Source organism: Staphylococcus sp. NRL 16/872, assembly GCF_022815905.2.
In the GTDB taxonomy this organism is placed as follows: Bacteria; Bacillota; Bacilli; order Staphylococcales; family Staphylococcaceae; genus Staphylococcus.
In genome coordinates this window covers 2,364,536-2,479,878 of the sequence record NZ_CP119327.1, presented here as the reverse complement: position 1 = coordinate 2,479,878, position 115,343 = coordinate 2,364,536, and the positions used below count along the sequence as shown (strand labels likewise).

Genomic DNA, 115,343 nt, shown 5'->3' with positions numbered 1-115,343 from the left:
GCTTAATAACTTTGTTAAGTAGATTATAACACTGGTTAGTAGAGGAATGCAAAGTGATATGTACGATATTAGTTACAATGCGTCATTCTAATATTTTTGACGCTAATTGCCAATAATTTAAAGGATAAATTATGAATGTTATATATTGAGAGTTTATCCTTTTTTAAATATATTGTCATTAGAACATGCATTAAATTTAGAATAAATAATACAAAGATCAAAATTCATGAAATCAAATTGTTGATAACTTCATTAAGCTTCGTATCAATATACTTATTTTTATGTATGACTAAATAGAAATGGCGTGTGATGCCTAAGTTTGTTACTTCTAGCTTTTCTAAATCATAAGGGGTTAATGTCGATTTAGAAACAATAGAAAAGCCTTTATCAGCATGAACCATATTTTTAATTAGATTTGTGTTATTAATTTCTACTAAATAAGAGGATGAAGTCATTTGTGATAACGCATTTTCTTGATAGACTCTTGTACCTGATCCGCGTTCTCTGATAAAGCATATTGATTTATTTGAAGATGATGATTTTTTACGAATTAATACTATTTCATCTTGAGCAATACGTCTACTGTGTATAATATTACTTTGAACCTCTTTTTCGATTATACCTAAATCGATAGTGTTATTCTTAATATGTTGTAATACTGTATCAGAATTATTTAAATACACATGAATGTATAATTCAGGATATTTTTTGGCTAAATCAGTAAGATGTTGTGACAATCGATATTCGCCATAAGTGTAACTACTCCCTACCCTCACATCTCCCGAAATTGTATCAGGTTGCATTTTCAAATCGTGTCTTAAGGTTTGTTCTAAACGCTCACGTTGTAAAGCATATTGAAATAGTTTCTCCCCATCGCTTGTTAAAGACATTTTAGAATGTCTAAATTCGAAAATTTTTACATCGTATTCCAGTTCTAATCGTTTAATATCGCGACTTATTGATGGCTGTGAAGTATATAAATTTTCTGCAGCTTTAGTAAAACTTTGCGTTTTAACTACTTCAGTTAGAACTTTTAATGAATCCATTAACTAGGTCTCCTGACATTTGAATACCTCTATTATAACAAAAATGTTATGAGTAATATACTCAATATTTATTTCACGTTATAACTATGCGATGATAAGCTTTTGATAAAGGAGGAGTTAAAAAGTGAAATCCTTAAAAAACAAAGCCTTTATTTATGGTTTATTATTCACATTTATCATCGCAGTTATAAGTTTGTTAGGCTCAAAGTTACCATTTTTAGATAAGATAGGTGCTTTAACAATTGCTATACTGATTGCGATTCTATATAGACATTTTAAGGGTTACCCTGAAGCATATCGTTCAGGAATCGCATTTTCGTCTAAACGGTTACTGAAATTAGCTATTATATTATATGGATTAAAGCTAAATATTTATGATGTAATTGGAAAAGGTAGCGATTTGTTATTAATCGATATTGGAGTCATCCTTTTTAGTATCGGATTAATGTTATTACTAAATAAATATATTAAAGGAGATAAAAACCTCATCCTATTATTAGGTATTGGCACTGGGGTGTGTGGTGCGGCAGCTATTGCAGCAGTATCTCCAATATTAAAATCTAGAGAAAAAGATTCTGCGATTAGTATTGGTATTGTCGCACTTATTGGCACTATATTTTCACTTGCATATACTGTAATATATTCTGTTTTTACAATATCTCCTGAAGTATTTGGGGTCTGGTCAGGTACAAGTTTACATGAAATTGCACATGTAATTCTTGCTTCGGGCTTCTCAGGCCAAGAGGCTTTGAGTATGGGTCTGTTAGGAAAACTGGGACGTGTTTTTTTATTAATACCTCTGAGTATTATTTTAATTTTAATTATGAGAAAAAAATCGCATAGTGAGACTGAAAAAAAACGTATTGATGTACCTTACTTTTTACTTGGCTTTGTCATGATGGCACTATTCCATACTTATGTATCCTTGTCACACATGGTTATGCAAATTATAGATAATATCACTACTATATGCTTATTGATGGCAATGGTTGCATTAGGGTTAAATGTTTCATTTAAAGACTTAAAAGATCGTGCTTTCAAACCATTAATAGTTGTCATTATTGTATCTATTTGTTTATCAACTGTGACATTTATTGTTGCTAAGTGCTTTTATGGTTAGACTATAAGTATACTAAAAAATTGATATAGATTCTCACAAACAAACACAACATATTGAAGGCATTCCATATACTACGGCTAAAAAAGATCAGCCTTTTTCTTACTAGGCCTATTCTGGTTCTGTTGCAAAGTTAAAATTATATGCACATCTATACAAAACTATAAAAGCAAATATTGTTTTAACAGTAAAGAGTTTTGTTAGTATTAATTATTTTTCATTTTTTAGTATAAATATTACATGATTTTTAACTTTGCAACAGAACCATTCATTTAATAACTCGGAAGATAAAAGATTTGTATTTATTATAGATGAAATAAACAGAGGAGAAATCTCAAAAATATTTGGTGAATTATTCTTTTCAATTGATCCTAGTTACAGAGGGAAGAAAGGATCAGTAAAAACGCAATATAATAATATGGAGAACTTTGAAGATAAATTTTATATTCCCGAGAATGTTTATATTATTGGAACGATGAATGATATTGATCGTTCAATAGATACTTTTGATTTTGCAATGAGACGTAGATTTAGATTTATTAAAATTGAAGCAAACGAAAATACACAAATGCTCGAAGTCTTAGGCGATAAAAAAAATAAGGCAATTGAACGAATGGTAAGACTCAATGAAGCTATTTCAAGTGTTGAAGAATTAAATAGTAATTATCATATAGGTGCTGCATACTTCTTAAAGTTAAGAAGTATGACTTTTGACGAACTGTGGAAAGATTATTTACAGCCATTATTAGCTGATTATATTAGAGGTATGTTTAACGAAGAAGATATTATGAATAATTTTGAATCCGCATATTATAGTAATTCTTCAGAATTAGGTGAAAATAATGAAGAGGCTTGAAATAGAGGATAATACCTCTTATTCTTCTTTAAGATTTAATGATATACCAAATATTGTTGATAGTGTAATAGATAAGACGTTATTAGAACTAGAGAACACAGGTGTTTTTATCTTTCCTGATAATTTAAAAAAAGAGAATAGTATTTCAGAAGAGCAAACAATTCTTCAGAGCAAACATGAAACATACTATTCTAAAAATATTGTGGGTTTTTTGGGTTACGGTGATGAGAACTTAATTATTAAGTCTCGTTTTTCAGATAAAGAAGACAAAAAAGATTATTTTTTTCAATATTTATTAGAAAATGTTTTGAAAATGCCACATGTAATCGACTTAAGTACGCTTTTAGATAAAGAAGATAATATTATAAATTTACTTATCTTTCTGTTCCCATATTATCTGAAAAAAGTTATGCGGAAAGGACTATTTAAACAATATACTAGAAATAAATATAATGATGATAATTTAAAAGGGACGATTGATATATCAAGACATATTAAACTAAATACCCCTTTTGTAGGAAATATTGCATATAATCAAAGAGAATTTTCATATGATAACTACATCACTCAGTTAATTAGACATACAATAGAATTTATTCAAACGAAGAAAATAGGAATGAATTTACTAGGTAGTGTTAAACGTGAATCTGAAATGATACGTGAAGCAACAAGCTGTTACAATCGTTTGGATAAAAATAAAATTATTATAAAAAACGAAAAGAGACCGCTTCGTCATGCGTTTTATAAAGAATACAGAGAATTACAAAGGCTTTGTTTAATGATTTTACAACAAAAAAAACATTATGTTGGTGATGGGATCAAAAAGATCCATGGTATTTTATTTGATGGAGCCTGGTTATGGGAAGAATATATTGCTACGTTAATAGGTGAAGACTATTATCATCCACAAAATAAAGAGAAATATGGTACACAAAATTTATTTACTAAAGAAAATGGCAGAAAATTAGGTGAGATTTATCCTGATTTTATTAGTCGAAGTGAACGCTATAGAATTATTGGGGATGCTAAATATAAGCCAATTAAAAATATAGGTAATCGAGATTATCTTCAAGTTTTAGCATATATGTTTAGGTTTAATTCCAAAAAAGGATATTATTTTTATCCAGATAGTAAACATGTGAAAAAACAAGTGTTATTTTTAAACCAAGGTTTATCTTATGAAAAAAATGAACGGGAACGTGAAGATGTTAACTTAATTAAATTAGGACTCCATATTCCGAAAAGTAGTGAAAGATATGAGGACTTTATAAAAAAATGAAACAAGCAGAACAACTATTTTTAAGTGAATTAAACTGATTATAAATGAATAAAGCATCCCTGATCGCTAAGTGAGGGATGCTCTGGTTTTACTATTATATACATTTTATTTTGATAAGTATCGATTGATAATATCTTGAAAATCATTATTAAGTACTGTTGTTATAGAATCATCATTCATAAAATCATCATAGATTTTATCCAATATTTCTTCATCTTCAATTGCTGTAAAATGGTGTATTAAACCTTTTACTATTGATACATAATCTTGCGATGCTAAACAACTAGCAACCGTTTGCCAGTCTGATTGTTTAGTTTCATGGTTCATAGATGTTCCTCCTTTATTTCAATGTCCATTTTTGTCTCGCTTTAGGGTTGAGCGGATGCATGATTTCGTTCGTTACTGGATTTATGAGCTTTTGGACTTTCTTTTTATGAGGTTTTAACATTTCCATCACTTGTTCGACACGCTTTTCGACACCAGGACGTTTAGCATAAGCACCATATGCTAGAATAATTTTTTCACTTTCAGATACTGCTTTCATAATATGAATATCGGTATTCTTATCATAGGGGGCTTTTATATGCTTAAGATTTTCAGGTGTTTTAATGTTCGAAAATAAATTAACAAGATAAACTGAACCATAATCGTTTTCAGACGATAATTGATTTAGAATTAGGACAGTCGTTAAATCAAGAGATAATATTCCATCTAAATGAGGGTACATCGTTATCACTGTACAAGTTGGCAATTTTCTATCCCATGTTTTTTTAAGTAAATAACGATGTTGTTCATCGTCACTGAATATAGCTTCAGTTTCTATAATACTTGTAATTGCATTCATACTCGTCACCCCTTTTAGTATTCTTCTGGTAAAAGCATCACATAATAAAAAGTGTCTACATCATCTTCACGAATGACGTAGACTTTCTTAGGTAATGCATTTTGATTTTTTTCGTAGTTTGTATAATGATATTCCAATTTGTATAAGGGTTGTTCTTGTTCATGAACGATGGTTAGTGCTGTTTGGTCTTGACTTAATCTAAAAATATGAAAATAATCTCTCTTATCTTCATAATTTTTATCTCTTAAACGAACCATCTCCCACATCATAATTTGAATTTCTAATGGGATCATGTCATTAATACCGCGTGTGATATAACGATTAATTTCCATTTATTTACCTCCGTCTTGGACTTCTTTCATGATTACGATGACTTCTGTAATAATGGTTACAGTTAGTTGGGCTGCTCTGATCCAATTATTCATATTTGTTTTCTCCTTTCAATAAGTGACGTTCGTCTATGATTGTCGTTTGTGTATCATTAAGATATAGAAAGTCCATGTCATAGTGATTGAGATATCCGATGCTGATGAGTTGGTTTTGATAATACATAAGAAATGGATAAATACTGAGTTCATGAAGTTCATTGTTATAGTATGTGTAGGTTTCGAGGATACGATTTGATAGAGGAGAATCATTCAAAAAGCGTTTAGGTAAGATGTTATCTGCAGATTCATTGAGGGCCTCACATTCCCAGTTTTCTTGGCTGGTTAGTTGAAATAGATTAGTAATATAAGATTTGAGTTCATTTATTTGAGTTTTCATATATAGCCTCCTATTTATTTGAGTAGATGTAGGTCATAAGCTACATCATTCATATAATATATGCTTGATTTATAATTTGTTACATTTAGTAGAAAAGTGGCGATAGTGACAATAGTGACAGTAAATGACTTGGATTATATTTCGAAAGAGAGGAAAATTATTTCAGAAGGAATGTTAGCCAATAAAGAAGACGAACAATTGAGTAATTGTTCGTCTGGGTTAATATTATTTAATAATGTTTCTACAATATCTTGGTTAAATTTAAAGGTTATATAAAACTGCTTTTTATTATTACTGTCTGCTTTAATGTAGATATGTTCAATCACTAAATGATAAACTGCTTTTAAAGAAGAATTCTTAGTATTTTCTAAGTTCTTAAATAAAATATGAAAAATATTAATAACAGTATCTGCTTCTATTTTAGGATGATTCACATTTTTATTACTTTCTAATTGCTTGATGCTTGTGTTCAATTCATTAATTTGCTCACTATATTTAAGTAATGTTGGTTTAATAGATTCAGTTAAACTTGTATCAGTAGTTATAACTTGAATTAAATTATTGTACCTAGATTTTAAATCGTCAATTTGAAATTGTTTATTTGCGATTTCGTGATTGATTTCATCAGTATTGGGTGTTCTTTTATGGTTAACAGCTTCTACCACTTTTTTAATTAACTCAGGTTTTTGAATTAAATTTTTGATATTTTGAAATATATAGTTTTCTATGAAATCAGCACGAATATTTGGTGCTGCTTTACAGTCTTTGCTTCTTTGTTTACGTGTTCGGCAGACGTAGTATCGAAAGTGCCGCTTACTTCCATCCTTCAGTGTATTTATAGTGTTTGAAATAACGTAGTTCGCATTGCAACATTTACATTTTAATAGTCCTGTTAAGAGGTTGTCTGTTTTGTTATTACCGCGTTTATGACGTTTTCTTGCTTTAAGCTGTGTTTGAACTTTATTCCATAGTTCTTGAGAAATGATAGCTTCGTGTTCACCTTCAGTAATGATAGGGTTATCATTATATCCTTTGCGACCTTTTTTCTTCCAATCAACATATTGATTATAAACAACTAAACCTCGATACACTTTATTTTTAAGGATATAAGATACGGAGTCTTTAGAATGTGGTTTTCCTAATTTTGTTACCTCATGTCTATCGTTAAGTACTTTTGCTATTGCAGTGAAGTTCATGCCCTGACTATACATTTGATATATTTCCTTTACAATTCGACTTTCATGTTGGTTTACAATTAAAAGGCCATCAATACGGTCATAGCCATAAGGTGGTTGACCACCAACTGATTTACCTTCACTGGCCTTGTTTAAGGCACCAATACGAATATTATCCTTTAATATTGTTCTTTCATATTCACCTAGTGATCCCATAATATTTAGCATTAATTTGTTCATATCTGTATCAATGCCGAGGTGTTCACTGACTGAATAAAAAGATACATTATTTTTTTCACATTCTTCGATGATTTGTAAAATATCTTTCATGCTACGACCTAGCCTTGTAAGCTTCCACACAACTATCTTATCTAACTTATTATTTTTCAAATCATTAAGCATTTGTTGTAAGCCAGGTCGATTTTCCATTTTCGCACCACTAATTCCGTTATCAATATAAGGTGGTAGCATTTCATAGTCATTTAACTTACAATATTTCTCAATTTCAGCAAGCTGGGCTGAAATTGAATAGTTGTCAATTTGCTTAATTGAGCTAGTCCTAACATACGGTGCTATTTTAATAGTAGGAGAAGTTGTATCCATGGTATCAAGTCCTTATTTTAAATTTTCTATTTAAGCTCCTATCATTTCAAGATGAGGTAATATATCTATATGTGAGTAACAATCAAGATTAGATTGTTTTAGCCCTGGGTAATCACAAGCATCGCCCCATAATATAACTGGTAGATTGGCGACGATATTATGTTCAATATCATAATGTAAATCGTCTGCTTGAGTATAAGTTTTAATGACAGTTAGATTTAAATTTTGACAAGCATCTTTTAACGTATCAATATTTTCATCAGGCATTAACTCTCTTTCATCATTCTCATTTTCTTGTGCTAATAAAAGTACTTTTTTCATCATGTTTATCATCCTTTTCTTTTAATAAGTTGAGTGGAGTATTTTTTAGAAATACACCAGTGATTTCTTTATCTTTGTTTACTGTTATTTGAGTTATCATTTCAGATAACTGATCAATATATAATGTGTAATTAGATAAAATATTTTGTGTAATACATTCCAACTGATTAGCTGAATTGACTTGGTTATAACGATTCATTTTGTTATGCCATTCTTTAATCTTGTTCAATTGTTTTTTGTATTCTTCAATGCTGATTTGCTGCTTAGACAATTTGATAATGAGCTGATCTTGGTTATATTTAGGACGACTTCTTTTGATTTTTAAAGATAATTTAGAATGAATAGTATTTTCTAAACGTTGAATCATTTGTTGGTTGATAATATTATCTTCAATAATCTTAATAACTTGCTTATCTATCTTTGAAGCTACAAAGTACCCCATACTGCACTTTTTATAACCTAATTTATCATTCAAAGGACATATATAATACGTAATAGGGCATGTCATATGCTTTCGATTCATACGAATTGGCGTCATTGTTGCGCCACAGATGCAACGTATTTTCTTTCGTAACAAGACGATAGGATGGTAGTGTGTCAATGTTTTTTTAGAGCCTCTTATTGTTTCAGCTTTACGGAATAAACTTTTTTCGATGATGGGTTCAAAGTTACCTTCATATTCACCGAAATGATTGCGAATTAATCCTGCATATTTTTCATTGGTGATGATGCGCATCACTTGCTTAGGGGTTCTATTATAGAGTTTAGAATGATTAGTGAGTGCTTGAGATATCTTTTTATAACCCCAACCTTGATTAACGTACATATTGAAAATAAATCGAATCGTTTTAACCTTTGATTCATCAATATGAAATGACTTATTCATGTAGATATAACCAAAAGGGGCATTAGTCCCTAGCAGTTCATTGTTTTTTGCTTTAATAGCGTTAGCTGAACGGACATTTTCTGAAATGATATTGCTTTCAGTTTCGCCTAAGATGGCTAAGCAACGAATTTTAAATGCTTGTGTTTTATCTGATAAATCAAACCGACCATCACTTAGAGAAGTGATGAGAACATGGTGTTCTTCGCAAAGTGTTTGTAGCTCCATAAAATCTTTGAAATTTCGGTTTAACCGATTAACTCGAAATACGATTATATGTTGGCACTCACCTTTACGTATTATATCAAGCATAGATTGATATCCAGTACGCGTTGTTGAACGTCCACTTTTCACATCACTAATAAACTTAACATCTTGAATTTTATGATTATCTGTGTATTTCTTAATCGCACTAATTTGAGAATGAACTGAATTCTCTGCTTTCTTTTTATCCACAGACTGACGTGCATAACCGATAGTAATACTCATCTCTAGTCACTCCTTTCTATGATGATAATATAAATTTAAAATTGCATTTAATGATCTCTAACTCCCATATTAAGAGTTAGAGCAATGATATTATTCTGATTGATTATCAAGATAATCGATGATCAAATCTGACAATACTTCTACTAATTCATCCAATTCATATCACCTGTCTTACTTAATTATTTTCACGTCACTGCTGTCACTATCATCACTTTTAAATTTAATACCTTTGACAACTGTATCGCCAGAGGATTTCGTTTTTTTATATTCTAAGCCTAATTTTTGCGTTTCGATTTTAAATTCACGCCAGAATGAAACGGGAGATAGTAAGTGCGCAACATTATATTTTTTCAATTCTGACCACGATTTAAAAGCGGCCATTAAATCCTTACCTGTTATATTCGTATTGCTAGGATTAGCTTTTAAGCAATGAGTAATAAAATCAGCCATTGGAGAAACATCATTGAAGTACTTTTGCTTAATAGCAGCCATATTATTAGATATTGTAAAATTGTACTTGTTTTTATCTAAACGAATTAATCCGTTTATAGCCCAATTGAGTATACCTGGTAATTCTTGATTAAGTTGTTGAGACAAATATTTATTCTGTAAACTTTTAGGAATGGGTTTAATCATAGGCAGTATAATGAATCTTCTTTGTAAACCATGACTTTTATCTTTGATGATAGGTAATTCATTCATTAAAAACGTTAATTTCACAGGTATGTTTGTTTCAATTTCTTTTAAGTTTTTACGGTTAACCGTTATCTTTTCTCCAGCAGTGATGGCTTTTAATTTGTCGGTGCTGAATTCGCTCTTCGATGATTCAGTTGCGAGATTAAGTTTTTTATTTAACAAAGGCTCTAGACCGAAATCTTTATTAAAGTTACTTAATGGAATGGCCGTTGTGTTAGTGACTCCAACAAGTTGTTCCAATAAACCAAACAATGTTGATTTGCCTTCGCCACCTTTGCTATATACAATTAAGAAAGCATTTGCCTTAAACGAATTAGAGAGTACATAGCCAAACCATTCTTGAACAAAGGCAATATCGTCATTATCATCAAACCATTGATGTAAAGCATTTTTGAAAATAGGTGCTTGAGCATTAACATCATATTTTACAGAAGACTTAATTGTTGAAAGATGCGATGGAGATGTAGGCTCTAGATGAAATGTATTATAATTGAAAGCGCAATTCCCTAGTGTAAGTGCTTCTTTATTGAATTCATCGGAATAATAAACGTTAATACGTCGCTTAATTTGGTCGAGTAAGGCAGTTTCAAGATTCTTTGACCAACTTGTTCCGAGAGTATAGCAAAGCTCATAAATAAACCGCTGCAAAGGTAGTTCAGTGATTTCCCAAACACCACTATCATAGTTATAGATTCTTAACTCATTAGGTGTGTCAAAAGTACAGATAACGTTAAAACAAGAATCAATGAATTTTGCCGTTACACCTTTTCTGATACGTGTTTTACCTTTTTCTGTTTCATAGGTTAGTGCTTCCTTTAATACATTTTGAATACCTTGATAAAACTTATCACTTTTTTGTGCCAATGCTGTTTTTGAAATAGACGGTACGTTGTGATTTTTACTTATATGCTCCATATAAAATGGTTTATTGAAGTTGTTTCGCAATATCCATTCTTGATCTTGAGTGTTTAGATTTAACAAATTATAAATAGGAGAAGACGCGTCGGTGGCGTCTTCTAATTTAGTTGTTAAAATATTGTTATCTGGTTGTATTTTAATAAATGGAGCGACAATGTTTAAATTTTCCCAAGATTTTACTTTAAACACTTTAATCATCCCCCTCAGCATTAACCCAAGGGTTAATTTGATTCATTTGAGCTTCGTTATTGATAATTTGTTGATTATTAATATGTTGCTGTAACATTTGATTACTTCTGTTTGAAGGGATATCAAATTGCCAATCATTTAGTCCAGGAAAGTTATTCTTTTTAATAAAATATTTAGCTTTACCAGTTAACCCATTTAAATCTTCAGGAGTAATATCTTCTGTTCCAAGTGCTACACTAGCTGCAGTTAAAAACTGACCGAATTGAGACATTTGACGTTGGTCAATAAATATTAAATAAGGATTGATAGTACTTTCATTACCGTTATCATCGTCGATTGTCACATTTAAACTGAGCACATCTTTCTCTTCTTCTGATTTAAGCAGGATCTTATCGTCCATTGCTTTATTTATTTTAAAATTTACGTTCCCTGTTTGTATATCATTTGTTAAGTTTCTTATGTTATAGTTAGCCATTTATTTTTTCCTCCATTTTTTTGAAATTTAAAATATTATTTAATGGAAATCCCTTATGATAGCTATCCATCGTTGTGTTGAAATTCTGTTGCAAATGATTCTGCCATTTTGAATAAGTTGGATTTACTTCAATCCATATCTCATCGTGTATAACATGAACTACATCTAACTTGAGATTTTGAGCTTCTAACATTAGTAATTTGATTGCAGTTGCTACTGACGATTGAAGACCAAAATTGCGCTTAGTACTTTTTTTCATTTCTACAAGAGGTATAGCATAACCAAAAAATGTGCGTACCTCTCTACTAGTCGAGCAAGTATCTAAATAGTGAACTGCTTGTGGTATTGTACGCTCTAATTGTTCTAATATGTGATTTACATCCACTGAAGTAATATTAAAATCATTCTTCCTTAACTTTTTCATCAATGTGTTAGTACTTGCTCCATAAAGCCAAGCAAGTAGAAAAGTTTTACTCACATTGCGTAAACATTTAGGCCATGTGTTACAGCTATAATTGCTAATTAAGTTACCAATATAACTATAAATATCATTATTAGTACTAAAGTGGTCTAATAAGAAATTATCATCAGCGTAATATCCTAAAAACCGCAATTCAGCTTGATTTAAATCTATCGACCACAACTCCTTTTCCGAGCTGCTTGAAATAACATACTTTCGCATACGTTTAGGCATAGATGTTAATGGCATTTGACTTGCTGAAATTCTTCCACTATAAGAAGAAAAAAGCTTCCATTTACCTTTAATTCTAAAATCAGAAAATGATGCATTTGAAGTTCTTTCCAGTGGAACTATCCATTTCTTTATATGAGATAACTCCATATCCATTTTATTGTCACCTTGTTGTTTCTTTAAATTCAAGATAGTAATCAAAGAGTGCAAATGATGTGTGCTACCTAATAACTGGTTTAAACGTCGTATTTCACTTTCCAACCAAGTAGAACTTATTAAAATTCCATTGCTTTCGATAGAAGTAATGATAGGAACTATTTGTTTTTCTAATAAATACAAAGCATTAAACACTGATGAAGAATTCCGAATATTATCTGTTTCATCTTCGATTATCCTTGAAGGTAGATTACTTGGTAGTAAATATAATCGAGCTATATCAAACTTCATTTTTTTGCAACCTCCCCGTCTTTAGTTTTCAATGTACATGTTTATCCACTATAAGTAGATTTGAGTTAATTAATACTTGATTACAAATTAACTATTTACAGAGTAAAGTAATTAAAATAAAAAATAAGACCCTTAACTTGTGATGTAAGTTAAGGGTCTAGACAGAGTGAACGTTGGAATAAAAAGCTTTTGGGGATTATTTATTGTAAAAATCTTTTCTGAAATTATTTTTTTCTAGCAATCTTAAAATTTTCAGGGCAGAATATGATGTTTCACTATTTAGGCTAAGGTTTAAAGACAGTAAGTTATTGGTAAGTGGCGTTTCTATGGGTTTAAAAGCGTTACTATTTGTTTTACTTAAGCTTCTACTCCAATTAGTAAAAACCTTTTTTAGATCAATAGCTAAATCAAACAGTCCAGTAGGATTATTTTGATTCAATATATAAAGGTTATTAGAAATGAAATTCTCATAATCTCTAAATGTAGTCATTAAAAATTCATAATACGGTAAAGAATTGAAGTAAAGTATTTCATAAATCAAGTATGTTATATGGGAGGCCAAATACTGATTTATGTTTTTATTATAGTTGTAATAAGCTTTACCGTCTTTAGAAATCTTCAATTTGTTATAAAGATAATCGCTGATGTCTTGTTTCAATTTTAAAATTGAATCATTAAATTCTGATTTTAATGGACTATCATCGTCGAAAGAATTAGCAGTTTTATATCCCTTTAGAATTTCATTTGTTTTTTTATTAGCAAAATTTGACATACAAAAAGTTGCAAAATAATTATTAGAAAATGAAGTATTATTAGAGTTATTTAATCTGTATCTTTCTGTAAAGAATACGATAGTTGTAATTATTATTAAATCCTTAAAAGTGTATTGACCTTTTGGTTGAGTTTTAGAAAATTTGTCAAAAAATTTACTTTTTTCTACATCATCATTAAATTGTAATGAGGTAGTGGATTCTAATGTGTTAATAATATCTTTTCTAGTGAACTTTAAATTTAAATTATTAGTTTTATATCTTAAATAACGTATCGCATTGGCATGTGATGTAAATGAATTTTGTAGACTTTGAAACATTTCAAAATTCGAAAGTCTAAAAACATTACTATTCTGTTTTTCAAGTGAATGGTTAAGAACATTTTTTATAAGATGAGAAACATCAGCCTGTGTCTCAAGTTGATTCAATTCATCATCAAAATCTTTAAATCGAAAGTTAATTGATGAATTGTAACTGAAAGTAATACGTATTTTCAGATCTTTATATTCTTTGATTTTCAAACTTAACATATTATCTTGATATAATTTATTTAAAAGAAAAGGATTTAAATTATTACCATAAAACACTGTATGCTTTAAGCTTCTTTTAAATTCTTTAAATTGTTCATTAAAATTTGGCAAGTTGAGTTTAGAACTTAATATCAGTTCTAAACTATCTATAATTCGATTGAGTACAATAGATGTAGCTTCCTCAGCACTTAAATAATCTAATAATTCAGATAAATTATCTTTAAAAATCATTAGATTATCCTCTGCTTTGAAATAAGGATATTTCAATTTGGAGTCGGATTTAACTTCTATTTTGTATGGGTCATTCAACGATTTAAAAGTATCATTTATATTTTCAAATATACTAGTATAAAATTTTAAACTACTATCATAAACTAATTCCAATATATTCACTCCTACTTAGTTGATTACAAGTTCGATAAATTAATTGTATCTTAAAATCAAATGTATTTTATAGTATAAAATGAGTAATTGATTATTGTTGTATATAAATATGTAATAGTAAAACGAATTGTAGCTCGATCTAGTGCGTAAATGGAGTACGGTGTGGTATATAGAAACCGCACTGATGCGGAGATGGATTGAAGTATGGTATATAGAAACCGCATTGATGAGGAGATGGATTTCATTGTGGAATTTGGTATGACGATGCGTTAGCAGGAGTCATCGGTTTGCATTATTTGGATTTAGTCAATAAGCGTACGTCTATCGGTTATTATTTGGCTGAGCATTTTCAGAAAAAGGGAATTATGACAGCATGCACAAAAATGTTGATTAGATACGTCTTCGAGGAGTTCGATATTAATCGGGTTGAGATTCAAATGTCGACGCGTAATCCGAAAAGTCGCGCGATACCTGAGCGACTTGGCTTCACTCAGGAGGGTGTGTTAAGAAGTAATGAACGCTTGCGTGGCGAGTTCTCGGACAGTTATGTATATAGTTTGTTACGAGATGAGTACGAGACAATTAAAGCAGAGTGTTAAGTTATTATTTAATATTTAATAAAAGAAAATAACGCTAAGATACTTTCATATTTGAATGAGTGTAACTTAGCGTTATTGTATAAATTTAGAGATACTATGTGATTACAATTTTGCTTGCCATTTGTTTGTCCAAACTAAGTCATTTGGCACACCTTTGAAATCTGATTCGCCCATAATTTTATCTATGACGGTTTCTAATGATGTTTTATTTGAATGATAGGCGTTAATGTAGGCTTTGACCATTGTCGCGTCATGTAAGTGTGTTGTGAAATTTAATGATGTAAAGACAGTAGGTACTTCGTGGACATACCATGGAATTTCATTACTCATTGCTGTTGACCATCTGATTCGATAGTTATTTTCAGCTGCATATCCAACGATATTTGCAAATACGAGTGCAGCGTCTACATTATCGCGATATTCTAATGTTTTACCTTTCACGCGAGTAGAGCCATCATTTACAGTCACATTAAATCCACGGTCTTCTAAGATAGATACTAAGTTATTTTCTACAGTATCATCTGATTTATAGATACCATTTTTCTCACCTTCAATAATGTACAGACGTATATTTTTATGTGTTTCTGGACGAATAGGCAGTTGGTCTAATGTGTTTTTAACGAGTGTGATACCTAAGTCTGCAGCTTCTTGTTGCATAGCTAAGTGTTCATCACAACCAATAACGTCAAGTTCATCTTCATGTTTAAGGAGTGTATTTTCAAACTGACGTTTAGGTAAATGTATTTTAGCTTTCAGTCCTAGAATACGTCTTACTGCATCGTTTAGACGGTCGTCAGTGATCACACCGTCTTGATAGCCTTTTAACATAAAGTGGAAGTCTTCTTCTAAATCATTGAAGAATAGGAACATATCACAACCAGCTGCAATGGCTTGTGGTACATAATCTTCACGTTTCATAGCTGCTGTCATGCCTAACATATGGCTCGCATCTGTAACGACTAATCCATTAAAATCTAAATCTCCTTTTAATAAATCAGTAATGAGCTCTTTCGATAATGTTGCTGGTAAGATATCTTCATCTGCTAAATCTGGGTTTAATTTTTTAGAATAATGAGGTAGTGCAATATGACCAGACATGATCATTTCAACTCCATTATTGATGTGATTTTCATATACTTTACGGAAACTGTTGTCCCATTCCTCTGGTTCCATTTCATTTACACCTAAAACAAGGTGTTGATCTCGTTCCTCTGTTCCATCACCAGGGAAATGTTTAATACATGTAATCATATCTTGTGTTTCGTTGAAGCCATTTATAAAGGCGTTCGTATATTTAATCACTGCTTCTGCATTAGTACCATATGCACGAGTATTAACGATGGTATTACGCCAGTTTTTTAAAATATCCACACATGGATCAAAGTTAATATTAACGCCTAGTGCTTGTGACTCTCTACCTGAAACATAACCCGCATTATAAGCGACTTTGCTATCTTGCACAGCTTCACATTGTGCTGCTGAAGCGATATAAGTCCCATCTTTACAAGCTCCATTACCACCAGAGTCACAGTTAGCAGCTATAAGTAATGGGATTTTACTATTTTGTTGTAAGTCATTTAAAAGAGTCTGAACTTGTTGCTTGTTCCCCCCTTGATAGCGTGCACCACCGATATGATATTTATTTAAAATATCTTTGTTTGAGTCTTCTGTATCATTAAAGTCGCCGTCTTCTTCTAATGAGAATAAATTAAAGAATAATTGGCCGATTTTTTCTTCATCAGTTAAATCAGATAAAGTATCTTCAACCCATTGAATTTGTGCATCATTTAGAAAATAAGGTTTAGCTTTTAAATCTACTTGTGCCATCATTATCCTGCTCCTTTTCTAGTCAAAATTATTATAAAATTGTTGAATTACATGTTCTTGAATAGTATTATCAAACTGATTATTAATGAATAAATTTAAGTAATTATCTTTAAATTCAAGCCAAGATGCCACTTCATTTCCAGCTAAAATTGGGTAAAATAGCACATGATTATCTTGTGCGGCTTGCATATCGCCTTTTGCATCACCAAGAACGAGCACATGTTTTGCGTCATATAATTGTTCAAGTTGATGAATACAATGTTTTTTAGTGCCAGTTTCTTGTGCAAATATGCTAGTAATGAAAGGCGTAAGTTGGTGCTCAGTCCATTCAGATTCAACTGCTGATAAGTTGGCGGATGATACGATAACAATATCGGCGTCATTATATGCAAGTTTTAAAGCATCATACACATGCTCGAAAGGACCAACGCTAGGGAGTCTGTTAATCAATTGATTGACACGGTTAGACCAATCTAATGCTAAACGTAAACCTCTTTTATCAGGGTTTTCTTTGATATCTTGTTCTAATTGTGGATTTGAAAAAGTAGAAGTCGTATCTACCCACGCTTTAATATCGTCATAACCATCAACTGTACGTCCTTGTTGATGTAATTCTGTTAACATTTTTTCAAGGTCTTGGAAGCGATTAATTCCTCGTGTAATTTCATAAAGATTAAACTGGTTCCAACGATGTAATACTTGGTCTTTAATGTCGTCAAGGTTCCAAATATCAAGCAACGCTGGACCAAATGCACGTTCATGTTTGATGGTCATCGTATCCATGCCACAACCGTCCGAGTCTACACAGATAAGATGGTCATGTTGAGGTTGAAAATGTTCTAATGTGTAATTCAATGTTTTCAATCCTTTCCTGTTATAGTCATAAATAAGGGTGATTAATATGTTAAATAGAGAAGTCTTTGATATTTTAAAAACGCATGCTTTTGAGCTTTTGATGGTATCTTTACAACGATACAATTTGGATGATATCAAGCACGTAAGTAATCACTTGAAATCTCCTTTTACAAATACAAAGAGCAAACGTTATAAAGTAGAATTACAAAATCTATTGGAAAATATGAAAAGTAATATCATTTATCATTATGTTAACCAATTCGATGTGCATTTCTTAATGTTTAAATATAGAAAGCAACATCAAGTTATTATATTGGGCCCTTTTTTACTTCAAAGACCAAATGAAAATAAGTGTATTGAAATGCTTCAACATGTCCAAATTAAGCATTCTAAACTTACGATTTTAAAACAATATCTTCTACAAATACCAGTTTGTCAGTATAGCCAAGCATTAAATATGACGCATTTAGCAGTAAGATATTTAAAAAATAAAAATATACATTATAACGTTGAAGATATTGATTTTAGCTTTCATCGTAATCCTGAATCGCATGCCAAAGATAAGGCACAATATGAATTTACGTTTAATAAGATTAAAGAACGTTACGATATTGAAAATAGAATGCTAACTGCTATCCAAAATGGTAATGCAGATGAAGCACTTAATATATTTAAGTTAATAAAGGTTTCAGTGTCTGGTATAAGACGTGTCACAGATGATTTGTTAAATCATAAATATAGAGGCTTCCTGGTCAACACGTTATGCCGTAAAGCGATTGAAAAGGCCAACGTCAACCTTCTAACAATCAATGATATTTCAGGTAAATATGCTGCTGAAATTGATGATGCTACTAGCATTGAAGCGTTGGATCATGTTATGGAGAATCTTATTTATGATTATGCCCAGACTGCCTTAAAAGTTAAATCTCTAAAGTACAGTTCCAACATTAATACGGTTATTCAACATATTAAGATTAATTTAGATCGTCCGCTTTGCCTTAATGAGTTGGCTGAATTAGTTGGGTTGGCGCCATCATATTTGTCTAGATTATTCAATCAAGAAACTGGACAATCTATTTCGCAATACATCATGCAATTGCGTGTTGAAAAAGGACGAGATTTATTGGTTCATACACCTATGAAAATTGACGAAATCTCAAATTACATAGGTTTTAAACAGCAAAGTTACTTTACAAAGTGTTTCAAAGCTAAGTATCAACTTTCGCCATTAGCGTATCGAAAGCAATATAGTACTATGAAACAAACTTAGTCAGCAATGTGTAACAACTTTGCTTGCAATTTAAAATTATCACTCATTTCTATTTATAACTAGTTCAAGTAAAAGAAAATTTAGAAAATTTGCTTCTTTTTGAAATTTAAGGTCAATAATTTATTAAAAAAAATAAAAAATTACAAAAAACAGTGAGGAATTTAGACGTTTTGACTCAATTCAATTTGAGAAAAAATTGATGTAAGCTACATTGTAGAAAATGTGTACCACACTCCTTAAACCCTTTAATATCAACCTTTTCGGAGGATTGAGTTAAAGGGTTTATTTTTGTGTGAAAGCGATTTCTAACTGCGCTAAATTGACGATATTTTAATTGCAAATATAATGAAGTTGGGTTGGCAAAGAAATTAGAAATAAGGAGCTTTGCAAAATGAAAAAATTAAAAACATTAAAACAATTGCATGAAAATTATCTAGTAGCAGTTGTTAGAGGCAAGAGCAAAGATGATGCAATCGCTGCAGTTCAACAAATGATTGAAGGCGGCATTCATAATATTGAGATTACCTTCACGACACCTCAAGCAGAAGAAGTTATTCGACATTTAAGTGAAACGAGTGATGGGCACATTGTCATCGGCGCAGGTACGGTATTGGATAGCGCAACAGCAAGAATAGCTATTTTAAACGGTGCTAAATACATCGTAAGTCCTCATCTTGATCTTGATATTGCTAAAATGTGCAATCGTTATGCAGTACCTTACCTACCTGGTTGTGGCTCTGTGACAGAAATTGTACAAGCCATGGAAGTTGGTGTTGACTTGGTGAAATTGTTCCCAGGAGATTTATTAGGTGCTAATTTCATTAAAAATGTACACGGACCTATACCACATATAGAATTAATGCCATCAGGCGGTGTATCTTTGGACAATCTAGAAGATTGGTATAAAAAAGGAGCATACGCAGTAGGTATCGGCAGTGCATTGATGAAAAATGCAAAAGACGGTAATGATGCAGTAATTAAAGATAATACAGAAAAATTTGTTAGACAATTTGAAACAATAAGCGGGTGATAACATGTCATTCATAACTTTTGGCGAAATATTGATGCGATTAAGTACACCATACTATCAAACGTTCGAACAATCACAAGCTTTTAATCTTCATTACGGTGGAGCAGAAATGAATGTTGCTATTGGTTTGTCAGGTCTAGGCATCGACACCACAATGGTAACTGCACTACCTAGTAACGAACTAGGAGAAAGTATTATCCAAAATCTAAGACGCTACAACGTTAATACTAATCATATTAAAAAAGCAAATGGAAGATTAGGTCTTTATTTTACTGAAAGTGGTTATGCACAAAGAGCAAATAGTCTGATTTATGACAGACAGATGAGTGTATTTAGTCAATTTGATAATCAAAATTATGGTATTGAACACATATTAAAGGATCATGAGTGGTTTCATGTTACCGGTATCACTGCAGCTTTAAATGATGAATTATTTTTATTTTTGAAAAAAACTATCAAAACAGCTAAACAATTAGGATTATTTGTAAGCTGTGATTTGAACTTTAGAGAAGCTCTATGGGATTTTCAAACAGCTAGAGTAAAAATGTCTGAACTCTTATATGATACAGACTTAATTTTTGGTTATGAGCCATTATTGTTACCAGATGACCAAGGTAATGACTATAAAGATGGCCTAGAGCGAATGGCAAATATTGAAGAAATAAAGCCCATTTTAGCTAAAATACACCAAAAATATGATATTAAATATATTGCATTTACACAGAGAAAAATTTTTAACCATAAAAGAAACCGCTTACAAGGATTTTTATCTACATCAAATCAATTGGCACAAACGGAAAAAATCGATGTCGATATCCTAGACAGATTAGGTACGGGTGATGCATTTAGTGTAGGGATTATTTATGGAATTATGAATAACTGGAATTTAGAAGATACTGTTCGATTGGGAATCAATAACATGAGTTATAAGCACAGTATCTTAGGTGATTATAGTTATGCCAATCTTAGAAAAATTTGTGCATCTATTGAAAGCAACAAAGATATCAATAGATAGAAAGAAGGCAGTATTATGGGAGATGCAGTTGAAAAAAGAGAAAAACATAAACTAAAAAGTTTTAGCAATATTCAGGAATCAACATTAAGTTTTAAAGAAAAGTTATCTTATGGTTTTGGGGATTTAGGTAACGGCATGATGTTCGATATGGGACAAATATACTTAATGATGTTTTTTACGGATATTTTAGGGATTTCAGCTTTTTACGGAGGACTCGTATTTTTAGTCGCAAAAATTTTTGATGCATTTGTTGATACAGGCGTAGGAACAATCGTAGATTCAAGAACGAACATTGGACCTAAAGGTAAATTTAAACCGTTTATTTTATATGGTACCGTTCCGTTAGCATTGATGACAGTCTTATCATTTACCGCCCCCAACTTTAGTGATACAGGAAAGGTCATCTGGGCTTTCGCAACCTACTTATTATTTAACGCAGCTTATTCTGTAGTTAATATTCCATACGGTTCATTATCTGCTGCTATGACAATGAATGCTGATGATAGAACCCAATTATCTGTATTTAGAAACTTAGGTTCACAAAGTGCCTTATTTATCGCAGGAATTGTCGTTGTACCATTAGTATCTCAATTTGATAATCATGCAATAGGATATCCAGTCGTTGTGGGATTGTTAGCAGGCTTTGGTGTGATATTCCATTTGATTTGTTACAAAGGTGTTAAAGAACGTCACGTTATTGAACGTCCGAAAGAAAAAGGTGTTAACAAAAAAGCATTCTTCAACCTAGTGAAAAATGAAGCATTTGCAGTCTTAGCTATCTTTACATTATTAACGATAATGTCTATGTTCTTAGTTCAATCAACACAACTCTATTATTTCAAATACGTGTTAGATAAACCCAATCTAGTTGGATTAGTAAGTACATTGAACTTTATCGTCTTATTGCCAGCTTTATATGCAACAACTCTAATTAGTAAAAAGATGGGCAAAAAATACACAGCACTCATAGGAATTGGAGGATTTGTCATATTCGAAGTCTTAAATTTCTTATTCTTCGGAGAAAACTATGTCATGTTCTTAATTATGAACACAATAGCACAATTCTTCTTAGTAATTCCTAACACTGTTGTATGGGCATTCATTGCAGACGTTGTGGAATATGGACAATGGAAATTCAGATTACGTTCAGAAGGTATCACTTATTCAAGTTATAGCTTTACTCGGAAAGTCTCACAAGCACTTGCAGGATTTGTACCAGGGCTAGCATTAACATTTATCGGTTATCAGCCAAACGTAGATCAATCAGCGGGAACTATCTTTGGACTTAAAGTATTGTTCTTTGCAGTTCCAGCAGTGGCTTGTACCATTGCATTTATTATCTTCTTCATATGGTATCCACTAACAGATAAACGACATAAACAAATTGTTAAAGAACTTGCATTGAGAGAAGAAATTTAAAGGAGCGAATAATGTATGGCTTTTATTAATGAAAACTTTATGCTGAATAATGAAACAGGTAAACATTTATATCATGATTTCGCAAAAAATATGCCGATTTATGATTACCACTGCCATTTAGATCCTAAACAAATTAACGATAACGTAAGATGTGATGATATCACTGAGTTATGGCTTAGTGGAGACCATTATAAATGGCGTGCTATGCGTGCGCAAGGAATTGAAGAGCAATATATTACAGGAGACGTTGCACCCCTTGATAAATTTAAAAAATGGGCAGAAACATTAGAAAATTCAGTGGGCAATCCCTTATATCATTGGTCACAACTAGAATTGAAAATGTATTTTAATATTGACGATTTACTTACTAGTGACAATGCTGAAGAGATTTATCATCGTGCAAACGATTATTTAAAACAACATCACACAACAACACAATCATTGATTACAGATTCAAATGTAAATTTAATTTGTACAACAGATAACCCAACAGATGACTTAAAATATCATGATGAAATCAAAGCACAAGAAGGATTTAAAACGACCGTACTTCCTGCGTTTAGACCAGATGATGTATTTAAAGTCGGCGACCAAGCGTTTATAGATTTACTACGAAAATTAGAAGAACTTACTCATAAAATTACAACACCGGCGGACTTCGTAATGGCATTGTACAAACGTATTCAATATTTCCATGATAAAGGTGGCCGATTAGCCGATCATGGTTTAGAAGAAATTCACTTCGAAGATTATACAGATCAAGATATTCAAGACATTTTCAATAAAGCCTTAAACCAAACAGACGTTTCAACATATGAAAGATTTCAATTCCAAAGCTTTATGTTGAATGAATTAAGTAAGGCTTACCATGAACATGGTTGGGTAATGCAAATTCACTTTGGTGCTATTCGAAATAACAACACTAAAATGTTTGAAAAAGTAGGAAAAGATGCTGGTTTTGACTCAATTAGAGACCAAGATAATCTTGCATATCACTTAAATGCAACCTTGGATATGATGGAACAAGAAAATCACTTACCTAAAACTATCTTATATAATTTAAACCCTATTTATAATGATATCGTGGGTTCTACGATTGCGAATTTCCAAACTGAACCAGGCATTAAAAGTAAAGTACAACATGGTGCAGGTTGGTGGTTCAACGATACTAAGAGAGGCATGTTAAGACAAATGTCATCTTTAGCTGATCAAGGATTGCTTATGCATTTTGTTGGTATGTTAACGGATTCAAGAAGCTTTATCTCATATTCAAGACATGATTACTTTAGACGTATTTTATCTACATTCATTGGTGATTTAGTTGAAAAAGGTGAAATCCCTAATGACGATCAATTACTAAAACGTATGATTGAAAATATTTGCTATAACAACGCTTATAACTACTTTAAATTAATATAGGGGGACAAAATAATGAAAATGACATTTAGATGGTACGGCAAAGATGATCCAATTAGTTTGGAATACATTAAACAAATACCTGGGATGAAAGGTATTGTAAGTGCAATTTATGACGTGCCGGTTGGTGAAGTTTGGCCATTAGATAAAATTAAAGCATTAAAACAAGAAATTGAGGATGCAGGTATGGAACTCTCAGTGATTGAAAGCGTACCTGTACATGAAGATATTAAATTAGGCAAACCAACACGTGATAAATATATTGAAAACTATTGTGAAACACTACGTAATTTAGGACAAGCAGGCATTAAAATTGTGTGCTATAACTTTATGCCAGTATTCGATTGGACCCGTTCACAACTAGACTATCGATTAGATGATGGTTCTACTTGTTTAATCTATGATGAAAAAGATGTTGAAAAAATGAACCCATTAAGTGGTGAATTATCATTACCAGGATGGGATTCAAGCTATACGAAAGAAGATTTAACTCAATTATTTGAAGACTATAAAGAAGTAGATGAAGAAACATTATGGGAGAACTTAAATTACTTTATACAAAAAGTAATACCAGTCGCTGAAGAGGAAGATGTTCTGATGGCAATACATCCGGACGATCCACCATGGAATATCTTTGGGCTACCACGAATTATCACAAATAAAGAAAATTTAGAGCGCTTTATTAACTTATATGATTCTAAATACAATGGTTTAACAATGTGTTCTGGGTCACTGGGTGCAGATCGTAGAAATGACTTTGTCGATATGCTACGCCACTTTGGTGAGAAAGGTCGCGTAAACTTTGTACATGCTCGTAATGTTAAATTAATTGGTAATAAATCTTTCCAAGAATCTGCACATTTATCTGAAAAAGGCTCTATCGACATGTACGAAGTAATTAAAGCATTGCACAGCTTCGACTATCATGGTCCTATCAGACCTGACCATGGACGTATGATTTGGGGCGAAACTGGTAAACCAGGATATGGATTGTACGATCGTGCATTAGGTGCAACATATTTAAATGGTTTATATGAAGCGGTTAGTAAAAATAATAAATAAAAAAGGAGTAATGAATTTATGAAATTACCATTCGATATTGATTTAACGAATAAAGTCGTTGTCATTACAGGTGGAACAGGCGTCATTGGTAGTGCAATGTCTATTGCTTTAGCACAAAGTGGGGCTAAAGTTGCGATGGTGGGTCTTAGAGATGACGCGAGTGGTTTAGTTGAGACAATAAAAGAATTAGGTGGCGAATCTCGTGTATTTCTAGGTGATGTCACTAATAAAGAAGATATGAAAAGAATCAAACAAGAAGTAAATAATACTTTTGGCAGTGTTGATATTTTAATTAATGGTGCGGGTGGAAATGCCCCTAAAGGTACAACAGATGACGAGCACTTTGAGGGTGGTTTAGATCAAGATAAACAAACATTTTTCAACTTAGACGAAAAGAGTGTTGGTTTTGTCATGGACCTCAATTTTCTAGGCACATTTATTCCTTCTCAAGTCTTCGCAACAGACATGTTAGATAAAGAAGAAGCAACGATTATCAATATCTCATCAATGAATGCATTTACACCACTCACAAAAATACCTGCCTATAGTGGTGCAAAAGCAGCAATTAGTAATTTCACACAATGGTTAAGTGTTTATTTCTCTAAAACTAATATTAGAGTGAATGCGATAGCGCCAGGATTTTTATTAACTAAGCAAAATGAAGCGCTGTTGTTAAATGAAGATGGTAGTTATACTGACCGCTCTAAAAAAATTATTAATGCTACACCAATGGAACGTTTTGGTAAACCTGAAGAATTAGTAGGTGCACTACTATTCCTAGTTAGCAAAGAGGCTTCAAGTTTTGTAAATGGCGTCGTATTACCAGTTGATGGTGGCTTTAACGCTTATTCAGGCGTGTAAATATAGGAGGGATAAAGTTGTTATATCCAATTAATACAGAAACAAGACAACTATTAGATTTGTCCGGAATATGGAAATTTAAATTAGTAGGGTATAAAGAAGACGTAGATGTAAGTAAAGCGTTAGATACAGATGATGTTATGGCTGTACCTGGTTCTTATAATGATCAAGGTGTCATTCAAAGTATTCGACAACATGTTGGTGACGTCTACTATGAACGAGATATTATGATTCCCAAACATCTTAATGGTGAAAGAATTGTATTAAGATTCGGTTCAGTTACTCATCATGCTACGGTTTACTTAGATGGTCAGGAAATCATGACACATTTAGGTGGTTTTCTTCCATTCGAAGTTAATATCACGGAGATCGCTACAATTGGCAGTCATCGATTAACGGTTAAGGTTAACAATGTACTGACACATAGTACATTGCCAGTAGGTAATTATAGTGAAGAAGTTGATGAAAACGGAACTGTTACACCAATCAATGAGCCAAACTTTGATTTCTTTAATTATGCTGGCATTCACCGTCCAGTGAAAATATACACAACACCACATAGTTATATTCAAGATATTATTATTAATCCAGAAGTGAAGCAGAGTGGAGAAAGTGTAGTCAATTATAAAGTGGATGTACATGAGGATAGATCAGATATTAATCAAGTTAGAGTAACAATTATAGATGAAGAGGGACAAGTTGTTACTAACAGCGATGAAGCTGAAGGGACAATGTCAATTGATAATCCTCATTTATGGCAACCACTTAATGCGTATCTTTATCAGATGAAAGTTGAATTATTGAACAATGACGAGATGATTGATGTGTATACAGAACGATTTGGTATCCGTTCTGTAGAAGTGAAAGAGGGACAGTTTCTTATCAATAATAAACCGTTTTATTTTAAAGGATTCGGTAAGCATGAAGATACATTTTATAATGGGCGTGGTTTAAATGAGACTGCCAATGTGATGGATATCAATTTGATGAAATGGATTGGCGCAAATTCTTTCAGAACGTCTCATTATCCATATTCTGAAGAGATGATGCGTCTCGCAGATGAACAAGGTATCGTTGTGATTGACGAAACAACCGCAGTCGGTGTACACCTTAACTTTATGGTCGCTTTAGGTGGCCAATTAGAACATGATACTTGGAAAGAAATTGATACACATCAAGCACATAAAGAAGTCATAGAAGGCTTGATTGAAAGGGATAAAAACTACGCTTGTGTAGTAATGTGGTCAATCGCTAATGAACCTGCTTCTAATGAAAAAGGTGCAAAAGCATATTTTAAACCATTAGTAGATTTAGCTAAAAACAAAGATCCACAGAAACGCCCAGTTACCATTGTCACAATTTTAATGGCTCAACCTGATGTATGTGAAGTACAAGATTTAGTTGACGTATTATGCTTAAATCGCTATTACGGTTGGTACACACAATCTGCAAATTTAGAGGCAGCAAAAAAAGCACTGGATAAAGAATTAGCACAGTGGTCTGAACGTCAACCCAATAAGCCAATTATGTTTACGGAATATGGTGCTGATACCGTCGCAGGTATGCATGCGATTGATGATCAAATGTTTACGGAAGAGTATCAATTGAATTATTATAAAGCGAATCATGAAATTGTCGATAAATACCCACAATTTATCGGTGAACAGACGTGGAATTTCGCAGATTTTGAAACATCAAATGGCATTATTCGTGTTCAAGGTAATAAAAAAGGTATCTTCACACGTGATCGTAAACCTAAAGCCATAGCACATTATTTTAAGGAACGTTGGCACAATATCCCTGATTTCAATTATAAATCATAGAAATAAGGTAAGAATGTCGTGTTTTTTCATTTAAAGAGCCCTCCTAAGATGAATACTAGCTTCATCCTGGAAGGGCTAATTTTTTATTGTTCTATCATTTGGATTAAATTGCCACATGTATCATCAAAAATGGCCATTTTAGCGTTACCCATTGTAGTCGATTCAACGGTGAATTTAACGTCTTTTTGACTTAGACGTTGGTATTCTTGTTGGACGTCTGTCACACCAAACATTGTAATAGGTATGTTGGCTTCAAATAAACGTTGTTGATAATCACTAGCAATCGGATTACCATTGGGTTCTAATACCAACTGGGTACCTTCTGGTTGATTAGGAGACACTAATGTAAGCCATCTAAAGCCTTCGCCTACAGGTTCGTCTATTTTCTTCTCAAATCCTAAGACGTCAGTATAAAATTGTAATGCTTCTTCTTGATTCTCCACAAAAATACTATTAGCAATAATTTCCATATTTACCACCTTTAGCTTTCATAATTTATAAAATTAATGATGACTTTGTTCTTTAAGGACGCGTGTCATTTCTTCAATTTTGCCTGCGTGTAGTGGCACATGAATGGCATTTAATACTAATAATTCATCAAGTGTTTTAAAACCAGCTACAGGTTGGTCTAATTCTTGTTGTAACTCTTCATCTGTTAATTGTTGAGCGCGTTCAGGAAGTGTTTTTAAATCTTTTTTAATGTCTTCAATTGAAGGCACGTCTTGACCTTCCCAATCGCTAGGACTAGAACCATAACCGAATAATTTGTGATATTTTTCAACATCTACTATATTTTGCTTACCTAATGCTAGGGCTTCTTCAAAAATAGTTAATACATGACCATATTGCCAGTGTAACGTATTTGGAAAAGCCTCATTCTCTTTTTCTAATACTTTTGCAACATCCCAACTGTCATACACAGATAATATATAATTCACACCAGTTTCAATAACGTCATAAATTGTTTTGTTAGTCATTTAAGTTTCCCTCCATATTTATAAAGAATGGACTATTGAAAGTTTACCCGTTAATAAAAACACTTATTCAATATGGAGATATAAGTATAAAATAAATAGTTTTGAAACTATAAACTCGTCGATACATAGAAAAACTCCCTATAAGTTAGTTTAAAAAATCTAACTTATAGGGAGCCATGTAAAGTGCAGTTAAGAAAATTGTTTCTTAATTACAATATAACTATAAAGACACCTACTATTGCTATCAATACAATACCAATTGCAAATCCTGCTTCAACTTTAGTAAATGTCTTTTCATTAGGATCGAACTGATGTCTTGCGTAAATATAAAATGGAATACCTATTGCATATATAATGAAAGAAATCACTGTATATTTAATACCAGCAGAAATACCCATATACAAAATTCCAATTAACGCTATGATACTAATAATAAGTGAATTTTTACGTTTATAGTGATGATGACCTGGCCAGTTATCTTCTTTATAAGCACTTTTTACTAAAAACAATATTGATAGTAAATAGGGAGGAACCGTCATAGTGCCTACTATCGTCAACATTGTATTAAATGCTTGTGTAGAAAAATGAGTTAAAATAATTATCAATTCCATTATTATGGATGATGTAATTAAAGAAACATAAGGAATATCATTTTTATTAGTTCTAGCAAATTGTTTTGGAAAATGTTTAGCTTTAGCTGCCGCATAAGGCATTTCTGATAACATTAAAGTCCAAGTTAGCCAAGATGCTAAAATAGCTACAATAACGCCTATAGCAATGATGACTCTACCAGTTGGTCCAATAATTAAACTAAGTAGAACTCCAGATGAAGGACTTTTCATAGCTGCTATTTCACCATAACTTTTTAGACCTAAAGGTAATAGGGAAGCTAAAGCATATAAAATCAAACAAATAATGAAACCTAAATGAGTTGCTGTTTTGACGTCTTCTTGAGATTTAGCTTTTTCTGACAAAACAACAGCACCTTCAACACCACCAAATACCCATAATGTAGTCATCATTGTTGCAGATATTTGATGTTGTAATGAGCCTAAATCTTTATCATTAAGATGGGGTATGGCGTGATTGGCAAACATATTTGTAGTAAAGTTACCCCAATTAAACGAAATTGCCATTACTACTAGAAATATTGCAGTTGTAATTAACATACCGATTGTTCCTGCTATCTCTACAGAAGATGCGGCTTTTACACCATTCAAAATTAATAAGCTCATTAACCACAAAATGATACTACCACCAATAATGGACCAAATATTATTTCCTCCGGTAAACTTGCCAGGGAAAAAGAAATCTAGTGTTGCCATTAGCAAAACTGAATAGGTTACATTTGCAAAACATTCACAAATCCAATAACCCCAGCTTGTAAAGAATCCTGCATAACCACCAAATCCTTTTTCTACATATTGATAAAGTCCAGTCTTATACTCAGGGTATATATCGGTTAAAATCATGAAGCTTTTTACAATGAACCACATAATGATGCCTGTAATTACCCATGAAAAAATTTGACCAATAGCTCCAGCATTAACAGCCATATTTTGGGGGAGGTCATATATACCTCCACCCACCATAGCGGATAATACGACTGCAGTTAATGCCATAACCCCTAATTTTTTAGAATTAGTATCTTTTTTTTTATTAGTTTTTATTTTTTTATTATCTTGTGACATGAGCTATCACTCCGAATCAATATTTAATTCCATTTTTAGTAAGAGATTCGTAGTTCATTTTCTCAAGCCATTCATTTAACTTCATATCTTGTAAACTATAAAAACTTTCTTCAGGTTTATTTATATCACCATTCGGAATAGCAGTAATAGGTAAAGTGAAATAAGGTCCCACTGTAATTGCATTACCAATTTCACCTGGTTCCATCATAGTATATGCAAAACCAATCCATGATGATTTATATCTTACGTGGTTATCTTCACCACATTCAGCTATAGAAATGGCAATAGCATGACGTTTCTCATTTAGATATTCTATTAATTTTTCTTCACTAGGTTCTTTCCATATTCCTGCATCTTCAACGAACATATCAGATCCGGTAGTATTGTCTTCCGCAAAAGAGATGGCTATTGCTGACCATACGCCGTATCCTTCATCTTCTTTTAAATCACGATTTTCATCAGGTCGTGAAGCTACTACACCTTTGTTAGCACAAATTGACATGGCACCAGGTGTTAAATGATGTCGTCTTTCTTGTTCCGTACCAAAGTATTCAACTAAAGCATCTTGAAGAGGTTTAGAATCGTATATAGGTAATTCACTGCCATCCCATTGCTTAACTGAGAATAGAGGCTTAGCATCATCAACTTCTGGATTACGTAAAATGTCGTAACCTAATGTAGAGCCTTGTAAACCAGTGAATGAAGAAGCTGTAATCATGTTAATTTGTCCCATATAAGCATTTTTGGCTTCTGCACGATCATATGACACTATATTATCTAATATATTGTCATCGGTTTTTTTACGTGTTCCAGCATCTACTTTTAACCCTGCTACATAACCTTCACCAATATTCCCGTCTTCCATAAAACCTTTGGAATATTTACTTCCTTTGTTCAAAGCAACTCGATTAATACCAACTTTGTTTAAAATTTTGTCTGCTTGTTTCATTTTAAACCCTTCTTTTTTTAAAATTGATATCGTTATTGGCTAGTTGTTAATTTACACTTAAAGAATAACACTTTATTTATATAGTTCAATTGAAAATATATATATAAATAATACTTTAATAATATTGTCACTTTATTATTAGAAATTTGTCATTATTTATTTAATTTAAAAATAAATAAATGGTATTTGAATTTTATGATTTTATAAATAAAAATGATTATATTAATCATGATAGTAATATTTAAAATGGTGAATTCTTATAAAGTGGAGAACCTTTATAACCTATCAATCAATTCAATAAGTAGGGAAAATTTCAAAGTATTTTAGAATATGGTTAAGATAAATCATATAGAATGTATATTATAAAAGGCTATATAGAGTTGAAGAGATAAATGGAAGTAGTTAGAGTAACTTGCGCCTTAAGAGGAAAGATATGATTTAATAATAAAAAAGCATAGTGTATGAAGAAATGAATAAGATAAAAAGTGAGTGATAAAGAATGTACGCAATTCAAGATATTGACTACCGTATTAAAGCATGGATATCACATATCGCCCAAAAAGTAGATATGATGCTTCAATATGTGGCGGTTGAAACAAAGAAAAACGAATTAGATTTAGTGACTAATATCGACAAAGAGGTTCAAGCTGATTTCACTAAGCTCATCAATGAATATTATCCAGACCATCAATTAATGGGGGAAGAAAAAAGTAATATTGAAGTCGATATGTATAGTGGTTATGCATGGACAATAGATCCAATTGATGGTACGACAAATCTTGTGAAACAAGGTAAAGATTATTGTTTGATCTTAAGTTTGTTTTATAATGGTGAGCCATTATTAGCGTATACTTATGAATTTTATCAACAAAAACTATATAAAGCAGTGAAAGGCGAAGGGGTTACAGTAAATGGTTTGCCACTTCAAGCTAAGAAGTATCAACACCTTAAAGATGCTTTAATTTCAATCGATCCAAAGCATACAACCTCTGATCTTTTAAAGGCGTTATTATCGAAGTCTCATGGTTTTCGCTTCATCGGGGCTGGAGGTATTGGCGCATTAAGAACAATTACAGGTGATTTTGGCGCTAGCATAGATGTTGGAGCAAATCTTTGGGACATGAGTGCACAATTACTGTATGCGAAAGAATTAGGATTAGTTGTAACAGATATAGAAGGAAAAGAAATTGATTTAAATCACGTAAAAGGGGCAATTATTGCACATCCTGCGATACACACAGAAATTGTAAAAATCATCAAACAGTACGGCATTAAATAGAAAATTGTATTGAAAACCCTGTCGCATAGCAACTCGAAATGCCTTATGCGACAGGAAAATTCAATAATGATAGGAAGGTTTTGACTTTGATCGCTCACTATCAAGCCTAAAAGTGTCATTTTTAAAAATTTAATTAAGGTTTTATTGCGAATGCGCGCACTGGGAATCCTGGTGCGTCTTTAGGTTTCGGGCTGATTGCATAAATAACTGCACCACGTGTAGGCAATTGGTCTAAATTTGTTAATAATTCTAATTGGAACGTATCTTGTCCGAGAATATAACGTTCTCCGACGATATCTCCATTTTTAGCTGTATCTACAGATGCATCTGTGTCGAATGTTTCATGGCCGATAGATTTCACGCCACGTTCTTCGATTAAGAATTTTAAGGCATCTAGACCCCAACCTGGTAAATGTTGGTTACCCTCAGCATCTTTATTTTCAAATTTTTCAATATCTGGCCAACGCTTAGACCAATCCGTACGTAAAGCTACAAATGTGCCTTCTTCAATTTTACCGTTATTCGCTTCCCATTGTTCTAAATGGTCTCTAGTTACGATGAAGTCAGCGTTTTCTGTTGCTTCTTTTGAAAAGTCTAAGACAATAAGAGGCAAGACTAATTCTTTTAAATCTAATTCTTCTAGATAGCGTTTATTCTCTACAAAGTGAATTGGCGCATCAATGTGTGTGCCGTATTGTGTCACGATATTCCAACGTTGTACATAAAATCCATGATCTTTGACGTTGAATAGCGTGGACACTTCTCCCTTTTCAAATTCACTAAAACGAGGGATTTCTGGATCGAAGGTATGTGTTAAATCGACCCATTCACTTTCTTTTAAAGTATTGAGTTGATCCCATAATGGATAGTTTGTCATGTGTAACACCTCCAATAACAGTAGTTCATAAATGTCGTTTGGCAGCGGCTGACTGAATTGAAACGGCGCTTTGAGAAAGCTTGCTTCAATTTCAGTCACCTGTGCCGGGCCAGTGCTACGAAATTACAAGTAATTTCTGTATTTCTCGACTTATGCAGGTTTGTTTTGGTTATTTTCTTTACGTTTTTTGCGTACTGTATTTACTAAGACTGTTAATGCATCTTTGACTTCGTCTTCTTTACGTGTTTTTAAACCACAGTCTGGGTTAACCCAGAATAATGAACGATCAATTTGTTGTAAAGAACGGTCAATTGCAGTCGCAATTTCTTTTTCAGTAGGAATACGTGGGCTGTGAATGTCATAAACACCTAAACCAATTCCTAAATCATAGTTAATATCTTCAAAGTCTTTGATTAAATCACCATGGCTACGAGATGTTTCAATAGAGATCACATCTGCATCTAAATCATGGATGGCATGGATGATTTGACCAAATTGAGAATAACACATATGCGTATGAATTTGAGTTTCATCTTGGACAGAAGATGTTGCAAGTTTAAATGAATTCACTGCATCTGCAAGATATTGTTCATGGTATTCAGAACGTAATGGTAAACCTTCACGTAATGCTGGTTCATCTACCTGAATTACTTTAATACCCGCTTCTTCTAATGCTAATACTTCTTCATCAATGGCTAGAGCGATTTGATCTTGAACGACCTTACGAGGAATGTCTACACGTTCGAATGACCAGTTTAAGATAGTGACAGGACCAGTAAGCATACCTTTTACAGGTTTAGTAGTTAAACATTGAGCATAGACTGTTTCTTTTACTGTTAATGGTTCAGTCCATTTAACATCACCATAAATCACTGGTGGTTTTACAGCACGTGAACCATACGATTGAACCCATCCGAATTTAGTTACTAAGAAACCTTGAAGTTTTTCGCCAAAGAATTCAACCATGTCATTACGCTCGAATTCTCCATGGACGAGGACATCTAAACCAATGTCTTCTTGAATTTTAATCCAACGCGCGATTTCACTTTCTAGGAAATTGTTATATTCTTCATCTGAAATACGTTTGTTTTTCCAGTCAGCACGGTATTTACGCACTTCTCTTGTTTGAGGGAATGAACCGATTGTTGTTGTTGGTAAATCTGGTAAATTTAAACGTGCATCTTGTACTTTTTTACGTTCAGGGAATGGTGATTTACGGCTTGTTGGGACGCTATCAAAGTCGTATTCTAAGTTTTTAAATGATTGGCTTTGGAAACGTTCATAACGTGCTTTTAATTTATCGTATTTTTTGCTGTCTTTGTTATTGAATAAACGACGAAGTGCGTCTAATTCGTCTAACTTTTCAGTAGAGAAACTTAAACCTTCTTCGATAGATTCATCTAATGTTTCATCATCTAATGATACAGGCACATGTAATAATGAAGATGATGGTTGAATAACGATATTTTTAGCAAAGTTTTGTAATTTCTCGATTAGTTCTTTCTTAGCTTCAATATCAGCTGCCCATACATTACGGCCATCAATAATGCCGGCGTATAATGTTTTAGATTTATCAAAGTCGCCAGCTTCAATTTGTTTTAAGTTATAGCCGTTGTCATGTACAAAGTCTAAACCTAAGCCACCAACCGGTAATGAACTTAAGAATTTAACATTGACACGTTCAAAGTAAGTTTGGATAACTAATTTGTCAGCTAATCCTGCTTTAGCAAAATAGTCATATGCTTCTTTTGTAATATCTTCATAACTTGCACTTTCGTCTGTTACTAAAATAGGTTCATCAACTTGGATATAGTTAGCGCCAGCATCTACAAGTGATTGAAAGACTTCTTTATATAATGGAAGTAAAGTTTGTACTTTTTCTTTGAATGATTGTTTACCTCCTTTAGATAATTTCACAAAAGTGATAGGACCTACGATGACAGGATGAGCGTTCACATTGATTGATTTCGCATAGTTAAAACGATCTAATAAGACGTTGCGATTTACTTTAGGTTTAACGTTGTTCCATTCTGGCACAATATAGTGATAGTTCGTATTGAACCATTTAATTAAAGCGCTCGCGACATGTTCTTTATTACCACGTGCAATATCAAAGAGTAAATCATCATTGACTTCGCGTCCTTGGAAACGTTCAGGAATGATGTTGAATAATAATGATGTATCAAGAATGTGGTCATATAATGAGAAATCACCCACTGGTACACTATCTAAATTATAATTTTTTTGGAGTAATAAATTTTCTCGATGTAAGTCAGTTAACGCTTGATCTAATTCTGCTTTATCAATTTTTTTAGCCCAGTAGCTTTCAATTGCTTTTTTCCATTCTCTTTTTCTACCTAGTCTTGGGAATCCTAAATTTGAAGTTTTAATTGTTGTCATGATATTGCCTCCTTGTTTTGGGTAATTGCTTTAGAATACGCTGCAAGTTCTAATGAATAATCAATGCGTTGGAAAGGTGTAATAATGTATAAACCATTAAAGTACTCATGAACGGTATCGATTAATTCTTTAGAAAGTCTCAAACTTAGCGCTTTTGTTTTTTCTTTATCATCTTTAACTGCTTTAAATTGGTTTAATATATCTTCCGACATCTTAATACCTGGCACTTCGTTATGTAGAAAAAGTGCGTTATTATAGCTCACGATTGGCATGATACCTATAAATAGTGGGGTATTGAGGTATTTTGTTGCCTCATATACTTCTTTAATTTTCTCCTTACTATAAACAGGTTGTGTGATGAAATAACTCATGCCTGCTGCTACCTTTTTCTCTAGGCGTTTAACTGCGCCGTCTAGTTTACGAACGTTAGGGTCAAATGCGCCAGCGATGTTGAAGTTTGTATGTTTCTTCAGCGCATCACCGTCTGTATTGATACCTTGGTTAAATCGTAAAGCTAATTCTGTTAAGCCTTTGGAGTTGACGTCATAAACATTTGACGCTCCTGGCAGATGGCCCACTTTTGAAGGGTCGCCAGTAATGGCAAGAATTTCATTAACACCTATGAGTGATAAACCAAGTAAATGAGATTGTAAGCCAATTAAATTTCGATCACGACAGGTGATATGAACGAGTGGCTCAATATCATAGCGTTGTCGGATAATACTTGCTGCTGCAATGTTGCTGATACGAACTGTAGCAAGAGAGTTATCGGCAAGTGTAACAGCATCAATATTAGCTTCATCGAGCTTACGAATATTCTCGAAGAATAAGTCAGTATCAAGATGCTTTGGTGTATCGAGTTCAACGATCACTGTTGGACCATTCTTAACTTTTGTAGTCAAATTATGCTTATAAGTGTGCGTAGCAGCATGATTTGTTTTGCGATTGATTGGTATTACTTTTTTAGTAGTAATTGGCTTCAAGTCTTTAACTGAAGCCTTGATATAGGCGATATGTTTAGGAGTGGTACCGCAACAACCTCCTATAATTCTGACCCCTTCGTTAATGAGCTCTTGTGCTACGTCTCCGAAATATTGTGCGTTATCACTATATTTAAATTCACTATTCTCTATATCAAGTAGACTTGCATTGGGATAACATGAGAGATACGCATGTTTAGGCAATTCGATATGAGAAAATGAGCGTTGCATATGATGAGGTCCATGGTGACAATTGAGGCCGACTATATCGGCGCCACATTCTACTAATTGTTTTAACGCTTCATTAATTTCTGTACCGTCGACTAAATAATTCGTATTTGAAGCGGTAAGTTGAGCAATAATCGGAATATCATATTTGCGACGTGTACTAGTAACAATATTGGTTAACTCTTCTAAATCGTAATAGGTTTCGAAGAGTAAGCCGTCCACACCTTCTTCTACAAGGGTGTCGATTTGATTTTCTGCATGATACTGTATGGTAGATAATGGTAATTCTTCTTGTTTTAATCCTCTGAAACCACCAACTGTACCTAATATGAAAGTAGTGGGGTTAGCTGCACGTTTTGCGATTTGTACAGCCGCTTTATGAATATCTTTCACTTTGTGTTCTAAGCCAAAGGTTTTTAACTTTTCAAAATTAGCGCCATAAGTATTGGTTTGTATAATGTCAGCACCAGCTTCTATATAGGAGCGATGGATGCGTTCAACTTTGTCAGGATGCGTAAGGTTGTAAGCTTCAGGACAAGTGTCGAGCCCCTCTGAGTAGAGGATGGTTCCCATTGCGCCATCAGCTACTAAAACGTTGTTCTGTAATTGGTTTAATAAGCGACTCATTGAAAGCCTCCTTTAATGCGTAGTTGATGTCTGCAATTAATTCTTGAGGTTGTTCTAGACCTACACTTAATCGGAATAAGCCGAATGTAATACCGCGTTCATTTCGAACTTGTTCAGGAACGGCAGCGTGTGACATTGTAGCAGGGTGCGAAAGAATCGTTTCTACACCGCCTAAACTTACTGAAACTAAAGGTAAAGTAAGTGCATCTACGAAAGCTTGTGCCTTTGTTTCATCTTTTAACCTGAAACCGATAACGGCGCCACCACTCTTAGCTTGAGATAAGTGGAGTGAGCTATTTCCGGGATAATATACTTCGGCAATTTCTTCTCTATTGCTTAAAAACTCAACAAGTTGTTTCGCATTTGATGTTGATTGTTTAAAACGTACGGGCAAAGTTTTTAAGTGTTTAGCTAAAGTCCAACTATCGTGAGCGGAAAGGGCAGTGCCTGTACCGTTTTGAAGTAAATAAAGTGCATCTGCCACATCTTTACGATTTGTAATCGCAGCGCCAGCTATAATATCGCTATGTCCACCTAAAAACTTAGTAGCTGAATGAACGACGATGTCGGCGCCTAAAGCAAGTGGTGACTGGCCTAAAGGCGTCATAAAAGTATTATCAACAGCGAGTAGTAAATCATGTTGGCGTGCGATGTTAGCAACTGCTTTAATATCGGTAATTTTAAAACATGGGTTTGAAGGTGTTTCTACATAAATTAATTTAGTGTTTTCTTGAATAGCGTGTTCAATTTCAATAGGGTTAGTAGCATTAACTGTAGTAAATCGAATATTAAAACGATTAAGGATTTGTTCAGTTAATCTAAACGTACCCCCATAAACATCATCTGGAAGAATGACATGATCTTCGGCTTTTAACGTAAGTAGTACTGCTGAAATTGCAGCTATACCTGACGCGAAAGCGAAGGCGTATTTGCCACCTTCAAGTTTGGCTAATTTTTCCTCGAGTAATTGACGATTAGGATTACCACTTCTTGCGTAATCGAATTTAGCGTTACCCCCTAGGATGCTTTGATGGAAAGTAGAAGAATCGTATAATGGTGGATTTGCTGAAAGATAATCTACACCTCTATGTTCATCAAAAATAACTTCCGTTTCTTTGGATAAAGTCATGAAATCACTCCTACTTTAGAATTCTCCAGTGCTTGGATAATATCAGCTTCAATATCGTTATAATCCTCAATACCTATAGATAGTCTGATTAAGTGTTCATCGATACCACGTTTATCTTTTTCTTCATCTGGCATATCAACGTGCGTTTGAGTGTAAGGGAAGGTAATAAATGTTTCAGTTCCGCCTAAGCTTTCTGCAAAAATACAAATTTCTAAATTTTCCAAAAATTTAGCGACGCTATAAGCCTTATTAAGACATAAACTCAGCATCCCTGTTTTACCACTGTAAAGAACTTCGTCAATGGAATCTGAGATTTGACACCTTTCGGCTAATTTCTTTGCATTTTCTTGAGAACGATCGATTCTTAAATGTAATGTCTTCAAACCACGTTGTAACAAATAACTATCAAGTGGTGATAATGTTGCGCCAATCATGTTGTGGAATTGGCCAAGTTGTTCAGCTAAAGTTTCGTCTTTCACAGTGACGACACCAGCTAATACATCATTGTGACCTCCAATATATTTTGTTGCGGAATGAAGCACGATATCTGCGCCTTCTACTAATGGCGTTGATAGATAAGGTGTTAAAAATGTGTTGTCGATAATGGTTAATAAATTATGTTTTTTACTAAGTACGTAATATGGCTCAACGTCAATTTCAATCATTTGCGGATTTGAAATAGGTTCGATGAAAAGTGCTTTAGTATTAGGTGTAATTTGCTCTGTGACTTCTTCATAATTTAGAAAATCTACATAAATGAATTTAATGCCGTATTGCTTTTCATAAAAATCAAATAATCTAAATGTGCCACCGTATAAATCAAATGCCACTAAAATTTCATCACCTGGTTTAAATAGGTTACAAACTAATTGAATAGCAGCCATGCCACTTGATGTGGCAAATGATGCAATGCCACCTTCTAAGTTGGCGAAAGATTCTTCAAATGCTGATCGTGTAGGGTTCTTCGTTCTTGTATAATCGTATCCTGTTGATTCTCCCAGGTGAGGATGTTGATATGCAGTAGACAAATATATTGGATTAGCAATCGAACCTGTTGTGTCTTTAGTTAAGGATATTTGTGCTAATTGAGTATCTTTCATGTCCATCCCTCCTAATCTTTTCTCAATAAAAAAAGCTTCCGTCCTTTAAACCCGATATGTATCGGATGTAAAGGACGAAAGCTTGTTTCGCGGTACCACCTTTGTTTATTACTTTATTGCTAAAGTAACCTCGAACAGTACGCTAAATTTGAATTAACGAGCACTGAAAAAGGGAACCACTTCATTATCATTATTCACGGTTATTTTATTAATGATTTCTAATAAAAAACTCATTTAACTTAAATAAGTAAATGAGTATTAACGATAATTTAGCGACGTCTAATATTCCAGTACGCCATTAAACAAAAATGTTAATACTGTATCGCTGTAACGGGCGAACCCGTTGATACCTCATATTGGCATCAACACTCAAAGGCCATTTTCAAACTTTCTTTCTATGCCTCTTCTCAGCTTACGAGACTCTCTGTATCAGCAGTGTAAGTTTTACTTTCCTTATTGCCGTGTGTAATTTGTGTTTTTTTAAGTTAATTCATAGCTTACAGACCCAAATTACATTTGTCAATAACTTTTCTGAAAATTTTGATTAAACAGTCATTTCGGAAAGCGTTTAATACACTGATATGATTGAGTTAAAGCTGTTAAAAAATTTTATAACTATTTACTGAATTAATTTATTAATTCTTGTGAAAGCTATAAGAAATTTTCTAAAATTAAAAACAAAGAAGAGGCACAACATCAGATACTGTATTATGATTTAAAATATCGATTTTTAGTTAATAAACGGGAGGAGGCAATATGCAATGGCATACGAACAAGATGAACGATTAACATTAGATCAAAATGAACAAATCCAAAAAGTAGCCATTTCAAAAATAAAAGTAAATCCTTATCAACCTCGTAAAACGTTTGATGAAGATAAATTGCAAGATTTAGCAGACTCTATCCACACACATGGTATTTTGCAACCTATCGTTTTACGTAAAACGGTTCAAGGTTATTATATTGTGGTGGGAGAAAGACGCTTCAGAGCTTCGCAGTTAGCTGGTTTAAAAGAGGTACCGGCTATTGTAAAAGAGTTATCAGATTCCGACATGATGGAATTAGCAATTATTGAGAATCTACAACGTGAAGATTTAAATGCGATTGAAGAAGCTGAAAGCTATAAACGATTAATGAATGATTTAGGTATAACACAACAAAAAGTTGCAGAAAGACTGGGGAAATCACGTCCATACATTGCTAATATGTTGAGACTGTTAAATTTACCGTCAGAAGTTTCTAAGTTAGTAAAGAACGGGAAGTTATCTGGAGCTCACGGACGCACCCTATTAGGATTAAAGGATACTGTGACTATGGAACAATTGGCTAAACAAGCTATTCGAGAAGCTTGGAGTGTTAGGTATTTAGAGAAAGTTGTAGCAGATATGCAAGACGGTCGGGGGTCTAAAAATAACGCTAAATTGTCTCATTCAAAACCGAAATTTATTCAAAAACAAGAACGTCTTTTAAAAGAAAAATTTGGTACAAAAGTAGATATCTCTACTAGTAGAAATATCGGAAAAATTACGTTTGAATTTAAATCTGAAGAAGAATTTAAAAATTTATTGAAAAGATTAAATCGTGAATATTAAACATTGGAATTTGAAAAATGAAACGTTTGTTGTTAAACAGATTGATATGTTATCTTAAGTCTTTCTTTAAAGGAAAATAATTAATTAATAAAGCCAAAGACCGATATATTATCTAGTAAAAACACTGTATAATTATTAAGTTATGATAAAAATTTATAATTAAAGGAGGAAATTATTGAATGAATCAGGTTAAAAATGTGTTGTCTTCATTATTTGAACCATTGACTAAACCAGAAACATATGAAAACTTAGGAATTAAGCTTATATTAATTCTTATTTATATTTTAGTAGCCATCATTGTGATTGCTATATTAAATAAAGTGATTGAACAAGGATTTAAAATACAAAATAAAAGTAGTAAAGGAAATAAGAAACGTTCAAGAACATTAGTGTCACTTGTCCAAAATGTAGTAAAATATATCGTATGGTTCATTGTTATTACGACAATTTTAAGCAAATTTGGTATTAGCGTCGAAGGGATTATTGCCAGTGCCGGCGTTGTAGGTTTAGCTGTTGGTTTTGGTGCTCAAACGATTGTAAAAGATATCATTACTGGTTTCTTTATTATTTTCGAGAATCAATTTGATGTAGGCGACTACGTTAAAATTAATAGTAGTGGTACCACAGTAGCTGAAGGTACGGTTAAATCAATTGGTTTAAGATCGACACGTATTAATACGATTACGGGTGAATTAACAATTCTACCAAATGGTAGTATGGGAGAAATCACTAACTACTCCATTACAAATGGTTTCGCTATTGTGAAAATTCCAGTTTCTGTAGAGGAAAACTTAGATAAAGTTGAAAAACGATTGAATACATTATTTACTGCAATGCGTAGTAAATACTATCTTTTCATTACAGATCCTGTAGTTGAAGGTATCGATTCGATAGATGAAACGAAAGTGACATTTAGAATTTCGGCAGAAACGATTCCTGGTGAAGGAGCCTCAGGTTCAAGAATTTTACGTAGAGAAATTCAAAGAGTTTTCGTACAAGAAGGTATTAAATTACCACAACCCATCTATGTTAAAAGTATGGATGCAAAAGATAAAGCTTAATTATCATTGGGGGCAATTTCATGACGTCAAATTATGGAATAAATGATATAGTAGAAATGAAAAAACAACATGCATGTGGAACTAATCGATTTAAAATTATCCGTATGGGTGCAGATATTCGTATTAAATGCGAAAACTGTCAGAGAAGTATTATGATTCCACGTCAAACGTTTAATAAAAAACTAAAAAAAATATTAGTATCTCATAAAGATACAGAAAGTTAGGAGAATGATTAATGGCTTTAACAGCAGGTATCGTAGGGTTACCGAACGTTGGTAAGTCTACTCTATTTAACGCAATAACTAAGGCAGGCGCATTAGCTGCGAACTATCCTTTCGCAACAATTGACCCAAACGTAGGTATTGTTGAAGTACCAGATACGCGTTTAAATAAATTAACTGAAATGGTAGAACCTAAGAAAACAATTCCGACTACTTTTGAATTTACTGACATTGCAGGTATTGTGAAAGGTGCTTCTAAAGGTGAAGGTTTAGGTAATAAATTCTTATCACATATCCGTGAAGTAGATGCTATTTGCCAAGTCGTACGCGCATTTGATGATGAAAACGTGACACACGTTTCAGGACGCGTCAATCCTTTAGATGACATTGAAGTTATCAATATGGAATTAGTATTAGCTGATTTAGAATCAGTAGAAAAACGTTTGCCTAGAATTGAAAAAATGGCACGTCAAAAAGATAAAACTGCAGAAATGGAATTACGCATTTTATCAAGAATCAAAGAAGCGTTAGAAAACGGTGATCCTGTTCGTAGTTTAGAATTTAATGATGAAGATCAAAAATATGTTAATCAAGCTCAATTATTAACATCTAAAAAAATGTTATATATTGCCAATGTTGGTGAAGATGAAATTGGTGATGAAGATAACGATAAAGTTAAAGCAATTCGCGAATATGCAGCTAAAGAAGATTCAGAAGTTATCGTAATCAGTGCTAAAATTGAAGAAGAAATTGCTACACTTGATGACGAAGATAGAGAAATGTTCTTAGAAGATTTAGGCATCGAAGAACCAGGTTTAGATGTTCTTATTAAAACAACTTACGATTTATTAGGATTATCAACTTACTTTACTGCTGGTGTACAAGAAGTGCGTGCTTGGACATTTAGACAAGGTATGACAGCACCACAGTGTGCAGGTATTATTCATACTGACTTTGAACGTGGTTTTATCCGTGCTGAGGTAACTAGTTATGATGACTACGTTGAAAATGGTGGAGAACAAGGTGCGAAAGAAGCAGGTAAGCAACGCTTAGAAGGTAAAGAATACATTATGCAAGATGGCGACATCGTGCATTTCAGATTTAACGTTTAGAATTACAATTCGCAATAAATCTTTAAATTTATAAAATAAAGCAATGTAAGTTTCGTATGGCTTAGAGTGACAGGGAACTTACATTGCTTTTTTATATGATTTATTTCATTGTATCTTAAAAGAACGGTATAACTTTACTTGCTTCAATAATATCTTTGGTGCTAAAAAACTGTTTACCTTCTCCAGTATAGGCGGGTTCAAGTATCATGTTGGCTTTCGCGCAATATAGCCATTCTGGATTGATACCGCAATTTAAGACTTCTTGGAATTCTTGGAAATCTTTGTTCCAATCTAAATCTAATTGCATGTTTTACACCTCACCTGTATTATAGAACAAATGTTCGTAAAAATAAAGTGATAAACGTAAATAATTTTTATGAAGTAAACCAGTCTGAAGAGACGTTAGAATCTATATAACTTGCATCAACATTTTGATTTAATTCAGGAGCATAATAACTATCAGTGTATTGCCATAGCACCTTTTCTCTCGTAGGTTCTTGCGCTTGGTAAGCTGCTAACCAATAACCATCATAAGCACTTACAGCATTAGGTACATTGTTAGTCATAAAATTTTCATATGAGTAGAATAATATTTTTTTATTGCCAGCAAGTTGACGTATTTCATCTGCCCAAGCTCGAGTAGCCGTATCTGCATCACCATTAGTCACTGTGTTTTGTTCAAAGTCATTAACATAGAATGATGCTTTAGGTGCGCGATTATAAAGCATTTGAGCCTCATAGCGTGCATCGTCGGCATTTTCATACATACTGTACGAATATACGCCAAATTTCATATTATTTTTATCTAGTAGTGATGAATTGTTAGCTAAACATTGATCAACGTATTCAGAGCCATATTGACCTCTAATAATGATGAAATCATAATCCTGCTTTAATTGCTTAACTTGATCATCAGTTAAATTCCCTTGCCACTCTGATATGTCTAAGACACGTTCACCAGCATTAGTTGTGACAACTTTTGACTTTCCGGAAAAGGTAGAACGATTACTTGTGGCATTATCTTGTTGATTAGGGTGTTTTTCAAGAAACTTTTGGTATCCATATCCCATCGTTCCTTTTTCACTCCCTCCGCTTTGTTCAGCTGCATTAGCAGTAAACGCACCTATAGAAGTTGCCATAATAGATAAACATACAATTGAATATGTTGCTTTTTTAAACATTTAAGCTCTCCTTTAGATAGATTTATTAAAAGTAAGCGCATTTATATGTAAAATGTAATTGTGATGTTAGTATAAATAGTTATGGTTAGCAACTTCATGACTAACACCATTAAAACAGAGAATAATAATGTGCTAGGCAATATAAATAAGAGTTTTAAGTCGATAATAATTATTGTAAAAAGTAAAACTCTGTGCTATAATTCTTGATTGTGAGTAATGAAAATTATTCCTTGCTTATCGACAGGAGTCGATAGGCCGCATAGACCACAAGGAGGTGCAAGTATAAAATGAGAACATATGAAATTATGTATGTCGTACGTCCTAACATTGAAGAGGATGCTAAAAAAGCTGTTGTTGAACGCTTTAACGGTATCTTAGCTTCAGAAGGATCAGAAGTTTTAGAAGAAAAAGACTGGGGTAAACGCCGTCTTGCTTATGAAATTGAAGATTTCAAAGAAGGCTTCTATAACATCGTACGCATTAAAACTGATAACAACAGAGCTACAGACGAATTCCAACGTTTAGCTAAAATCAATGACGATATCATCCGTTATATCGTTATCCGCGAAGACCAAGATAAGTAATAATTTAATGGGGGCGTTTTAATGATAAACAGAGTTGTATTAGTAGGTCGTTTAACTAAAGATCCAGAATACAGAACCACTCCCTCAGGCGTAAGTGTAGCGACATTTACTCTAGCAGTTAATCGTACTTTCACGAATGCTCAAGGGGAACGCGAAGCTGACTTTATTAATGTTGTTGTGTTTAGAAGACAAGCAGAGAACGTGAATAATTATTTATTCAAAGGTAGTTTAGCTGGCGTTGATGGTCGCATACAATCACGCAGTTATGAAAATCAAGAAGGTCGTCGTATCTTTGTTACTGAAGTTGTAGCGGATAGTGTTCAATTCCTTGAACCTAAAAATGCACAAGGTGGCCAACGTAATCAAAGTAATAACAATGATTTCCAAGACTACGGTCAAGGATTTGGTGGTCAACAATCAGGACAAAATACGTCTTATAATAACAATCAATCATCAAACAATAAACAATCAGATAATCCTTTTGCGAACGCAAATGGACCGATTGATATTAGTGATGATGACTTACCATTCTAATAATAAAATGAACGAATAAAAACTATTTCAAAAGGAGGTAATTAACCATGGCAGGTGGACCAAGAAGAGGCGGTCGTCGTCGTAAAAAAGTTTGCTATTTCACAGCAAATGGTATTACACACATCGACTATAAAGATACTGAATTATTAAAACGTTTTATCTCAGAACGCGGTAAAATTTTACCACGTCGTGTAACTGGTACTTCAGCTAAATATCAACGTATGTTGACTACAGCTATTAAACGTGCTCGTCATATGGCTTTATTACCATATGTTAAAGAAGAAAACTAATATATAAGTATTGGTTAAACCCCGTAGGCCTAAGGCTTACGGGGTTATTTTTGTGCTTATTTGCGTTATGTAAAGCCTCGTTTTTCAAAAAATGGATTCTATATATTAAAAATATATAAATAGTAGTTTAAATGTAAATTATTTTTAAAGATAGAAATAAGTTGTGTAATACTGTTAATAAAATAAATATTAAATGTTATGATTTAAGTAGATATACATAAGGAGTTTTTCAATTATGAAGGGAAAATATTTATTAGCAGGATTAACTGCGTCAACATTTCTATTGGGAGCATGTAGTCTAAATATAGGTGTACCTGGTGGAGACGACGATAATTCGAACAAAGATAAGCAAGAACAAAAGAAAGATAACGATTCAGGGAAAAAATCTAACGACCCTAAAAAATCTGGCGATGAATCTAATGATAATGAACAATCCTCAACAAATGATCATGCACAAAACAATAATAATGATTCAAATGGAGAAACTGAAGCTGGTGGTGAATATTGGACTGGTTCATCACAATCTCAAAGCCAAGATAGTGCTAATAGTGATGGATCAGATAATAACGATAACTCAGCTAATGATGGCGAAGCTAACTCAGATAATCAAAATGGTAATGATGAAAATCAAGATACAAATGAAGGTAATGAAGATAGTGGAGATAATGCTCAGATTAGCGAAAATAAAGCTATTCAAATCGCCAAAAGTCATGTTAAGGAAATGATAGGTGGAGGTAAACAACCCGCTTGGAATTCATTCCACATTAATAATGATAAAACAACTGATGATAATTACTATATTAGTTATAGAGCACAAAGCGTTGTCTCTACTCCAGCTGATGCAGGTGTTGCAGTAAGTAAGAAAGATGGCTCTGTGTTTGGAGATTACTCAGATATGACAGAAGAACAAAGAGCACAAGCAGAAGCTAAAGGAAGAGAGCAGCAAAGAGCTGCTGAGATAGAAAGTAATAAACGTCAACAAGCTGAAGAAGGAAGCAACCAACAAGACAATAATGAGGAACAACAAAATAGCGATGATAATCAACAACAAGCTGACAAAGGACAAACAGTAGCGAATAGTCAAGAAGCGCATGACAACGCTGTAAATACACCTGTTCAAAATGCTGCAGGCAATCAGGATAACGAAGAACAAGTAGATGAAAGCAACCAACAAACTTCAGATAATGATAACCAAGATCAAGCACAACAACAAAATCAACAACAAGATCAAAATCAAGACCAAGCACAACAAAATAATGGTGACAACAATACAGAAGAGTAATAATTAAATCCTACACAATGGGAATTCGCAGTAATTATATATTTTAACTACACATAAAAAATCCGGCTTCTTTTTCGAAGTCGGATTTCATTATTTTAAATTATAAACGAATATCTATGTCATCAATATGTTGTTGATATTCTTTATATTTACTTTCAACTAACATTTGATAAGGTGTATCAAAGAAGTCTGCGAGAATCATCGCATCTTTAAAATTAGGTTCGTGTTGATGATTTTCCCATTCCCATAATTGATGTGGTTCATAATGTGTACCATATTTTTTATTTAATAACTCTGTTAATTCGTTGATTTCAAGATTTCGTTTTGTTCTTAAATTAAAAAGTGTATGTGAACTCATGATACATAACCTCCCTGAAAATGCTAAGTTTGAAGTGTAAGATAATTTCATTGTTTCCCTGTTAAATTACCTTTCTAACAAACTTACTAAGTCTTTTTAAAAATAAACCCGAGTTATTTAACTATACTAGTCCTCTTCACAAATTTTATCAAGCCTTTTAAGTGATAATTCATAAATATGTTATCTTTAATTTACATTCTGCAAACAAGGGGTTATCGTTATGAAAATTTTTGATGCTCATTTTCACATTATTGATTTTAATTTTCCTATTAAAGAGAACAATGGTTACATGCCACCTTCGTTCACTACACATGACTACTTAAACCGTACTAAAGATTTAGATATTATTGGCGGGGTAGTCGTTTCAGGTTCATTCCAAGGTTTTGACCAAGGTTATTTAACGGATGCGCTCAATAAATTAAATGGCAAGTTCGTAGGAATCACTCAGTTGCCTATGACTACAAGCGATGAAGAAATTCGTAGATTAAATACTTTAGGAATTAAAGGTATCAGATTTAATGTTAAACGTGGTGGTTCAGAAGACATTTCGAAACTTAAAGAATTCTCGCAACGCGTCTATGATTTAGTAGGTTGGCATACTGAAATTTATATTGAGTCGAAAAAATTAACTGACTATAAAGACGTGATTCTTCAATTATCGCAAGTATCTATTGATCACCTAGGTTTAACTAAAGAGGGCTTCGAAGATTTAAAAGACTTAGTGAGGCATGGCGTTTATGTGAAAGCAACTGGATTCGGTCGAATTGAAGTTGATCCTGTTTCAGCTATTCAAGAGTTAATTGAAATTAATCCTAATGCTGTCATGTTTGGTACAGACTTACCTTCCACACGAGCCAATCGTCCATTCAACGAAGAAGATATTCAACTTATCCAGAATAATTTTAACCAAAACATTCAAGAAAGAATCTTTTATAAGAATGCCCTAAACTTTTATAGACTTTCAGAGTAATGTACTTTTATGATTTTTATTTTTGGAAAAGGGAATAGATTAATACGTTATTGTTAGGATTTTCTAGGAGGCAAGTAAATGAAACTTTCATGGATTTTGTGGTGGATCGTTTCTGCATTTTGGATTATCTTATTCATTGGTAGTTCAGTTATGATTTGGGAACGACGTACTGACGCAGCCGGTATCTTCCAAACACCAGAATTAAAAGCAATATCTATCATTATTTTGGCCATAGCATTTTTATTACCAATCATTATACAAATCGTATGGCTAGTGATTAATTTAATTATGTCACGTAACGAAAAAAATCAAAAATATTAAAATGAATTTAAGTAAATTTCTTATAAAAAAGTTAAAACTTTTTTAATCAATATGTTTATCCATTTTCATTAGTGGTATAACTAATAGACAATAAAAAAGAAAAGATAAGGAGAGTTCTGATTATGAGCTTTATTATAATGATAATCGTCGGCGGATTAATCGGATGGGTTGCCGGTATGATTATGGGTAAAGACATCCCAGGTGGTATCATCGGTAACATCATCGCTGGTTTAATCGGTTCAGCAATCGGTAGTAGAATCTTCGGTATGTGGGGTCCTGTATGGGGTGGCGTACCAATCTTCCCAGCATTATTAGGTGCAATTATTCTTATTTTCATCGTAAGTTTAATCTTCCGAGTTATCAAAAAATAAGTATAATTGAATTGTTAAAGAGGCTATGTTAAATAGACCCTCTTTTTATTATGGGAAAAATTAAAAAAGGGTATAAAAAGAGGGTGACGTCGGGTTAAGGCGTCACCCAGGAGTATTATGTTCATGAATATAAAAGACTTTGTAGTTATTATTTAACTACACATTAATAGTATCATGTAAAGTGATAGTATGACAATCATAAAGTGATAAAACTCATAAAATTATGTATTCATATTAAAGTAGTAGAAATATTTAATTGAGTGTAAGTACATATATTTCAATTTTAATATGGTTCTAATGCTAATTTTTATTCATTTAGACGTCTGGATGTCTAAAATGTTATAAGATAATGTATATTATTATTGCTTGCATATAGCTATCTTAAAGATGATAAACGTTTAATTGTTTTAAAGTAAGCGTACTTAATTTTAAAAAAGAAGGAGAAATATTGAATTGAAATTATATTTAGTGAGACATGGCGAGTCGCAATCGAACTATGATAATAAACATCATCGCGCTTATTTCTGTGGCCAATTAGATGTACATTTAACTGAAAAAGGGATTGAAGATGCGAAGAAATTAGAAAGTTACTTTAAAGATATAAGCATTGATCACATATATGTATCTGATTTAACGCGTACAATTGAAACCTATAATAATATTTTTTCATATGACATTCCTACTACCATCACCTCAAGTCTTAGAGAACGTTCATTAGGTGTATTTGAAGGAGAGTATAAAGATAAATTAATGAAAGATACTCAATTTCATCAATATTTTAACCATCCAGAATATAAAGATTTCCGTCATAGTTTTACGCAGAAAGCGCCTAAAGGTGAGAGTTACGGAGATGTCCTAAATAGAATTCGTTTATTTTTTGAAAATGAAGTATCGCAAGAAGCTGAAACAATAGTAATAGTAGCTCATCAAGTAGTCATTCGTTGCATGCTATTTTACTTTGGTATACTTACCGAAGAGGAAGCGTTAGATCAAAATATTGAAAATTGTAAGCCGATATACATAGAGATTTAAAAAATCCTAACTTTAACGAGATTAAATCACTCGTTGAAGTTAGGATTTCTTCTATTACTTGTCAAAAACATCTGTTTTGATATTTTTATCTTTTAGGAACTTCTTAATTTTATTTTGTTGTTTGCCATTTACATCTCCAGCAAAATGCGTAGGCACATCCACAACATTAATTGTATTTTGAGGTTCATAATTAAGTTGTTCTAATTTTTCATCTATATCCGAAATGGTGCTGTTTAAAGCGTTGAAATAGTTGATAATACGAGTCACATTGTCTTTATAGCCTGACGGTATAGTATTATTTTCAACAAATTTCTTAAAGTGTAAATCATTTTTAACGGCTACATTCGATAAATTACTCAATTTATTTGCTTGAGATTTTGTGACTCTAGTTTGGCCACCACTTTGTTTATCTATCTGACTTTGTAAAATATATTTATTATCTAAAATGTCGCTATTAACATCTAAATATTTTTTAATCGCTTTATTCATCTCATCTTCGCTAATTTTTTGATTAGATTTATCCGATGTGAAGACGTCTTTATCTGTTAATTTTTTAGCATGCTTTGGAGCCGTAATACCATTACTTTGTAGATGATCTTCGTTCTTATCATCACTGTTATTATCATGAGGTGCACAGGCACTTAAAGTTAATAGTAGTGTTAAAAATGCGCCAACTATAATACTCTTTTTCATAGATTTTAATAATCTCCTTTATTAATAAAACATAATAATAGAGTATCATTTATAGGAAAATATTTGAATAATTAGAACTTAAAATAACAATGATCTATGAACAATTTATGGCAAATATTTATAATTTATTTAGCTAACTAAAGCATTTATTTTTAAAAATTAATTTCATGTACTAAAAAACCGAGATACTAATATAAGCATCTCGGGTTATATGAAGATAATTGATAGGTTAAGTGACAGACTAGATTGTTTCTAGTTATTAATTTCTAATTATATAATCAAAGGCATTTAATGCCGCATTGGCACCTGCGCCCATTGAAATAATAATTTGTTTATTTTTTTGATCAGTAACGTCACCAGCAGCAAAAATGCCTGGAACATTTGTACGATTATCGCGATCGATAACTACTTCTCCACGATTATTTAATTCTACTGCGTCACTAATCCAACTTGTATTTGGTACTAAGCCAATTTGTACAAAGATACCATCAAGGCTTAATTCTTTCATTTCGCCTGATTCTAAGTCTTCGTAGCTTAAGCCAGTTACATGATCTTCACCTAAAACTTCAGCCGTTCTAGCATTTGTATGAATGTCTACGTTTGATAGAGAACGTAAACGATCTTGTAATACTGTATCTGCTTTAAGTTCAGATGAATATTCAAATAATGTAACATGATTAACAATACCTGCTAAATCGATAGCTGCTTCAACGCCTGAGTTACCGCCACCGATTACTGCAACGTCTTTATTTTCAAATAAAGGACCATCACAGTGAGGGCAGAAAGCAACACCTTTGTTGATTAAGCGATCTTCACCAGGAATGTTTAATTTACGCCAGCTTGCACCTGTTGAGATGATAGCAGTTTTACTTTCAAGTACTGCATCATTTTCAAGTGTGACACGAATAGCTTTATCTGTTTTCTCAATATTAGTAGCACGGATACCTGTCATAGTATCAATATCGTATTCCTCGATATGTGCTGCTAAGTTAGCAGAGAATTGAGAACCAGTTGTTTCTTTAACAGTAATGAAGTTCTCGATACCAGCAGTATCGTTAACTTGACCACCGATACGGTCAGCTACAATACCTGTACGTAAACCTTTACGTGCAGTATAAATTGCAGCACTACCACTTGCTGGTCCACCACCGATGATTAAAACATCATATGGTTCTTTATTGTTAAATTCAGAAGCGTCTTGCGTGCTTCCTAATTTAGTTAAGATATCAGAAATAGTCATACGACCATTGCCAAATTCTTCACCGTCTAAGAAGACTGCAGGAACGGCCATAATGTCTTCTGATTCTTCACGGAAGACCGCACCATCAATCATAGTATGAGTGATATTAGGATTGATTACACTCATTAAGTTTAATGCTTGAACAACATCTGGACATTTTTGACACGTTAAACTTACATAAGTTTCAAAGTGATAGTTACCTTCTAAACCTTTAATTTGATCAATGATTGATTGTTTTTCTTTAGGGGCACGACCACTCACTTGTAAAATTGCTAGAACAAGTGAGTTGAATTCGTGGCCTAAAGGGATACCAGCAAACGTAATGCCAGTATCTTCTTCAGGTTTACTTACTGAAAAACTTGGCGTACGTTTTAATTCTTTATCTACAATAGTAATGTGGTCTGACATTTCAGCGATTTCATCTAAAAGTTCTTTTAACTCTTTAGATTTATCATCAGAACCAATACTAGCTCTGAATTCAACATCGCCTTCCATAAGACCTAAAAGTTGCTGTAATTGTTGTTTTAAATCAGCATTAAGCATTCTATAATGCCTCCTTAAATTTTACCTACTAAGTCTAATCCTGGTTGTAATGATTCAGAACCTTCTTCCCATTTAGCTGGGCATACTTCACCTGGATGTTGACGTACATATTGCGCTGCTTTGATTTTGTTAACTAATGTGCTAGCGTCACGACCGATACCGTCTGCATTGATTTCAGCTGCTTGAACAACGCCGTCTGGGTCAATGATGAAAGTACCACGTTGAGCTAATCCAACTTCTTCATCTAATACGTCGAAGTTGCGAGTAATAGTTTGAGAAGGGTCACCAATCATATTGTATTGGATTTTGCTAATTGCGTCTGAATGATCGTGCCATGCTTTGTGTACGAAATGAGTATCAGTTGATACTGAGAATACGTTAACACCTAAATCTTGTAATTTATCATATTGGTTTTGTAAATCTTCTAATTCAGTTGGACATACGAATGAGAAGTCAGCAGGGTAGAAACAAACTACACTCCAAGAACCTTTGAAATCATCTTGGCTTACTTCTTTAAATTCATCATTTTTAGGATCATAAGCTTGAGCTGTGAATGGTAAAATTTCTTTATTAATTAAAGACATAACTTAAATTCCTCCTGATTTTCGAATAAATTATTAGAATTACATAAGAATAATTGCTTATTTATAATAATTCTAATTTCTTGAATATTATTATTACACTTCATTTCTATTTCGTCAACTTAATACACTTATGAGAACGTAAATATTGTTTGAATACTGTCAAATAAGGGTTTTTATATATTTTGTTAAGATGTTTAAGAAGTATTTAAATTTATATTTTTTAAATAAATATTGTAAATTACAAATACCTCTTACTATCAATTATCCTTAATCATTCTCAACTAAACATTAGTATTTGATAATGGAGATGCTTTATTTTTGAAAATGAAGAAGTAAAACTAGCGCGAGAAGCGTTTAAATATAGTGAGAGGGACAAGAGGAAAGTAATATGAAAGCTTTGTACTTAAAATATAGTGATAGGGGATTCTCATTTGAAATAAAAAAGGTCAGGTGAATATCTTCATCCTATCCTGACCTTATTGGAAACTAGCGGACTACTTGGACTGTAACACTGCCGACTTTGTCATATTTCGCAGTATAAGTGCCTTTCTCTAAATGTAACGGAGAGATAAATGTACCTGAAGAAATGAATTGTCCTTTTTCTAGCTTTTTGCCATGAGCATGTAATTTTTTATTTAACCATTTTACTGATTCAATAGGGTTGCCCAATACTTCACTTGAATGACCTGTTTCGATTTGTTTGTCATCTTTAAATAATTCTAAATTAATATCTGCAAATGCTTTATATTCTAAAGGCGTAATGCGTTCACCAACTACAATTAGCCCCGTAGCAGTATTATCAGAAATTAAATCACCTAATGTGAAATTAGGAAACCAATCTTTATAACGTGCATCCGGCACTTCTATACCCGCTGCGATTTTAACACTTTCTAAAATAGTTTGATTAGTAGCATCTTTAGGCAAATCAGCAGTGAGTTCAAATATAATTTCTGGTTCTAATAGAGGATCAAAAAGCTTTGATAAAGATACTTTAGCGCCACTTTCAACGACTTGTGTGGATAGGATTGTTCCATAAGCAGGTTCATGTGTATTAGCGATTGCTTGTGTAGCAGCGCTAGTCATACTTACTTTATAACCTTTCACAGTAGCTTTCTCATGTTTTGCAAGTTGTTCAATTAAATTATCTTGAGTTTTATATGCTTCTTCTTCACTAATATCATATGTTTTACTTACAAACTCAATAGGTTTTTTAGAAGTAAATGCTTTGCATAGTGCGTTGGAAATTTCTTTGTTAGCTTTAGGCATAATATCTCTCCTTAAATATCTGAAAATTGTTACTATTATGATAACTTTAAAAATACACGCATGCAATCTTTTTATCAATAGGGAAAAGGTGTGTCTCAAGACAAAAGTGAGGATAACTTGTTACGATATATGCATTAGATAATAAGGAGTGAAGAAAGTGGCAGATCATGTTTATAATTTAACGAAACAACACCATTCAGTAAGAAAGTTTAAAGATAAACCTCTAAGTGAAGATGTAGTAAAAAAATTAGTTGAAGCTGGCCAAAACGCTTCAACATCTAGTTATTTACAAACGTATTCAATTATCGGTATTGATGACCCTCAAATTAAAGAACAATTAAAAGAAGTATCTGGTCAATCTCATGTTGTGGATAATGGTTACTTATTTGTATTTGTTTTAGATTATTATCGCCATAGCTTAATTAATGAAAATGTTGATTATAATATGGAAACGTCTTTTGAATCAGCAGAGGGTTTGTTAGTAGGAACAATTGATGTAGCGCTTGTTTCTGAAAATATTGCTTTAACGGCCGAAGATATGGGCTACGGCATTGTATACTTAGGTTCTTTACGTAATGATGTTGGCCGTGTACGTGAAATTTTAGACTTACCAGAGTACGCCTTCCCTTTATTTGGAATGGCAGTAGGAGAGCCTGCTGATGATGAAAATGGTGCACCAAAACCACGTCTGCCATTTGAACATGTCTTTCATAAAAATGTTTATAACAGTAACCAAAAACAACAAAATGAAGAGCTAAATCAATATGATGAAATAGTTAGTGAATATTATAAAGAACGTACAAATGGAGAACGTTCTGAAACTTGGTCACAACAAGTGGCAGGATTTTTAAGTGGAAAAACACGTTTAGATATGTTGGAACAATTAAATAAAGCAGGTTTAATGAAACGATAAAGCTATTATAAAAAAAGAAGCGTAGCTAAAAGAGGCCTGGACAAAAGCGTTAATACTTTATGTCCTAATTCCTCTTGGCTACGCTTTTTATATCTATCAATTATTTATTGTGTAGATAAATCTCCGTAATGATTTGAATTGAACTTCTCTTTATCAAGGTTACCAGTTAACTTAGCTGTACCAGCACCTGCTAACATTGAATCATTAACGTTTAAAGCAGTACGTCCCATATCAATAATTGGTTCAATTGAAATAAGTACACCTGCTAAAGCGACAGGAAGGTTAAGTGTTGATAGTACTAAAATAGATGCAAATGTTGCACCGCCACCAACACCAGCAACACCAAATGAACTAATTACGACAACACCAATAAGTGTCAAAATAAATGGTAAATCAATATCAACGTGAGCTACTGGTGCTACCATGATGGCTAACATAGCTGGATAAATTCCCGCACAACCATTTTGGCCAATAGATAAACCAAATGAAGCAGAGAAGTTAGCTATGCCTTCTGGTACGCCTAAACGTTGTGTTTGTGTTTGAATATTAAGTGGTAAGGCTCCAGCGCTTGATCGTGAAGTGAAAGAGAAGATAAGCACTTCCAATGTTTTTTTAACATAGCGAACTGGATTGAGTCCCATAATTGTTAAGATAATTAAATGAATAATATACATTGTTATTAAAGCAGCATATGATGCCACCATGAATTTACCTAATGTCCAAATAGCTGCAAAATCACTTGTAGCAATAGTTGAAGCCATAATTGCTAAGATACCATACGGTGTTAAGCGTAGTACAAAAGTAACGATTGACATTACTAATGAATAAATAGCATCAATACCACGTTTTAATAAACTTCCATTGTCTGGTTGTTTACGTGCTACTCGTAAATATGCAAAGCCGACGAATATCGCAAATATTACTACTGCAATTGTAGAAGTAGTTCGTTGACCAGTGAAATCTAAGAATGGATTACTTGGTAATAATTCAAGTATTTGTTGAGGTAAAGTATTAGCTGTTATATCTTTAGCTTTGTCGCTAATTTCAGTCCCACGTGCATGTTCGGCACTACCTAAATCAATACTTGATGCATCTAAGCCGAATACAATGGCATAAAAGATTCCAATTATAGCTGCAATCGCTACAGTACCAATTAAAAACATAAAGATATAAGAACCAATTTTAGCGAATTTATCACCAATTTGTATCTTACTAAATGCAGAAACGATTGAAATAAATATTAAAGGCATAACAATCATTTGTAATAAAGCAACATAACCATCACCCACAATACTGAACCAATCCGTTGTTGTTTCAAGTACTTTTGAGTTAACGCCATAGATTAAATGTAAAACAATACCAAACACAATTCCTACACCTAAAGCAGTAAATACACGTTTAGGGAAGGAAACATGTTTTTTCGCCATAATAAATAAGCCAATAAGAAAGGCAACCATTATAACAATATTAATAACTGTAAAAAATGTCCCCATAAAGTGAATCTCCTTTGATGAATTTTAATTCCGATTTACTTAATAAGGATAGTATTGTTTTAATATTATTTCAATAGCTTATAATAAAAATTGAAATTATATTTATTAAAAATGTAGTTTTAAATGAGCTTAAATATTAAAAATTTTATTTTCTCAAAAAGAAAAACCATAGTCGATAAAGACTACGGTTTGAATTTGAATGATATATTAATTAAATATTAAATAATCTTGCTAAGAAACCTTTTTTCTCTGTTGAGGGTCTACTCATTGAAGCTGTATTTTTTATCGCTTGTTGGTTATTATCGTTAATCTCTTTAACTAACTCATTTTTAGTGTATTCAGATTGCTCTTTTTGAGCATTTTGAATCGCTTCTTGAGATGTTTGAATCGCTTGTAAAGATTCATTATTAGCTTCAAGTTTATTAGTAATTTGACTTTGAAGTTCTTTTAATTCATTTTGTTGTTGGTGGACTTGGCTAATCATTTGCCCAAGCATTTGACGTTCTTCACGCATTTTTTGAATTTCATTACGTAAATCATCTACTAATTGAGTCACGCTATTGTCAGCAGGCAATTGTTCATTATCTTCTTTAACGATGACTTGTAAAAAATCTTTTTCTTTCTCTAATTCTTCAAATGCTAAATCATAACTATTAGTTTGTTTAACTTTTTCCGCGATATCTTGGAATAGTTCAATATCTTCTTCTTTAAAATCAGTGGCTTCACGACCACGATATTCTGTCTTGCTAAGTTGATAACCACGTTCTTCTAAATGTTGTACAATTTTGCGGACTTGTTTTTCACTTAGGTCGACACGTTGAGCGAATTCTTTAGTTAACATAGCTGAAAGTCCTTTCGTTTCTATATATTTATTTACACTGACGTCGGTCTTCGGTCAGTGACACGTCAGTCTAACCTCGCTATTTAGTTTAACCCTTTATATCGCTCATTTCAAGTGTTCTTATAGGGGGAAACGTAAATTCATACGTTCTAAGAGTGGATAAATAATATCTCTAGAAATACCATTGCAAAGACGTACTTGAGAATGTAATTTGATTTAACACTTGCCGGATAAATATCTTTAGTTAATTCAATGTTTGATTTAATAAATAGATCAACTTCAAATGGCGAAGTTTCTGTTGAATAGTTTGGATGTAAATATTCGATTTCACTTTGTTTTTCAAAACCATTAATTAAAAGCGAATGCAGGCGTTTTTTAAACTTTTCTTCATTATGATTACTATTATTTATTTCTTGAGGGACCTCAGTCATTATAAAATTAATATCTTTAGAATGAACTTTATTAGAAAGTTTATTTAATTGAATTTCAATTTCTTCTATAGTTTCCGAAATGATTTCATCATGATTAGTGTGATCCATAGCTAGTAAATGAATTAAAAATGCCGAGTTGGTTGTTGCTTCATAATGAGCGGTTGCTATACTAATGACTTCATCATCATCGAGACCTACAATAAAAGCATAGTCGTTTTCAGTTTTATTGTTTTGCAAAGATTTTTTTATTATTGAGCTATCTTCATAAAAATCAATATCGAGTTGCCTATTATAAAAATCTAGTGCCTTATTAAAATAGTCATCATTAAAAGATTGGACGGTATGAAATTTCATAATGTCACCCCCACAATTTTTTGTTTTAGTATAGCACATTTGTAAAGTAGGTTATCATGAAGAAAAAAAGTAAATATTAATGACAATTAAAAAACATCGCAAAACGCACTTGGATTTAAGGTCATTTTACGATGTTATATAATTAAATTTTTAGGTTTCTTTATGATTTAGGCCCTTTAGATTCGTTTGCGTAATGTGTGATATCAACTTCTTCGTAAGCAGAATTATTTTCTTCTACTTCGTTGTGTGAACTTTTATCTTTATTAGCAACGATTAAAATTCTATCATTAAGCACTTCTTTTTTATATTTTTCTAATTGTTCATCGGATAATTTATAGCGTGTTAAAACTGCTTCTTCACCGTCTTCTCCTGTAAGCAATCTAGACATACGATCGCTGAATGAACCACTTGTAGCCATTAATGTAATTTGAGAATCATGTAAGTCGTCTAAATGTAATTTAGTTTTACTTACAACAGTTAATTCATTTTCTGAATACCCTTCCGCTTTTTTCTTATCAATCACATTATAAATTTCATTTTGGTTATCTACTACTGTAATATCTGGCATATTAATCGTCCTCCAATTTTCGTCCTACTTTTAATAAAAATATACCCTAATGAATGTTTATAAAACTAACCTATAATAATTATATAATTAAACGAGAATAGTTTACAAATGTAGGTAGATATCATTTAATAAAACGCTTACACGTATAAATACTATGATATTAGGCTTTATCTGTTTTCAAATATTGAAAACAGCGCAAAAATTTGCTATTATCAATAATAATTTATATCGCTCATATAATCTAAAGAATATGGCTTTAGAAGTTTCTACCATGTTGCCGCAAACGACATGACTATGGGTACAGTGACAATATTATTCGAGGAAGACTTGATTTAATGGTCATCTAGAAATACTATGTATAGCATTGTTTAACTTTGGAGGTCGGCGTATAGCTAAAGTTTCTCTATGAGATTGAACAAATTGTATAGTTTAAAGTGTTTTTAGAATGATACATTTAAATTCATCGCTATCTTAAGCGTTTATCCTAGATGTATTGCCTGTTCACTCATAGATCCTGAAACTTTATTCAAAGTTTTAGGATTTTTTTGTATATATTTTGAGGAGGTTTTAAAGTGGAATCGCTTAGACAGAAAGTCAAAGAGGATGGCGTCGTAATTGATGAAAAGATTTTAAAGGTTGATGGTTTCCTTAATCATCAAATTGATGCAAAGTTAATGCACGAAGTTGGTAAAACTTTTTACGATCAATTTAAAGATAAAGGTATTACTAAAATTTTAACGATTGAAGCGTCAGGTATCGCGCCAGCAATTATGGCTTCACTACATTTTGATGTGCCTTGCTTATTCGCAAAGAAAGCGAAACCAAGCACATTGAAAGATGGATTTTATAGTACAGATATACACTCATTTACGAAGAATAAAACGAGTACGGTTATCGTGTCTGAAGAATTTTTAGGTGAAAATGATAAAGTTTTAATTATCGATGACTTTTTAGCTAATGGGGATGCCTCTTTAGGGTTATATGATATTGCACAACAAGCCAAAGCTGAGACAGTGGGTATTGGTATTGTTGTTGAAAAAAGTTTCCAAGATGGACGACAAAGATTAGAAGAAGCAGGTTTAACGGTTTCTTCATTATGTAAAGTAGCTTCTCTTATGGGGAATCAAGTTACTTTACTAGGTGACGATGAATGAAAAATTTCATTTTAAGCCTTCAACATTTATTAGCAATGTATGCAGGGGCGATTCTAGTACCTATTATTGTAGGGACTAGTCTTAAATTTACACCTGAAGAAATTGCTTACTTAGTAACTGTAGATATTTTTATGTGTGGGGTCGCTACTTTTTTACAAGCGAACAAAGTCACTGGAACAGGGTTACCTATCGTTCTAGGATGTACTTTTACAGCGGTAGCACCGATGATATTAATTGGCCAAACTAAAGGATTAGACGTTCTTTATGGTTCGCTATTTTTATCTGGTATTTTAGTAGTTATTATTGCACCTTTCTTTTCATATTTAGTTAAATTCTTCCCTCCTGTTGTAACAGGAAGTGTTGTAACGATTATAGGTATCAATTTAATGCCTGTAGCGATGAATTATTTAGCTGGGGGACAAGGTGCCAAAGATTACGGTAATCCTAAAAATTTAATTTTAGGTGGCGTAACATTAGTCGTCATTCTTTTATTACAACGATTTACGACTGGATTTTTAAAATCTATTGCTATCCTTATTGGTTTAGTAGTAGGAACTATTTTAGCTAGTGTGTTTGGTTTAGTAGATATTAATCAAGTAGGTCAAGCCCACTGGTTTGGTATTCCTCGACCATTCCGATTTTCAGGATTTGGATTTGATATAGGAGCGACATTAGTGTTCACTATTGTGGCCATTGTTAGCTTGATAGAATCTACAGGTGTGTATCATGCGTTAAGTGAGATTACTGGTAGACAGCTTGAACGTAAAGATTTCCGTAAAGGTTACACTGCAGAAGGTCTTGCAATTATTTTGGGATCGATTTTCAACTCGTTTCCGTATACTGCCTATTCTCAAAACGTAGGTTTAGTATCTTTATCAGGTGCTAAGAAAAATAACATTATTTACGGCATGGTTGTCTTACTCTTGATTTGTGGTTGTATCCCTAAATTAGGTGCTTTAGCTAACATCATTCCTTTACCTGTGTTAGGTGGCGCTATGATAGCGATGTTCGGAATGGTAATGGCGTATGGTGTGAGTATCTTAGGTCATATTGATTTTAAAAATCAAAATAATTTATTAATTATTGCTGTATCTGTTGGTTTAGGAACGGGTATAAGTGCAGTACCTCAAGCATTTAAAGCATTAGGTGAACAATTTGCTTGGCTAACTCAAAACGGCATTGTATTAGGTGCCATTTCTGCAATTATTCTTAATTTCTTTTTTAACGGTATAAAATATAAACAAAGCGAAGAAAATGTGAAATAATAGGACTAACTTTATAAAAATGGAGGCTGTATTACAAATGTGGGAAAATAAGTTTGCTAAAGAATCATTAACTTTTGATGATGTTTTATTAATTCCAGCTGCGTCAGACGTATTACCAAGCGATGTTGATTTAAGTGTTGAATTATCAGATAGAATCAAATTAAATATTCCAGTGATTTCAGCTGGGATGGATACAGTAACTGAATCTAAAATGGCGATTGCTATGGCTCGTCAAGGTGGATTAGGTGTTATTCATAAGAATATGGGCATTGAAGAGCAAGCTGATGAAGTACAAAAAGTTAAACGTTCAGAAAATGGCGTTATTACGAACCCATTCTTCTTAACTCCAGATGAAAGTGTGTATGAAGCAGAAGCATTAATGGGTAAATATCGTATTTCAGGTGTACCTATTGTGAGTGATGAAGAATCAAGAGAACTTGTTGGTATCATTACAAACCGTGATTTACGTTTTATTGAAGACTTTTCAATCAAAATTTCTGATGTTATGACAAAAGAAAATTTAATTACAGCTCCCGTTGGCACAACATTAGATGAAGCAGAATCGATTCTACAAGAACATAAAATCGAAAAATTACCTTTAGTGGAAAAGGGCCGTTTAGAAGGTTTAATTACGATTAAAGATATTGAAAAAGTACTTGAGTTCCCTCATGCAGCAAAAGATGCGCATGGTCGTTTATTAGCTGCAGCAGCTATCGGTACGTCTAAAGATACTGAAGTTCGTGCGCAAAAATTAGTTGAAGCAGGTGTAGATGCTTTAATTATTGATACTGCCCATGGTCATTCTAAAGGCGTAATCGAACAAGTTAAGAAAATGAAAGAAAAATACCCTGAAATTACAATTGTTGCAGGTAACGTTGCTACAGCTGAAGCGACACGTGCATTATTTGAAGCGGGCGCTGATGTAGTTAAAGTAGGTATCGGTCCTGGTTCAATTTGTACAACACGTGTAGTAGCAGGTGTAGGTGTGCCTCAAATTACAGCAGTTTATGATTGTGCAACTGAAGCACGTAAACACGGTAAAGCGATTATTGCTGATGGTGGTATTAAATTCTCAGGTGACATTATTAAAGCATTAGCTGCTGGTGGACATGCAGTAATGTTAGGTAGCCTTTTAGCTGGTACTGAAGAAAGTCCAGGTGCAACTGAAGTCTTCCAAGGTAGACAATATAAAGTTTATCGTGGTATGGGTTCTTTAGGCGCAATGGAAAAAGGTTCAAACGACCGTTACTTCCAAGAAGATAAATCTCCAAGAAAATTTGTTCCAGAAGGTATCGAAGGTCGTACGGCTTACAAAGGACCATTACAAGATACAGTTTATCAACTTATGGGTGGCGTAAGAGCTGGTATGGGTTACACTGGCTCACCTGACTTAAAAACATTACGTGAAGAAGCACAATTCACACGTATGGGTCCTGCTGGTTTAGCAGAAAGTCATCCACATAATGTACAAATTACTAAAGAATCACCTAACTATTCATTCTAATTTCAAATGACATGACTAGGTAGCCTTGTGAGATAAAATTCAGAGAACGCTTTTCACTCTCATGCGTCTGTAAAATGAGTTGTTCATTTTCAAAAAATAACTTAAAAATTGCGCGTGAGGGAAAGCGTTTCTCTATTATTTACATAAAATCAATTAAAAGGAGCTTCACAATTATGGAAATGGCTAAAGAGCAAGAGTTGATTCTTGTCTTAGACTTCGGTAGTCAATATAACCAGCTTATTACGCGTCGTATTCGTGAAATGGGCGTTTATAGTGAGTTGCATGATCATGAAATTTCTATTGAAGAAATCAAGCGTATGAATCCTAAAGGCATCATCTTGTCAGGTGGACCTAATTCAGTTTATGAGGAAGGTTCATTTACAATTGATCCTGAAATTTATAATCTAGGCGTTCCTGTGTTAGGTATTTGTTACGGTATGCAATTGACGACTAAACTTTTAGGCGGAAAAGTAGAACGCGCAAATGAACGTGAATATGGTAAAGCAATAATTAATGCTAAATCTGACGAGTTATTCTTCGGTTTACCAGAGGAACAAACAGTGTGGATGAGTCACTCTGATAAAGTAATTGAAATTCCAGAAGGGTTCGAAGTAATCGCAGATAGTCCAAGTACGAATTATGCGGCGATTGAAGATAAAGAACGTCGTATTTATGGCGTGCAGTTCCATCCAGAAGTACGTCATACTGAATACGGTAATGACTTATTAAGAAACTTCGTGCGTCGCGTATGTGAATGTACTGGCGAATGGTCAATGGAGAACTTTATTGAAAACGAAGTTGAAAAGATTCGTGAACGTGTTGGCGACCGTAAAGTGTTATGTGCGATGAGTGGTGGTGTAGATTCATCTGTAGTTGCTGTGCTATTACATAAAGCTATTGGTGACCAACTTACATGTATCTTCGTGGACCATGGTTTACTTCGTAAAGGCGAAGGGGACATGGTAATGAAACAATTCGGTGAAGGTTTCGACATGAATATTATCCGTGTGAATGCTAAAGATCGTTTTATGGATAAATTAAAAGGCGTGTCTGATCCAGAACAAAAACGTAAAATTATCGGTAACGAATTCGTATATGTCTTTGATGACGAAGCGGCTAAATTAACGGATGTAGATTTCTTAGCGCAAGGTACACTTTATACCGACGTTATCGAATCAGGTACTAAAACTGCTCAAACGATTAAATCTCACCATAACGTAGGTGGCTTACCAGAAGATATGGAGTTCGAATTAATTGAGCCAATTAACACGTTATTTAAAGATGAAGTGCGCGCATTAGGTATTGAATTAGGTATTCCTGAACATTTAGTATGGAGACAACCATTCCCAGGCCCAGGATTAGGCATTCGTGTACTAGGTGAAATTACTGAAGATAAATTAGAAATCGTACGTGAATCAGATGCGATTTTACGTGAAGTTATTCGCGAAGAAGGTCTTGAAAGAGAGATTTGGCAGTACTTCACAGTATTACCAGGTATCCAATCAGTAGGTGTTATGGGCGATTACCGTACGTATGACCACACTATTGGTATTCGTGCTGTAACGTCAATTGATGGTATGACAAGTGACTTTGCACGTATCGATTGGGAAGTCTTACAAAAGATTTCAAGCCGTATTGTAAATGAAGTGGATCACGTTAACCGCGTTGTCTATGACATTACTTCTAAGCCACCTAGTACAATTGAATGGGAATAAGAAAAAAGAATAATGAAACCCTCTAACCGTTGTTGTTAGAGGGTTATTTTTTTAGTTTGTAAATTAGAATAAGAAAAAAATTAGGACGTTAAATATTTAATTTTATTATAAAAATTTTTGAGACTATAATTAATATATTGTGTTACAATATTATTAAAAAATAAAAGGAATGAAAAATATGAAATTTAGATATTTAGTAGTACCTAGTTTAGCGATCACTTTATTATTAACTGGATGTGGTCAGAATGATAGTGATAATAGTAAAGATTCAAAAGATAAACAAGAAGTAAAAAAGAAAGAGAAATCCAAGAAATCTAGTAAAGATTCAAGAGATAAAGATACTAATATTGAAGAAGCTTCAAGTAATGCTAATAATCAACAAGAGACACAGACTGAAGCTAATATAAATCCACAAAATGGTAATACAATGAATAGTGATTCTATGGAGAATGCTACGTCACAGAATACTAATATCGAAGAAGCTTCAAGCAATGCTAATAATCAGCAAGAGATCCAGACTGAAACTAACACAAACCCACAAAATAATAATGTAACAAATAGTAACTCCAATAATGAGAATATTAACAGTAAAGAATATCAAGACTATCTAAATGCTAAACAAAGTCAATACGCGTTAACTCATTTAACACCTGAACAAAAAGCAAGTGGAGCTGGCGGAGGTGGAGCTGCATGGAATTATGCAGATGAAGATGAGAGCTTTGCTGATTGGAAATCTAGAACTGATAGAGAAAAAGCTGAGGCAGGATATTAATAAACATAATATTATGTTATATAAATTAAAGCTTATGATTGAATAAGAATAAAAAATAAGAATAATGAACCCCTCTAACTATTGCGGTTAGAGGGGGTTATTTGTACTAAATAATATGGAACTTGGACAGAGTTAGGTTGGATGAAGTCGAAATTTAAGTTATATTTTGATTAAAAGATAATGTAGAATTTTACTTATAACATTACTGTGCTGGTGGTGTTGTTTGTTCTTGTACACGTTGTTTATATTGGGTATATGTTTCTCCGGCATCAGAAGTTAACCCTGGTCCTCCTCCAATATGTTCATATTTACCAGGGTTAGCTTGTGTATCTTTTGTAAATGCTTGAGCTTCTTGATATTGCTTATATGTAGGTGTATTCATATCTTGCTGTTTATTTGATTGGGTAGTTTGTAAAGATTGGCTACTTTGTCCGTTATTATTTTGACTTTGAGTAGCCTGTGACTGACTTTGTTGTTCATTATTTTGTTGTTTTTGATTAGATGTAGCTTGTCTAGTAGATTCAGAATGATTACTTTGGTTTGTAGTAGAATTAATATTAGTATTTGGATTAGTATTTGGATTACTATTTGAAGATTTATTATTGCTATCAGAATTGCTATTTTCAGATTGTTTATTATTATTATTATTAGTGCTTTGTTCAATTGAACTATGATTGTCACTTGATTTGCTATTTTTATCAGATTTGTGTTTCTTACTTAACTTACTATCTGAAATTTTATCCTTAGCACTGTTGGCTTTATTATCAGGTTTCTTATGTTCGTTACTATTAGAATGAGTATCTTTATTTTCTAATTGATTACATGCGCCTAAAAACAATGTACTTGTTAACAATAAACTTAATACTTTTTTCATTTTTTATCCCCCTTATGCTTTATTAAGTCGAAGTAGCCTTTTTTATTTTAAAGCTTCTTTCATTGCATCTTTATATTTATCGAATACTTTATCGTCAATATCCCCATTCATTTGCATTAAAATATCGTCTTTAGCATAAGTATGTGAATAAAAGATTCCACTCGCTTTGCCTAATTCATCATAATATTTTTTAGTATCTTTTAAATCATTTTCATTTTCAAATTTTAAGATACGAGCATTTTTATTATCTGTTACTGTGAACATCTTAGCATCTTTAGCTTTCATAGGTGCCATGCCGAAATCTTCACGTTTCATCTTTTTTAAGTTATCTACATTAAGACCTTCTTTTTTAAATTTATTAGTTACATCACTAATTTCATGATGAGTGCTACATGCTCCTAAAATTAATGTGCTTGTCAATAAAACGCCAAATATCTTTTTCATTGCTTTCCCCTTTGTTATTTTAATTTTTAGTGTTCTTATACATGTAAATTAATATTAATTATGTATTAGTTATATTTATAATAGTAATTATTTTCTTTTTCCATGTCTATTTAATTTTATCTTAAATTAGTAATATACGTTTTCCATGTGAACTTTAAATATGGTTAAATAATGATGAAAAATATAAACTAGGCTATTTGTATTGAGAAAAATATGAAATGTAGAAAAATGAAAATGGAAATGGTGGTGAAATTTATGTTTAAACATTACTTAATCTTTTTAGAAAAATATAAGAAAAATCAAAGAGTTGCCTTTCATAAGACTATTTATAGTAAAGATGATTTTGTTGAAGTCACTAAATATATCGATGAATTAAAAACGCTTGGTATTCAATTCTACACACATATGATAACTACTGAAGATGAGGAAATTGAAAGTATTGAAAAAAAGATAGCTTCTTTAAAGGTGTAAGTTACTTTGAAATTTATGAAGAATTTTTAATACTTGCTAAATCTTCGGAAAAATTGAATACTTTAAATCTTGGAAACTAAAAAGCTTCCTTTTCCTGAAAATTTTTTAACATTTGATTATGGCCAAGTAGTTGAAAGAGTGCATAGGGAATATAAAGGGATTAGAGACTTGCTTTCTGAAAAAGATGATCAAAATTGTCTATAACATTCAAAATGAACCCCTCTAATCTTTATAGTTAGAGGGGGTTCATTTTAGTTTTATTCAGTCGTAGGCTTGGTCCATTTCATTAGAAGTTCTTCATTGTCTAGCGTATCGATATTAGTGTCGATCGTGACAAAGTGTAGTTTTTCATAAAAATGGAGGGCTTTTTTATTTTCGGCAAATACTTTTAATGTTAGTTCGTCATGGATTGTCATCAAATGATGCATTAATTCTGTTCCGATACCTTCATTTCTAAATTCTGCTTTGACAAATAAACCTTTAATGTAATTGCTTTCTAATCCACAGAAGGCGACAATGAGATTATTTCTCTTATAAACATACACGTCAGCTTTTTTTACTGATTTCAACATATTGCTATAGTTATCTATCCAATAACGGCTATTTATAAAAGAGTGTGAATCTATATTTGCGTTAAGCCAAATATTCGCTAATACTTTTAAGGTTTTCCGATTTTTCTTTTCTAAATGTTCTATCAATATTAACACCTACTTCACATTATGTATGAAATTTCGAACGTATTAGTATGTATATACGATTAATGATTCGCTTGATCATAAAACCTTCACTATATAAATACCCTTTTTTATAGGTGAATAAATAGAATATACATTAATTAATAAAAATAATTGTGGACTATGAAACACTTAATTCAGTTATTAGTAAATTTAATTCAATAAAAATGGTGAGGTAAATATAATTAATAAAACGATATTAAAAATAAACAATATCACATTTAGTATGATGTGCATATTTAATAACAAACATAATGTATTTAAAATAAGGGTGAGGAAGATAATTAAGGCGCCAGGCCAATACCAAAAATTAACGATAGTATAGTTGTATAAATTGGTAAATAGTGTAGTGTAAACAATAAATCCACTTAAAATTGTCAACAAAATGGAAATGAAAGAGAAGTGTTTGAAGTGTTGCATATAGATGTCCTTTCTATGTTGTTATTAAGGTTGAGACATAAAAGATTTGTGCGCTAGGAAATCGATTTATGTTTTGTCCCGACCTTTTTCTCTAAAATGATGTTGGTCTATTGCAATAATGTGTTGTAAGGTATATTATCATTGAGAGTGGTTAGATTTACAACCTTTAATCATAGGTTAAGCATCATTTATGTTGAAATAAGGACTTAATTTAATAAAGATTTAAGCGACTTCACAGAATTGTTACATGCACACACTCAAAAATGTGTTATTTTATAGATAACAAAATAAATTCATTTTATCCACGAACGTTTAATCGAGTTATTTCTCGGTTAAACGTTTCTTTCATTTTAGCAAAAAAATAGTAAGGTTTTCGTTTGAAGAAAACCTTACTGTTTAATAACTCTATGTGCGTTTTGTAAGACTTATTTTTTAGTTAAGTCGATGATGAATTTAACAAGTTCAATAATACCAGAAATGATTCCCATTTTGAGTACCTCCTTATTAAATGTTAAATACAGTATAACGTGCGTTATTGAATAAAAGGGCATTAATCCCTAAGTTGCGGAAAGCGCTTCATAAACGATGATTTTCCGATAAATTATAACAGTCAGTCATGCCTAAGTGTGAAACTTCTTAAATAAACGATATACATTCTACTAAATTAATCATTCGCTTCTAAATCTTAATGTTACTCGTTCTATCTATGATAAATGTTTGACATTTAGTTATTATTTTCATATATTGTAGTTATTACGCGAATTTTTTACATAAGTCTTTATCAAGCAATTATGCAAGGAAGTTTTATATTAAAATATATCCATTGTTTAATTGAAGGGTAAGAAATATGTAGTATAGAAATTATCGATAAAATAAAAGGCTGAAAATGATAGTTAATACTAGACAGTCTTATATACATAATTAAAAGGTAGCTTATAAAAACATTTATAACATATTCAAATGAGTTCTAAAGAAGCCTGCGATAGTTAGTTGAAACCTTAAATGATAGGAACAAAACTAGTCTGTTGCAGGTATTTTCGTATATTAATTTAGTTTGAAAGATGGAGGAACAGCAATGTTAAGTTCAAGTTTATTACTGACACTATTTTTTATAACGCTTGTCATTGCAGTGCTGAGTGGACTAATTTTTTTGATTCCGTCGGTCCCTGTACAATACATACGTTTACATTTAATTTTACTCTTACTACCTGTCATCGTAGGAGTGATTGGTTTAATTACAATTCAGGATAGAGAAATTGTAGGCATTTTTGCATTAGATAAACTCGCTTGGTTAGTCGGTGCTTTCGTATTAGCTTTAGGATTTATCATTCAAAAGTTCTCAATGCGTTATTTACTTGGAGATCGTAACTATCGCAAATATTTCACACTCTATACCTTTACGACAGTATTTGCATCAGTTGGTTGGTTAAGTAATGATTTACGACTAATGACATTATGTTGGGGACTTACATTATTTTGCTTAACACAATTAATTCGTTTAAACCGCTCATGGAAGGTACCTGCAGAAGCAGCCAAAGTCTCTGCACGTTCATTTATTATCGGTTGGCTCGCTTTATTATTAGCAGTCATCCTATTATATGTCGGAACTGGAGATTGGACGATTGACCCAACGCAAAATTACGATTACGCAATGGGTTACGGCATGAAATTATTAGTAGATTTATTACTTGTGCTTGCGGTCATTATCCCAGCAGCGCAATATCCTTTCCAAAGTTGGTTGATTGAATCAGTAGTAGCGCCAACGCCTGTATCTGCCGTTATGCATGCAGGTATCGTAAATGCTGGTGGCATTATTTTAACTCGTTTTTCACCAGTATTTGATAACCATATCGCGTTAACAATACTGTTAATTATCTCAAGTATTTCTGTCTTAATCGGTTCAGGCATTAGCTTGGTCCACGTAGATTACAAACGCCAACTCGTAGGTTCTACGATGAGCCAAATGGGCTTCATGCTTGTGCAATGTGCGCTCGGTGTCTATTCCGCTGCGATTATTCACTTGATTTTACACGGTGTGTTTAAAGCAACCTTATTCCTACAATCAGGTTCAATTGTAAAACGCTTTAACATTCCTACACCACCTAACGTTAAACGCTCATACGCTTGGACAGTGTTAGGTCGAGCACTTGCGATTATCATTGCGGTGATCTTTTTCATAACAAGTAAGCATAACGCTTACACATTAATCAGTGCGTTCATCTTAGCTTGGTCATTATCTGTATCTTGGAACCAAATGGTAGCGTTAAATAGAGGTGTTATGGGCCGCATTATCGGTATCGCTATGCTTGTTATCGTAGCATTCGTATACGTCATCACACATCAAGTATTTGTCGATATCTTAGATAATGTTTACATGGTGCCGTCTCATCCACCATTACTAAGCGCCATCCTTTGTATCGCAATTTTAGTATTAGGTAGTGTTTTCAGTATTTGGGTCGCACGTCGTCGTACATCGACTGCTTTTGCCAAAGTCTATTTGTGGCTCATCAAGATCGGCGAAGCTAAATTTAAATCAGTTGAAAGCCATCCTAACTACTTGAAGAAATATTTATAAGAGGTGAAACCTGACATGACAATTACCAAACATAATATAGATGAAACAGTTAAATCAGCACGTCGTGTAATAACGCCACTTTCACCTATTTCAATTTTTGCAGCACGCAATCCTTGGGAAGAAATGGAACACCAAACCTTCGACCAAGTAGCACAGTGGTTTAAACACGTACGAGATATTGATTTATACCCTAGCCACGCCTCTGTGATGACTGCTTTGGAAAAGGGCGAGATAGACCAATCTCTCGTAGAAGAAGAAGTCAAACAAGCAGTGCGTAAATACAAGACGTCTATACCTCAACAGCATATTGATACCTATTGCAAGAATGCCATGCGCATACAAGATGTACCTAACGATTTAATTACGAAAGAAGCATACTTAAAATTAGAAGTATCAAAACTTAAAGGCGTCTTTGAAAATGAACCTTTTAAATATGCACGTTCAAAAAGTGCCAATGCGTTTAATGCCAAAGGCGAATCTCTTATGGATGAACTGAATACGCATATTATTAAATGGTCAAAACTTTATTTAGATAATTTCCAATCAAGTTGGACAATGCCAAAACGTGAAGAAGGCTTCTACGTTGCATGGTTACACTTAGCACAACACGATCCTATGTTGACGAAAACACAACGCAAAATGGTTAAGACACTACCGCATGACTACAGAGAAGCACTTATTATGGCATTAAACCATTTAGATATTGCGGAAGATGAACGTGAATTTTATCTAACTGGACATTTCTTATCATTACCTGGATGGGCAGGAATGATGTATTATCGAGCAGAACAAAATGAACATGAAGCGGATGTATTAACGCAATATCTTGCGATACGTTTAACAATGGAATGCATCTTATTAGATACTGAAAAAATGAGCCGTCCGGCAGTCTTAAATGTGGAAAGACGTATTAAAGAATTAGTAAGTAAATGGTTATACTATGGGGAAATGTCAATTGATGAATGGGCAGCCATGTCGATTGAAGATCAAATTGAACATTTAAAATTCGCGCATGATTTTAATCCGCTTTATTTTAAAAAATTGTGGCTCGAAGCATGGGAAGAAACACATGAACGTGAATTGATAGATAGTATTTATAATAAATCAACGAAACAAGAGCCACCACAAACTCAAGTTCAATTAGCGTTCTGTATAGATGTACGTTCAGAACCATTTCGTCGTCATTTAGAAAGTGAAGGACCATTTGAAACAATTGGTATTGCAGGTTTCTTCGGCTTACCGATTCGTAAAGAAGTATTGCATGAACAATTTAGCCATAATTCATTACCAGTCATGGTGCCACCAGCTTACACGATTAAAGAATATGCGGATCGTCACGCTTTAAATACGTATAATCAACAACAGCATTCAGTAACATCAATGTTTTACACATTTAAATTGATGAAACATAATGTCTTGCCAAGTTTACTGTTACCAGAACTCAGTGGACCATTCTTAAGTTTAAATACATTAGCTAGTACGCTTATACCGAAGAGTACTCGAAACTTCGTACGTAACTTTACGAAGAATTGGTTGAAGAAACCGGAAGCCAAATTAACTATCAATCGTGAACATGATTTATATAGTGATTTGCCAATTGGTTTCACTGAAGAAGAACAAGTGGCTTTCACGAAGCAAGCATTGCAACTCATGGATTTAACAACTGATTTCGCGCCATTGGTAGTTTTAGGTGGCCATGGTAGTGAATCAAACAATAATCCATACCATGCTTCATTAGAATGTGGTGCTTGTGGTGGGGCTTCAAGCGGCTTTAACGCTAAGTTACTTGCGATGATGTGTAACTTGCCTCATGTGCGTCAAAGCTTGAAAGCGGAAGGCATTACTATTCCTGAAGAAACAGTATTTATTGCAGCAGAACATAAAACGTCTGTAGATGAATTAGAATATATTTATATGCCAGAGTTAACAGAATCCGCTCAAAAAGCATTTGATATGTTAGAAGAAGCGATGCCACGCGTAAGCTATAAAGCTAATACTGAACGTTTAGCTAACTTACCTGGCTTAGATCAAGGTCGTACGAAAGACCCAGTTGCTGAAGCACGACGTTATGCGAGTGACTGGAGTGAAATTCGTCCAGAATGGGGTCTTGCTCGAAATGCAGAGTTTATTATCGGACAACGTAGTATTACAGAAGGAACCAATTTAGAAGGTCGTGCATTTTTACATAATTACGATTGGAAAAAAGACGCAGACGGTCAGCTTCTTAATACGATTATTTCTGGACCTGCATTAGTTGCGCAGTGGATCAATTTACAATATTACGCTTCTACAGTAGCGCCTCATTTCTATGGAAGTGGAAATAAAACGACACAATCTGTAACTTCAGGTGTCGGCGTCATGCAAGGTAATTCGAGTGACTTATTAGCAGGCTTACCATGGCAATCCGTTATGGCGGCAGATAATAAAATTTATCATTCTCCAATTCGTTTATTAGTTGTTATTCAAGCACCTGATAGCTACATTGAAGCATTGCTTGAAAATAATATTAAATTTAATCAGAAAGTGGATCATCGTTGGGTTCGTCTAGCAAGTATTGATGAAGATGGTAACTGGAAAGACTGGTAGGGAGTTCGGTTTTTCCTGAAAAAGTGATAAAATAAGGTTAATCAATCAATAGGAGACTTAAGATTAACCATGGCTAAATCTAAAGGTGCTTATGAAGCAGAAATTAGTAAAGCAATCACTCAATGGGAAAAGGACTTTCTAGGACGAGGTTCACTCTCAGTTAAAACAGATATTTTAAGAGATATGATTATCGTCAATTTACAAGGGGTCTTAACGCCAGCTGAGTATCGTGTATGTGAAACACAGGAAGGTTTACTCAACATTAAACGTACACGCTCAGAACTTGTAGAATCAGGACAAGATGACTTAATGCAACTTATATTAGATATTACAGACGTTAGTGTAAATAGCTTCCATAGTGATTTAAGCACTATAACGGGAGAACGCGTCATTATATTTAAATTAGATGAGAATTTGGAAAAAACACTTCAAAAATAAACAGTGATGAAAGAAAGGCTGGGACAATAATAAAATGTCTCAGCCTTCGTTAACATATTGGCAGTAGCTGACTGTTTTGAAAATGCGCTTAAATCAAGCTTTTTTCAAATCTAGTCATCCTTGCCGGGGCGGGAGGACGAAATTATTTTAATTTCTATCCCGCTCCCTTTTTTATCTAATTCAAGCATACCTATTAAGAGCTTATTTTGTAGCTTTAGTGTACAATTTACACAAAGGCAGTGTGGGAGTTGAAAGCAATGCGAGTAAATGAATTTAAACAACCAATAGGAGACGCGTTAGATAACTATAGGGTACCTTCATTTCCTGATGCACAAACTCTTGAAGGACAATATGGATCACTAATAAAATTAGGCATAAATCACATAGATCATTTGTATGATGCACTATGTGACGATGATTCTAGAAAAAATTGGACATATCTTTATGAAGGACCTTTTAATAATAAATTTACCTTTGAGTACTATGTTAAACAACTTATTAATAGCGAAGATAAATATTTCTTTACTATTGAAGATAATACACAACAACAACCTTTAGGCATTTTGGCGTTAATGCGCATAAATCCTGAGCATGGTTCTATAGAAGTAGGTAATATTATATATTCCAATCAATTAAAGAAGACACGTGTAGGAACAGAAATACAGTATTTATTAGCAAAGTATGTGTTTGAAACATTAGGCTACAGACGCTATGAATGGAAATGTGATAATTTGAACGCACCTTCTAAACATGCGGCACAAAGATTTGGATTTACATTTGAAGGAGTCTTCCGACATTCCAATATTTGTAAAGGACGCAATCGAGATACTGCTTGGTTCTCAATGCTCGATAATGAATGGCCAAATGTAAAATCAAGATTTGAACAGTGGCTTAAGCCAGAGAACTTTGATGAGAATGGGCACCAAAGAAAACATCTTAATGATTTTTCTTGATAAGGAATGCGTGTTTTAATAGGTAAAAGAAATATATGAAATTAGGAACTGGTGAAAGTAGTATGAAACAAAAGAGAGAATTGACATCTGCGATAACGGTACCTATGTTCATGATTGGGTTAATTATTTTTATATTTTCAGCGATAAATGTGAGTAGGAATGCATTGTTTATTCAAAATATTGATTTAGGCTCGTTACATTGGCTAACTGAACAATTTGGAGAACCTCAAAGACATTTTGGAGGCAATCTTTGGCAGAACTTTATGACTTTTTGCGCTGAAATTGGTGAAGTGAAATCGATCATGTACATAACGGCATTTTTAGCGCTTATTTTATTATTTAAAAATTATAAAGTTTCGATATGGCTCATATTGAGTATCTATACAGGAACGTTAATGAATTATTTGATTAAGCAACTTATAGAAAGGCCACGTCCCTATAATCATTTATTACGTGATCATGGCTATTCGTTTCCAAGTGGACACTCAAATGCGAGTACATTATTAGCTTTAGCTTTACTTATCGTTATTCTACCTATGATTAAGGTTATGGCTATAAGAATCATAATCAGTGTGCTTACTGTCGTAATATGGATAGGCGTTTTAGGTTGTCGACTTTATTTCCATGCCCATTATATTACGGACGTTGTGGGTGGTGTGTCGTTAGGTGTAATATGGATGGCGTTGTTTTTAATGGTTGTTCCATTGTTTTATCTTAATTTTCCGAGAGCTAAAAATAAAAATGTTCAACGTTGTTAAATAAAGGAGAGATAACAATGACAAATGAACGTACATTAGTATTAGGTGGAGGCGGTATTACGGGTATCGCTTGGGAGTCTGGTGTGTTAGCAGGATTAATGGATAATGGTATAAAATTGAATGAAGCGAACAAGATAATAGGTACATCAGCAGGCTCATTTGTAGGAACGGTGTTGGCGAATGGTTATGATATGAAAGATTACTATTATGAGTTAGATGAGCGACGTGATGAGAATGATCGTGCTACTATGTCGTCTGATATTTATCGTTTATGGCAAAATGCTTTTATCGTAGGACGCGATGATGCTGAGAAAGTTGGACAAATGATGGGCGATATTGTCTATACACGTCCTTCTAAAGTTGAATTAAACGAACGCAAACACGCGATTCGTCAACGTTTAGGTGATGTTAAGTGGAAAGACAATTTAGAAATTACAGCGATGAATGCGAAAACGGGCGCGACAAGTACGTTTAATTCACAAAGTGGTGTAACGCTTGAAGAAGCGGTTACAGCAAGTGGTGCTGTTCCTGGCATTTGGCCGCATATTCGTTTGAATGATTGTGACTGGATCGATGGTGGTATGGTATCACCTACCAATGCAATGCTTGCAGAAGGTGCTAAGTCGATTATTATTCTAGCGCCGTTAGCTGATGGCTTAGGTATGATGCCAAGTGCTTTTGATGATGCTGAAAAGTTAAACAAACATAGCCATGTCTTAGTGATAAGTCCAGATAGTGAGAGCCAAGCAGAAATAGGAGATAACATTTATAATCCAAACAATATCTTGAATATTGGTAATGCAGGTTATAAACAAGGGCAGACACTGGCTCAAGAGATTCGAGATAATTATAAGGAATGGGTACACTAACAAATTTTTAGATTTAAGCCTACGGGCAGTGTTAATAAATCATACTTTGCATTTAACTAGGGGGAGTTAGAATGAACGTTAAATCACCACGTCCTATTCATTTGAAAGGGACAAGAGAGGAAGCAGTATTGTTATTACATTCGTTTACAGGCACAATACGTGATATTAAACATTTAGCGACAGTACTTAATGAGGAAGGGTATACATGCTATGCGCCAAACTATCGTGGCCACGGCTTACCTTTAAAAGCGTTCACTCAATTTACGATTAACGATTGGTGGGACGACGTTCGAGAAGCGTATCAATTTTTAAAACATGAGGGCTTTGAAACAATTTATGTAACTGGCGTTTCGTTAGGTGGTTTATTTACATTGAAATTAGCTGAAACAGTTGATGTTGCTAAAATCGCGGTGATGTCTGCACCGAATGAAAAGGAAGAAGCAGGTATTGCATGGCGTTTAGAGCGTTATGGCAAACGAATGAATGAACTTTTGAATTTTGATGAAACGACTGCGCAAGAACAGATGAATCAAATAGAAGCATATCGTCCTAATATTACGGTTTTTAAAAATTTCATTTCTAACATTAGCGCACATTTAGGAGATATTAAAACACCGGCTAGAATTCTATACGGTGAAAAAGACGAACAATCGTATCAAGATAGTGCGCGTTATATCTATGAACATATCAATAGCCAAGATAAAGATTTATCAAATCACTTACTATGTAAGCATCTTATGACGCATGGTGAAGGTAGCGAGAATGTTGAAAGAGAAATCGCTGAATTTTTCAAGTCTAATTAATAGGAGAGAAAAAGATGAAACGCACATTTTTATTAACTTATACAACCACTTCTGGTCAAACATATAATGAATTTAAAACATTCCAAAATGGGTCTGACTATGATACGTGTGTGCAACGATTGATTGATGAATTCGACGAACTTGCCTATTTATTTCTAAAAGATGGTACGCAAGTGCACTACATTAATGTTGATCATATTGAAAGCTTAAGTATTCAAGAAGTAAAAGAAGGCCAAGACATTACTTACGATTTTAATGGATAGAAATGAGCAGAAGGTATAAAGATATAAGAGTTAAATATCTCTATCTCTAAACATAAGGGAGTGGGACAATATATTCATAATGAAGTTTGTCCTACTCCCCAAGTATATTATGATTTCATCTCGTTAAGAAATTGAATAACATTTTTCTGCCGATAAACTACTAATTTATGTTCATTATTATCTTTATCAATGACTTTTACACCGTTAGGAATAATACCTAGGCTTCTATATGGTTTTACTTCTTTTATATTGTCATAAGATACAAATATTGGGCCTTTTTGGATATTCAAAGCGTGTGCAGTAAATTTGAAACCATTGTCCTCAAATAATACATGACCACCAACAGCCTCTTTTCCTTTCCAATAATTTGCTTTTATTTTTTCATGAAGTAAAGACATTATTAATCCTCCTTTATAGACGCTTTTATACCAATATTACTATATAGAGTAATAAATAAAAAATATATGTATATTGCACTCTTTGACTAGACATGATAGAGTAGTACTTAAGTGCATAAACGCTTTAACGCGTTAAAGGGAGTTGGTAAAATGAGTAGCCAATCGCAATGGAAAACTTCAACAGGATTTATTTTAGCAAGCGCTGGATCAGCAATCGGGTTAGGCGCAATGTGGAAGTTTCCTTATATGGCAGGGATTTACGGTGGTGGAGCTTTTCTACTCTTATTCTTATTATTTACGATATTTGTAGGATTACCACTATTAATTATGGAATTTACAGTAGGTAAGATGGGAAGAACTTATACTACTCAAATATATAGCAAATTAACTGGTAAAAAATGGCTAAACATTATTGGTTGGAACGGTAATTTAGCTGTATTTATTTTATTTGGATTTTATAGTGTTATTGGTGGCTGGATTATTATTTATATAGGTAATGTCATCTTTCAAATGCTATCTTCTGAAAAAACGTCACTCACTCAAATTAACTTTGAAAAAATTATCAGTAATCCTTGGTTAACGGTATTGGGACAAGGTATTTTTATTCTGTTGACCATGGTTATTGTTATGATGGGTGTTGAAAAAGGTTTAGAAAAAGCATCAAAAGTGATGATGCCACTATTATTTATCTTTTTAATTATCGTAGTAGCCAAATCTTTAACTTTAGACGGTGCGCTAGAGGGCGTGCGCTATATCTTACAACCTAGAATGGAAGATATTTCTATGAAAGGCGTGCTTTTCGCATTAGGTCAATCGTTCTTTACGTTATCTTTAGGTACGACAGGAATGATTACATACGCGAGTTATGCGTCTAAAGAAATGACAATTAAATCTTCTGCGATTTCAATTGTTATTATGAATATTTTAGTGTCAGTATTAGCTGGATTAGCAATTTTCCCAGCGTTAAAAACATTTGGCTACGCACCTCAAGAAGGACCAGGGTTATTATTTAAAGTGTTACCTTTAGTGTTTAGTCAAATGGGCTTTGGAATTGTATTTTATTTTATCTTTTTAATACTATTTTTATTCGCAGCATTAACATCATCTATTTCATTATTAGAACTAAATGTTTCTAATTTCACTAAAAATGACAATACTAAGCGTAAACCAGTCGCATTTGTCGCAAGTATTCTCGTATTTATTATCAGTATTCCAGCAACACTTTCATTCAGTAGTTTAAGTGGATTTAAGTTTGGTGCAGGTACTATTTTTGATAATATGGATTTTCTAGTATCAAATATATTAATGCCATTAGGTGCCTTAGGTACAACCCTTGTAGTTGGTCAATTGCTTAATAAAACTGCTTTAAAAGAAAGTTTCGGAAAAGATAAATTTAAATTTTTCGCGCCATGGTATTTCTTAATTAAATACATCATGCCAGTCGTCATCATATTAGTATTTATCGTGCAATTATTTTAATATATAAAGAAAAATGAGGTTGAATCCTATAAATTAATAGGAATTCAACCTCATTTTTTATTTGAATAAAGCGTCTAAATAGTCACGTTCAATTTCTAAACCACGCACATACTCATCAGACATGATTTCTTTACTAATTTCAATGTTTTTAGAATTAATAAATAATGTCAATTTATGATTTTCTTCTTTAGAATCAAAGAAAGTCATTGCACGATTAAGCGCTTTTTCTTCTGAAAAGAGGATAAGCGTACGTCCATACACTAAATCTTCTTTACCTCTTTGATAAGATGCTTCTAAGAAATCATACACTTTTTCGCCATCATTATATTCAAAACCTGAATTAATATCACCATGGACTTTGTCAGCTATGTTAGAAAGTCTTTCTTTATCAGTTTCGTCTTCAGGTTTGTATTGGTCTTTGACATACATTTTCCATTTACTAAATTCATCATCAATTCGTTCACTTAATTGTTGATCGTCACTATTATTTTTAAATTTTTCCACTAGTTTTTTTAGTTCATCCACTTCTATTAAGTCTTCTTTAGATATACCACTAGGTTCAAATTCTTCATAATGTTCATCTGCATGTGCTGGCATAGTGATTCCTCCTTGTTTTGAATACCTAAATCTTTATTCCTTTAATTTATGTATTTAAAACATTTTGAGAGGGGGGTTGTACCTATTTTCAAAAAATAGGCTTACATATTTTCAAAATTAACATCATGTTTGCGCAACTCATTCATCACTTTTTCAGGAATAGCAGAATTGTTAATCGATACATTGATAAATGTACAATCTTTCATTTTTACATTATCTAAATGGCATAAATCTAATGCGACATTTTCAAATGCCACTTTTTTAAAGACAACATCTTTAAACGTGACATTGCGCAAACTACAATCTTTAAAGTAAGCGTGCTCAATTGTTAAAGCATTGAACTGACTATCGTCAAAAGTTGTGACGCTATAGTTAATTTTATTAAGTAATGTTTTGAAAAAGTTAGTATTTACAAAGATACTACTACTAAAATCACAGTTTATAAATTTAGAATTAGAAATTGTATTGATGTTTTTGAAGATGCCTTCGCTGAAATTACAATTTTTGAAACGACTTTTATTTACTTCTAATTCATCATACATGGCATTTCTAAAATTACTATTTGTATAATTTAATTTTTTGTAATTTTCATTTGAAAATACGGATAAAGATAAATCTGCTTTTGAGGGCATAACTTTGTTCTCCTTTGTCTCATATTAGTTATAAAATATTCGCTCATTGTAGTTGTTTATTATATTTATCGTAACACGATTGTGAATATGAACGATAGTTATTAATTAGTGAAAATAAATAGTCTAATTTTTTAATTAATTAATAATTTAGCTTTTTGCATAAATGCTAAGGATAGCGTATAATCCATAGTGGTTAAGTAAGAATTATAGATAACATAATTTTTAGAATTGAATATTATTAAAAGAAAGTAGGTTATATTCACACGGTACTCAACGTGTTGGATACTAAACATGATTGCATATGATTTAATAGGACAAACACCACTCGTATTATTAGAAAGTTTTAGTGATGATAACGTTCAAATTTATGCTAAATTGGAACAATTTAATCCTGGTGGTAGCGTGAAAGATCGCTTGGGTAAATATTTAGTAGAAACAGCTATGAAAGAAGGACGACTTCATAAAGGCGCTACGATTGTAGAAGCTACAGCAGGGAACACAGGCATTGGATTGGCAATTGCGGCTAATCGTTATAATTTAACATGTGTCATTTTTGCTCCGGAAGGCTTTTCAAAAGAGAAGATTTCAATTATGCGCGCGCTTGGTGCAGAGATTAAGCGTACGCCGAGAAAAAATGGCATGTTAGGTGCGCAACAAGAGGCGCGAACTTACGCAGAAGAAACTGGCGCTGTCTATATGAACCAATTCGAAACAGAACATAATCCAGCTGCTTATACACATACACTAGGCCAACAACTTACAGATGCGTTGCCACACATTGATTACTTCGTGGCAGGCGCTGGCTCAGGCGGTACGTTCACTGGTGTCGCGCAACATATGAGACAGTTCGATGTGAAAAATGTCATCGTGGAACCTGAAGGCTCGGTGCTTAACGGCGGCGAAGCGCATGCACATGATATTGAAGGTATTGGTTCTGAGAAATGGCCCATCTTCTTAGATAAATCATTAGTGGATGACATTATTACCGTGAGTGATAAAGCTGGCTTTGAGAATGTGAAATTGTTGGCGAAACAAGAAGGCTTACTTGTAGGAAGTTCTTCAGGCGCTGCGCTACAAGGTGCTTTAGACATTAAAAATCAAATCGACAAAGGTGTTATTGTAACCATTTTTCCAGATGGAAGCGATCGCTATATGTCGAAAAAAATATTTGAATACAAAGGAGACAACTAAAATGAAGAAAAAAACACAAATGATTCATGGTGGACATACGACAGATGACTATACTGGCGCAGTAACTACGCCAATTTATCAAACAAGTACGTATTTACAAGATGATATCGGCGATTTAAGACAAGGTTATGAATATTCTCGTACTGCGAATCCTACGCGTGCTTCATTGGAAAGTTTAATTGCGAATTTAGAGAACGGTAAATATGGGTTCGCATTTGGTTCAGGTATGGCAGCGGTTAGTGCAGTTATTATGTTGTTAGATAAAGGCGATCACATCATTTTAAATTCTGATGTATATGGTGGTACTTACCGTGCGTTAACAAAAGTATTTACGCGTTTTGGTATCGATGTAGATTTCATTGATACGACTCACATTGAAACGGTTAAAGACTACATTAAACCAGAAACTAAAATGTTATATATAGAAACACCTTCAAATCCATTATTACGTGTGACAGATATTAAACGTACTGCAGAAATTGCGAAAGAACATAATTTAATTTCTGTTGTGGATAATACATTTATGACGCCTTATTACCAAAACCCATTAGATTTTGGTATTGATATCGTGTTACATTCAGCGACTAAATATTTAGGTGGACACAGTGACGTTGTAGCTGGTTTAGTTGCTACTGCTGATGATGAGTTAGGCGAACGTTTAGCATTTATTTCTAATTCAACTGGCGGCGTGCTTGGCCCACAAGATAGTTATTTATTAATTCGCGGTATTAAAACATTAGGTCTACGTATGGATCAAATTAACCGTAATGTTGAAGCTATTGTTGAAATGTTACAAAATCATCCAGCCGTACAGCAAGTGTTCCACCCAAGTATTAAAGATCACTTAAATCATGATATTCATGCAGCGCAGGCAAGTGGTCATACTGGCGTGATCGCATTTGAAGTGAAAGATACAGAAGCTGCGAAACAATTAATTCATAAAACAACTTACTTCACATTAGCGGAAAGTCTTGGTGCCGTTGAAAGTTTAATTTCTGTACCAGCTTTAATGACACATGCCTCAATTCCAGCTGATGTACGTGCTAAAGAAGGTATTACAGATGGCTTAGTACGTTTATCTATTGGTATTGAAGATACAGATGATTTAGTTGAAGATTTAAAACAAGCCATCGATACTTTAAACGCATAAGTAGATAAATATAGTAAATTGTATAAAGAATAGCGAACATTCTATATAAAATGAGTTCGCTCTCTATTCAAAGATAATAAATTTGAAAGCCTCTTTAAGTGCTAATAGTGAACTGGATCCAAAAATTTTACTTTGGCTAGGTATGCTATTTCAAAGGTTTGTTTCCTATATTGTTTAGGAGACAAGCCTTTTAATTTTGTTATCTTATTCTGTAATGTTCATATTTAAATGTATCTTAAAGGCATTTTCTCCTTTTTTAGTTAGATTAAGACAACGATTAATCTTACTTTTTTCAATCCAAGATAATTCGATCATTTTTTTAGTTATTTGTAATGCAATAGGTCCTGCCATATGGTTTTTTCGCTCAGTCCAATCTATATGTTTTGGTATAGATTTAGAATACATTCTCTTGTCTGTGTCAATTCCAATTTCTTTTAACCAAGCCTTTCCTGTGTGTGTCAATTTATAAAAATCTTCATTCTCTTTAAGATAGTTGTTTTCTAACAATGCTTCAGTAAATCTAACACCCATTTTTCCGGCAATATGACCATAACAAGTACGCATATACGATAATTTTTCTTTTTTTGTTGTTTCTTTTAACGATTTATTACTCATAGGGGGAGATATGACAGATAAAGCGTTGATTGCATCAACAACTTTTTCGTCATCAATTTTATAATAGCGATGTCTTCCGCATGTGGTTACTGAAATTAAATTGGCTTTTACTAATTTTGAAAGGTGTTCACTCGCTGTTTGAGGTTTTACATTAGCTAATTTAGCTAAGTCTCCAGCTGGAAGAGACCTACCACTCGATAATTCAATTAGCATAGTTAAACGTGTTTTGTGTCCAATAAGGAGAATGTTATCAGCAAAATCTTCATACATATAATCCACCCTTTCTATTAGTACATTTTCATCATACTCATATAATACTTCGGTGTTAAGCGAAATTTTATAGGGGTATGATGAAATTAGTTAAATGAGGAGGTATTATAGATGCAGTCTTCTAAATATTTCGATCATTTAGTTGTGTTTACAGCAGGAATAGGAATGTTTTTGTCTACTCTCGATAGTGGAATTATAAATGTCGCATTACCCACCTTATCGAAATCTTTTAATGTTGATACTTCTTTTATTACTTGGAGCGTTACACTGTACACTTTATTATTAACAGGTACAATTATAATATTTGGAAGATTAAGTGATAAATACAGTCGCTTAAATATATATTTTTTTGGCTTAACTATTTTTTTAATAGCCTCTATTTTCTGTGGATTTTCAAATAATATTATGCAATTAATAGCGTCTCGTGGTTTACAAGGCATAGGTGCAGCCATGCTACAAGGAACTGCTACTGCTATTATTACGACAACTATTCCTGAAAATAGACAAGGGCCAGCATTAGGAACTTTAAGTATTTTATTAGGAATAGGTCCTGTTTTAGGGCCAAGTATCGGAGGTCTATTACTATCTATAAGTAATTGGAGATGGATATTTTGGATTAATATTCCTTTTATATTTATAGGTTTAATAGGTTGTTTATTTTTAAAAAAATATATTAAAGAGCCAAAAAATACGTCTACCCATTTAGATATATGTGGAAATCTATTATTATTTCTTTCTATCTTTTGTTTACTGATAAGTTTAACGTCTTACGCTTACCACTCGATTTTTAATGTATCAGTATATGGTAATTTCTTCATTTTTATGATGACTTTTTGCATGTTTATTATATGGGAATTCAAAACTAAACATCCTATCATCGATTTACGTGTGTTCAAAAATATATCATTTTCATCTTCTATATTTGCGATATTAGTGTTTGGAGGTACAACATCTTTAGGTTTTATCATTCCTCCTTATATTTTAGAAAAGACTTATCACCTTTCATCTTGGCAAATTGGATTAGTAAATTTAGCATCTCCTTTAGGATTAGTACTTATTTCAAAAATAACTGGAAAATTAATTTCTCGTATTGGCAACATTGTCTTAATGGCTATAGGGTTAATTATTATGATTGCTTCATATATCAACTTAGGATTATTACAATATGTATTAAGTCCGATAACAATAAGTCTATTATTGCTATTATATGGGGTGGGGGGAGGTTTTTTCCTTCCATCTAATACTTCAGCAATAATGGGAACTGTATCTCAAGATATGCAAGGTACTATTGGCGCTACGCAAAGGATGGTTCAAAATATAGGTATTGCTGTTTATACAGCGATTACCTCATTATTTATTACTCATTCCTCAAATTCAGATAAACTCGTAGAAGGCGCAAGTCATGCATGGTTTTTTGCATCACTCACCCTTTTTTTAGCATTGTTACCTTTTCTATATAAATTATTGAAAAGTAAATCGGAGTTTAAATAATATATCCAACATTTATAAGCCTGGCCTCATTTTTTCATCACATAATTGTAAATTCAAAAACATATAATAATTAATAAAATTTACATCTTATATATGTCGCACTAAAAATTCATATATATGTAATCAAAATGAAATAGAATATTATGCCAATTTGTATTAATTTAATATACGTATACTACTCGTTCGGATTAAAATGATTTACACATTAAATATAAAAATCTTTTAATTCAGTTTCGAAATATTAATGAATAAATAACTCACGTGTGGTTAAGGAGGCACTATTTCATGAATAAAAAATATCTTGCGACAGCTATTATAGGTACAGGAGCACTAAGCTCAACGTTCTTCGGACATCAAGCTGAAGCATCGACAACACACACAGTTCGTAGTGGAGAATCATTATGGTCTATTTCACATCGTTATGGCATGACGTTAACTAAACTAAAATCATTAAACGGTTTAACTTCAAACTTAATTTTCCCAAATCAAGTATTAAAAGTTTCTGGATCGGCATCTACAAATCATTATTCAGGTCAATCATATCAAAGTAATTCTGGAAACACATATACTGTTAGATCAGGGGATAGTTTATCATTGATTGCTAGTCGCTATGGTACAACTTATCGCCATATTATGGATTTAAATGGTCTTAATAGTTTCTTAATATTCCCTGGACAAAAGTTAAAAGTTTCAGGCACAGCGACAAATCATACATATACAAATAATTCTTCTTCAAATTCTAATGGCTCAACAAGCACGTATACAGTACGTTACGGGGATTCATTATCTTTAATTGCATCATATTACAATACAACGTATCAACATATAATGGAATTGAATGGATTAAATAACTTCTTCATTTATCCAGGTCAACAATTAAAAGTCAGTGGAACATCACCAGTACATGCGCAAACTACAAGTACTAGAAGTGTAACAACGTCACAATCGAATTATTATTCTCCAACATTTAGTCATAGTAATTTATATGATTGGGGTCAATGTACATGGCATGTGTTTAATCGTCGAGCAGCTGTAGGTAGAGGAATTAGTACATATTGGTGGAACGCTAATAATTGGGATAATGCAGCAGCAAGAGATGGATATAGAGTGGATTATAGCCCAGCAGTAGGTGCGATTGCACAATCAGATGCTGGTTATTATGGACACGTGGCATTTGTTGAAAGAGTAAATAGTGATGGTAGCATTTTAGTATCAGAAATGAACTATAGTGCAAGTCCTGGAATTGCTACATATCGTACGATTCCAGCATATCAAGTCTATAACTATAAATATATCCATTAATATAAAAGTAAAAAAGCTAGTCATACTACATGGTGAAAAAGAATTGTAGTATGACTAGCCTTTTATTACTATTATTGGAAATTGTAGTCTTCTTTAACTTTTCTATAGCTTGATGCTAAACGCGTAACATTGATAATAAATGAACCGAAAGCTGTTACTTTACGGAATTTATATGGAGATTTCATTGAAACGATGAAATCAAGTAATGTACCAAAGGCACTTAATCCTAAAGATAAATAAACTAAGTTTTTATTTTTAGCATCAAATTTAATACCATTATAACCGTCAACGATAAATCCGGCTGTGCCGACTAGACTAGATAAACGTGCAAGTTTTGATTTTTTTGCCATTAATAAAACCCTCCGAAACGAATAGGTCGGGACAAAAAGGCTTAGAGTTTCACAGAACTTAAATTCTTTTTGTCCCGACTTTCTTTATTATTATATGTTAACATCATACTAAATTGTGTTATTTTTTTGAAGTGTAAAGCCATAAATGGAGAAATAATATTCTATGATTAAATGTGTATGTTTAGTTGAAGAAACAGATGACAAAATATTATTGGTGCAAGTACGCCACAGAGAAAAGTATTATTTTCCTGGAGGCAAGATTGATGAGGGTGAAACTTTACTTGATGCAATTCAAAGAGAGGTTAAGGAAGAGCTCAGTATAGACTTAGCACAAAGTGATTTCACTTATATAGGTACAGTTGTAGGAGAAGCCTATCCCCAACCAGATACGTTAACTGAATTGAATGGCTTTAAAGTTAAAGGGAGCATTGATTGGGATAAAGTGACGATTGATAATGAGATTACTGATATGAAATGGTTTGATAAGAAAGATACGTCATTAATAGCGCCTGCTGTAATCAAATGGATTGAAACATTTTCGGCAAGGAGGTAGGGGGAAAATGCAGATTCGACGTTTTAAAAATAAAGACCTTAAACTGATTGACTCATTTAAAGTGCTTAAGGAAGATAGGAAATTTACGAGAACACCATTACATAACATTAAGTTAGCTCAAGAAGATAATGAAAGACATCCAATCATTGTTATGCAAAATGATAGATGCGTGGGATATTTCACTTTACATGATGGTAGTGGCGTCGCACCATATAGTGACAATCGCCAGGCGATGTTCTTTCGTTCATTTAGTGTTGATGCGAAACATAGAGGGCAAGGTATTGGAAAATCAATTATTGAAGCGTTACCTCACTTCATTGAACAGGAATTTCCAAACGTAAACGAAATTGTGCTTACAGTGAACACTGATAATTATAAAGCAATTAGGTTGTATGAGAACGCGGGATATAATTATACTGGTGACGCTTCTTTAGAAGGTAGGCCAGTTCATATCATGAGCTATACAATTAAATAAAATAAATGAAACGTAAGCGTCACTACAGTGATTGAAAATTGCAGGATGCTTACGTTTTTAGTTATCTTATTCACGTTCAATTGATGCTTCCTTTTCAAGAGAAGAAGTATCGGAAGGTGTGGAATGATTAAATTTAGGATGTTTAATCAACATCGCAGTGATCCATGCTGTGATCGGAATACTAAGCGCTACGGCAATGCCACCTAGCAAAATAGAAATAAATTCTTGAGCGAAAATCTTCGAGTTAAGAATATGTCCAAACGAATAATGGAGTTGGAAGAACCAAAAGAATAAAGTCAGTTGGCCACCGAAGAATGCTAAATAAATCGTATTAGCGGACGTTGCGAGAATTTCTTTACCTACACGCATGCCAGATTGGAATAATTCTTTGCGCGTTAAATTGGGATTGGTAGCATGCAGTTCATACATAGGCGAACTGATGGTAATTGTTAAATCAATTACCGCTGCAATCACTGCAAGAATAATAGTGAATACTGAAAATTGCACCATATCAATGCCAATGTTCATAGAGAAAATATAGGTCTCATCTTGTTGTTCAGAGGCAAACCCTTGTAAATGGCCTAATTTAACTGATAAATAAATACCTATGATTAAAAGAATAGTGGTAATAATAGTACCTATAAATGCAGCTTTCGTCTTAGTGTTATAACTATTCAAAATAAATAGATTACACGCTGCTATAACCAAGCAAAAAATAAGTGAAACTAAATAAATAGGCATTCCCAACATTATGAAAACAATACTAATGATTAAAATAATAAAGTTTAAAAATAAGGTTAAATAAGAAACAACGCCCTTTTTACCTCCGAAAATAATCATTAAAGCAAATAAAATCAGTGCGAGTATAAAAATTGCATTCATCGTGTCTTCACACCCTTTCTTTTAACCAATAACACCATTAAACCAATAGTAATTGGAATGGTTAATACTATACCGATGCCACCGGTTAATGCGCGGGCAATCTCTAGCGACCAGTTCATTGAAATTGTATAAGTGAATGTATTCGCATTTTTTAAGTAAATTAAAAACATGGATAAACTGCCAGATAAATAAGAGAAAAGTAAAATATTAGTCATTGTACCCATGATATCTTGGCCAATATTACGACCTGCTAATGCTAAACGAGATGTAGCAATGTCAGGCGTACGTTGAACAATTTCATACATACCACTAGAGATGGTAATCGCTACGTCCATAACAGCGCCTAATGAACCGATTAATACGGAAGCCATAAATACATCTTTAGGTGGTAAGGTCAGAAAACTCATTGTTTCATACTTTATGCCAGCGCCGCCTGTAAACTGGATTACCATTTCTGTAATACCGATACATAAAAATGTACCTAACAATGTACTAAGTGCTGTAATCCATGTACGTAAGTGCCAACCTGTTACCAATAACAATGTAACGATAGTAGAAAGGATCACCGCTACACTCATTAATAAAAATAAATTTGTGGATGGCAGTTGGTTATGAATTGCTATCGCTGACATAATCGCAATAGTATTAAATATTAATGACAAGATGGATTGAAGTCCTACATGTCTTCCTACTAGAAGTAACGTTATGATAAAGATGCCCACAATAGCCACAGTGAGACTGTCACGTTTCTTCTCTAAGATTGTCGCGTCTTTAGGGCTTTTTTGAATATGTAATAATACTTTGTCATTTTTATTAAAATGTTCAGTATCTGCTTGAGATTTTGCATAAGTGTTCTCAACAGTGGTTGTAGTTCCTTTATACTGGCCATTAAGTATTGTTAATGTTAAGTGTTGCTTATACTTTAAGTCAGAGTTATGATGTTCGTCTGTTATTTTTTGTGCTTTCGTTGTGTCAACTTGCGTGATTTTACCAATAGGTGTGTGATAAAAAGACGCATTAAAAAATGTAAAGACAAATAAAGCTATCATTATGACTGCAATAATAAGCGTTATCCAATTAAGTACTCGGCGTTGAAGTTGTGTTTGGTTCTTTAAATTCATGAATCATAAACCTCATTCATCTTATATTTCTACCCTTTATTATAACAGGGCGATTATACGCCTCCATAAATGATTATTCAAATAGTAGCTATTTTAATTTACTTACTCCTTTTAACTAATGATAAGTTGTCACTTTACTTAATCGTTGCTGAATTAAATTCAATAAATTAAGTACGTCTACTTTATTATTATCTTTTTTTGCAATCACACAAAATGAACGTTTTAATTCCGTATGTGCTAGCGAAATATCACATAATTGTTGTTCAGTATAATGGAGATTTACATAATTAGGAACTAAAATATATCCCCGTCCTTGCTTCAATAAATATTTCGCTAATGACTCTGTACCAACTATATTGATCGATGACTTTATAATACTTTTTAATTTAAGTTCTATACTTGGAGCAAGAGGCGTTAGCGTATATAACATTTGTTTCTCGAATTGAGAGAGTGGTGGGTTAGTTGCTAAAGCCACGGCGTCATCTTTAGGTACATAAATATGATAAGTTTCTTCAAATAAAGGTTTCAATGATACACGTTTGTCTTGTTGCAGTTCTGGAGTTGTCTCGATTAGTCCTATGTCGAGTGCGCCTGTATAAATCTTTTCTATAATATCTGGCATTGTCATTAAAGTTGGCAAGATTGTACTTTCGTAATTTTGTTCAAATGATTGGATCAGGGGTGTAATCATTGTTGAAACGTAACTTTCTTCAAATCCGATATGGATAGTATGTGCGTTTTTAAATTTTTCTCTTTGGAAAAGGGCAACTGTTTCATCTAATTGTCCTAAAATTTGAGTGGCTTGGGTTAATAAAGCCTTGCCTTGAGAGGTTAGTCGGATATTGCGGCCTTGTCTATTAAATAGTGTCACTTGTAACTCTTGTTCTAATAAGGTGATTTGTCTGCTGATAGCCGATTGCGCAATATTTAATTCTAATGCAGCTTCGGAAATATGTTCTCGCTTTGCGACTTCTACGAAATATTTAAGTTGTTTAAACTCCAAATCGTTCCCTCGCTTTCAACTATGTTTTTTATCGTGGTGTTATTCATCTAGTTTTTAGAACGATATTATCTATTTAATATATTGTTCAGATAAATATTTTACATTATATTAATTATTATTAACAGTAATTTTCTGAAAATTCTCAAAAGGAGTGGGCATCGTGTTTGAACATAGATTAAAAAGAGGATTGTATGATTATCGTGAGGAACATGATGCATGTGGTATCGGTTTTTATGCCAATATGAATAATGTAAGGTCTCATGACATTATTGAAAAATCTTTAGAAATGTTACGACGATTAGACCATCGTGGGGGCGTTGGGGCAGACGAAATTACTGGAGACGGTGCGGGAATTATGACAGAAATTCCGTTTGAATTTTTCAAAAAACATAGTGGATTCGACTTACCTAATGAAGGAGAATATGCGGTAGGTCTTTTTTTCTCTAACCAAAAAATTGCAGGCTCTTCTCATGAACCAATATTTAATCAAATCATTGAACAAGAAGGATTAAACGTTATTGGTTATAGAGATGTACCCGTCGACACACAAGCCATCGCACCACATGTTGTGGCAACTATGCCTTGTATTCAACAAGTATTTATTGATTTAAATTCACATAACACAGCTGTGAAGCAACTTTTCTTAGCAAGAAAGCAAATTGAACAATATGCTGAAGCACAAGATTTAAGACTTTATTTCACAAGCTTATCTCATAAAACGATTGTGTATAAAGGATGGTTGCGATCTGACCAAATTAAAAAATTGTATTTAGATTTAAATAATGAAGATTATAAATCGAAGTTAGGTTTAGTTCATTCAAGATTTAGTACGAATACATTTCCAAGTTGGAAACGTGCCCACCCGAACCGTATGTTAATGCATAATGGAGAAATTAATACGATAAAAGGCAATGTCAATTGGATGCGTGCGCGACAACGCACGTTAATTCATACAATATTCGGGGAAGAAAGCTATAAAATTCAAAAGATTGTTGATGAAGATGGAAGTGACTCGGCTATTGTGGATAACGCGTTAGAATTTTTAACATTAGCGATGGAGCCTGAAGAAGCAGCCATGTTGTTAATTCCCGAACCGTGGTTATATAACAAATCAAACGATGAAAATGTACGTGCATTTTATGAATTCTATAGTTATTTAATGGAGCCATGGGATGGACCGACGATGATCTCATTCTGTAATGGTGACAAAATTGGTGCGCTAACTGACCGTAATGGTTTACGTCCAGGTCGTTATACGATTACTAAAGATAACTTTATTGTATTTTCATCTGAAGTAGGTGTCATCGATGTCCCTGAGGAAAATGTTGCCTTTAAAGGGCAATTAAATCCTGGGAAATTATTACTTGTCGATTTCAAAGCGAATAAAGTCATTGATAATAATGAGTTAAAAGCACGTATTGCTAGTCAACATCCATATCAAACATGGCTTGAAAATTATAAAGTTGATTTAGGTTTAGATGACGTAAAGTATAACCGTCATTTATTAGAACCATCAACGCTATTTAGATTACAAAAGCAATTTGGTTATACCAAAGAAGATATTTATAAATATATGACGACTTTAGTTGCAGGCAAGAAAGATCCAATTGGTGCTATGGGTTACGACTCACCACTCGCAGTACTTAATGAGCGACCTGAGTCATTATTTAATTACTTCAAACAATTATTTGCACAAGTTACCAATCCACCGATTGATGCATATCGCGAGAAGATTGTAACAAGTGAACTTTCTTATTTAGGAGGAGAAGGAAACTTATTACAACCGGATCCTTCTGTGCTTAATCGTATTCAATTATCTAAACCTGTGTTGACGTTGAGTCAATTAGAGAAGATTAAACAAAGTAAGTTTGACGTGAAACATTTATCAACATTATATCGTGATAGTCTTGAAGAAGCATTACAACGCTTAGGTAATGCGGCGATTCAAGCTACACGTGAAGGCTATACGATTTTAGTGCTTGATGATAGTTCTCTTCTTGTTGATGACGTTAATGCAGAAGCTGAAGATCAACGTTATGCGATGCCAATGTTATTAGCAATTAGCCACATTCATCAACTATTGATTAGAGAAGACTTACGTATGAATGCAAGTCTTGTAGCTTTATCTGGTGAAACACGCGAAGTTCATCATGTCGCTTGTTTACTAGGTTATGGTGCTAATGCTGTTATTCCATATTTAGGACAACAAACAATTGCGCACTTAGCGGAGGATGGGCATCTTAAAGGTACAATTTCTGAAAATGTAGAAACCTATACGAATGTTTTATCTGAAGGTGTCATTAAAGTTATGGCTAAAATGGGTATTTCTACCGTTCAAAGTTATCAAGGTGCCCAAATCTTTGAAGCAGTGGGACTTTCTCAAGAAGTCATTGATGCTTATTTCACAGGTACACAATCTAAACTGTCAGGCTTAAGTATTGAACAAATTGATGAAGAAAACAAAGCACGTCAAAGTAGTCATAGCGAATATTTAGAACCAGGAAGTCTTTTCCAATGGCGTCAACAAGGCCAACATCATGTGTTTAATCCGAAAACGATTCACTTATTACAACATGCGTGTCGTGAAAATGATTATGAACAATTTAAAGCTTTTTCAAATGCAGTTCATGATAATAGAAAGGACCACTTACGCGATTTATTAGAATTTAAATCGCAACGTTCTATCCCTATTAGCGAAGTGGAATCTGTAGCGTCTATCGTCAAACGATTTAACACGGGAGCCATGAGCTATGGTTCAATTTCCGAAGAAGCGCATCAAACATTAGCGAAAGCTATGAACCGATTAGGTGGAAAAAGTAATAGTGGCGAAGGTGGAGAGAATCCTAAACGCTATGAAATTCAAGAGGACGGCAGTTGTTTATCAAGTGCAATAAAACAAGTCGCCTCTGGACGTTTCGGTGTAACGAGTAATTACCTACAACATGCGAAAGAATTACAAATTAAAGTAGCTCAAGGCGCTAAACCAGGAGAAGGTGGCCAATTACCAGGTACTAAAGTCTACCCGTGGATTGCTGAGACACGTGGATCAACACCAGGTATTGGATTGATTTCACCACCGCCACATCATGATATTTATTCAATTGAAGACTTAGCACAATTAATTCATGATTTGAAGAATGCGAATAAAGAAGCGGATATTGCCGTAAAACTTGTATCTAAATCAGGCATTGGAACGATTGCTTCAGGGGTAGCTAAAGCATTCGCAGATAAAATTGTTGTAAGTGGATACGATGGTGGAACAGGTGCATCTCCTAAGACAAGTATCCAACATGCTGGGTTACCGTGGGAACTAGGGTTAGCTGAAACACATCAAACATTGAAATTGAATCATTTGCGCAGTCGTGTACGTTTAGAAACAGACGGTAAATTATTAACAGGTAGAGATGTGGCCTTAGCTTGTGCACTAGGTGCAGAAGAATTTGGATTTGCTACTGCACCACTTGTCGTTTTAGGTTGCATCATGATGCGTGTATGTCATAACGATACATGTCCGGTAGGTATTGCAACGCAAAACCAAGACTTGAGAGCTTTATTCAGAGGTAAAGCTGATCATGTCGTGAATTTCATGCATTTTATTGCTGAAGAACTTAGAGAAGTTTTAGCTTCTCTTGGTTTGAAAAAGGTGGAAGATTTAGTGGGACGAACAGATTTATTACAACGTTCTAGTGATATTAATTTTAAATCTAAAGCCGCATCACTTGATGTCACTAAATTATTACATTTAGTAGACGGACCAAACACGAAACAAATCGCTCAAGACCATCATTTAAATATTGGTTTCGATTTAAATTATCTATATAAAGACGCTAAACAAAGTATTGAAAGTGGAGAAACATTCAAAGGGCATTACGTTGTAAACAACGAACAACGTGATGTAGGAGTTATTACAGGTAGTTATATTACACAACAACATGGTAGCGATGGTTTACCAGAACATACAATTATTGGTGAAACCACGGGCCATGCAGGTCAAAGCTTAGCAGCCTTTGCACCTAAAGGATTATTGATTCATCACACCGGTGACGCTAACGACTATGTAGGTAAAGGATTATCAGGCGGCACTGTTGTCGTAAAAGCACCTAATAAAGAACGAGAAAACGAAATTATCGTAGGAAATGTAAGTTTCTATGGTGCTTCACAAGGTAAAGCCTATATTAATGGTAAAGCTGGCGAACGTTTCTGTATCCGTAATAGTGGTGTAGACGTTGTAGTTGAAGGTATTGGCGACCATGGTTTGGAATACATGACTGGAGGCCACGTCATCATACTAGGAGATGTTGGTAAGAACTTCGGACAAGGTATGAGTGGTGGCGTCTGCTACATTTTCCCAAGCGATATTGAGACATTTAAACGTGTAAATGCATTGCCGACATTAGCCTTTAAGAAAGTAAGTAATGAAGAAGAAAGAACGTTAATAAAAACGATGTTAGAAGAACATTATCACTTTACTCAAAGCACTAAAGCAGCAACTATTCTACAAGATTTTGAACATGTAGACGATAAAGTAGTAAAAGTGATTCCGAAAGATTTCGAATTAATGATGCAAAAAATCGATCTAAAACGTCGTCAATTACCACAAGAAGATGAAGCGAAATTAGCAGCATTTTATGATGATAGTACATCTATTGATCAAACATTACAGCCAGCAGTTATTTATTAAAGAAAGGAAGAACGATTATGGGCGAGTTTAAGGGGTTTATGAAATATGAGAAACAATCGCTTTCCGAGTTGTCGCTCGTTGATCGATTGAAAAATCACGATGCATTTCAACAACGCTTTTCACGTGAGGAAGCGTCAATACAGGGTGCACGTTGTATGGATTGCGGTACACCTTTTTGTCAAACAGGTCTTCCTTTTGGACGAGAAACAATTGGCTGTCCTATTGGTAATTATATTCCTGAATGGAATGATTTAGTGTATCATCAAGATTTTAAAGGTGCATACGAACGTTTAAGTGAGACAAATAATTTTCCTGATTTTACTGGACGCGTGTGTCCGGCGCCTTGTGAGAACTCTTGTGTAATGAAGATTAACCGTGATTCTGTAGCAATTAAAGGTATTGAACGTACAATTATAGATGAAGCTTTTGACAATGGATGGGTCAAGCCTAAATATCCAAAAGTACGTAAAGCGCAAAAGGTAGCCATTGTGGGAAGCGGTCCGGCTGGACTAGCAGCCGCGGAAGAACTTAATTACATAGGCTATCAAGTTACGGTATTCGAAAAAGCAGCAGAGCCAGGTGGGTTACTCATGTATGGTATTCCTAACATGAAGCTAGACAAAGATGTTGTACGTCGACGTATTGCTTTAATGGAAGAAGCGGGCATAATGTTTAAAACGAACGTGAACATAGGTGTAGACTTATCAAGAGAGGAATTAGAAGCGCGCTTTGATGCGATTATCTTATGTACAGGAGCACAAAAAGCACGCGATTTACCTTTAGAAGGACGAATGGGACAAGGTATCCACTTTGCGATGGATTATCTTACAGAACAAACACAACTTCTTAACGGTGAAATTGAAAAAGCTACTATCACGGCAAAGGATAAAAATGTCATCATTATTGGTGCAGGTGATACTGGTGCCGATTGTGTAGCTACTGCTTTACGTGAAAATTGTAAGTCGATTGTACAATTTAACAAATATACTAAAGCGCCAGAAGAAATTACATTTAAAACGAATACATCGTGGCCACTTCCTTTACCTGTCTTCAAAATGGATTATGCGCATAAAGAGTATGAAACACGCTTCGGCAGAGAACCTCGGGCTTATGGTGTGCAAACTATGCGTTATGATGTTGACGACATTGGAAATATTCGTGGGGTATACACTCAAATCTTAGAAGAAACACCTGACGGTATGGTAGTAGTAGATGGTACTGAAAGACATTGGCCAGCCGATTTAGTATTACTTTCAATTGGATTTGAAGGTGTTGAACCGACTGTACCTCGAGCATTCGATATTGCTACTAAATTTAATCGAATTGTAGCGAATGATAAAGACTATCGTACGAATCAAGAAAAGTTTTTTGCTGCTGGGGACGCACGACGAGGTCAAAGTTTAGTTGTATGGGCAATTAAAGAAGGACGTGCAGTTGCTCAATCCGTCGATAGTTATTTGCAACATAAAGTGTTGGTATAAGGACGTGTTTTTCATTGCGCTACTAACTTTATTTGTAAAGAAATGATTAAAAAAGTTTTAACACAGTAAAGAAAATGTTTGACTTCCAATGGACCATGTTATAAGATAGTTATTGTGTTCATTGGAGGAATACCCAAGTCCGGCTGAAGGGATCGGTCTTGAAAACCGACAGGGCCTTAACGGGCCGCGGGGGTTCGAATCCCTCTTCCTCCGCCATTATAATTAAAATCCAAGACTAATAAATATAGAAAGACAAGTACTCAATGTAGATTGAGTACTTGTCTTTTTTTGTCTACGTTTGATATATAAGTCACACATATAAACGACTTTATTTTAAGAATTCTATAAAAAGAAATGAAAGCCTTTACATTACTTGTCTAGACAAGTTATACTTTAAATATTAAACATAAAGGAGTGAAATGCGTGGCTGTCAAAAGAAAAGATGTTCAAGACATCGTTAAAGCAATTGGTGGTAAAGAAAATGTTGATACTGCAACACATTGTGTAACTCGATTGAGATTAGTGTTAAAAGACGATAATAAAGTGAATAAAGATGCTTTAGATGATAATGCTTTAGTAAAAGGACAATTTAAAGCAGATCATCAATACCAAATTGTAATAGGTCCAGGAACAGTTGATGAAGTATATAAACAATTTATAAAGGAAACAGGGGCTGAAGAAGCGTCAAAAGATGAAGCAAAAACAGCCGCAGCTAAAAAAGGTAATCCAGTACAAAGATTGATTAAATTATTGGGGGACATCTTTATACCTATCTTACCTGCTTTAGTTACTGCCGGGCTTCTAATGGGGATTAATAACCTTTTAACAATGGAAAATCTATTTGGTCCTAAGCCACTTGTAGAACAGTTCCCGCAATTGGGAGATATCTCAAATATCATTAATGTTATCGCAAGTACCGCATTTATTTTCTTACCAGCATTAATTGGTTGGAGCAGTATGAAAGTCTTTGGTGGTAGTCCTATCTTAGGTTTAGTACTTGGCTTGATTTTAATGCATCCCCAATTAGTATCACAATATGATATTGCGAAAGGGCACATACCAACTTGGAACCTCTTCGGTTTAGAAATTAAACAGTTAAACTATCAAGGACAAGTATTACCAGTACTAATCGCAGCTTATGTACTTTCACTCATTGAAAAAGCACTTAATAAAGTCGTACATGATTCTATTAAAATGCTTGTTGTAGGGCCAGTCGCATTATTAATCACAGGCTTCTTAGCGTTCATTATTATTGGACCTATCGCCTTAGCTATTGGAACTGCAATTACTGGTGCGGTTCAATTTGTTTTCAATCATGCTGGTTGGTTAGGTGGCGCAATTTATGGTTTCTTCTATGCACCACTTGTTATCACAGGTCTACATCATATGTTCTTAGCAGTTGATTTCCAATTAATGGGAAGTAAATTAGGCGGTACATACTTATGGCCAATCGTTGCTATCTCTAATATTTGCCAAGGTTCAGCTGCATTTGGCGCATGGTTTATTTATAGACGTCGTAAAATGGTAAAAGAAGAAGGTTTAGCGTTAACTTCAAGCGTGTCAGCCTTTCTAGGTGTAACAGAACCTGCAATGTTTGGGGTGAACCTACCACTCAAAGTGCCTTTCTTCGCTGCAATTTGTACTTCGGGCGTTTTAGGCGCAATCATCGGTGCAAATAGAGTATTAGGTAATGTAGGCGTTGGTGGTGTGCCAGCATTTATTTCAATCAAGAGTGAATATTGGTTCATTTATATTCCAATCACTTTGCTTGCTATCGTAGTCCCAGCAATTTTAACGATTATTTTCTCAAGATTTACTACGATTAAAGCTAAGAAGATGGTTGAAAATCCTGAAGACATAAAATAATGGTAATTCACAACAATAAAGACGTTCACGTATCATTTTACAAGTACTTGGACGTCTTTTCTTTTTAAAAATATCTACTATATATAAAGGTGGAATGGCAATGACTCAACAAGACTGGAAAAAATCAGTTGTCTATCAAATTTATCCTAAATCATTTAATGATACGACTGGCAATGGTCAAGGGGATTTAAACGGTATTATTGAAAAATTAGATTATCTACAATATTTAGGTGTAGATTACATTTGGTTAACGCCAGTTTACGAATCACCTATGAATGATAACGGCTATGATATCAGTAATTATTTTAAAATAAATGAACAATTTGGCACGTTAAAAGATTTTGAAACATTAGTCTCAGAAGCACATCAACGCGATTTAAAAATAATGATGGATATTGTAATTAATCATACATCTACGGAACACCAGTGGTTTAAAGAAGCGATTAGTTCAAAAGATAATCCATATCGTGATTTTTATTTCTTCAGACCATCTCAAGATGGACCACCTACGAATTGGGAATCAAAATTTGGCGGTAATGCTTGGCAATATGATGAGGACACCGAAGAATATTATTTACATTTATTTGATGTCACACAAGCAGATCTAAATTGGGATAATGAAAGCGTCCGTAAAGCGTTATACGATATTGTTAATCATTGGATTGACTTTGGTGTAGATGGTTTCCGATTTGACGTTATTAACTTAATATCTAAAGGAGAATTTAAAAATTCACCGAAGATAGGTAAAGAGTTTTACACAGATGGTCCACGCGTTCACGAATATCTTCATGAACTCAATCGCAATACGTTTGGAGATAAGAATATGATGACAGTAGGAGAAATGTCATCTACAACGATTGAAAATTGTATTAATTATACACAACCTGAGCGCCAAGAATTAAGTAGTGTATTTAATTTCCATCATTTAAAAGTGGATTACGTAGATGGAGAAAAGTGGACGAATGCGAAATTTGATTTTCTAAAATTAAAAGAAATTCTTATGGAATGGCAAGTAGGTATAAATAAAGGCGGTGGTTGGAATGCGATCTTCTGGTGCAACCACGATCAACCTCGTGTAGTATCTCGTTTCGGAGATGATTCAACTGAAGAAAACCGTCAAGCAAGTGCTAAGATGTTGGCAATCGCCCTTCATATGTTGCAAGGTACACCTTACATTTATCAAGGTGAAGAAATCGGTATGACCAATCCGCACTTTGATTCTATTCAACAATATCGCGACGTTGAGTCTTTAAATGCTTATGACAATTTAAAACATAAAGGTATAGACGAAGAGGAAATTTTAACTATTTTAGGACAAAAATCACGTGATAATTCACGTACGCCAATCCAATGGTCTTCAGGCAAACAAGCTGGTTTTACGACAGGCACACCATGGATTGATATCCCTAACAATATTAATAAAGTCAATGTAGAAGATGCTTTGGAAGATGAACATTCTATTTTACAAACGTATCGTCAACTTATAGCGCTACGTCATGAACATGATATTATTACTTATGGCGATATTGAACCAATGTATATGGAACATCCACAATTATTTATTTATCGTCGTAATTATCAAAACCAATCTTGGTTGGTCGTTGCTAACTTTTCAAAAGAAGCAGTGAAACTACCTGATGAACTTGATACAAAAGGCAATATTGTGATTCAAAATGGTACGATTGATAATAATGAAATTTCACCATTTGGCGCAATTGTGGTTGCTCATTCATAATCTTTGGCTTTAAACAGACTGGTGGAAAAAATATGGCACAACAGAAATTTATAACGATTTACGATGAATTAAAACAGGGTATCTTCGATGGTACTTATAGCTATGGAGATCAACTCCCTTCAGAGTATGAATTAGTTGAAAAATATCATGCTTCGCGTGAAACAGTAAGAAAAGCATTGGAACTATTAGCGCATGATGGGATGATACAAAAAATTAGAGGTAAAGGTTCTATCGTTATCGACCAAGGTATGACAGAATTTCCTTTTTCTAACTTGATTAGTTTTAAAGAAGTGAAAAAAGAATTAGGATTACATCACACAACACAAGTGCTTCTTAATGAAGTGATTGAAGCGGATACGGTACCCCATGTTAAAAAGCAACTTAATCTAAAGCAGAATCAATCGCTTATTCATATTATAAGAAGTCGTAGCGTGAACGGCATAGTGAAGATTTTAGATGAAGATTATTTTTTGACCTCCATCGTCGCATCTATTCCGGAGAAAGTAGCCCAAGACTCCATCTATCATTATTTAGAAACAGAATTAGGCCTGGAGATTAGTTATTCCAATAAATCGATTACGTTTGAGCCATTTACTGCTTGGGAATACGATGTTTTTGGAAAAGTACAGCCTCCTTATACGGCCACGGTACGAAGTATTGTTTATCTCAAAGATACTACACAATTTCAATACAATATATCTAAACACTTAGCAACAGAATTTAAATTCAATGAATTTTCACGAAGACACACTAAATAAAGGTTGTTGCAAGGAATGAAGGTAGGTCTATATCAATAGCTAGAGATTATTCGTAACGTTATACTTGCATTTAAAGGAATATTTATAGTATTATAAAACTTACCGTGCTAGGTGGGGAGGTAGCGGTTCCCTGTACTCGAAATCCGCTTTATGCGAGACTTAATTCCTTCGTTGAGGGTGTGTCTTTGTGAAGTCTGCCCGAAGCACGAGGTGTTTGAAGATTTCGGTCCTATGCAATATGAACTCATGAACCATGTCAGGTCCTGACGGAAGCAGCATTAAGTGGATCCTCATATGTGCCGTAGGGTAGCCGAGATTTAGCTATCGACTTCGGTAACGTTTATGATACACACTCGATTCGAAGGTGCACGGTTTTTTAATATTTAACATTAACAACTTCTACATAGATATATAGATAATCAATCCGTAGTTGACGATGAGTGAATAGGATTGTTTACAGTCTGAGGTGACTTTAATTTAAAGTCACCTCTTTTTTGTATAGAATAAAGAAGTATAATATTTATATGTGAAATAAAAAGAAATTAAGTTATTCAAACATTGGGACCTTTTCAAAATACATTAGCTTTAAAGCTACCTAAAGACAAAAATAAAGGGGGAGAATAGATGCAAATTTATTTAAGTACTTTAACTGAAATGGACTATGCTGAGACATTAGATAAAATTGAAGAAAGCTATAATAAGCATGCAGAGCAAAATGGTGTTGCGCAACGTCAACTCGTATCGCGCTTACGTCAAGCGGAAACTTACAATTATGAGCTAGAAGTGATTGCCAAAAATGAAAATGGAGAGATTATCGGTCATATCATGTTAAGTGAAGTTAACCTTGTTACAGACGATGATAAATATAAAGCTTTAGAACTCGTGTCTCTCATTGTAGAAGAACGTATCCAAAATCAAGGATTAGGTAAAGCATTAGTTCAAGCTATTGAAGAGCGTGCCAAATCGCAACATTATACTACAGTTATAGTGGGATGTAGTCCAGACTATTTTGAAAAGTTAGGATATGAGCGGGCTGATGTGCATCACATTTTCTCAAAAGATACAGATCAAGATAAGTTACGTGTGAAGTTCTTATGGGATCAGTTAAATGATTATCCGCATGGGACAGTGAAAAATGCAGATATAATCTAAAATTGAGTTGAATCTAGGAAAGTAAGGCATGATATAATATAACGTAATTGTTAACGGAGGTGCGAAGGTGAATTATCAAGCTTTATATCGAATGTTTAGACCTCAAAGTTTCGAAGATGTTGTAGGTCAAGAGCATGTAACGAAAACGTTACGCAATGCTATTTCAAAAGGAAAACAATCTCATGCCTATATATTTAGTGGTCCAAGGGGTACAGGTAAGACAAGTATTGCCAAAGTATTTGCTAAAGCAATTAATTGTTTAAATCCTCATGATGGAGAGCCTTGTAACGAATGTGCCATCTGTAAGGGCATTACTCAAGGCACAAATGGAGATGTTATCGAAATTGATGCGGCGAGTAATAACGGTGTAGATGAGATTAGAAATATTAGAGATAAAGTAAAATACGCGCCTAGTGAATCAAAATATAAAGTATACATTATTGACGAGGTTCACATGCTTACAACAGGAGCTTTCAATGCATTATTAAAAACGCTTGAAGAACCTCCTGCACATGCGATTTTTATATTAGCAACAACAGAACCTCATAAAATTCCTCCAACTATTATTTCACGGGCGCAACGTTTTGATTTTAAAGCAATAGGCACAGAGCAAATTATAGAACGATTACGCTTTGTAGCTAATGAGCAGGAATTGCAATATGATGAGGCTGCCCTTGAATTTATTGCGAAAGCGTCTGAAGGCGGTATGCGTGACGCATTAAGTATTATGGATCAGGCTATCGCATTCGGTGATGAGCACTTAACATTGCAAGACGTATTAGACGTGACAGGTAGTGTAGATGAAGCGGCGTTAAACGACTTGTTTAAAGAAGTTGTCGAAGGTAATGTGAAAGAAGCGTTTACTCGTTACCATCGTTTTATTGCAGAAGGAAAAGAAGTTAATCGTCTTATTAATGATATGATTTATTTCGTACGTGATACGATTATGAATAAAACGGTCGAAGGTGAAACGGAATATGATGCATTGATGCGTTTCGATTTAGAAACGTTATACCATTTAATAGATATTATCAATGATACCTTAGTATCAATTCGATTCAGTGTTAATCAAAATGTACATTTTGAGGTTTTATTGGTGAAAATTGCTGAAATGATAAAAAATAAACCAGAAAATGTACAAAACGTAGCTACAACTCAAGTGGCTGCAGAACCTCATAATGAAGTATTGTTACAAAGAATGGAACAACTTGAGAATGAATTGAAAACGTTAAAAGCTCAAGGTATCACGCAAGCTAATAGTAAAATGAATTCAACACAAACGAGTAATAGAGGGAAACGTGTAAATAAAAATCCTTTTTCCATGACTCAAATCGCTAAAGTTTTAGATGAGGCGAATAAAGAAGATATTCAATTATTAAAAAAACATTGGCAAGAAGTCATTGATTACGCGAAAAGTAATGATAAGAAGTCATTAGTTAGCTTATTACAAAATTCTGTGCCAGTAGCAGCAAGTGAAAAACGTGTATTAATTCAATTTGATGAAGAAATTCATTGCGAGATTGTTAATAGAGATGAAGAGAAACGTAATAATATTGAAAATGTCGTTAGAAATATTATCAATAAAAATGTAGAGGTAGTAGGCGTTCCATCTGATCAATGGATGAGAGTGCGTTCAGAATACCTTAATAATCGAAGACATAATGATAGTGAAGAAATTAAAGAAGCTAATAAAAGTGAAGAAAAAGAAATTGACGTAGCTCAAAAAGCACGTGATTTGTTTGGCGAAGAAACCGTCAATTTAATAGATGAATAAAATGTGTGTTTGAAGAGAAACGTTTCTAAAAATAATAACGATAAGTACTAGAGTGAAAAAATAGTGATACATGACAATGATAATAAACGCATGTATAATAAATTATAAATCAAAAGTAAGTATCCAGATATTTAAGGAGGAAATGATATTATGCGCGGTGGCGGAAATATGCAACAAATGATGAAACAAATGCAAAAAATGCAAAAGAAAATGGCTCAAGAGCAAGAAAAACTTAAAGAAGAACATATTGTAGGTACTGCTGGTGGCGGCATGGTTGCTGTAACAGTTACTGGACACAAAGAAGTTGTAGATGTAGAAATTAAAGAAGAAGCAGTAGATCCAGATGATATCGAAATGCTCCAAGACTTAGTTTTAGCAGCTATAAATGAGGCTATGAATAAAGCGGACGATTTAACACAAGAACGTTTAGGCAAGCATACTCAAGGCTTAAACATTCCAGGAATGTAAGAATAGATGCATTATCCAGAACCTATATCTAAATTAATAGATAGTTTTATGAAACTGCCAGGCATTGGCCCTAAGACGGCTCAACGTCTGGCGTTTCATACTTTAGATATGAAAGAAGACGATGTTGTCCAATTTGCTAAAGCCTTAGTAGATGTTAAACGAGAACTTACTTACTGTAGTGTATGTGGTCATATCACTGAAAATGATCCATGTTACATTTGTGAAGACAAACAAAGGGATCGCTCAGTTATTTGTGTCGTTGAAGATGATAAAGACGTCATTGCTATGGAGAAAATGAGAGAATATAAAGGGCTTTATCATGTATTGCATGGTTCCATTTCACCAATGGATGGTATTGGTCCAGAAGACATCAATATTCCTACTCTAATAGATAGACTAAAAGATGAAGAAGTGAAAGAACTTATCTTAGCTATGAATCCCAATCTAGAAGGTGAATCAACAGCTATGTACATTTCGAGATTAGTTAAACCTATTGGAATCAAAGTGACAAGACTAGCGCAAGGACTTTCAGTAGGTGGGGATTTAGAATATGCTGATGAAGTTACACTTTCAAAAGCTATCGCAGGTAGAACAGAAATGTAAAAATATTTAAGCCACTATATATAGAAGAAACTGTCTCAGTTTAGTGTTAATACTAATGAAATGAGCTATTCTTCTAAGAAATAGTGGTTTTTTAAATTTATTTATAGAAATTGTAAATTTTTTAAAGTTTGTATTTAGGGTGAATTATTCACTAATAATAGGGTATATTAAATGTTGTCGGATTTATTAAACGAATTATATTGTGTATTTAAATATTTAAAGTTCGTTTTTAAGAGTAAAAATGGCTTAGCGGAGACGGAAAGGTGTAATTTTTACCGTTGTTAAAATCTCGAAAAGCCTGTATAGTATATATCTGTTGAGCGAAACAAATCAACGAACATTAAAAACACTTTAAAAATTAATTGAAAAAGTTGTTGACTTTCAAAACAATAGCGAGTATAATTAATTCTTGTGTTGAAGAAAATGAACATTGAAAACTGAATGACAATATGTCAACGTTAATTCCAATAAATGTAACTGTAAGTTACAAACACTATTTAGTATTATGAGCTAATCAAACATCATAAATTTTTATGGAGAGTTTGATCCTGGCTCAGGATGAACGCTGGCGGCGTGCCTAATACATGCAAGTCGAGCGAACAGACGAGGAGCTTGCTCCTCTGACGTTAGCGGCGGACGGGTGAGTAACACGTGGGTAACCTACCTATAAGACTGGGATAACTTCGGGAAACCGGAGCTAATACCGGATAATATTTTGAACCGCATGGTTCAATAGTGAAAGATGGCTCTGCTATCACTTATAGATGGACCCGCGCCGTATTAGCTAGTTGGTAAGGTAACGGCTTACCAAGGCGACGATACGTAGCCGACCTGAGAGGGTGATCGGCCACACTGGAACTGAGACACGGTCCAGACTCCTACGGGAGGCAGCAGTAGGGAATCTTCCGCAATGGGCGAAAGCCTGACGGAGCAACGCCGCGTGAGTGATGAAGGTCTTCGGATCGTAAAACTCTGTTATTAGGGAAGAACATACGTGTAAGTAACTGTGCACGTCTTGACGGTACCTAATCAGAAAGCCACGGCTAACTACGTGCCAGCAGCCGCGGTAATACGTAGGTGGCAAGCGTTATCCGGAATTATTGGGCGTAAAGCGCGCGTAGGCGGTTTTTTAAGTCTGATGTGAAAGCCCACGGCTCAACCGTGGAGGGTCATTGGAAACTGGAAAACTTGAGTGCAGAAGAGGAAAGTGGAATTCCATGTGTAGCGGTGAAATGCGCAGAGATATGGAGGAACACCAGTGGCGAAGGCGACTTTCTGGTCTGTAACTGACGCTGATGTGCGAAAGCGTGGGGATCAAACAGGATTAGATACCCTGGTAGTCCACGCCGTAAACGATGAGTGCTAAGTGTTAGGGGGTTTCCGCCCCTTAGTGCTGCAGCTAACGCATTAAGCACTCCGCCTGGGGAGTACGACCGCAAGGTTGAAACTCAAAGGAATTGACGGGGACCCGCACAAGCGGTGGAGCATGTGGTTTAATTCGAAGCAACGCGAAGAACCTTACCAAATCTTGACATCCTTTGACCACTCTAGAGATAGAGTTTTCCCCTTCGGGGGACAAAGTGACAGGTGGTGCATGGTTGTCGTCAGCTCGTGTCGTGAGATGTTGGGTTAAGTCCCGCAACGAGCGCAACCCTTAAGCTTAGTTGCCATCATTTAGTTGGGCACTCTAAGTTGACTGCCGGTGACAAACCGGAGGAAGGTGGGGATGACGTCAAATCATCATGCCCCTTATGATTTGGGCTACACACGTGCTACAATGGACAATACAAAGGGTAGCGAAACCGCGAGGTCAAGCAAATCCCATAAAGTTGTTCTCAGTTCGGATTGTAGTCTGCAACTCGACTACATGAAGCTGGAATCGCTAGTAATCGTAGATCAGCATGCTACGGTGAATACGTTCCCGGGTCTTGTACACACCGCCCGTCACACCACGAGAGTTTGTAACACCCGAAGCCGGTGGAGTAACCATTTGGAGCTAGCCGTCGAAGGTGGGACAAATGATTGGGGTGAAGTCGTAACAAGGTAGCCGTATCGGAAGGTGCGGCTGGATCACCTCCTTTCTAAGGATATATTCGGAACATCTCGTAGAGATGAAGGAATAACGTGACATATTGTATTCAGTTTTGAATGTTTATTTCAAACATTCAAAATAAATGATAATTGCATTAAGTGTTATATTTTGATATAATAACTCATTGTGATTGTTGAAAATTTAAGTTATTATTTAAAGAAATCGTTTCTCAGACGATGAGTTGAACGAATTTAAAGCGCAGTTTACTTTCGTAAATGAGCATTTAAATTTGTGATAACGAAGAAGTATGAAAACGATTGACTAAATAATAGAAAATTGTACATTGAAAACTAGATAAGTAAGTAAAATAGATTTTACCAAGCAAAACCGAGTGAATAGAGTTTTAAATAAGCTTGAATTCATAAAAAATAATCGCTAGTGTTCGAAAGAACACTCACAGATTAATAACTATATTAGATTAAGTTATTAAGGGCGCACGGTGGATGCCTTGGCACTAGAAGCCGATGAAGGACGTTACTAACGACGATATGCTTTGGGTAGCTGTAAGTAAGCGTTGATCCAGAGATTTCCGAATGGGGGAACCCAACACGAGTTATGTCGTGTTATCGACAAGTGAATTCATAGCTTGTCAGAAGGCAGACCCGGAGAACTGAAACATCTTAGTACCCGGAGGAAGAGAAAGAAAAATCGATTCCCTGAGTAGCGGCGAGCGAAACGGGAAGAGCCCAAACCAATAAGCTTGCTTATTGGGGTTGTAGGACACTCTATACGGAGTTACAAAGGAATATATTAGACGAATCATCTGGAAAGTTGAATCAAAGAAGGTAATAATCCTGTAGTTGAAAATATATTCTCTCTTGAGTGGATCCTGAGTACGACGGAGCACGTGAAATTCCGTCGGAATCTGGGAGGACCATCTCCTAAGGCTAAATACTCTCTAGTGACCGATAGTGAACCAGTACCGTGAGGGAAAGGTGAAAAGTACCCCGGAAGGGGAGTGAAAGAGAACTTGAAACCGTGTGCTTACAAGTAGTCAGAGCCCGTTAATGGGTGATGGCGTGCCTTTTGTAGAATGAACCGGCGAGTTACGATCTGATGCAAGGTTAAGCAGGAAATGTGGAGCCGTAGCGAAAGCGAGTCTGAATAGGGCGTTTAGTATTTGGTCGTAGACCCGAAACCAGGTGATCTACCCATGGTCAGGTTGAAGTTCAGGTAACACTGAATGGAGGACCGAACCGACTTACGTTGAAAAGTGAGCGGATGAACTGTGGGTAGCGGAGAAATTCCAATCGAACTTGGAGATAGCTGGTTCTCTCCGAAATAGCTTTAGGGCTAGCCTCAAGTGATGATTATTGGAGGTAGAGCACTGTTTGGACGAGGGGCCCCTCTCGGGTTACCGAATTCAGACAAACTCCGAATGCCAATTAATTTAACTTGGGAGTCAGAACATGGGTGATAAGGTCCGTGTTCGAAAGGGAAACAGCCCAGACCACCAGCTAAGGTCCCAAAATATATGTTAAGTGGAAAAGGATGTGGCGTTGCCCAGACAACTAGGATGTTGGCTTAGAAGCAGCCATCATTTAAAGAGTGCGTAATAGCTCACTAGTCGAGTGACACTGCGCCGAAAATGTACCGGGGCTAAACATATTACCGAAGCTGTGGATTGTCCTTTGGACAATGGTAGGAGAGCGTTCTAAGGGCGTTGAAGCATGATCGCAAGGACATGTGGAGCGCTTAGAAGTGAGAATGCCGGTGTGAGTAGCGAAAGACGGGTGAGAATCCCGTCCACCGATTGACTAAGGTTTCCAGAGGAAGGCTCGTCCGCTCTGGGTTAGTCGGGTCCTAAGCTGAGGCCGACAGGCGTAGGCGATGGATAACAGGTTGATATTCCTGTACCACCTAACATCGTTTTAATCGATGGGGGGACGCAGTAGGATAGGCGAAGCGTGCTGTTGGAGTGCACGTCTAAGCAGTGAGATTGAGTGTTAGGCAAATCCGGCACTCTTAAGATTGAGCTGTGATGGGGAGAGGAAATTGTTTCCTCGAGTCGTTGATTTCACACTGCCGAGAAAAGCCTCTAGATAGATAATAGGTGCCCGTACCGCAAACCGACACAGGTAGTCAAGATGAGAATTCTAAGGTGAGCGAGCGAACTCTCGTTAAGGAACTCGGCAAAATGACCCCGTAACTTCGGGAGAAGGGGTGCTCTTTAGGGTGCAAGCCCAGAAGAGCCGCAGTGAATAGGCCCAAGCGACTGTTTATCAAAAACACAGGTCTCTGCTAAACCGTAAGGTGATGTATAGGGGCTGACGCCTGCCCGGTGCTGGAAGGTTAAGAGGAGTGGTTAGCTTCTGCGAAGCTACGAATCGAAGCCCCAGTAAACGGCGGCCGTAACTATAACGGTCCTAAGGTAGCGAAATTCCTTGTCGGGTAAGTTCCGACCCGCACGAAAGGCGTAACGATTTGGGCACTGTCTCAACGAGAGACTCGGTGAAATCATAGTACCTGTGAAGATGCAGGTTACCCGCGACAGGACGGAAAGACCCCGTGGAGCTTTACTGTAGCCTGATATTGAAATTCGGCACAGCTTGTACAGGATAGGTAGGAGCCTTTGAAGCGTGAGCGCTAGCTTACGTGGAGGCGCTGGTGGGATACTACCCTAGCTGTGTTGGCTTTCTAACCCGCACCACTTATCGTGGTGGGAGACAGTGTCAGGCGGGCAGTTTGACTGGGGCGGTCGCCTCCTAAAAGGTAACGGAGGCGCTCAAAGGTTCCCTCAGAATGGTTGGAAATCATTCATAGAGTGTAAAGGCATAAGGGAGCTTGACTGCGAGACCTACAAGTCGAGCAGGGTCGAAAGACGGACTTAGTGATCCGGTGGTTCCGCATGGAAGGGCCATCGCTCAACGGATAAAAGCTACCCCGGGGATAACAGGCTTATCTCCCCCAAGAGTTCACATCGACGGGGAGGTTTGGCACCTCGATGTCGGCTCATCGCATCCTGGGGCTGTAGTCGGTCCCAAGGGTTGGGCTGTTCGCCCATTAAAGCGGTACGCGAGCTGGGTTCAGAACGTCGTGAGACAGTTCGGTCCCTATCCGTCGTGGGCGTAGGAAATTTGAGAGGAGCTGTCCTTAGTACGAGAGGACCGGGATGGACATACCTCTGGTGTACCAGTTGTCGTGCCAACGGCATAGCTGGGTAGCTATGTATGGACGGGATAAGTGCTGAAAGCATCTAAGCATGAAGCCCCCCTCAAGATGAGATTTCCCAACTTCGGTTATAAGATCCCTCAAAGATGATGAGGTTAATAGGTTCGAGGTGGAAGCGTGGTGACACGTGGAGCTGACGAATACTAATCGATCGAAGACTTAATCAATTTTTTCAAGTTTTGCGACGCAAAATCTTTACTTACTATCTAGTTTTGAATGTATAATCATTCACTTGTCTGGTGACAATGGCAAGGAGGTCACACCTGTTCCCATGCCGAACACAGAAGTTAAGCTCCTTAGCGCCGATGGTAGTTGGATTTACGTTCCGCTAGAGTAGGACGTTGCCAGGCAATACTGAGACCGAAAGGTCTCTTTTTTTATGTCGAAAATTGAATATATCAATTGTTTTTTGTCTATTTAGCTTTACGAAGAGAAAGCGTTTGAAGCTGATGAATTGAGGAAAGAGCGTAGCGAGTTTAGTTGAGCTAAATGAGCAAACGAGAGACGATAATGAAGAAAGATGCGAGCGCTTGCCTCAAAGTAAAGGAAGCTCCTTAGCGCCGATGGTAGTAGATTTACGTTCCGCTAGAGTAGGACGTTGCCAGGCAATTAAATCGTATGGATGCGATGAGCCGATATTGAGACCGAAAGGTCTCTTTTTTTTATACCTAAAATTAAAGTTATAGAACTAGTTTACGTTTATTTAGCTTTACGAAGAGAAAGCGATTGAAGCTGATGAATTGATGAAAGAGCGCAGCGAGTTTAGTTGAGCTAAATGAGCAAACGAGAGACGATAATGAAGAAAGATACGAGCGCTTGCCTCAAAGTAAAGGAAGCTTCTTAGCGCAGATGGTTGCAGATTTACGTTCCAGTAGAATAGTTTGTCTTAGATTGAAATACACCTTAAAAGTTGAAGCAATATACAACTTTTAAGGTGTATTTTTTGCTTTGATATTATAAGTTAAAATACTTGAATACGTTACTCATATATACTTTTCATACTAATTTGCTAGGACAAAATGTATTAAAGGATAATATCATTCGGTTGATAATAAAGCTCTTAAAAGATTTTGTATAATATTATTTATTTTATATACAAAAACATATTGCTCTTATAAAAATAAAATAGTATTCTATTGTATAAGTGGTGTAAATATAAATAAAATCATCTCTGAATAAAATAAGGAGAAGAGGAATGGTATGAGAAGAAAACGCAGCAAGAGATTAGATTTTCTACCGAATATACAAAATAAATATTCGATTAGAAAATTTTCTGTTGGAGTTGCTTCTATTTTAGTAGGTTCTACTTTATTTTTAGGCGTTAATCACGATGCCCAAGCATCAGAATCTCAAAAATCAGAACACTTATTTTCAACAGAAACCAAAGCAACCGATGATTTAAAAGGCAATAATAATGAACAAATTATTCCTAATAAAACATCGAATACTAATGTCCCACAGTCTTCAGAGAACTCAAAAAAATCTATTATTGAGTCTAATGGTTCAAGTAACAAAGTAGACAGTGATACAAAGCAACAATCGAAACAAAACAATGAAAAAGTTTCTAAGGATTCAAAAGAAGCAAAAGAAACTAATAAAGATGTAAATAAAAAGAAAGAAAATACAGATGCTCCTAAAAGTGAATCTAAAAATAACAAAACCAATACTTTGAATTCTAATAAAACAGAAAATAACTTACAAAATAAAGAAAATGAAAAAGGAAGTAAAGATGCTTCTGATGTAAGTGAAGTCAATAAAAAATCAGATAAATTAGTAATAAAATCAGAAGATAGTGGAAGTAAAAATAACTCAAATATTCTTGAGATTCACAATTCTTCAGATAAAAACTCATCTGACTTAGCAAACACACGATTCCTTCGTGAGTTTTCGGAATTATTAGAAAAAAGTGCTGATAAAAAACAAGTTATTTTAAATTTCTTAGAAACATCTGGAATACCTAAATTTGATTCGGAGGAAATATTAAAAAATAGTAATATAGATTTCTCTAAATCAGATTATGATCACATGTTTAATACTTTGTTAAATGCAATCATGAATTATGATTTCTCTAAATCGGAAAATGTTTTAGTTTCTGAAAACGTTCCAAACACAAATAGAGAATCTCTAGATAGAAGTACTAATCACTTCTTATCTTTAGTAGCGATACCTGATAATAGAACAAGAGTATCAAATTGGAATGAATTTACTTCAGCAATCAATAATCCATCAGTTTCAGCAATCGAGATTACAAATGACATTTCTGCAAATAGCGGTAGTCCATTTAATCTTTCTTCTGGTGTGGCTAGAAATTTAGTGATTGATGGGGGCAGCCATACTATTAATTTTGGAAATTCATATCTTTCATCTATGCCTAACGTCGGCTCTTGGAATTTAACTTTCCAAAATGTGGATATCAATAACCAAAATATATTTGGTATTCTTCGCCTATTTGGCTCAGGAAATAATAATCATACAATTACGTTTGAAAATGTTCATCATAGTGGAAGCAACTTAATTGATGCTACAAGCAATGATAATAACGTAACTGTTAATATTAATGGTGAATTCGCTACAAGCAGTAACGATAATGGTCTTAATAGATCAAATGTCGGAGCGAAGAGAATAAACTTTGGTAATAATGCTAATGTTACTGGTGTCCGTACAGATCAAGGTACAGTATTTAGAGTATCTGACAATGGTGGTATCCATGGTGGTTCTAATGTGAATTACAATATTAATACTACGGTACCTAATCCGTTCAGTGTAACTAATGGATTTACAAACTTTAAAGCAGGAAATAACTCAAGTATTATATTTGGAGATCATACTACTGCAAATTTAAAAGGACAAAATATTTTCTCATTCGGTAGAGGAGATACTTTAGATACGGGCGTTGCTTCTAAATTTAATGTTACTCAAAGAGGTAACGGTAATATCGTTGATATGAAAACTGAGTCTACTTTCCATGTCAACAGAGATGCAAAATTTATTGCTAATTCTGATGAACATAGAACTCCTGGAGCTAACTGGGAACAAAATAACCTTATTGGTTTAGATGGTAACTCAGCAATCATAGTTGATGAAAATGCAACACTATTTTTAGATGCTAAAAATCATCAATGGAATACTAATACTAATAGTCAAGACGGATTCTATAATGACTTAGTAAATATTAATGCAGTAGGTAACCAAACTGCATTAGTACATGTTAAACATAATGCAACATTAGATCTAAGAACGGATGATAGAAACTTCTATGCAGAGGTCATTTCTATTCCTCTTGCAGGTGGTAATAAAGCGAGAACGTATATTTTTGATGATGCGTATTATGTTAACTTACAAAAATATAGTCAAGTTGTAAGTGGTCAAAGTGTTCCAGCTGGTTCAAAACCAAACTTAATCTTTATGGATCCAGCGTCTCCTGGTTACTTCCAATGGAATGGTTCATATATCGTTAAAACATGGAATCCAATGCATTTTAGTAATCCAAAACAACATGCTGATGCCGATCATGTATGGACTGATGTTAAGAATTTAAATGCTTCTCAAGATGGTTTTAATACTGGAATCCCAACCTATGATTCAAATTCAACAAGAAGAAGTTTACAAGGTGATGATTTATCGAGATTAAATCTTAACTATGCACAACGTGTAGTATTAATTTCTAATAACTCATCTAACCCAGAAGCTACACCTTATAAAACTATATACCAAGCTAACCCTAATAT

100 protein-coding genes, 1 tRNA gene, 3 rRNA genes, 1 other RNA gene, 4 pseudogenes and 1 riboswitch (1 of these 110 cut by a window edge) are annotated in these 115,343 nt (G+C 34.0%); of the genes and pseudogenes, 62 read left to right on the top strand and 47 right to left on the bottom strand.

The features are described from left to right. Positions 1–224: 224 nt before the first annotated feature. Positions 225–1,046, bottom strand: a complete 822-nt coding sequence (locus tag MT340_RS12250) for a LysR family transcriptional regulator (RefSeq protein ID WP_053024862.1) — start codon at positions 1,044–1,046, stop codon at positions 225–227. 124 nt (positions 1,047–1,170) lie between these two features. Between MT340_RS12250 and MT340_RS12245 the strand changes: the two genes are divergently transcribed. The 3 genes from MT340_RS12245 to MT340_RS12235 all read left to right on the top strand — a co-directional run bounded on the left by MT340_RS12245 (position 1,171) and on the right by MT340_RS12235 (position 4,298). Continuing rightward, positions 1,171–2,166, top strand: coding sequence for a YeiH family protein (locus MT340_RS12245; RefSeq protein WP_243603919.1), 996 nt, complete (start codon positions 1,171–1,173; stop codon positions 2,164–2,166). A gap of 250 nt (positions 2,167–2,416) precedes the next feature. Then, positions 2,417–3,019 (top strand): AAA family ATPase, encoded by a 603-nt coding sequence (locus MT340_RS12240; RefSeq protein WP_243603918.1) that lies wholly within the window; start codon positions 2,417–2,419, stop codon positions 3,017–3,019. Beyond that, on the top strand, positions 3,006–4,298 hold the full coding sequence (locus MT340_RS12235; protein WP_243603917.1) for an McrC family protein: 1,293 nt from the start codon (positions 3,006–3,008) through the stop codon (positions 4,296–4,298). The genes MT340_RS12240 and MT340_RS12235 overlap by 14 nt, the downstream gene beginning before the upstream one ends. 105 nt (positions 4,299–4,403) lie before the next feature. Here the strand turns inward: MT340_RS12235 and MT340_RS12230 are convergent, their stop codons facing one another. From MT340_RS12230 to MT340_RS12180, 11 genes are all read right to left on the bottom strand, one after another. Beyond that, complete coding sequence (locus MT340_RS12230) at positions 4,404–4,625, bottom strand: hypothetical protein (RefSeq protein ID WP_243603916.1); 222 nt, start codon at positions 4,623–4,625, stop codon at positions 4,404–4,406. Between the two features lie 13 nt (positions 4,626–4,638). Continuing rightward, complete coding sequence (locus MT340_RS12225; protein ID WP_243603915.1) at positions 4,639–5,142, bottom strand: DUF1643 domain-containing protein; 504 nt, start codon at positions 5,140–5,142, stop codon at positions 4,639–4,641. 14 nt (positions 5,143–5,156) lie between these two features. Then, the gene (locus MT340_RS12220) at positions 5,157–5,474 is read right to left on the bottom strand and encodes a DUF960 family protein (RefSeq protein ID WP_243603914.1); all 318 of its coding nucleotides are present in this window, start codon (positions 5,472–5,474) and stop codon (positions 5,157–5,159) included. A gap of 85 nt (positions 5,475–5,559) precedes the next feature. Continuing rightward, positions 5,560–5,907 carry an SAUGI family uracil-DNA glycosylase inhibitor gene (locus tag MT340_RS12215; RefSeq protein ID WP_243603913.1) on the bottom strand — a complete coding sequence of 116 codons (348 nt, stop codon included), beginning with the start codon at positions 5,905–5,907 and terminating at the stop codon, positions 5,560–5,562. 134 nt (positions 5,908–6,041) lie between these two features. Beyond that, on the bottom strand, positions 6,042–7,685 hold the full coding sequence (locus tag MT340_RS12210) for a recombinase family protein (protein WP_243603912.1): 1,644 nt from the start codon (positions 7,683–7,685) through the stop codon (positions 6,042–6,044). A 30-nt stretch (positions 7,686–7,715) separates the two neighbouring features. After that, positions 7,716–8,006, bottom strand: a complete 291-nt coding sequence (locus MT340_RS12205; protein ID WP_243603911.1) for a hypothetical protein — start codon at positions 8,004–8,006, stop codon at positions 7,716–7,718. Next, the gene (locus MT340_RS12200; RefSeq protein WP_243603910.1) at positions 7,972–9,378 is read right to left on the bottom strand and encodes a recombinase family protein; all 1,407 of its coding nucleotides are present in this window, start codon (positions 9,376–9,378) and stop codon (positions 7,972–7,974) included. Before MT340_RS12200 ends, MT340_RS12205 begins: the two co-directional genes overlap by 35 nt. 171 nt (positions 9,379–9,549) lie before the next feature. Further along, on the bottom strand, positions 9,550–11,181 hold the full coding sequence (locus MT340_RS12195; RefSeq protein ID WP_243603909.1) for a DNA primase family protein: 1,632 nt from the start codon (positions 11,179–11,181) through the stop codon (positions 9,550–9,552). 1 nt (position 11,182) lies between these two features. Beyond that, positions 11,183–11,656, bottom strand: coding sequence for a hypothetical protein (locus tag MT340_RS12190; RefSeq protein WP_070110980.1), 474 nt, complete (start codon positions 11,654–11,656; stop codon positions 11,183–11,185). Continuing rightward, positions 11,649–12,794 (bottom strand): DNA polymerase, encoded by a 1,146-nt coding sequence (locus tag MT340_RS12185; protein WP_243603908.1) that lies wholly within the window; start codon positions 12,792–12,794, stop codon positions 11,649–11,651. The genes MT340_RS12190 and MT340_RS12185 overlap by 8 nt, the downstream gene beginning before the upstream one ends. Positions 12,795–12,990: 196 nt before the next feature. Further along, a complete protein-coding gene (locus tag MT340_RS12180) occupies positions 12,991–14,478 on the bottom strand; it encodes a hypothetical protein (protein ID WP_243603907.1) in 1,488 nt (495 codons plus the stop codon). A gap of 230 nt (positions 14,479–14,708) precedes the next feature. Between MT340_RS12180 and MT340_RS12175 the strand changes: the two are divergent. Next, positions 14,709–15,077 (top strand): annotated as a pseudogene (locus MT340_RS12175) (GNAT family N-acetyltransferase); the annotation flags it as partial. Positions 15,078–15,179: 102 nt separating this feature from the next. Here the strand turns inward: MT340_RS12175 and MT340_RS12170 are convergent. Both MT340_RS12170 and MT340_RS12165 read right to left on the bottom strand, forming a co-directional pair. Further along, positions 15,180–16,904 carry a glycoside hydrolase family 3 protein gene (locus tag MT340_RS12170; protein WP_347813384.1) on the bottom strand — a complete coding sequence of 575 codons (1,725 nt, stop codon included), beginning with the start codon at positions 16,902–16,904 and terminating at the stop codon, positions 15,180–15,182. Positions 16,905–16,922: 18 nt separating this feature from the next. Further along, entirely contained in the window at positions 16,923–17,759 is an 837-nt protein-coding gene (locus MT340_RS12165; protein WP_243603906.1) for an HAD family hydrolase, read from the bottom strand. A gap of 46 nt (positions 17,760–17,805) precedes the next feature. Between MT340_RS12165 and MT340_RS12160 the strand changes: the two genes are divergently transcribed. The 8 genes from MT340_RS12160 (at position 17,806) to uidA (ending at position 27,655) form a co-directional block, all read left to right on the top strand. Then, a complete protein-coding gene (locus MT340_RS12160) occupies positions 17,806–19,029 on the top strand; it encodes a helix-turn-helix domain-containing protein (RefSeq protein ID WP_243603905.1) in 1,224 nt (407 codons plus the stop codon). 391 nt (positions 19,030–19,420) lie between these two features. Then, entirely contained in the window at positions 19,421–20,059 is a 639-nt protein-coding gene (locus tag MT340_RS12155) for a bifunctional 2-keto-4-hydroxyglutarate aldolase/2-keto-3-deoxy-6-phosphogluconate aldolase (protein WP_243590166.1), read from the top strand. A 4-nt stretch (positions 20,060–20,063) separates the two neighbouring features. Further along, positions 20,064–21,074: a sugar kinase gene (locus MT340_RS12150; RefSeq protein ID WP_243603904.1), complete on the top strand. Its 1,011-nt coding sequence runs from the start codon at positions 20,064–20,066 to the stop codon at positions 21,072–21,074. A 15-nt stretch (positions 21,075–21,089) separates the two neighbouring features. After that, a complete protein-coding gene (locus tag MT340_RS12145) occupies positions 21,090–22,493 on the top strand; it encodes a glycoside-pentoside-hexuronide (GPH):cation symporter (RefSeq protein ID WP_243590163.1) in 1,404 nt (467 codons plus the stop codon). Between the two features lie 15 nt (positions 22,494–22,508). Then, on the top strand, positions 22,509–23,912 hold the full coding sequence (gene uxaC, locus MT340_RS12140; RefSeq protein ID WP_243590162.1) for a glucuronate isomerase: 1,404 nt from the start codon (positions 22,509–22,511) through the stop codon (positions 23,910–23,912). Positions 23,913–23,924: 12 nt separating this feature from the next. Continuing rightward, positions 23,925–24,971 (top strand): mannonate dehydratase, encoded by a 1,047-nt coding sequence (gene uxuA, locus MT340_RS12135; RefSeq protein ID WP_243590161.1) that lies wholly within the window; start codon positions 23,925–23,927, stop codon positions 24,969–24,971. Between the two features lie 18 nt (positions 24,972–24,989). After that, positions 24,990–25,832, top strand: a complete 843-nt coding sequence (locus tag MT340_RS12130; RefSeq protein WP_243590160.1) for an SDR family oxidoreductase — start codon at positions 24,990–24,992, stop codon at positions 25,830–25,832. A gap of 17 nt (positions 25,833–25,849) precedes the next feature. Then, positions 25,850–27,655, top strand: a complete 1,806-nt coding sequence (uidA, locus tag MT340_RS12125; protein WP_243590159.1) for a beta-glucuronidase — start codon at positions 25,850–25,852, stop codon at positions 27,653–27,655. Between the two features lie 83 nt (positions 27,656–27,738). Here the strand turns inward: uidA and MT340_RS12120 are convergent, their stop codons facing one another. The 4 genes from MT340_RS12120 to hdcA all read right to left on the bottom strand — a co-directional run bounded on the left by MT340_RS12120 (position 27,739) and on the right by hdcA (position 31,272). Next, positions 27,739–28,125 (bottom strand): VOC family protein, encoded by a 387-nt coding sequence (locus MT340_RS12120; RefSeq protein ID WP_243590158.1) that lies wholly within the window; start codon positions 28,123–28,125, stop codon positions 27,739–27,741. A 33-nt stretch (positions 28,126–28,158) separates the two neighbouring features. Further along, positions 28,159–28,632 (bottom strand): DinB family protein, encoded by a 474-nt coding sequence (locus tag MT340_RS12115; protein ID WP_243603903.1) that lies wholly within the window; start codon positions 28,630–28,632, stop codon positions 28,159–28,161. A 209-nt stretch (positions 28,633–28,841) separates the two neighbouring features. Continuing rightward, positions 28,842–30,323, bottom strand: coding sequence for a basic amino acid/polyamine antiporter (locus MT340_RS12110; RefSeq protein ID WP_279390864.1), 1,482 nt, complete (start codon positions 30,321–30,323; stop codon positions 28,842–28,844). A gap of 16 nt (positions 30,324–30,339) precedes the next feature. Continuing rightward, positions 30,340–31,272, bottom strand: coding sequence for a histidine decarboxylase, pyruvoyl type (gene hdcA, locus MT340_RS12105; protein ID WP_243590155.1), 933 nt, complete (start codon positions 31,270–31,272; stop codon positions 30,340–30,342). A gap of 499 nt (positions 31,273–31,771) precedes the next feature. Between hdcA and MT340_RS12100 the strand changes: the two genes are divergently transcribed. Next, on the top strand, positions 31,772–32,551 hold the full coding sequence (locus tag MT340_RS12100) for an inositol monophosphatase family protein (RefSeq protein ID WP_243590154.1): 780 nt from the start codon (positions 31,772–31,774) through the stop codon (positions 32,549–32,551). Between the two features lie 133 nt (positions 32,552–32,684). Here the strand turns inward: MT340_RS12100 and MT340_RS12095 are convergent, their stop codons facing one another. The 5 genes from MT340_RS12095 to MT340_RS12075 all read right to left on the bottom strand — a co-directional run bounded on the left by MT340_RS12095 (position 32,685) and on the right by MT340_RS12075 (position 39,892). After that, a complete protein-coding gene (locus tag MT340_RS12095; RefSeq protein ID WP_243603902.1) occupies positions 32,685–33,428 on the bottom strand; it encodes a cyclase family protein in 744 nt (247 codons plus the stop codon). 150 nt (positions 33,429–33,578) lie between these two features. Then, entirely contained in the window at positions 33,579–35,828 is a 2,250-nt protein-coding gene (gene metE / locus MT340_RS12090; protein ID WP_243590152.1) for a 5-methyltetrahydropteroyltriglutamate--homocysteine S-methyltransferase, read from the bottom strand. Continuing rightward, a complete protein-coding gene (locus MT340_RS12085) occupies positions 35,825–37,663 on the bottom strand; it encodes a bifunctional homocysteine S-methyltransferase/methylenetetrahydrofolate reductase (protein WP_243590151.1) in 1,839 nt (612 codons plus the stop codon). The genes metE and MT340_RS12085 overlap by 4 nt, the downstream gene beginning before the upstream one ends. After that, the gene (metC, locus tag MT340_RS12080) at positions 37,617–38,792 is read right to left on the bottom strand and encodes a cystathionine beta-lyase MetC (protein ID WP_243603901.1); all 1,176 of its coding nucleotides are present in this window, start codon (positions 38,790–38,792) and stop codon (positions 37,617–37,619) included. Before metC ends, MT340_RS12085 begins: the two co-directional genes overlap by 47 nt. Continuing rightward, the gene (locus MT340_RS12075; RefSeq protein ID WP_243603900.1) at positions 38,789–39,892 is read right to left on the bottom strand and encodes a PLP-dependent transferase; all 1,104 of its coding nucleotides are present in this window, start codon (positions 39,890–39,892) and stop codon (positions 38,789–38,791) included. Before MT340_RS12075 ends, metC begins: the two co-directional genes overlap by 4 nt. A 761-nt stretch (positions 39,893–40,653) precedes the next feature. Here MT340_RS12075 and MT340_RS12070 point away from each other — a divergent pair. From MT340_RS12070 to ychF, 4 genes are all read left to right on the top strand, one after another. After that, positions 40,654–41,484: a ParB/RepB/Spo0J family partition protein gene (locus MT340_RS12070; protein ID WP_243590149.1), complete on the top strand. Its 831-nt coding sequence runs from the start codon at positions 40,654–40,656 to the stop codon at positions 41,482–41,484. A 179-nt stretch (positions 41,485–41,663) separates the two neighbouring features. Then, a complete protein-coding gene (locus MT340_RS12065) occupies positions 41,664–42,545 on the top strand; it encodes a mechanosensitive ion channel family protein (RefSeq protein WP_243603899.1) in 882 nt (293 codons plus the stop codon). A gap of 20 nt (positions 42,546–42,565) precedes the next feature. Beyond that, positions 42,566–42,769, top strand: coding sequence for a DUF951 domain-containing protein (locus tag MT340_RS12060; protein WP_243590148.1), 204 nt, complete (start codon positions 42,566–42,568; stop codon positions 42,767–42,769). A gap of 11 nt (positions 42,770–42,780) precedes the next feature. Then, on the top strand, positions 42,781–43,878 hold the full coding sequence (gene ychF, locus MT340_RS12055) for a redox-regulated ATPase YchF (protein WP_243590147.1): 1,098 nt from the start codon (positions 42,781–42,783) through the stop codon (positions 43,876–43,878). Positions 43,879–43,993: 115 nt separating this feature from the next. Here ychF and MT340_RS12050 read toward each other — a convergent pair whose 3' ends face one another. Together MT340_RS12050 and MT340_RS12045 are read right to left on the bottom strand one after the other, a co-directional pair. Further along, a complete protein-coding gene (locus MT340_RS12050) occupies positions 43,994–44,185 on the bottom strand; it encodes a hypothetical protein (protein WP_011276869.1) in 192 nt (63 codons plus the stop codon). Positions 44,186–44,252: 67 nt separating this feature from the next. Further along, entirely contained in the window at positions 44,253–45,059 is an 807-nt protein-coding gene (locus tag MT340_RS12045; RefSeq protein WP_243590146.1) for a glycoside hydrolase family 25 protein, read from the bottom strand. A 287-nt stretch (positions 45,060–45,346) separates the two neighbouring features. Here MT340_RS12045 and rpsF point away from each other — a divergent pair, with 287 nt between their 5' ends. The 4 genes from rpsF to MT340_RS12025 all read left to right on the top strand — a co-directional run bounded on the left by rpsF (position 45,347) and on the right by MT340_RS12025 (position 47,749). Further along, positions 45,347–45,643, top strand: coding sequence for a 30S ribosomal protein S6 (rpsF, locus tag MT340_RS12040; protein WP_002461101.1), 297 nt, complete (start codon positions 45,347–45,349; stop codon positions 45,641–45,643). A 21-nt stretch (positions 45,644–45,664) separates the two neighbouring features. Continuing rightward, positions 45,665–46,177, top strand: a complete 513-nt coding sequence (ssb, locus tag MT340_RS12035; protein WP_103298372.1) for a single-stranded DNA-binding protein — start codon at positions 45,665–45,667, stop codon at positions 46,175–46,177. A gap of 47 nt (positions 46,178–46,224) precedes the next feature. Then, positions 46,225–46,467 (top strand): 30S ribosomal protein S18, encoded by a 243-nt coding sequence (rpsR, locus tag MT340_RS12030; protein WP_002461103.1) that lies wholly within the window; start codon positions 46,225–46,227, stop codon positions 46,465–46,467. Positions 46,468–46,702: 235 nt separating this feature from the next. Continuing rightward, the gene (locus MT340_RS12025; protein WP_243603898.1) at positions 46,703–47,749 is read left to right on the top strand and encodes a hypothetical protein; all 1,047 of its coding nucleotides are present in this window, start codon (positions 46,703–46,705) and stop codon (positions 47,747–47,749) included. A gap of 100 nt (positions 47,750–47,849) precedes the next feature. On the opposite strand, the gene MT340_RS12020 is transcribed toward MT340_RS12025, so the two are convergent. Next, a complete protein-coding gene (locus MT340_RS12020) occupies positions 47,850–48,107 on the bottom strand; it encodes a helix-turn-helix domain-containing protein (RefSeq protein ID WP_103298375.1) in 258 nt (85 codons plus the stop codon). A 220-nt stretch (positions 48,108–48,327) separates the two neighbouring features. Here MT340_RS12020 and MT340_RS12015 point away from each other — a divergent pair, with 220 nt between their 5' ends. The 3 genes from MT340_RS12015 (at position 48,328) to MT340_RS12005 (ending at position 49,769) form a co-directional block, all read left to right on the top strand. Then, entirely contained in the window at positions 48,328–49,077 is a 750-nt protein-coding gene (locus MT340_RS12015; protein ID WP_243590144.1) for an amidohydrolase family protein, read from the top strand. Between the two features lie 78 nt (positions 49,078–49,155). Further along, positions 49,156–49,398 (top strand): DUF3923 family protein, encoded by a 243-nt coding sequence (locus MT340_RS12010; protein ID WP_243590143.1) that lies wholly within the window; start codon positions 49,156–49,158, stop codon positions 49,396–49,398. Positions 49,399–49,520: 122 nt separating this feature from the next. Next, complete coding sequence (locus tag MT340_RS12005) at positions 49,521–49,769, top strand: GlsB/YeaQ/YmgE family stress response membrane protein (protein WP_243590142.1); 249 nt, start codon at positions 49,521–49,523, stop codon at positions 49,767–49,769. Between the two features lie 71 nt (positions 49,770–49,840). Here MT340_RS12005 and MT340_RS12000 read toward each other — a convergent pair. Continuing rightward, positions 49,841–49,918, bottom strand: a pseudogene (locus MT340_RS12000) (hypothetical protein); the annotation flags it as partial. Positions 49,919–50,222: 304 nt separating this feature from the next. Between MT340_RS12000 and MT340_RS11995 the strand changes: the two are divergent. Continuing rightward, on the top strand, positions 50,223–50,801 hold the full coding sequence (locus MT340_RS11995) for a histidine phosphatase family protein (RefSeq protein WP_243590141.1): 579 nt from the start codon (positions 50,223–50,225) through the stop codon (positions 50,799–50,801). 54 nt (positions 50,802–50,855) lie between these two features. Here MT340_RS11995 and MT340_RS11990 read toward each other — a convergent pair whose 3' ends face one another. The 4 genes from MT340_RS11990 to MT340_RS11975 form a co-directional block, all read right to left on the bottom strand. Then, on the bottom strand, positions 50,856–51,494 hold the full coding sequence (locus MT340_RS11990) for an NDxxF motif lipoprotein (protein ID WP_243590140.1): 639 nt from the start codon (positions 51,492–51,494) through the stop codon (positions 50,856–50,858). A gap of 259 nt (positions 51,495–51,753) precedes the next feature. Beyond that, a complete protein-coding gene (gene ahpF / locus MT340_RS11985; protein WP_243590139.1) occupies positions 51,754–53,277 on the bottom strand; it encodes an alkyl hydroperoxide reductase subunit F in 1,524 nt (507 codons plus the stop codon). 14 nt (positions 53,278–53,291) lie between these two features. Then, the gene (ahpC, locus tag MT340_RS11980) at positions 53,292–53,861 is read right to left on the bottom strand and encodes an alkyl hydroperoxide reductase subunit C (protein ID WP_243603897.1); all 570 of its coding nucleotides are present in this window, start codon (positions 53,859–53,861) and stop codon (positions 53,292–53,294) included. A 486-nt stretch (positions 53,862–54,347) separates the two neighbouring features. Further along, positions 54,348–55,127: a 2-keto-4-pentenoate hydratase gene (locus MT340_RS11975; protein WP_243590138.1), complete on the bottom strand. Its 780-nt coding sequence runs from the start codon at positions 55,125–55,127 to the stop codon at positions 54,348–54,350. A 157-nt stretch (positions 55,128–55,284) separates the two neighbouring features. On the opposite strand from MT340_RS11975, the gene MT340_RS11970 reads away from it, so the two are divergent. After that, on the top strand, positions 55,285–56,040 hold the full coding sequence (locus tag MT340_RS11970; protein ID WP_243590137.1) for an NADPH-dependent oxidoreductase: 756 nt from the start codon (positions 55,285–55,287) through the stop codon (positions 56,038–56,040). A gap of 104 nt (positions 56,041–56,144) precedes the next feature. On the opposite strand, the gene MT340_RS11965 is transcribed toward MT340_RS11970, so the two are convergent. The 4 genes and pseudogenes from MT340_RS11965 to MT340_RS11950 form a co-directional block, all read right to left on the bottom strand. Beyond that, positions 56,145–57,533 (bottom strand): L-cystine transporter, encoded by a 1,389-nt coding sequence (locus tag MT340_RS11965; protein ID WP_243603896.1) that lies wholly within the window; start codon positions 57,531–57,533, stop codon positions 56,145–56,147. A 352-nt stretch (positions 57,534–57,885) separates the two neighbouring features. Then, positions 57,886–58,374, bottom strand: a pseudogene (locus MT340_RS11960) (DNA-binding protein); the annotation flags it as partial. A gap of 120 nt (positions 58,375–58,494) precedes the next feature. Next, positions 58,495–59,159 (bottom strand): annotated as a pseudogene (locus tag MT340_RS11955) (hypothetical protein). A gap of 160 nt (positions 59,160–59,319) precedes the next feature. Continuing rightward, positions 59,320–59,727, bottom strand: a complete 408-nt coding sequence (locus MT340_RS11950; protein ID WP_243590135.1) for a general stress protein — start codon at positions 59,725–59,727, stop codon at positions 59,320–59,322. A gap of 212 nt (positions 59,728–59,939) precedes the next feature. Then, positions 59,940–60,042: riboswitch (purine riboswitch) on the top strand. Positions 60,043–60,299: 257 nt separating this feature from the next. Between MT340_RS11950 and xpt the strand changes: the two genes are divergently transcribed. From xpt to MT340_RS11925, 5 genes are all read left to right on the top strand, one after another. Then, positions 60,300–60,881 carry a xanthine phosphoribosyltransferase gene (gene xpt / locus MT340_RS11945; RefSeq protein WP_243590134.1) on the top strand — a complete coding sequence of 194 codons (582 nt, stop codon included), beginning with the start codon at positions 60,300–60,302 and terminating at the stop codon, positions 60,879–60,881. Continuing rightward, positions 60,878–62,146 carry a xanthine permease PbuX gene (pbuX, locus tag MT340_RS11940; protein WP_243590133.1) on the top strand — a complete coding sequence of 423 codons (1,269 nt, stop codon included), beginning with the start codon at positions 60,878–60,880 and terminating at the stop codon, positions 62,144–62,146. Before xpt ends, pbuX begins: the two co-directional genes overlap by 4 nt. Positions 62,147–62,183: 37 nt before the next feature. Then, a complete protein-coding gene (guaB, locus tag MT340_RS11935) occupies positions 62,184–63,650 on the top strand; it encodes an IMP dehydrogenase (protein ID WP_243590132.1) in 1,467 nt (488 codons plus the stop codon). Between the two features lie 173 nt (positions 63,651–63,823). Further along, positions 63,824–65,365, top strand: coding sequence for a glutamine-hydrolyzing GMP synthase (gene guaA, locus MT340_RS11930; RefSeq protein ID WP_243603895.1), 1,542 nt, complete (start codon positions 63,824–63,826; stop codon positions 65,363–65,365). A gap of 178 nt (positions 65,366–65,543) precedes the next feature. Further along, complete coding sequence (locus tag MT340_RS11925; RefSeq protein WP_243590130.1) at positions 65,544–66,137, top strand: hypothetical protein; 594 nt, start codon at positions 65,544–65,546, stop codon at positions 66,135–66,137. Between the two features lie 202 nt (positions 66,138–66,339). Here MT340_RS11925 and MT340_RS11920 read toward each other — a convergent pair whose 3' ends face one another. Further along, the gene (locus tag MT340_RS11920; protein ID WP_243590129.1) at positions 66,340–67,011 is read right to left on the bottom strand and encodes a hypothetical protein; all 672 of its coding nucleotides are present in this window, start codon (positions 67,009–67,011) and stop codon (positions 66,340–66,342) included. Positions 67,012–67,053: 42 nt separating this feature from the next. Further along, positions 67,054–67,455, bottom strand: coding sequence for a hypothetical protein (locus tag MT340_RS11915; RefSeq protein ID WP_243590128.1), 402 nt, complete (start codon positions 67,453–67,455; stop codon positions 67,054–67,056). Positions 67,456–67,710: 255 nt separating this feature from the next. On the opposite strand from MT340_RS11915, the gene MT340_RS11910 reads away from it, so the two are divergent. After that, the gene (locus MT340_RS11910) at positions 67,711–67,926 is read left to right on the top strand and encodes a hypothetical protein (protein ID WP_243590127.1); all 216 of its coding nucleotides are present in this window, start codon (positions 67,711–67,713) and stop codon (positions 67,924–67,926) included. Positions 67,927–68,183: 257 nt separating this feature from the next. On the opposite strand, the gene MT340_RS11905 is transcribed toward MT340_RS11910, so the two are convergent. Continuing rightward, positions 68,184–68,498, bottom strand: coding sequence for a GNAT family N-acetyltransferase (locus MT340_RS11905; protein ID WP_284120793.1), 315 nt, complete (start codon positions 68,496–68,498; stop codon positions 68,184–68,186). Between the two features lie 1,007 nt (positions 68,499–69,505). Continuing rightward, on the bottom strand, positions 69,506–69,568 hold the full coding sequence (locus tag MT340_RS12915) for an alpha family phenol-soluble modulin (protein ID WP_089046351.1): 63 nt from the start codon (positions 69,566–69,568) through the stop codon (positions 69,506–69,508). A gap of 587 nt (positions 69,569–70,155) precedes the next feature. Between MT340_RS12915 and MT340_RS11900 the strand changes: the two genes are divergently transcribed. From MT340_RS11900 to MT340_RS11865, 8 genes are all read left to right on the top strand, one after another. Further along, a complete protein-coding gene (locus MT340_RS11900; protein WP_243590125.1) occupies positions 70,156–71,655 on the top strand; it encodes an NADH dehydrogenase subunit 5 in 1,500 nt (499 codons plus the stop codon). A 15-nt stretch (positions 71,656–71,670) separates the two neighbouring features. Continuing rightward, positions 71,671–74,241, top strand: coding sequence for a DUF2309 domain-containing protein (locus tag MT340_RS11895; protein WP_243603893.1), 2,571 nt, complete (start codon positions 71,671–71,673; stop codon positions 74,239–74,241). A 69-nt stretch (positions 74,242–74,310) separates the two neighbouring features. Beyond that, complete coding sequence (locus MT340_RS11890; protein ID WP_243590123.1) at positions 74,311–74,679, top strand: Na-translocating system protein MpsC family protein; 369 nt, start codon at positions 74,311–74,313, stop codon at positions 74,677–74,679. A gap of 257 nt (positions 74,680–74,936) precedes the next feature. Next, on the top strand, positions 74,937–75,632 hold the full coding sequence (locus MT340_RS11885) for a GNAT family N-acetyltransferase (protein WP_243603892.1): 696 nt from the start codon (positions 74,937–74,939) through the stop codon (positions 75,630–75,632). A gap of 62 nt (positions 75,633–75,694) precedes the next feature. Continuing rightward, a complete protein-coding gene (locus tag MT340_RS11880) occupies positions 75,695–76,390 on the top strand; it encodes a phosphatase PAP2 family protein (protein WP_243590122.1) in 696 nt (231 codons plus the stop codon). 17 nt (positions 76,391–76,407) lie between these two features. Further along, positions 76,408–77,259, top strand: a complete 852-nt coding sequence (locus MT340_RS11875; protein ID WP_243590121.1) for a patatin-like phospholipase family protein — start codon at positions 76,408–76,410, stop codon at positions 77,257–77,259. A gap of 71 nt (positions 77,260–77,330) precedes the next feature. Beyond that, entirely contained in the window at positions 77,331–78,062 is a 732-nt protein-coding gene (locus MT340_RS11870; protein WP_243603891.1) for an alpha/beta hydrolase, read from the top strand. A gap of 14 nt (positions 78,063–78,076) precedes the next feature. Continuing rightward, on the top strand, positions 78,077–78,325 hold the full coding sequence (locus MT340_RS11865) for a hypothetical protein (RefSeq protein ID WP_243603890.1): 249 nt from the start codon (positions 78,077–78,079) through the stop codon (positions 78,323–78,325). A 107-nt stretch (positions 78,326–78,432) separates the two neighbouring features. Here the strand turns inward: MT340_RS11865 and MT340_RS11860 are convergent, their stop codons facing one another. Further along, positions 78,433–78,723 (bottom strand): hypothetical protein, encoded by a 291-nt coding sequence (locus tag MT340_RS11860; RefSeq protein WP_243590119.1) that lies wholly within the window; start codon positions 78,721–78,723, stop codon positions 78,433–78,435. Between the two features lie 150 nt (positions 78,724–78,873). Between MT340_RS11860 and MT340_RS11855 the strand changes: the two genes are divergently transcribed. Further along, positions 78,874–80,202: a sodium-dependent transporter gene (locus MT340_RS11855; RefSeq protein ID WP_243590118.1), complete on the top strand. Its 1,329-nt coding sequence runs from the start codon at positions 78,874–78,876 to the stop codon at positions 80,200–80,202. Positions 80,203–80,259: 57 nt separating this feature from the next. Here the strand turns inward: MT340_RS11855 and MT340_RS11850 are convergent, their stop codons facing one another. After that, the gene (locus tag MT340_RS11850; protein ID WP_243590117.1) at positions 80,260–80,799 is read right to left on the bottom strand and encodes a hypothetical protein; all 540 of its coding nucleotides are present in this window, start codon (positions 80,797–80,799) and stop codon (positions 80,260–80,262) included. A 101-nt stretch (positions 80,800–80,900) separates the two neighbouring features. Beyond that, positions 80,901–81,431 (bottom strand): pentapeptide repeat-containing protein, encoded by a 531-nt coding sequence (locus tag MT340_RS11845; RefSeq protein ID WP_243590116.1) that lies wholly within the window; start codon positions 81,429–81,431, stop codon positions 80,901–80,903. 291 nt (positions 81,432–81,722) lie between these two features. Between MT340_RS11845 and MT340_RS11840 the strand changes: the two genes are divergently transcribed. Together MT340_RS11840 and MT340_RS11835 are read left to right on the top strand one after the other, a co-directional pair. Then, a complete protein-coding gene (locus MT340_RS11840) occupies positions 81,723–82,622 on the top strand; it encodes a PLP-dependent cysteine synthase family protein (protein WP_243590115.1) in 900 nt (299 codons plus the stop codon). A gap of 1 nt (position 82,623) precedes the next feature. After that, the gene (locus MT340_RS11835; RefSeq protein WP_242239793.1) at positions 82,624–83,772 is read left to right on the top strand and encodes a bifunctional cystathionine gamma-lyase/homocysteine desulfhydrase; all 1,149 of its coding nucleotides are present in this window, start codon (positions 82,624–82,626) and stop codon (positions 83,770–83,772) included. A gap of 204 nt (positions 83,773–83,976) precedes the next feature. On the opposite strand, the gene MT340_RS11830 is transcribed toward MT340_RS11835, so the two are convergent. After that, positions 83,977–84,657, bottom strand: a complete 681-nt coding sequence (locus tag MT340_RS11830; RefSeq protein ID WP_243603889.1) for an ArsR/SmtB family transcription factor — start codon at positions 84,655–84,657, stop codon at positions 83,977–83,979. A gap of 111 nt (positions 84,658–84,768) precedes the next feature. Between MT340_RS11830 and MT340_RS11825 the strand changes: the two genes are divergently transcribed. Both MT340_RS11825 and MT340_RS11820 read left to right on the top strand, forming a co-directional pair. Then, positions 84,769–86,148 (top strand): MFS transporter, encoded by a 1,380-nt coding sequence (locus tag MT340_RS11825; RefSeq protein WP_243590113.1) that lies wholly within the window; start codon positions 84,769–84,771, stop codon positions 86,146–86,148. 285 nt (positions 86,149–86,433) lie between these two features. Then, complete coding sequence (locus tag MT340_RS11820) at positions 86,434–87,450, top strand: LysM peptidoglycan-binding domain-containing protein (RefSeq protein WP_243603888.1); 1,017 nt, start codon at positions 86,434–86,436, stop codon at positions 87,448–87,450. A gap of 71 nt (positions 87,451–87,521) precedes the next feature. Here MT340_RS11820 and MT340_RS11815 read toward each other — a convergent pair whose 3' ends face one another. Continuing rightward, the gene (locus MT340_RS11815; RefSeq protein WP_243590111.1) at positions 87,522–87,800 is read right to left on the bottom strand and encodes a hypothetical protein; all 279 of its coding nucleotides are present in this window, start codon (positions 87,798–87,800) and stop codon (positions 87,522–87,524) included. A gap of 163 nt (positions 87,801–87,963) precedes the next feature. Between MT340_RS11815 and MT340_RS11810 the strand changes: the two genes are divergently transcribed. Continuing rightward, entirely contained in the window at positions 87,964–88,353 is a 390-nt protein-coding gene (locus tag MT340_RS11810; RefSeq protein WP_243590110.1) for an NUDIX hydrolase, read from the top strand. A 7-nt stretch (positions 88,354–88,360) separates the two neighbouring features. After that, on the top strand, positions 88,361–88,828 hold the full coding sequence (locus tag MT340_RS11805) for a GNAT family N-acetyltransferase (RefSeq protein ID WP_243590109.1): 468 nt from the start codon (positions 88,361–88,363) through the stop codon (positions 88,826–88,828). A 66-nt stretch (positions 88,829–88,894) separates the two neighbouring features. On the opposite strand, the gene MT340_RS11800 is transcribed toward MT340_RS11805, so the two are convergent. The 3 genes from MT340_RS11800 to gltC all read right to left on the bottom strand — a co-directional run bounded on the left by MT340_RS11800 (position 88,895) and on the right by gltC (position 91,834). Next, on the bottom strand, positions 88,895–89,710 hold the full coding sequence (locus MT340_RS11800) for a YibE/F family protein (protein WP_243603887.1): 816 nt from the start codon (positions 89,708–89,710) through the stop codon (positions 88,895–88,897). Continuing rightward, positions 89,707–90,831, bottom strand: a complete 1,125-nt coding sequence (locus MT340_RS11795; RefSeq protein ID WP_243590107.1) for a YibE/F family protein — start codon at positions 90,829–90,831, stop codon at positions 89,707–89,709. Before MT340_RS11795 ends, MT340_RS11800 begins: the two co-directional genes overlap by 4 nt. Before the next feature lie 115 nt (positions 90,832–90,946). Next, positions 90,947–91,834, bottom strand: coding sequence for a glutamate biosynthesis transcriptional regulator GltC (gene gltC / locus MT340_RS11790; RefSeq protein WP_243590106.1), 888 nt, complete (start codon positions 91,832–91,834; stop codon positions 90,947–90,949). A gap of 160 nt (positions 91,835–91,994) precedes the next feature. On the opposite strand from gltC, the gene gltB reads away from it, so the two are divergent. The 15 genes from gltB to MT340_RS11715 all read left to right on the top strand — a co-directional run. After that, a complete protein-coding gene (gltB, locus tag MT340_RS11785; protein WP_243590105.1) occupies positions 91,995–96,515 on the top strand; it encodes a glutamate synthase large subunit in 4,521 nt (1,506 codons plus the stop codon). Positions 96,516–96,532: 17 nt separating this feature from the next. After that, entirely contained in the window at positions 96,533–97,996 is a 1,464-nt protein-coding gene (locus MT340_RS11780) for a glutamate synthase subunit beta (RefSeq protein WP_243590104.1), read from the top strand. 123 nt (positions 97,997–98,119) lie between these two features. Beyond that, positions 98,120–98,212: transfer RNA gene (locus MT340_RS11775), tRNA-Ser, on the top strand. A 207-nt stretch (positions 98,213–98,419) separates the two neighbouring features. After that, positions 98,420–99,862 (top strand): PTS system trehalose-specific EIIBC component, encoded by a 1,443-nt coding sequence (gene treP / locus MT340_RS11770; RefSeq protein WP_243590103.1) that lies wholly within the window; start codon positions 98,420–98,422, stop codon positions 99,860–99,862. 100 nt (positions 99,863–99,962) lie between these two features. Further along, positions 99,963–101,597 (top strand): alpha,alpha-phosphotrehalase, encoded by a 1,635-nt coding sequence (gene treC, locus MT340_RS11765; protein WP_243590102.1) that lies wholly within the window; start codon positions 99,963–99,965, stop codon positions 101,595–101,597. 32 nt (positions 101,598–101,629) lie between these two features. Continuing rightward, entirely contained in the window at positions 101,630–102,355 is a 726-nt protein-coding gene (gene treR / locus MT340_RS11760) for a trehalose operon repressor (protein WP_243603886.1), read from the top strand. A 102-nt stretch (positions 102,356–102,457) separates the two neighbouring features. Then, positions 102,458–102,727: signal recognition particle sRNA large type (gene ffs / locus MT340_RS11755), an RNA gene on the top strand. 252 nt (positions 102,728–102,979) lie between these two features. Then, entirely contained in the window at positions 102,980–103,507 is a 528-nt protein-coding gene (locus MT340_RS11750) for a GNAT family N-acetyltransferase (RefSeq protein WP_243590101.1), read from the top strand. A gap of 67 nt (positions 103,508–103,574) precedes the next feature. Further along, a complete protein-coding gene (gene dnaX / locus MT340_RS11745; protein ID WP_243590100.1) occupies positions 103,575–105,281 on the top strand; it encodes a DNA polymerase III subunit gamma/tau in 1,707 nt (568 codons plus the stop codon). 150 nt (positions 105,282–105,431) lie between these two features. Beyond that, on the top strand, positions 105,432–105,749 hold the full coding sequence (locus MT340_RS11740; RefSeq protein ID WP_243603885.1) for a YbaB/EbfC family nucleoid-associated protein: 318 nt from the start codon (positions 105,432–105,434) through the stop codon (positions 105,747–105,749). Positions 105,750–105,755: 6 nt separating this feature from the next. Then, positions 105,756–106,352, top strand: coding sequence for a recombination mediator RecR (gene recR / locus MT340_RS11735; protein ID WP_011276782.1), 597 nt, complete (start codon positions 105,756–105,758; stop codon positions 106,350–106,352). Between the two features lie 530 nt (positions 106,353–106,882). Next, a 16S ribosomal RNA gene (locus tag MT340_RS11730) occupies positions 106,883–108,433 on the top strand. 427 nt (positions 108,434–108,860) lie between these two features. After that, positions 108,861–111,782: ribosomal RNA gene (locus MT340_RS11725) — 23S ribosomal RNA — on the top strand. 68 nt (positions 111,783–111,850) lie between these two features. Further along, positions 111,851–111,965, top strand: a 5S ribosomal RNA gene (rrf, locus tag MT340_RS11720). Together the 16S, 23S and 5S rRNA genes form the textbook arrangement of a ribosomal RNA operon. An 850-nt stretch (positions 111,966–112,815) precedes the next feature. Next, positions 112,816–115,343 carry the 5' end (the start) of a G5 domain-containing protein gene (locus MT340_RS11715; protein WP_243603884.1) on the top strand. The gene runs 5,989 nt beyond the window's last position, so only the first 2,528 of its 8,517 coding nucleotides appear in the window; it begins with the start codon at positions 112,816–112,818; its stop codon lies beyond the right edge, outside the window.

Coding starts and splice junctions, on each gene's coding strand:
- MT340_RS11880 (WP_243590122.1), top strand. CDS start 75,695: ATGAAACAAAAGAGAGAATTGACATCTGCGATAACGGTACCTATGTTC.
- MT340_RS12060 (WP_243590148.1), top strand. CDS start 42,566: ATGACGTCAAATTATGGAATAAATGATATAGTAGAAATGAAAAAACAA.
- MT340_RS12235 (WP_243603917.1), top strand. CDS start 3,006: ATGAAGAGGCTTGAAATAGAGGATAATACCTCTTATTCTTCTTTAAGA.
- MT340_RS12015 (WP_243590144.1), top strand. CDS start 48,328: ATGAAAATTTTTGATGCTCATTTTCACATTATTGATTTTAATTTTCCT.
- metE (WP_243590152.1), bottom strand. CDS start 35,828: ATGACAACAATTAAAACTTCAAATTTAGGATTCCCAAGACTAGGTAGA.
- MT340_RS12160 (WP_243603905.1), top strand. CDS start 17,806: ATGTTAAATAGAGAAGTCTTTGATATTTTAAAAACGCATGCTTTTGAG.
- MT340_RS11825 (WP_243590113.1), top strand. CDS start 84,769: ATGCAGTCTTCTAAATATTTCGATCATTTAGTTGTGTTTACAGCAGGA.
- MT340_RS11910 (WP_243590127.1), top strand. CDS start 67,711: ATGTTTAAACATTACTTAATCTTTTTAGAAAAATATAAGAAAAATCAA.
- MT340_RS12205 (WP_243603911.1), bottom strand. CDS start 8,006: ATGAAAAAAGTACTTTTATTAGCACAAGAAAATGAGAATGATGAAAGA.
- MT340_RS12100 (WP_243590154.1), top strand. CDS start 31,772: ATGTACGCAATTCAAGATATTGACTACCGTATTAAAGCATGGATATCA.
- MT340_RS12115 (WP_243603903.1), bottom strand. CDS start 28,632: ATGACTAACAAAACAATTTATGACGTTATTGAAACTGGTGTGAATTAT.
- MT340_RS12190 (WP_070110980.1), bottom strand. CDS start 11,656: ATGGCTAACTATAACATAAGAAACTTAACAAATGATATACAAACAGGG.
- MT340_RS11950 (WP_243590135.1), bottom strand. CDS start 59,727: ATGCCAGATATTACAGTAGTAGATAACCAAAATGAAATTTATAATGTG.
- MT340_RS11900 (WP_243590125.1), top strand. CDS start 70,156: ATGTTAAGTTCAAGTTTATTACTGACACTATTTTTTATAACGCTTGTC.
- MT340_RS12185 (WP_243603908.1), bottom strand. CDS start 12,794: ATGAAGTTTGATATAGCTCGATTATATTTACTACCAAGTAATCTACCT.
- MT340_RS12025 (WP_243603898.1), top strand. CDS start 46,703: ATGAAGGGAAAATATTTATTAGCAGGATTAACTGCGTCAACATTTCTA.
- MT340_RS12145 (WP_243590163.1), top strand. CDS start 21,090: ATGGGAGATGCAGTTGAAAAAAGAGAAAAACATAAACTAAAAAGTTTT.
- hdcA (WP_243590155.1), bottom strand. CDS start 31,272: ATGAAACAAGCAGACAAAATTTTAAACAAAGTTGGTATTAATCGAGTT.
- MT340_RS11915 (WP_243590128.1), bottom strand. CDS start 67,455: ATGAAAAAGATATTTGGCGTTTTATTGACAAGCACATTAATTTTAGGA.
- MT340_RS12095 (WP_243603902.1), bottom strand. CDS start 33,428: ATGACAAACTATCCATTATGGGATCAACTCAATACTTTAAAAGAAAGT.
- MT340_RS12225 (WP_243603915.1), bottom strand. CDS start 5,142: ATGAATGCAATTACAAGTATTATAGAAACTGAAGCTATATTCAGTGAC.
- MT340_RS12230 (WP_243603916.1), bottom strand. CDS start 4,625: ATGAACCATGAAACTAAACAATCAGACTGGCAAACGGTTGCTAGTTGT.
- MT340_RS12045 (WP_243590146.1), bottom strand. CDS start 45,059: ATGTTTAAAAAAGCAACATATTCAATTGTATGTTTATCTATTATGGCA.
- MT340_RS12200 (WP_243603910.1), bottom strand. CDS start 9,378: ATGAGTATTACTATCGGTTATGCACGTCAGTCTGTGGATAAAAAGAAA.
- treC (WP_243590102.1), top strand. CDS start 99,963: ATGACTCAACAAGACTGGAAAAAATCAGTTGTCTATCAAATTTATCCT.
- MT340_RS11800 (WP_243603887.1), bottom strand. CDS start 89,710: ATGAATGCAATTTTTATACTCGCACTGATTTTATTTGCTTTAATGATT.
- MT340_RS11870 (WP_243603891.1), top strand. CDS start 77,331: ATGAACGTTAAATCACCACGTCCTATTCATTTGAAAGGGACAAGAGAG.
- MT340_RS11850 (WP_243590117.1), bottom strand. CDS start 80,799: ATGCCAGCACATGCAGATGAACATTATGAAGAATTTGAACCTAGTGGT.
- MT340_RS11750 (WP_243590101.1), top strand. CDS start 102,980: ATGCAAATTTATTTAAGTACTTTAACTGAAATGGACTATGCTGAGACA.
- MT340_RS11860 (WP_243590119.1), bottom strand. CDS start 78,723: ATGTCTTTACTTCATGAAAAAATAAAAGCAAATTATTGGAAAGGAAAA.
- MT340_RS12005 (WP_243590142.1), top strand. CDS start 49,521: ATGAGCTTTATTATAATGATAATCGTCGGCGGATTAATCGGATGGGTT.
- MT340_RS11815 (WP_243590111.1), bottom strand. CDS start 87,800: ATGGCAAAAAAATCAAAACTTGCACGTTTATCTAGTCTAGTCGGCACA.
- MT340_RS12010 (WP_243590143.1), top strand. CDS start 49,156: ATGAAACTTTCATGGATTTTGTGGTGGATCGTTTCTGCATTTTGGATT.
- MT340_RS11895 (WP_243603893.1), top strand. CDS start 71,671: ATGACAATTACCAAACATAATATAGATGAAACAGTTAAATCAGCACGT.
- MT340_RS11975 (WP_243590138.1), bottom strand. CDS start 55,127: ATGCCTAAAGCTAACAAAGAAATTTCCAACGCACTATGCAAAGCATTT.
- MT340_RS11830 (WP_243603889.1), bottom strand. CDS start 84,657: ATGTATGAAGATTTTGCTGATAACATTCTCCTTATTGGACACAAAACA.
- MT340_RS12150 (WP_243603904.1), top strand. CDS start 20,064: ATGTCATTCATAACTTTTGGCGAAATATTGATGCGATTAAGTACACCA.
- MT340_RS11875 (WP_243590121.1), top strand. CDS start 76,408: ATGACAAATGAACGTACATTAGTATTAGGTGGAGGCGGTATTACGGGT.
- MT340_RS11840 (WP_243590115.1), top strand. CDS start 81,723: ATGATTGCATATGATTTAATAGGACAAACACCACTCGTATTATTAGAA.
- MT340_RS12220 (WP_243603914.1), bottom strand. CDS start 5,474: ATGGAAATTAATCGTTATATCACACGCGGTATTAATGACATGATCCCA.
- ahpF (WP_243590139.1), bottom strand. CDS start 53,277: ATGCTTAATGCTGATTTAAAACAACAATTACAGCAACTTTTAGGTCTT.
- MT340_RS12085 (WP_243590151.1), bottom strand. CDS start 37,663: ATGAGTCGCTTATTAAACCAATTACAGAACAACGTTTTAGTAGCTGAT.
- ssb (WP_103298372.1), top strand. CDS start 45,665: ATGATAAACAGAGTTGTATTAGTAGGTCGTTTAACTAAAGATCCAGAA.
- MT340_RS12250 (WP_053024862.1), bottom strand. CDS start 1,046: ATGGATTCATTAAAAGTTCTAACTGAAGTAGTTAAAACGCAAAGTTTT.
- metC (WP_243603901.1), bottom strand. CDS start 38,792: ATGACTTTATCCAAAGAAACGGAAGTTATTTTTGATGAACATAGAGGT.
- ychF (WP_243590147.1), top strand. CDS start 42,781: ATGGCTTTAACAGCAGGTATCGTAGGGTTACCGAACGTTGGTAAGTCT.
- guaB (WP_243590132.1), top strand. CDS start 62,184: ATGTGGGAAAATAAGTTTGCTAAAGAATCATTAACTTTTGATGATGTT.
- MT340_RS11795 (WP_243590107.1), bottom strand. CDS start 90,831: ATGAATTTAAAGAACCAAACACAACTTCAACGCCGAGTACTTAATTGG.
- MT340_RS12020 (WP_103298375.1), bottom strand. CDS start 48,107: ATGAGTTCACATACACTTTTTAATTTAAGAACAAAACGAAATCTTGAA.
- pbuX (WP_243590133.1), top strand. CDS start 60,878: ATGAAAAATTTCATTTTAAGCCTTCAACATTTATTAGCAATGTATGCA.
- MT340_RS11990 (WP_243590140.1), bottom strand. CDS start 51,494: ATGAAAAAGAGTATTATAGTTGGCGCATTTTTAACACTACTATTAACT.
- MT340_RS11780 (WP_243590104.1), top strand. CDS start 96,533: ATGGGCGAGTTTAAGGGGTTTATGAAATATGAGAAACAATCGCTTTCC.
- MT340_RS12155 (WP_243590166.1), top strand. CDS start 19,421: ATGAAAAAATTAAAAACATTAAAACAATTGCATGAAAATTATCTAGTA.
- MT340_RS11855 (WP_243590118.1), top strand. CDS start 78,874: ATGAGTAGCCAATCGCAATGGAAAACTTCAACAGGATTTATTTTAGCA.
- MT340_RS11920 (WP_243590129.1), bottom strand. CDS start 67,011: ATGAAAAAAGTATTAAGTTTATTGTTAACAAGTACATTGTTTTTAGGC.
- MT340_RS12210 (WP_243603912.1), bottom strand. CDS start 7,685: ATGGATACAACTTCTCCTACTATTAAAATAGCACCGTATGTTAGGACT.
- uxaC (WP_243590162.1), top strand. CDS start 22,509: ATGGCTTTTATTAATGAAAACTTTATGCTGAATAATGAAACAGGTAAA.
- treR (WP_243603886.1), top strand. CDS start 101,630: ATGGCACAACAGAAATTTATAACGATTTACGATGAATTAAAACAGGGT.
- MT340_RS12065 (WP_243603899.1), top strand. CDS start 41,664: ATGAATCAGGTTAAAAATGTGTTGTCTTCATTATTTGAACCATTGACT.
- MT340_RS11820 (WP_243603888.1), top strand. CDS start 86,434: ATGAATAAAAAATATCTTGCGACAGCTATTATAGGTACAGGAGCACTA.
- rpsF (WP_002461101.1), top strand. CDS start 45,347: ATGAGAACATATGAAATTATGTATGTCGTACGTCCTAACATTGAAGAG.
- MT340_RS12110 (WP_279390864.1), bottom strand. CDS start 30,323: ATGTCACAAGATAATAAAAAAATAAAAACTAATAAAAAAAAAGATACT.
- MT340_RS11925 (WP_243590130.1), top strand. CDS start 65,544: ATGAAATTTAGATATTTAGTAGTACCTAGTTTAGCGATCACTTTATTA.
- MT340_RS11885 (WP_243603892.1), top strand. CDS start 74,937: ATGCGAGTAAATGAATTTAAACAACCAATAGGAGACGCGTTAGATAAC.
- MT340_RS12170 (WP_347813384.1), bottom strand. CDS start 16,904: ATGGCACAAGTAGATTTAAAAGCTAAACCTTATTTTCTAAATGATGCA.
- recR (WP_011276782.1), top strand. CDS start 105,756: ATGCATTATCCAGAACCTATATCTAAATTAATAGATAGTTTTATGAAA.
- MT340_RS11890 (WP_243590123.1), top strand. CDS start 74,311: ATGGCTAAATCTAAAGGTGCTTATGAAGCAGAAATTAGTAAAGCAATC.
- MT340_RS11865 (WP_243603890.1), top strand. CDS start 78,077: ATGAAACGCACATTTTTATTAACTTATACAACCACTTCTGGTCAAACA.
- MT340_RS11805 (WP_243590109.1), top strand. CDS start 88,361: ATGCAGATTCGACGTTTTAAAAATAAAGACCTTAAACTGATTGACTCA.
- ahpC (WP_243603897.1), bottom strand. CDS start 53,861: ATGTCTTTAATTAATAAAGAAATTTTACCATTCACAGCTCAAGCTTAT.
- MT340_RS11905 (WP_284120793.1), bottom strand. CDS start 68,498: ATGTTGAAATCAGTAAAAAAAGCTGACGTGTATGTTTATAAGAGAAAT.
- uxuA (WP_243590161.1), top strand. CDS start 23,925: ATGAAAATGACATTTAGATGGTACGGCAAAGATGATCCAATTAGTTTG.
- MT340_RS11810 (WP_243590110.1), top strand. CDS start 87,964: ATGATTAAATGTGTATGTTTAGTTGAAGAAACAGATGACAAAATATTA.
- rpsR (WP_002461103.1), top strand. CDS start 46,225: ATGGCAGGTGGACCAAGAAGAGGCGGTCGTCGTCGTAAAAAAGTTTGC.
- MT340_RS12120 (WP_243590158.1), bottom strand. CDS start 28,125: ATGGAAATTATTGCTAATAGTATTTTTGTGGAGAATCAAGAAGAAGCA.
- MT340_RS11845 (WP_243590116.1), bottom strand. CDS start 81,431: ATGCCCTCAAAAGCAGATTTATCTTTATCCGTATTTTCAAATGAAAAT.
- MT340_RS12215 (WP_243603913.1), bottom strand. CDS start 5,907: ATGAAAACTCAAATAAATGAACTCAAATCTTATATTACTAATCTATTT.
- MT340_RS11835 (WP_242239793.1), top strand. CDS start 82,624: ATGAAGAAAAAAACACAAATGATTCATGGTGGACATACGACAGATGAC.
- MT340_RS12130 (WP_243590160.1), top strand. CDS start 24,990: ATGAAATTACCATTCGATATTGATTTAACGAATAAAGTCGTTGTCATT.
- MT340_RS11965 (WP_243603896.1), bottom strand. CDS start 57,533: ATGGGGACATTTTTTACAGTTATTAATATTGTTATAATGGTTGCCTTT.
- MT340_RS11740 (WP_243603885.1), top strand. CDS start 105,432: ATGCGCGGTGGCGGAAATATGCAACAAATGATGAAACAAATGCAAAAA.
- MT340_RS12075 (WP_243603900.1), bottom strand. CDS start 39,892: ATGAAAGATACTCAATTAGCACAAATATCCTTAACTAAAGACACAACA.
- MT340_RS12050 (WP_011276869.1), bottom strand. CDS start 44,185: ATGCAATTAGATTTAGATTGGAACAAAGATTTCCAAGAATTCCAAGAA.
- MT340_RS12070 (WP_243590149.1), top strand. CDS start 40,654: ATGGCATACGAACAAGATGAACGATTAACATTAGATCAAAATGAACAA.
- guaA (WP_243603895.1), top strand. CDS start 63,824: ATGGAAATGGCTAAAGAGCAAGAGTTGATTCTTGTCTTAGACTTCGGT.